The 115,343-nt window shown below is 27.6% G+C and carries 116 protein-coding genes, 2 tRNA genes and 1 other annotated feature (2 of these 119 running past the window's edge); of the genes, 38 read left to right on the top strand and 80 right to left on the bottom strand.

Going from position 1 to position 115,343, the window contains the following annotated elements:
* From dnaE to NQ543_RS02435, 16 genes are all read right to left on the bottom strand, one after another.
* A protein-coding gene (dnaE, locus tag NQ543_RS02510) for a DNA polymerase III subunit alpha (protein ID WP_004609157.1) crosses the window boundary here: on the bottom strand, positions 1-2,671 show its 5' portion. Its footprint begins 383 nt before the window's first position; 2,671 of the gene's 3,054 nt are visible here — the first part of the coding sequence; its start codon is at positions 2,669-2,671; its stop codon lies off the left edge, out of view.
* Between the two features lie 59 nt (positions 2,672-2,730).
* Positions 2,731-3,036 carry a hypothetical protein gene (locus NQ543_RS02505; protein ID WP_004609156.1) on the bottom strand — a complete coding sequence of 102 codons (306 nt, stop codon included), beginning with the start codon at positions 3,034-3,036 and terminating at the stop codon, positions 2,731-2,733.
* A 74-nt stretch (positions 3,037-3,110) separates the two neighbouring features.
* The gene (locus NQ543_RS02500) at positions 3,111-3,356 is read right to left on the bottom strand and encodes a TIGR03905 family TSCPD domain-containing protein (protein WP_039903687.1); all 246 of its coding nucleotides are present in this window, start codon (positions 3,354-3,356) and stop codon (positions 3,111-3,113) included.
* Between the two features lie 32 nt (positions 3,357-3,388).
* Positions 3,389-4,690 carry a 23S rRNA (uracil(1939)-C(5))-methyltransferase RlmD gene (gene rlmD / locus NQ543_RS02495; RefSeq protein WP_004609154.1) on the bottom strand — a complete coding sequence of 434 codons (1,302 nt, stop codon included), beginning with the start codon at positions 4,688-4,690 and terminating at the stop codon, positions 3,389-3,391.
* Positions 4,691-4,808: 118 nt separating this feature from the next.
* Positions 4,809-6,710: a penicillin-binding transpeptidase domain-containing protein gene (locus NQ543_RS02490; protein ID WP_004609153.1), complete on the bottom strand. Its 1,902-nt coding sequence runs from the start codon at positions 6,708-6,710 to the stop codon at positions 4,809-4,811.
* Positions 6,711-6,755: 45 nt separating this feature from the next.
* The gene (locus NQ543_RS02485; protein ID WP_004609152.1) at positions 6,756-8,891 is read right to left on the bottom strand and encodes a penicillin-binding protein; all 2,136 of its coding nucleotides are present in this window, start codon (positions 8,889-8,891) and stop codon (positions 6,756-6,758) included.
* Positions 8,891-9,190, bottom strand: coding sequence for a hypothetical protein (locus tag NQ543_RS02480; RefSeq protein WP_004609151.1), 300 nt, complete (start codon positions 9,188-9,190; stop codon positions 8,891-8,893). The genes NQ543_RS02485 and NQ543_RS02480 overlap by 1 nt, the downstream gene beginning before the upstream one ends.
* A gap of 6 nt (positions 9,191-9,196) precedes the next feature.
* On the bottom strand, positions 9,197-10,126 hold the full coding sequence (gene rsmH / locus NQ543_RS02475; RefSeq protein ID WP_004609150.1) for a 16S rRNA (cytosine(1402)-N(4))-methyltransferase RsmH: 930 nt from the start codon (positions 10,124-10,126) through the stop codon (positions 9,197-9,199).
* Positions 10,127-10,135: 9 nt separating this feature from the next.
* A complete protein-coding gene (gene mraZ, locus NQ543_RS02470; RefSeq protein WP_039903724.1) occupies positions 10,136-10,567 on the bottom strand; it encodes a division/cell wall cluster transcriptional repressor MraZ in 432 nt (143 codons plus the stop codon).
* Positions 10,568-10,740: 173 nt separating this feature from the next.
* Positions 10,741-10,908 carry a 50S ribosomal protein L32 gene (gene rpmF, locus NQ543_RS02465; RefSeq protein ID WP_004609148.1) on the bottom strand — a complete coding sequence of 56 codons (168 nt, stop codon included), beginning with the start codon at positions 10,906-10,908 and terminating at the stop codon, positions 10,741-10,743.
* Positions 10,909-10,924: 16 nt separating this feature from the next.
* Complete coding sequence (locus NQ543_RS02460) at positions 10,925-11,437, bottom strand: YceD family protein (protein ID WP_004609147.1); 513 nt, start codon at positions 11,435-11,437, stop codon at positions 10,925-10,927.
* A 92-nt stretch (positions 11,438-11,529) separates the two neighbouring features.
* Positions 11,530-11,772, bottom strand: coding sequence for a stage VI sporulation protein F (locus NQ543_RS02455; protein ID WP_004609146.1), 243 nt, complete (start codon positions 11,770-11,772; stop codon positions 11,530-11,532).
* 39 nt (positions 11,773-11,811) lie between these two features.
* On the bottom strand, positions 11,812-12,816 hold the full coding sequence (locus NQ543_RS02450) for an NAD(P)H-dependent glycerol-3-phosphate dehydrogenase (protein WP_004609145.1): 1,005 nt from the start codon (positions 12,814-12,816) through the stop codon (positions 11,812-11,814).
* Positions 12,817-12,867: 51 nt separating this feature from the next.
* On the bottom strand, positions 12,868-14,172 hold the full coding sequence (gene der, locus NQ543_RS02445; RefSeq protein WP_004609144.1) for a ribosome biogenesis GTPase Der: 1,305 nt from the start codon (positions 14,170-14,172) through the stop codon (positions 12,868-12,870).
* 1 nt (position 14,173) lies between these two features.
* A complete protein-coding gene (gene cmk, locus NQ543_RS02440; RefSeq protein ID WP_004609143.1) occupies positions 14,174-14,842 on the bottom strand; it encodes a (d)CMP kinase in 669 nt (222 codons plus the stop codon).
* 45 nt (positions 14,843-14,887) lie between these two features.
* A complete protein-coding gene (locus NQ543_RS02435; RefSeq protein WP_004609142.1) occupies positions 14,888-15,775 on the bottom strand; it encodes a hypothetical protein in 888 nt (295 codons plus the stop codon).
* Between the two features lie 117 nt (positions 15,776-15,892).
* Here NQ543_RS02435 and NQ543_RS02430 point away from each other — a divergent pair, with 117 nt between their 5' ends.
* Entirely contained in the window at positions 15,893-16,069 is a 177-nt protein-coding gene (locus NQ543_RS02430) for a ferredoxin (RefSeq protein WP_004609141.1), read from the top strand.
* 259 nt (positions 16,070-16,328) lie between these two features.
* On the opposite strand, the gene NQ543_RS02425 is transcribed toward NQ543_RS02430, so the two are convergent.
* The 12 genes from NQ543_RS02425 to NQ543_RS02370 all read right to left on the bottom strand — a co-directional run bounded on the left by NQ543_RS02425 (position 16,329) and on the right by NQ543_RS02370 (position 25,631).
* Complete coding sequence (locus NQ543_RS02425; protein WP_039903680.1) at positions 16,329-16,691, bottom strand: methylglyoxal synthase; 363 nt, start codon at positions 16,689-16,691, stop codon at positions 16,329-16,331.
* A 105-nt stretch (positions 16,692-16,796) separates the two neighbouring features.
* On the bottom strand, positions 16,797-17,123 hold the full coding sequence (locus NQ543_RS02420) for a DUF2085 domain-containing protein (RefSeq protein WP_230197280.1): 327 nt from the start codon (positions 17,121-17,123) through the stop codon (positions 16,797-16,799).
* Positions 17,124-17,151: 28 nt separating this feature from the next.
* Positions 17,152-17,520, bottom strand: a complete 369-nt coding sequence (locus tag NQ543_RS02415; RefSeq protein ID WP_004609137.1) for a zinc ribbon domain-containing protein — start codon at positions 17,518-17,520, stop codon at positions 17,152-17,154.
* A gap of 111 nt (positions 17,521-17,631) precedes the next feature.
* Positions 17,632-19,230: a S1C family serine protease gene (locus tag NQ543_RS02410; RefSeq protein WP_004609136.1), complete on the bottom strand. Its 1,599-nt coding sequence runs from the start codon at positions 19,228-19,230 to the stop codon at positions 17,632-17,634.
* 103 nt (positions 19,231-19,333) lie between these two features.
* The gene (locus tag NQ543_RS02405) at positions 19,334-20,557 is read right to left on the bottom strand and encodes a sensor histidine kinase (RefSeq protein WP_004609135.1); all 1,224 of its coding nucleotides are present in this window, start codon (positions 20,555-20,557) and stop codon (positions 19,334-19,336) included.
* Positions 20,550-21,224, bottom strand: coding sequence for a response regulator transcription factor (locus tag NQ543_RS02400; RefSeq protein WP_004609134.1), 675 nt, complete (start codon positions 21,222-21,224; stop codon positions 20,550-20,552). Before NQ543_RS02400 ends, NQ543_RS02405 begins: the two co-directional genes overlap by 8 nt.
* Complete coding sequence (locus NQ543_RS02395) at positions 21,217-22,173, bottom strand: PhoH family protein (protein ID WP_004609133.1); 957 nt, start codon at positions 22,171-22,173, stop codon at positions 21,217-21,219. Before NQ543_RS02395 ends, NQ543_RS02400 begins: the two co-directional genes overlap by 8 nt.
* Complete coding sequence (locus NQ543_RS02390; protein ID WP_004609132.1) at positions 22,174-23,094, bottom strand: sporulation protein YqfD; 921 nt, start codon at positions 23,092-23,094, stop codon at positions 22,174-22,176.
* Positions 23,091-23,273: a YabP/YqfC family sporulation protein gene (locus NQ543_RS02385; RefSeq protein WP_224758266.1), complete on the bottom strand. Its 183-nt coding sequence runs from the start codon at positions 23,271-23,273 to the stop codon at positions 23,091-23,093. Before NQ543_RS02385 ends, NQ543_RS02390 begins: the two co-directional genes overlap by 4 nt.
* A gap of 104 nt (positions 23,274-23,377) precedes the next feature.
* The gene (gene rpsU / locus NQ543_RS02380; RefSeq protein ID WP_003534573.1) at positions 23,378-23,560 is read right to left on the bottom strand and encodes a 30S ribosomal protein S21; all 183 of its coding nucleotides are present in this window, start codon (positions 23,558-23,560) and stop codon (positions 23,378-23,380) included.
* 122 nt (positions 23,561-23,682) lie between these two features.
* Positions 23,683-24,699: a 3-deoxy-7-phosphoheptulonate synthase gene (aroF, locus tag NQ543_RS02375; RefSeq protein ID WP_004609130.1), complete on the bottom strand. Its 1,017-nt coding sequence runs from the start codon at positions 24,697-24,699 to the stop codon at positions 23,683-23,685.
* A gap of 35 nt (positions 24,700-24,734) precedes the next feature.
* Positions 24,735-24,980: a binding site (T-box leader), on the bottom strand.
* A 99-nt stretch (positions 24,981-25,079) separates the two neighbouring features.
* Complete coding sequence (locus NQ543_RS02370) at positions 25,080-25,631, bottom strand: Sir2 family NAD-dependent protein deacetylase (protein WP_039903675.1); 552 nt, start codon at positions 25,629-25,631, stop codon at positions 25,080-25,082.
* A gap of 149 nt (positions 25,632-25,780) precedes the next feature.
* Here NQ543_RS02370 and NQ543_RS02365 point away from each other — a divergent pair, with 149 nt between their 5' ends.
* The 5 genes from NQ543_RS02365 (at position 25,781) to NQ543_RS12140 (ending at position 28,037) form a co-directional block, all read left to right on the top strand.
* The gene (locus NQ543_RS02365) at positions 25,781-26,038 is read left to right on the top strand and encodes an ArsR/SmtB family transcription factor (protein WP_004609128.1); all 258 of its coding nucleotides are present in this window, start codon (positions 25,781-25,783) and stop codon (positions 26,036-26,038) included.
* 101 nt (positions 26,039-26,139) lie between these two features.
* Entirely contained in the window at positions 26,140-27,144 is a 1,005-nt protein-coding gene (locus NQ543_RS02360) for a permease (RefSeq protein WP_004609127.1), read from the top strand.
* A gap of 158 nt (positions 27,145-27,302) precedes the next feature.
* Positions 27,303-27,593, top strand: a complete 291-nt coding sequence (locus NQ543_RS02355) for a thioredoxin family protein (RefSeq protein ID WP_050752799.1) — start codon at positions 27,303-27,305, stop codon at positions 27,591-27,593.
* A 55-nt stretch (positions 27,594-27,648) separates the two neighbouring features.
* Positions 27,649-27,858 carry an arsenate reductase/protein-tyrosine-phosphatase family protein gene (locus NQ543_RS12145; protein ID WP_004609125.1) on the top strand — a complete coding sequence of 70 codons (210 nt, stop codon included), beginning with the start codon at positions 27,649-27,651 and terminating at the stop codon, positions 27,856-27,858.
* A 35-nt stretch (positions 27,859-27,893) separates the two neighbouring features.
* Positions 27,894-28,037, top strand: coding sequence for a hypothetical protein (locus tag NQ543_RS12140; protein WP_004609124.1), 144 nt, complete (start codon positions 27,894-27,896; stop codon positions 28,035-28,037).
* A 17-nt stretch (positions 28,038-28,054) separates the two neighbouring features.
* On the opposite strand, the gene NQ543_RS02345 is transcribed toward NQ543_RS12140, so the two are convergent.
* Both NQ543_RS02345 and NQ543_RS02340 read right to left on the bottom strand, forming a co-directional pair.
* A complete protein-coding gene (locus NQ543_RS02345; RefSeq protein WP_004609123.1) occupies positions 28,055-28,393 on the bottom strand; it encodes an inorganic diphosphatase in 339 nt (112 codons plus the stop codon).
* Positions 28,394-28,522: 129 nt separating this feature from the next.
* Positions 28,523-28,702 (bottom strand): hypothetical protein, encoded by a 180-nt coding sequence (locus NQ543_RS02340; protein ID WP_004609122.1) that lies wholly within the window; start codon positions 28,700-28,702, stop codon positions 28,523-28,525.
* 622 nt (positions 28,703-29,324) lie between these two features.
* On the opposite strand from NQ543_RS02340, the gene NQ543_RS12095 reads away from it, so the two are divergent.
* From NQ543_RS12095 to NQ543_RS02320, 5 genes are all read left to right on the top strand, one after another.
* Positions 29,325-29,774: a DUF6431 domain-containing protein gene (locus NQ543_RS12095; protein ID WP_004608838.1), complete on the top strand. Its 450-nt coding sequence runs from the start codon at positions 29,325-29,327 to the stop codon at positions 29,772-29,774.
* A 114-nt stretch (positions 29,775-29,888) separates the two neighbouring features.
* Positions 29,889-30,668, top strand: coding sequence for a transposase family protein (locus NQ543_RS02335; RefSeq protein ID WP_259935511.1), 780 nt, complete (start codon positions 29,889-29,891; stop codon positions 30,666-30,668).
* Entirely contained in the window at positions 30,560-31,291 is a 732-nt protein-coding gene (locus tag NQ543_RS02330; protein WP_259935510.1) for a transposase, read from the top strand. Before NQ543_RS02335 ends, NQ543_RS02330 begins: the two co-directional genes overlap by 109 nt.
* A 265-nt stretch (positions 31,292-31,556) precedes the next feature.
* On the top strand, positions 31,557-32,615 hold the full coding sequence (locus NQ543_RS02325; RefSeq protein ID WP_259935508.1) for an IS91 family transposase: 1,059 nt from the start codon (positions 31,557-31,559) through the stop codon (positions 32,613-32,615).
* A gap of 126 nt (positions 32,616-32,741) precedes the next feature.
* The gene (locus NQ543_RS02320) at positions 32,742-33,017 is read left to right on the top strand and encodes a hypothetical protein (protein ID WP_117604461.1); all 276 of its coding nucleotides are present in this window, start codon (positions 32,742-32,744) and stop codon (positions 33,015-33,017) included.
* A gap of 180 nt (positions 33,018-33,197) precedes the next feature.
* Here the strand turns inward: NQ543_RS02320 and NQ543_RS02315 are convergent, their stop codons facing one another.
* The 10 genes from NQ543_RS02315 to NQ543_RS02270 form a co-directional block, all read right to left on the bottom strand.
* Positions 33,198-38,207, bottom strand: a complete 5,010-nt coding sequence (locus NQ543_RS02315) for a discoidin domain-containing protein (protein ID WP_004609119.1) — start codon at positions 38,205-38,207, stop codon at positions 33,198-33,200.
* Between the two features lie 596 nt (positions 38,208-38,803).
* Positions 38,804-39,571, bottom strand: coding sequence for a YdcF family protein (locus NQ543_RS02310; protein WP_039903672.1), 768 nt, complete (start codon positions 39,569-39,571; stop codon positions 38,804-38,806).
* 1,037 nt (positions 39,572-40,608) lie between these two features.
* A complete protein-coding gene (locus tag NQ543_RS02305; RefSeq protein WP_259935719.1) occupies positions 40,609-42,213 on the bottom strand; it encodes an ABC transporter ATP-binding protein in 1,605 nt (534 codons plus the stop codon).
* A 55-nt stretch (positions 42,214-42,268) separates the two neighbouring features.
* Positions 42,269-42,700, bottom strand: a complete 432-nt coding sequence (locus tag NQ543_RS02300; protein WP_004609116.1) for a S24/S26 family peptidase — start codon at positions 42,698-42,700, stop codon at positions 42,269-42,271.
* Between the two features lies 1 nt (position 42,701).
* A complete protein-coding gene (locus tag NQ543_RS02295) occupies positions 42,702-42,965 on the bottom strand; it encodes a PqqD family protein (RefSeq protein ID WP_004609115.1) in 264 nt (87 codons plus the stop codon).
* Positions 42,955-43,677: a hypothetical protein gene (locus tag NQ543_RS02290; RefSeq protein ID WP_004609114.1), complete on the bottom strand. Its 723-nt coding sequence runs from the start codon at positions 43,675-43,677 to the stop codon at positions 42,955-42,957. Before NQ543_RS02290 ends, NQ543_RS02295 begins: the two co-directional genes overlap by 11 nt.
* On the bottom strand, positions 43,670-44,854 hold the full coding sequence (locus NQ543_RS02285) for a nucleotidyltransferase domain-containing protein (protein ID WP_039903669.1): 1,185 nt from the start codon (positions 44,852-44,854) through the stop codon (positions 43,670-43,672). The genes NQ543_RS02290 and NQ543_RS02285 overlap by 8 nt, the downstream gene beginning before the upstream one ends.
* 55 nt (positions 44,855-44,909) lie before the next feature.
* Positions 44,910-47,600 (bottom strand): hypothetical protein, encoded by a 2,691-nt coding sequence (locus tag NQ543_RS02280; RefSeq protein ID WP_004609112.1) that lies wholly within the window; start codon positions 47,598-47,600, stop codon positions 44,910-44,912.
* 10 nt (positions 47,601-47,610) lie between these two features.
* The gene (locus NQ543_RS02275) at positions 47,611-47,862 is read right to left on the bottom strand and encodes a hypothetical protein (RefSeq protein ID WP_004609111.1); all 252 of its coding nucleotides are present in this window, start codon (positions 47,860-47,862) and stop codon (positions 47,611-47,613) included.
* 5 nt (positions 47,863-47,867) lie between these two features.
* Positions 47,868-48,002 carry a hypothetical protein gene (locus NQ543_RS02270; RefSeq protein ID WP_004609110.1) on the bottom strand — a complete coding sequence of 45 codons (135 nt, stop codon included), beginning with the start codon at positions 48,000-48,002 and terminating at the stop codon, positions 47,868-47,870.
* Between the two features lie 518 nt (positions 48,003-48,520).
* Here NQ543_RS02270 and NQ543_RS02265 point away from each other — a divergent pair.
* The 5 genes from NQ543_RS02265 to NQ543_RS02245 all read left to right on the top strand — a co-directional run bounded on the left by NQ543_RS02265 (position 48,521) and on the right by NQ543_RS02245 (position 52,907).
* Positions 48,521-49,768 carry a HipA family kinase gene (locus tag NQ543_RS02265; RefSeq protein WP_039903667.1) on the top strand — a complete coding sequence of 416 codons (1,248 nt, stop codon included), beginning with the start codon at positions 48,521-48,523 and terminating at the stop codon, positions 49,766-49,768.
* Positions 49,769-50,072: 304 nt separating this feature from the next.
* Entirely contained in the window at positions 50,073-50,207 is a 135-nt protein-coding gene (locus NQ543_RS02260; protein ID WP_259935505.1) for a hypothetical protein, read from the top strand.
* Between the two features lie 803 nt (positions 50,208-51,010).
* Entirely contained in the window at positions 51,011-51,616 is a 606-nt protein-coding gene (locus NQ543_RS02255) for a hypothetical protein (RefSeq protein WP_004609106.1), read from the top strand.
* Between the two features lie 50 nt (positions 51,617-51,666).
* Positions 51,667-51,876 carry a hypothetical protein gene (locus NQ543_RS02250; protein ID WP_039903666.1) on the top strand — a complete coding sequence of 70 codons (210 nt, stop codon included), beginning with the start codon at positions 51,667-51,669 and terminating at the stop codon, positions 51,874-51,876.
* A gap of 797 nt (positions 51,877-52,673) precedes the next feature.
* Positions 52,674-52,907 (top strand): hypothetical protein, encoded by a 234-nt coding sequence (locus NQ543_RS02245; protein WP_004609103.1) that lies wholly within the window; start codon positions 52,674-52,676, stop codon positions 52,905-52,907.
* A 353-nt stretch (positions 52,908-53,260) separates the two neighbouring features.
* On the opposite strand, the gene NQ543_RS02240 is transcribed toward NQ543_RS02245, so the two are convergent.
* The 4 genes from NQ543_RS02240 to NQ543_RS02225 form a co-directional block, all read right to left on the bottom strand.
* The gene (locus tag NQ543_RS02240; RefSeq protein WP_039903665.1) at positions 53,261-53,674 is read right to left on the bottom strand and encodes a hypothetical protein; all 414 of its coding nucleotides are present in this window, start codon (positions 53,672-53,674) and stop codon (positions 53,261-53,263) included.
* A gap of 39 nt (positions 53,675-53,713) precedes the next feature.
* Positions 53,714-54,109 carry a hypothetical protein gene (locus NQ543_RS02235; RefSeq protein WP_004609101.1) on the bottom strand — a complete coding sequence of 132 codons (396 nt, stop codon included), beginning with the start codon at positions 54,107-54,109 and terminating at the stop codon, positions 53,714-53,716.
* A 516-nt stretch (positions 54,110-54,625) separates the two neighbouring features.
* A complete protein-coding gene (locus NQ543_RS02230) occupies positions 54,626-55,210 on the bottom strand; it encodes a helix-turn-helix domain-containing protein (RefSeq protein WP_004609098.1) in 585 nt (194 codons plus the stop codon).
* A 460-nt stretch (positions 55,211-55,670) separates the two neighbouring features.
* Positions 55,671-59,300: a YobI family P-loop NTPase gene (locus tag NQ543_RS02225; RefSeq protein ID WP_004609097.1), complete on the bottom strand. Its 3,630-nt coding sequence runs from the start codon at positions 59,298-59,300 to the stop codon at positions 55,671-55,673.
* Between the two features lie 259 nt (positions 59,301-59,559).
* Between NQ543_RS02225 and NQ543_RS02220 the strand changes: the two genes are divergently transcribed.
* The 3 genes from NQ543_RS02220 (at position 59,560) to NQ543_RS02210 (ending at position 61,060) form a co-directional block, all read left to right on the top strand.
* Positions 59,560-59,961 carry a recombinase family protein gene (locus NQ543_RS02220; RefSeq protein ID WP_004609096.1) on the top strand — a complete coding sequence of 134 codons (402 nt, stop codon included), beginning with the start codon at positions 59,560-59,562 and terminating at the stop codon, positions 59,959-59,961.
* 140 nt (positions 59,962-60,101) lie between these two features.
* Entirely contained in the window at positions 60,102-60,671 is a 570-nt protein-coding gene (locus NQ543_RS02215) for a recombinase family protein (protein ID WP_083784269.1), read from the top strand.
* Positions 60,672-60,727: 56 nt separating this feature from the next.
* Positions 60,728-61,060: a hypothetical protein gene (locus tag NQ543_RS02210; RefSeq protein WP_148344877.1), complete on the top strand. Its 333-nt coding sequence runs from the start codon at positions 60,728-60,730 to the stop codon at positions 61,058-61,060.
* Positions 61,061-61,570: 510 nt separating this feature from the next.
* Here the strand turns inward: NQ543_RS02210 and NQ543_RS02205 are convergent.
* Together NQ543_RS02205 and NQ543_RS02200 are read right to left on the bottom strand one after the other, a co-directional pair.
* A tRNA-His gene (locus NQ543_RS02205) sits at positions 61,571-61,646 on the bottom strand.
* A 160-nt stretch (positions 61,647-61,806) separates the two neighbouring features.
* On the bottom strand, positions 61,807-62,148 hold the full coding sequence (locus NQ543_RS02200) for a phenylpyruvate tautomerase MIF-related protein (RefSeq protein WP_004609093.1): 342 nt from the start codon (positions 62,146-62,148) through the stop codon (positions 61,807-61,809).
* 286 nt (positions 62,149-62,434) lie between these two features.
* Here NQ543_RS02200 and NQ543_RS02195 point away from each other — a divergent pair, with 286 nt between their 5' ends.
* The 3 genes from NQ543_RS02195 (at position 62,435) to NQ543_RS02185 (ending at position 69,327) form a co-directional block, all read left to right on the top strand.
* Positions 62,435-62,638, top strand: a complete 204-nt coding sequence (locus NQ543_RS02195; RefSeq protein WP_004609092.1) for a cold-shock protein — start codon at positions 62,435-62,437, stop codon at positions 62,636-62,638.
* A 103-nt stretch (positions 62,639-62,741) separates the two neighbouring features.
* Complete coding sequence (locus tag NQ543_RS02190) at positions 62,742-65,633, top strand: PD-(D/E)XK nuclease family protein (RefSeq protein WP_004609091.1); 2,892 nt, start codon at positions 62,742-62,744, stop codon at positions 65,631-65,633.
* Positions 65,623-69,327, top strand: coding sequence for a UvrD-helicase domain-containing protein (locus NQ543_RS02185; RefSeq protein WP_039903718.1), 3,705 nt, complete (start codon positions 65,623-65,625; stop codon positions 69,325-69,327). Before NQ543_RS02190 ends, NQ543_RS02185 begins: the two co-directional genes overlap by 11 nt.
* A 19-nt stretch (positions 69,328-69,346) precedes the next feature.
* Here the strand turns inward: NQ543_RS02185 and NQ543_RS02180 are convergent, their stop codons facing one another.
* Positions 69,347-70,354 carry a nucleoid-associated protein gene (locus NQ543_RS02180; RefSeq protein ID WP_004609089.1) on the bottom strand — a complete coding sequence of 336 codons (1,008 nt, stop codon included), beginning with the start codon at positions 70,352-70,354 and terminating at the stop codon, positions 69,347-69,349.
* A gap of 85 nt (positions 70,355-70,439) precedes the next feature.
* Here NQ543_RS02180 and NQ543_RS02175 point away from each other — a divergent pair, with 85 nt between their 5' ends.
* A complete protein-coding gene (locus NQ543_RS02175; protein WP_004609088.1) occupies positions 70,440-71,165 on the top strand; it encodes a YaaA family protein in 726 nt (241 codons plus the stop codon).
* A 7-nt stretch (positions 71,166-71,172) separates the two neighbouring features.
* Here NQ543_RS02175 and hisC read toward each other — a convergent pair whose 3' ends face one another.
* Positions 71,173-72,234 carry a histidinol-phosphate transaminase gene (hisC, locus tag NQ543_RS02170; RefSeq protein WP_004609087.1) on the bottom strand — a complete coding sequence of 354 codons (1,062 nt, stop codon included), beginning with the start codon at positions 72,232-72,234 and terminating at the stop codon, positions 71,173-71,175.
* Between the two features lie 338 nt (positions 72,235-72,572).
* On the opposite strand from hisC, the gene NQ543_RS02165 reads away from it, so the two are divergent.
* From NQ543_RS02165 to NQ543_RS02155, 3 genes are all read left to right on the top strand, one after another.
* Positions 72,573-72,917 carry a helix-turn-helix domain-containing protein gene (locus NQ543_RS02165; RefSeq protein WP_004609086.1) on the top strand — a complete coding sequence of 115 codons (345 nt, stop codon included), beginning with the start codon at positions 72,573-72,575 and terminating at the stop codon, positions 72,915-72,917.
* Between the two features lie 630 nt (positions 72,918-73,547).
* Complete coding sequence (locus NQ543_RS02160) at positions 73,548-73,829, top strand: IS3 family transposase (RefSeq protein ID WP_004608840.1); 282 nt, start codon at positions 73,548-73,550, stop codon at positions 73,827-73,829.
* 41 nt (positions 73,830-73,870) lie between these two features.
* Positions 73,871-74,575, top strand: coding sequence for an IS3 family transposase (locus NQ543_RS02155; RefSeq protein ID WP_004609085.1), 705 nt, complete (start codon positions 73,871-73,873; stop codon positions 74,573-74,575).
* Here NQ543_RS02155 and NQ543_RS02150 read toward each other — a convergent pair.
* From NQ543_RS02150 to NQ543_RS02140, 3 genes are all read right to left on the bottom strand, one after another.
* Positions 74,572-75,180: an IS3 family transposase gene (locus NQ543_RS02150; RefSeq protein WP_259935295.1), complete on the bottom strand. Its 609-nt coding sequence runs from the start codon at positions 75,178-75,180 to the stop codon at positions 74,572-74,574. The genes NQ543_RS02155 and NQ543_RS02150 overlap by 4 nt on opposite strands.
* A 19-nt stretch (positions 75,181-75,199) precedes the next feature.
* Positions 75,200-75,385, bottom strand: a complete 186-nt coding sequence (locus NQ543_RS02145) for an IS3 family transposase (RefSeq protein ID WP_259935489.1) — start codon at positions 75,383-75,385, stop codon at positions 75,200-75,202.
* A gap of 68 nt (positions 75,386-75,453) precedes the next feature.
* The gene (locus NQ543_RS02140; RefSeq protein WP_004609083.1) at positions 75,454-75,795 is read right to left on the bottom strand and encodes a transposase; all 342 of its coding nucleotides are present in this window, start codon (positions 75,793-75,795) and stop codon (positions 75,454-75,456) included.
* A gap of 63 nt (positions 75,796-75,858) precedes the next feature.
* On the opposite strand from NQ543_RS02140, the gene NQ543_RS02135 reads away from it, so the two are divergent.
* The gene (locus tag NQ543_RS02135) at positions 75,859-76,470 is read left to right on the top strand and encodes a transposase (protein ID WP_004609082.1); all 612 of its coding nucleotides are present in this window, start codon (positions 75,859-75,861) and stop codon (positions 76,468-76,470) included.
* Positions 76,471-76,678: 208 nt separating this feature from the next.
* Here the strand turns inward: NQ543_RS02135 and NQ543_RS02130 are convergent, their stop codons facing one another.
* From NQ543_RS02130 to NQ543_RS02070, 13 genes are all read right to left on the bottom strand, one after another.
* Positions 76,679-78,553, bottom strand: a complete 1,875-nt coding sequence (locus NQ543_RS02130; protein WP_004609081.1) for a BglG family transcription antiterminator — start codon at positions 78,551-78,553, stop codon at positions 76,679-76,681.
* Positions 78,554-78,675: 122 nt separating this feature from the next.
* Entirely contained in the window at positions 78,676-83,331 is a 4,656-nt protein-coding gene (locus tag NQ543_RS02125) for a discoidin domain-containing protein (RefSeq protein ID WP_050752796.1), read from the bottom strand.
* Positions 83,332-83,544: 213 nt separating this feature from the next.
* On the bottom strand, positions 83,545-84,411 hold the full coding sequence (locus tag NQ543_RS02120) for a zinc ribbon domain-containing protein (protein ID WP_004609079.1): 867 nt from the start codon (positions 84,409-84,411) through the stop codon (positions 83,545-83,547).
* An 8-nt stretch (positions 84,412-84,419) separates the two neighbouring features.
* The gene (locus tag NQ543_RS02115) at positions 84,420-84,935 is read right to left on the bottom strand and encodes a DUF6568 family protein (protein WP_004609078.1); all 516 of its coding nucleotides are present in this window, start codon (positions 84,933-84,935) and stop codon (positions 84,420-84,422) included.
* Positions 84,935-86,452 (bottom strand): 2,3-bisphosphoglycerate-independent phosphoglycerate mutase, encoded by a 1,518-nt coding sequence (gene gpmI, locus NQ543_RS02110; RefSeq protein ID WP_004609077.1) that lies wholly within the window; start codon positions 86,450-86,452, stop codon positions 84,935-84,937. The genes NQ543_RS02115 and gpmI overlap by 1 nt, the downstream gene beginning before the upstream one ends.
* 97 nt (positions 86,453-86,549) lie before the next feature.
* On the bottom strand, positions 86,550-86,735 hold the full coding sequence (locus NQ543_RS02105) for a LiaF transmembrane domain-containing protein (RefSeq protein WP_039903660.1): 186 nt from the start codon (positions 86,733-86,735) through the stop codon (positions 86,550-86,552).
* 49 nt (positions 86,736-86,784) lie between these two features.
* Positions 86,785-87,162, bottom strand: coding sequence for a hypothetical protein (locus tag NQ543_RS02100; RefSeq protein ID WP_039903658.1), 378 nt, complete (start codon positions 87,160-87,162; stop codon positions 86,785-86,787).
* Complete coding sequence (locus NQ543_RS02095; RefSeq protein ID WP_004609074.1) at positions 87,143-87,727, bottom strand: CDP-alcohol phosphatidyltransferase family protein; 585 nt, start codon at positions 87,725-87,727, stop codon at positions 87,143-87,145. The genes NQ543_RS02100 and NQ543_RS02095 overlap by 20 nt, the downstream gene beginning before the upstream one ends.
* Positions 87,728-87,759: 32 nt before the next feature.
* Positions 87,760-88,191: a GNAT family N-acetyltransferase gene (locus NQ543_RS02090; RefSeq protein ID WP_004609073.1), complete on the bottom strand. Its 432-nt coding sequence runs from the start codon at positions 88,189-88,191 to the stop codon at positions 87,760-87,762.
* Positions 88,181-89,092 (bottom strand): alpha/beta fold hydrolase, encoded by a 912-nt coding sequence (locus tag NQ543_RS02085; RefSeq protein WP_004609072.1) that lies wholly within the window; start codon positions 89,090-89,092, stop codon positions 88,181-88,183. Before NQ543_RS02085 ends, NQ543_RS02090 begins: the two co-directional genes overlap by 11 nt.
* Positions 89,089-89,991, bottom strand: a complete 903-nt coding sequence (locus NQ543_RS02080) for an AI-2E family transporter (protein ID WP_004609071.1) — start codon at positions 89,989-89,991, stop codon at positions 89,089-89,091. Before NQ543_RS02080 ends, NQ543_RS02085 begins: the two co-directional genes overlap by 4 nt.
* Before the next feature lie 11 nt (positions 89,992-90,002).
* The gene (locus tag NQ543_RS02075; protein WP_230197279.1) at positions 90,003-90,278 is read right to left on the bottom strand and encodes a hypothetical protein; all 276 of its coding nucleotides are present in this window, start codon (positions 90,276-90,278) and stop codon (positions 90,003-90,005) included.
* Positions 90,279-90,294: 16 nt separating this feature from the next.
* Positions 90,295-91,032 (bottom strand): copper homeostasis protein CutC, encoded by a 738-nt coding sequence (locus NQ543_RS02070; RefSeq protein ID WP_004609069.1) that lies wholly within the window; start codon positions 91,030-91,032, stop codon positions 90,295-90,297.
* 421 nt (positions 91,033-91,453) lie between these two features.
* On the opposite strand from NQ543_RS02070, the gene NQ543_RS02065 reads away from it, so the two are divergent.
* Positions 91,454-91,528 (top strand) — tRNA-Arg (locus NQ543_RS02065).
* A gap of 719 nt (positions 91,529-92,247) precedes the next feature.
* Here the strand turns inward: NQ543_RS02065 and NQ543_RS02060 are convergent.
* From NQ543_RS02060 to NQ543_RS01995, 14 genes are all read right to left on the bottom strand, one after another.
* Positions 92,248-92,394, bottom strand: coding sequence for a hypothetical protein (locus NQ543_RS02060; protein WP_004609068.1), 147 nt, complete (start codon positions 92,392-92,394; stop codon positions 92,248-92,250).
* A 57-nt stretch (positions 92,395-92,451) separates the two neighbouring features.
* The gene (locus NQ543_RS02055) at positions 92,452-92,868 is read right to left on the bottom strand and encodes a DUF3788 domain-containing protein (RefSeq protein WP_004609067.1); all 417 of its coding nucleotides are present in this window, start codon (positions 92,866-92,868) and stop codon (positions 92,452-92,454) included.
* Positions 92,849-93,316 (bottom strand): hypothetical protein, encoded by a 468-nt coding sequence (locus NQ543_RS02050; protein ID WP_004609066.1) that lies wholly within the window; start codon positions 93,314-93,316, stop codon positions 92,849-92,851. The genes NQ543_RS02055 and NQ543_RS02050 overlap by 20 nt, the downstream gene beginning before the upstream one ends.
* 203 nt (positions 93,317-93,519) lie before the next feature.
* Positions 93,520-93,678, bottom strand: coding sequence for a hypothetical protein (locus NQ543_RS02045; RefSeq protein ID WP_004609065.1), 159 nt, complete (start codon positions 93,676-93,678; stop codon positions 93,520-93,522).
* 348 nt (positions 93,679-94,026) lie between these two features.
* Positions 94,027-94,206, bottom strand: coding sequence for a hypothetical protein (locus tag NQ543_RS02040; protein WP_004609064.1), 180 nt, complete (start codon positions 94,204-94,206; stop codon positions 94,027-94,029).
* Between the two features lie 656 nt (positions 94,207-94,862).
* Positions 94,863-95,636: an HAD-IIB family hydrolase gene (locus NQ543_RS02035; protein ID WP_039903655.1), complete on the bottom strand. Its 774-nt coding sequence runs from the start codon at positions 95,634-95,636 to the stop codon at positions 94,863-94,865.
* 1 nt (position 95,637) lies between these two features.
* Positions 95,638-96,609 carry a Gfo/Idh/MocA family protein gene (locus NQ543_RS02030; RefSeq protein WP_004609062.1) on the bottom strand — a complete coding sequence of 324 codons (972 nt, stop codon included), beginning with the start codon at positions 96,607-96,609 and terminating at the stop codon, positions 95,638-95,640.
* Between the two features lie 14 nt (positions 96,610-96,623).
* Positions 96,624-97,289: a ribose 5-phosphate isomerase A gene (gene rpiA / locus NQ543_RS02025; RefSeq protein ID WP_004609061.1), complete on the bottom strand. Its 666-nt coding sequence runs from the start codon at positions 97,287-97,289 to the stop codon at positions 96,624-96,626.
* Positions 97,290-97,307: 18 nt separating this feature from the next.
* The gene (locus NQ543_RS02020; protein WP_004609060.1) at positions 97,308-99,197 is read right to left on the bottom strand and encodes a PTS fructose transporter subunit IIABC; all 1,890 of its coding nucleotides are present in this window, start codon (positions 99,195-99,197) and stop codon (positions 97,308-97,310) included.
* A 13-nt stretch (positions 99,198-99,210) separates the two neighbouring features.
* Complete coding sequence (gene pfkB / locus NQ543_RS02015) at positions 99,211-100,116, bottom strand: 1-phosphofructokinase (protein ID WP_039903652.1); 906 nt, start codon at positions 100,114-100,116, stop codon at positions 99,211-99,213.
* A gap of 124 nt (positions 100,117-100,240) precedes the next feature.
* On the bottom strand, positions 100,241-101,089 hold the full coding sequence (locus NQ543_RS02010) for a MurR/RpiR family transcriptional regulator (protein ID WP_004609058.1): 849 nt from the start codon (positions 101,087-101,089) through the stop codon (positions 100,241-100,243).
* 167 nt (positions 101,090-101,256) lie between these two features.
* Positions 101,257-103,602 (bottom strand): HAD-IC family P-type ATPase, encoded by a 2,346-nt coding sequence (locus NQ543_RS02005; RefSeq protein ID WP_004609057.1) that lies wholly within the window; start codon positions 103,600-103,602, stop codon positions 101,257-101,259.
* A gap of 158 nt (positions 103,603-103,760) precedes the next feature.
* The gene (locus NQ543_RS02000) at positions 103,761-104,048 is read right to left on the bottom strand and encodes a DUF1905 domain-containing protein (protein ID WP_039903646.1); all 288 of its coding nucleotides are present in this window, start codon (positions 104,046-104,048) and stop codon (positions 103,761-103,763) included.
* Between the two features lie 190 nt (positions 104,049-104,238).
* Positions 104,239-104,592 carry an ArsR/SmtB family transcription factor gene (locus tag NQ543_RS01995; protein ID WP_004609055.1) on the bottom strand — a complete coding sequence of 118 codons (354 nt, stop codon included), beginning with the start codon at positions 104,590-104,592 and terminating at the stop codon, positions 104,239-104,241.
* A gap of 173 nt (positions 104,593-104,765) precedes the next feature.
* On the opposite strand from NQ543_RS01995, the gene NQ543_RS01990 reads away from it, so the two are divergent.
* Both NQ543_RS01990 and NQ543_RS01985 read left to right on the top strand, forming a co-directional pair.
* On the top strand, positions 104,766-104,984 hold the full coding sequence (locus NQ543_RS01990) for a cation transporter (RefSeq protein ID WP_039903642.1): 219 nt from the start codon (positions 104,766-104,768) through the stop codon (positions 104,982-104,984).
* Positions 104,985-104,998: 14 nt separating this feature from the next.
* The gene (locus NQ543_RS01985) at positions 104,999-106,867 is read left to right on the top strand and encodes a heavy metal translocating P-type ATPase (protein ID WP_004609053.1); all 1,869 of its coding nucleotides are present in this window, start codon (positions 104,999-105,001) and stop codon (positions 106,865-106,867) included.
* Positions 106,868-106,943: 76 nt separating this feature from the next.
* On the opposite strand, the gene NQ543_RS01980 is transcribed toward NQ543_RS01985, so the two are convergent.
* A complete protein-coding gene (locus tag NQ543_RS01980) occupies positions 106,944-107,576 on the bottom strand; it encodes a DUF2238 domain-containing protein (RefSeq protein WP_004609052.1) in 633 nt (210 codons plus the stop codon).
* Positions 107,577-107,843: 267 nt separating this feature from the next.
* On the opposite strand from NQ543_RS01980, the gene NQ543_RS01975 reads away from it, so the two are divergent.
* From NQ543_RS01975 to NQ543_RS01945, 8 genes are all read left to right on the top strand, one after another.
* Entirely contained in the window at positions 107,844-108,134 is a 291-nt protein-coding gene (locus NQ543_RS01975) for a phasin family protein (protein WP_004609051.1), read from the top strand.
* Entirely contained in the window at positions 108,121-109,722 is a 1,602-nt protein-coding gene (locus NQ543_RS01970) for an ABC1 kinase family protein (protein ID WP_004609050.1), read from the top strand. The genes NQ543_RS01975 and NQ543_RS01970 overlap by 14 nt, the downstream gene beginning before the upstream one ends.
* Before the next feature lie 20 nt (positions 109,723-109,742).
* Entirely contained in the window at positions 109,743-110,909 is a 1,167-nt protein-coding gene (locus NQ543_RS01965) for a MalY/PatB family protein (RefSeq protein ID WP_039903636.1), read from the top strand.
* A gap of 29 nt (positions 110,910-110,938) precedes the next feature.
* On the top strand, positions 110,939-111,127 hold the full coding sequence (locus NQ543_RS01960) for a hypothetical protein (RefSeq protein ID WP_004609048.1): 189 nt from the start codon (positions 110,939-110,941) through the stop codon (positions 111,125-111,127).
* A gap of 27 nt (positions 111,128-111,154) precedes the next feature.
* Positions 111,155-111,493 (top strand): hypothetical protein, encoded by a 339-nt coding sequence (locus NQ543_RS01955; protein WP_039903634.1) that lies wholly within the window; start codon positions 111,155-111,157, stop codon positions 111,491-111,493.
* 489 nt (positions 111,494-111,982) lie between these two features.
* Entirely contained in the window at positions 111,983-112,111 is a 129-nt protein-coding gene (locus tag NQ543_RS01950; protein WP_004609046.1) for a hypothetical protein, read from the top strand.
* Between the two features lie 133 nt (positions 112,112-112,244).
* The gene (locus NQ543_RS12090) at positions 112,245-112,694 is read left to right on the top strand and encodes a DUF6431 domain-containing protein (RefSeq protein WP_004608838.1); all 450 of its coding nucleotides are present in this window, start codon (positions 112,245-112,247) and stop codon (positions 112,692-112,694) included.
* Positions 112,695-112,808: 114 nt separating this feature from the next.
* On the top strand, positions 112,809-114,212 hold the full coding sequence (locus tag NQ543_RS01945) for an ISL3 family transposase (RefSeq protein WP_004609045.1): 1,404 nt from the start codon (positions 112,809-112,811) through the stop codon (positions 114,210-114,212).
* Between the two features lie 178 nt (positions 114,213-114,390).
* On the opposite strand, the gene glmS is transcribed toward NQ543_RS01945, so the two are convergent.
* Positions 114,391-115,343 carry the 3' portion of a glutamine--fructose-6-phosphate transaminase (isomerizing) gene (gene glmS / locus NQ543_RS01940; RefSeq protein WP_004609044.1) on the bottom strand. The gene runs 865 nt beyond the window's last position, so 953 of the gene's 1,818 nt are visible here — the last part of the coding sequence; its start codon lies off the right edge, out of view — the gene reads right to left on this strand; the stop codon is at positions 114,391-114,393.

Here is a 115,343-nt window from a genome sequence, read left to right as displayed (position 1 = left end):
CTATTGTTAAAATTGGTGGTTCATCAATTCCGATCATATTCTTTAACTGAGCATATTCCATAATATGGCTTAAATTATATTTAATAGTGCTTCGATTAAGTTCAAATTCATCAAAAGCTCCTGCCATTATTAAACTATCAATCATTTTACTATTAAGTTTACTAGACTCCATTCTAGAAATAAAGTCAAATACATCTTTAAACAACCCTTTTTCTCTTTCTTGAATAATTGCTTGATAACCAGCATATCCAACATTTTTGATTGCTAAAAGTGAATAGCGAATATTACCATCTTCTACTTTAAAACGATCGGTTGAATAATTTATTGATGGTGGTAATATTTTAACACCATACTTTTTACCTTCTTGAATACAATTAATCTTATTTGAATCACTACTCTGTTCATTTGACAACAAAGCACTAAAAAATTCTAATGGATAATTGGCTTTTAAATAGGCTAACCAATAAGCAACATAACCATAAGCAACTGAATGAGCTTTATTAAAGCCATAATTTGCAAATTTTTCAATTAATTCAAATATTCCTACTGCTTCACTCTCACTAAAACCATTAGCTATTCCACCACTAATAAATTCGGTTTTCATTGATGCCATTAAACTAACTATCTTATCTGACATAGCTTTTCTTAAAATATCGGCTTTTGCAAGTGAAAAACCAGCAACTCTTTGAGCAACTTGCATTATTTGCTCTTGATAGATAATTATTCCATATGTTGATGATAAAATAGGTTTTAAACAATCTAATGGATAAGTTACTGGTTCTTCCCCTTTTTTTCTTGCAATATAGGCAGGAATATTAGCCATTGGACCTGGTCTAAATAAAGCAATAGCTGCAATAAGATCATCTAAACAATTACATTGCATTTTAATTAATAAATTTTTCATTCCTGGTGATTCTAATTGAAAAATACCAAAAGTATCTCCTCTACTTATTAATTGAAATGTTTTTTTATCATTTAGCTCAATTTCATTAATATTTATTTTTCTTCCATCATTTTTTTCAATATCTTTTAAAATATAATCAATGATTGTTAAATTTTTTAATCCTAAAAAATCCATCTTTAACAATCCCACATCTTCAATATAATCTTTTGAATATTGGGTAACAATTCCATTATTAGGACCTCTAGTCAATGGAACAACTTGATTAAGTCGATCATTAGACAAAACAACTCCAGCTGCATGTGTTGAAATATTTCGTGGTAATTTTTCAACAATAAAAACAGATGGCATAATTCGTCTTAATGCTAAATCGCGATTAACCATTGATTGAAAATTATATGATGTTTCATATACTTCTTTTGCACTTTTACGATTTTTAGGTCCTGTCGGGATATTTTTAGCCAATAGTTCTAAACGTGGTAAAGTGATTCCTAAAACTTTACCAAGATCTTTAATTGCTACTTTAGGACCATAAGTTGAAAAAGTAACAATTTGACCTACATGTTCTTGACCATATTTATTAGTAACATATTCAACAATTTCATCACGTCGATCATCTTGGAAATCAATATCAATATCTGGCATACTAACACGTTCTTCATTTAAAAAGCGTTCAAAAACTAAATTATATTTTAAAGGATCGATATTTGTAATTCCAAGTACATAAGCAACTAAACTACCAGCAGCCGAACCTCTACCTGGTCCAACCAATATTTTATTAATTTTAGCATATCGTACATAATCAAAAACTATTAAAAAATAATCATCAAATCCCATTTTTTTAATAACATCTAATTCTTTCTTTAATCTTTGTAAATATACAGTATTTATTTTTTGATTTTTAAAACGTTTTTTTAATCCTACACTACACAGTTGCTTTAAATAATCGCTAGCATTTCCATTTTTAGGCACTGGATACTTAGGTAAATGCATATGATGAAGAGGAATCGATGCATTGCATAAGTTTATAATATAATCAGTATTTTCAATATATTTTTTATCAAAAATACTTTCCATTTCATAACTAGATTTCAAATATAGCTGATCAGTTACTGGTTCATGATTAATATCTAATGTTTGCCCTTTACTAAAAGCTTGCAACAATTCTAATGTATATGCTTCTTTACTTTCTAAATACCTAACTTCATTTGATACACAAATTGGGATATTTTCTAATAGAGTTAAAGCAACTAAACGTTCATTAACTTTATGTTGCATTGCTAGATTATGATTTTGTAAACAAACATAAAAATTATCAAAACTATTTTTAAATAATTTTAAATATTTAAGTGCTTCACTATCAAGCTCTTTTAAAATCAATCGTTCAATAATTCCTTCTTTACATCCTGATAAAACAAATAAATGTTCTTGATGTTTAACTAAATCATCAAATTTAATCGCTTTATTATCACTTAAAGAAATATCACTAGTAATTTTAACTAAACTAAAATAACCAGATGTATTTTTAGCAAGTAAAATCAATGGATATATTTCATGATCAATTTCAACACTTGCTTCTAAACCATATATTGGCTTAATTCTATATTTAGCACAACATTTTGTAAATTCCATTGCCCCAAACATATTATCCTTATCAGTTAAAGCTAGTGCCTCATAGTGGAGATCACTAGCTTTTTTACACAGGTCTTCGATTAAAATAGTACTATTTTGAAAACTATACGCACTATACACTTGTAAATGTCCTAGCATCATCTCCACATCCTTTCAACATACATTATACCATTAAATATCTCATTTAAAAATGATATTTATAGAATTGCTCGAAATGAAAATAAAATAATCATAATCGAGAAATATAGACAAAGACACATATAAATTGTTTCTAAAAAAACAAATGACTCAACCCCTAAAAGCCACATTCTAAAACAATACAAAGCTAATACATAGTAATGATATTGTACTTGTAACACACAAAACTTTTTTTGCCATCCAATTATAACAATTGATAACAATGCTGCTATCAAATGAAAAGGTATACACCACATCGAACAAAATACCTGTAACATCAAAAGTATACCACAAACAAATTGTAATTTCTTTATCCGAATTAACATTTAATCACCTAAATAATTATATGAAAAATAAATTAATAAAATGAAAAGAAGTGGATAATCAAATGATTATTCCACTACATAGTATGCTTCATTAACGCCTTAGCAAATTGATCAGGACAACTTGTAGATTTAGCTGCACAGCGTATTCCTTTTAAGCGTTCAATCACTTCACTAACTTTCATTCCTTTAGCTAATGCCCCAACACCTTGCGTATTTCCTGAACAACCACCAATAAATTTAACATCATTAACAATATCATTTTCAATATCTATAATAATTTGTCTAGCACATACCCCTTGAGGCTGAAATTCAATTTTCATCTTGTTCTCCTTTACATCATTTTTCAATATTTCTACTTTCTAACTAATTTAACAATAGTTGTCAAATACGAATTATGGCACGAAGAATCTATAGCAACAATCCTTTCTAAACGATAACTATTTTCTAAATCAGCTAAATCTTTAGCCAAAGTAGAATATGATTGACAACTATAAACAATTGTTTTGATTTTAGCAATTTTAATACTATTTTTAACAGTATCACTTAATCCAAAACGTTCATTTTGAATAACTAATGTATCATATATTTTTTTCTTTGCATATACTACTATTTTATTGTCGATACTTCCAGCTACAAAAATAACATTTTCTTTTCTTTTATTATTGATTTTAGCATCTTCAATATGATACTTCTTTTCATCAATAGCAATAACTTCCTGATCTAATTCCATTTCCAAAAGACCTATTCCACAATTTAAAGAAATAATCTTATTACTATCTTCTAACATAGTTTTCATACAACTAATTTGTTTATTATAAGCAAGAATATTTTCAGGTAGTTTTGATTTTATCGATACTAAATACTTTTTATCATTACCAACCATCTCTAAACGACTCAATCCATATAGCTTTGTATATCCAGCATCATCGAATTCTTGATGTTTAGAAGTATTGACAGACATATAAATACTAGCTACGCTTGTCAATTTACTAATTTCTTTTACTACCTCATCATTTAGTCCATCACGTCCAGTAATAAAAACTAACTGTAGTTTTTTATCTACTAATTTTATTTTAATAAATCGTAAACCAGTTTTAAATTTATCATTATAGATTTTACAATGATTACGCGTTAAGATACCTTCTAAAGCAACTAATGTTTCATTTATTAATGGATTTTGTTTAAAGCATTTTGTCATTAACGTTAAATATTTACTATTACGTTGATATATACCAAAAGTGATCTTTCCTTTAAATTCAACAATTGGAAGATTAACGCTTGTAATAAACCCTTCTTGCTTTGGTGAAGCAATTACATCTTTAAATACTGTTTCCTCCAAATTATAATTAGTATATTTTCTAATAGCTTCACGTATCGCTTCTTTCTTTTCGGTAAGTTGTTTATAATAATTTAAATGCAACAAAGTACACCCTTGACAATCATTATATGCCTTACAACGAGGAACAACTCGATTTTTAGAAGGTTTAATGACCTTAACTAACTTACCTTCATAATAAGAACGTGTTTGTCTTATCAAATCAACTACAACTTCTTCTTGAGGTAAAGCTCCTGGCACAAAAACAATCTTACGATCGATATATCCAATTCCCTCACCATTAATTCCTAATTTTTTAATTTCTAAATTTTTTTTCATCCTACAATCTCCTTGGCCAAATTACGTATTAAAAACAATAAATCATCGACTATAATTCTTCATTTTTAATTCGCAATTATCATATTATAAACCATTAAAAATGTCAAACAACAAGCAACTATCCTAACATTATTACAATTGTAGAACCTGCTTCAACATACTCACCAACTCTTGGAAGTTGATCAATCACTTCATCACCATCACCAACATATTTAAATTTCAACTCTGGATTACTAATTTCTTTTTTACTTTTACCTATATAATTCTCTACTTTAACTGATTTAACATCTGTAGGTCCATATGTTTTTCTACGCATTGATGTTACTTTTTCAATTCCCATACTTGGTAAAATATCCATAAGCATTTTCCTTGCAATTGGCGCTACAGTTGTACCACCATATTGAACACAATTTTTAGGATTATCCATTGCCACATATAATACAATTTTAGGATCATTTATCGGTGCCACACCTACAAACGATAAAATATAACCTCCATCTACATAGCTTCCATTTACTGCCTTTTGAGCAGTTCCTGTTTTTCCACCAATTCGATAACCATCAATATATGCATTTTTACCCCCACCATCAGTTACAACTGTTTCTAATGCATCACGAACTTTTTTAGATGTTTCTTCACTTATAACTCTTCTTAAAAGCTCTGGTTTTTTTTCATAAATTACATCTTTTGTTGTACTATTAATAATTTTATCACCAATATAAGGTTGATATAATTTTCCCCCATTAACGCAGGCACAAATCGCTCTAACTAATTGAATTGGTGTAACTGAAATTCCTTGTCCAAAAGAAACTGTCGCTTGTTCTAATTCATTAAACGAATCATAATCAAACATAATTCCTTTTGATTCACCTGGCAAATCAATTTCAGTTTTTTCAGTTAAACCAAATTTCTTAACATATTCATATAACTTATCTTTACCAAGACGACGACCAATTTCCACAAAACCTGGATTTGAAGAATTTTGTAATACTTCTCTAAATGTTTGAAGTCCATGCCCACCTTTTTTCCATGATTTAATTCTTGAACCATTAACAATTTCATATCCTTTATCAAAATAAGTATCTTTATCCATATCAAATAAATTTTCATTTAAAGCTGATGAAAAAGTAATTATTTTAAATGTAGATCCAGGTTCATAAGTTTTCCAAATTGGGATGTTATGATTATACACATCTTTATCAGCGCTTTTATAATCATTAGGATTAAAATCCGGCTTACTACTCATAGCAAGAATTTTACCCGTATTAGGATCCATAGCTAATGCCCATATTCCATCTGGATTATACGTATCATAAGCATTATTTAATTCACGTTCTACAATATCTTGAATTTCACCATCAATTGTTAGCTGTAAATCTAATCCAGAAGTTGGCGCACTGTATACACTAGGATATAAAGTTAATGGATTACTCTTAGCATCCATAAAATAATCAATACTACCATTACTACCACTTAAATAATTATCATATTTTAACTCTAAACCCAATAATCCTTGATTATCAATTCCTACAAACCCTAATGTTTGTCCTAAATAACTACCTTTAGGATAATATCTTTTAGTGTCCTTTATTAAATATACCCCAGGTAATTTTAAGCTAGAAATCTTACTTGCAACTTCATCTTCTAACTGCCTTCCTTCTGGTTGAATTCGTTGAATAGATACTTTTTTGCTTAATTTTTCTTTCATTACATTTACATCAACATCTAAAATTTCAGCTAATTTATTTGATGTTGTCTCAAGGTCTTTAATTTGGCTAGGAACAACTACTAATGATGAAGTAGTTAAATTAGTAGCTAAAACATCACCTTGATTATCTATAATAACTCCGCGATTAGCTTCTACTGGAAAACTACGTTGCCATAAATCCGTTGCTTTATTATATATATTAACACGATCAATTATTTGGATATAACATATTTTCGTAATTATAGCAACTACAAGTAATACAATAACAATTTTAATCCACTTTACTTTTCTTTTTGTTATTTCATATATCATCTTACCACCAATAAAAGCATATGAAAAAAGTGGGGTCAATAGACCTCACCCTAATGTAATAGTTAATGAATCCCCACTATGTACTAGTGTTCCTGGTAATATATTTTGTCCAATGACAAAACCACCACTTCCTTCAGTATTTATCGTTATTCCCGCCAAGGAGCCAAAAATTGAAACATCTTTACTTGACCACCCACTAAAATCAGGTAAAGTAATATCATTAGATTCGGTTTTTATAAAAACACGATCACTTTTTGTTACTTTAGACTTTGCTTTCGGGAATTGTTCAACAACAGTTAAGCCATTACCAATAACTTGTACATCAATATTTTTAGCTTGTAATTTTGATTTAACGAAATTAACACTTTGATTGGCAAAAGAATCTAACTTATAATTTTTTATTTCAGTTACATCATCATTACTATTATATGAAGAAACAACTGATAATGCTGAGGGCACAATATTCTTGATAATATTAGCTTGATGATCAGTTGTACTATTATCTTCACCTTGGAAAACAACTAAAGTAATAATTTGTGGGTCATCATAAGGAGCCATACCTGCAAATGATTTAGTATAATTATTACTTGAATAAGTACCATTTTCATCTACCATTTGTCCAGTTCCTGTTTTACCAATAATCTGTACACCATTTTCAAGAGCAAATTTTTTTGCAGTACCAGTTTCATCACTAACAACGCCTTTTAATAAATCTCTAATTTTCGATACTGTTGAAGAAGAAAATATTTGTTTTGAATATTCAGTTTTAGCACTATAGGCAACTTCATTATTTTCATTATCAACAATACGATCAACAATATATGGTTCTACCATCTTACCATCATTTGCAAAAGCACTATATGCTCTAATTAATTGATACATTGTTACAGTTGACCCTTGACCAAATCCAGTAGTCAAATATGCCGCTCTACTTTTATCATTTTCATAAACCGCTGTACCTTTAGCTGTTGTAAAACCATCTACTTCATCTGATTTAAAAAAACCAAGATCTTCATATGTTTGCAATACATCTTCTTTATTTGTATATCCACTTTCTAATAAGTTACAAATCGCCACATTACTTGAACGATAAAATCCTTCATCATAGCTAATAGCACCCCAACCAACACCATTATTATGATCTCTAATTGGTCTACTAGCACCATAATCATATTTACCAGATTGATAAAGTGCACTTCCATTATACAATCCACTTTCAATTGAACTTGCATAAACAAATGATTTAAATACTGAGCCACATTCATATGCTGAATCAAAAAAGAAATTATTATATCCTTTAATATCTCTTTTATTAGGATCAAATGATGGATAAGTAGATAAAGCTAAAATTTTTCCCGTTTTTGCTTCCATTACAACACACGAAGCATTACTTACTCCAGCTTCACCCGCTTCTTTAGCTAATAAATAATCTAAATCTCGTTGCAAAGAACTATTTAATGTAAAATATATATCTTTTCCATTAACAGCATCTTTTTTCTTTAAAATACCATTAGTTCTAACATAACCATCTGCTGTTTTTTCATAAACTCGATAACCATTCTTACCTGCAAGAACTTCATCATAATTACGCTCAATTCCCATTTCACCAACTAATTTTTTTACACCATCTTCATCAATTGTATTTTTAGCATATCCAACAATATAACTACTAAAATCACCTAAAGGATAATTGCGAGTATTAACTTCTTCAAAAACTAAACCAGGTAAATCTTTTTTTTCAATTTCTGTTTTTTGACCCATTGTTAAATTATTACCATATGTTCCAAATTCAATTTGATATTTACCTGCATCAACTGCTTCTTGCATTTTCTGTTCCATTTCATTTGGATCCATACCAATAATTGGAGCAACTTCTTGAGCAGTTTTTTTAATATCTTTTACATATGCATTTTTACCTTCTCTTTTTTTAGAAACGACTGCACTTAATTTAAAGTTTCTAACACTTTTTGCAATAACCTCGTTATCACTAGTATAGATTGATCCTCTAGTTGCATATTCAATACTTTCACTTTTTCCTCTATTTTTTGCATAAGTTTTTATATCTGAGCCACTAATCAAATGTTTTCCTGTGATCCCTAGATATACAATATTTACAACTAAAGAAAAAATAACTAATGCAAAGACAACATAAGCTATCTTTGCACCCTTAAACTGATTCATTATTGTTGAGGATTTTCTGCAGTAGAGGAAGCTACAGATTCATTATTATATATATACCCTTTTTCGCTAGCTACATTACTAAGACGTGAAAATGATGCCATTCCTTGTTTTTTTAATTCTAAATAATCAATTTCATCTTGAATTTCTTTAATTTCACTTTCTGTTTTTTGAAGAACTTTATTGTAAGATGATTCTAACGATCTTACATATGTAATCCCAAATGCGAAAATAACCATTGAAATAATTAAAAATCTTTGTGAAAAAGATTCAAATTTTGTCTTCTTAGCTCTATGTTTCATACTATTTTACACCCTCTCAATAATTCTTAATTTTGCCGAATGGGCTCGATGATTCATTTCTAACTCTTCATCTGAAGCAACAATCGCCTTTTTATTTATTAATTTATATTTTGGTAATAAATGTTCTGGAATTACAGGCAATCCAGGAGGAACATCTTTTAACTTAGTAACATCATTAAAAGTATATTTACAAATTTTATCCTCCAAACTATGAAATGTAATTACAGAAATTCTCCCCTTACTATTCAATAAATCTAATGCATCTTTTAAGGCACGATCAAATACATTCAATTCATCATTAACAGCTATTCTAAGTGCTTGAAAAGTTCTTTTTGCTGGATGTCCACCTTTTCTACGAGCCGCAGCTGGTATAGCTTCTTTAATAATCTCCACAAGCTCAAAAGTTGTTTCAATTGGTTTATTACTTCTAGCTTGTTCAATTTTCCGAGCTATTCTTTTAGCAAATTTTTCATCAGCATATTTAAATAAAATTTCAACTAACTGTTCATATGACCAATTATTAACAATATAATAGGCATCTAATGGATTATTAATATCCATTCGCATATCTAATCTTGCATCATAGTTATAGCTAAAACCGCGACTTCCTGTATCAAATTGTGGTGAAGATACCCCTAAATCGAACAATATACCATCGACTTTATGTACATTTAGCTCCTCTAATTTTTCTTTAATATTTACAAAATTAGAGTAAATAATAGTATAATTATCGCTAATTTCACTAAGTCTTTTTTTGGCCGCTTCAATTGCAGTATAGTCCTGATCAAAACAATATAAATGTCCAGTTGTAAGGCGTTTTAAAATCTCACAACTGTGACCTCCACCACCTAAAGTACAATCAACATAAATACCATCTTCATTTATATTTAACCCTTCTATTGCTTCATTTAATAATACTGTTACATGATCAAACATTATCTTCTCCTATAAATCAAAACCATCTAACGATTCAGAAATCTCATCAAAATTATCTTTATTCATATCATAGTAGTCTTGCCATAAAGATTCATTCCAAATCTCTACATGATCACCAACACCTACGATAATACATTCCTTTTCTAATTTTCCCTCTACTCTTAAAACACTAGGAATATTAATTCTACCTAATTTATCAAATTCACATTCACTAGCTCTTGAAGTGATAATTCTTACAAAATTACGAGCATCTTTTTTAGTTTTAGGTAACATTTGTAACTTTTGATAATAGTCATCCCATCCTTCTTGGGTATACAAAGCTAAACACCCATCAAATCCACGTGTGACAATCACACTCGAACCACATTGTTCTCTCAATTTTGATGGAATAATAAGACGCCCTTTAGCATCAATATTATGTTTAAATTCACCCATAAACATTTTTGTCACCCACTTTTTAACACTCATTAACATTAATTAACACTTCGTACCACCATTATATACTTAATAATCTATTTTGTATAGCATTTCTTTAAATAAAAAAAGAGCTAATCAACAAATAAATGTTAATTAACTCCATTTTTATATAAAAAAAGCGCATTAAGCGCAATTTCTTATAAAACTTTTTGTCCTTTGTAAGTACCGCAATGTTTACATACTTTATGAGACATTTTGTATTCTCCACATTCTGGACATACAACTACAGCTGGTACTTTAAGTTTATCATGAGTTCTTCTCTTATCTCTTCTTGTTTTTGAAACTCTTCTAAATGGTACTGCCATCAGTATAACCTCCTATTTAATCTTTAAAATAATCTTTTAGCTTAGCTAATCTAGGATCAATGTATTCCTCGTTTTTATCACTAGCACTGCTATCTAATATTTTCCAACCTTTACCCTCTGATTTAATCCTAGCATCGTCTTTAACTACTCTCATAGGTACTTCAAGCATAATATTTTCAAATACCACCGGAGTAAGGTCAACAATATCTTTTTTTACTTCATGAACATCTTCAAGAGCAGAAGGCTTATCAAAAGCAAACACTTCAGTTGAATTAATCTCAAACGGATAATCAACATTCTCTAATGTCATTGCACATGGAAGAATCATTGTTCCCTTGATATTAAGATCAACATACAAACGTTTATCTTTTAAATCAAGATTCCCGGTTCCTGAGACAATAATGTCCTTTAAGTCATTAATTTGCGCATATTGGTCAAATAATTCCGAAGGAAATGTTAATCCTTCTTCAAATTCAAATTTTCCATGATGCTTAACAATCCATTGTAAATTGTATTTCAAAATAATCACCCTTCTATAACCGCAATGACAATTATATATAAAATAATACCATAAGTCAACCTAAAAAATACTTGTTTTTATCGTTTATTTTACGTCATCACTTACATCATTTTATTAATATCATTTGGAATTTTATTAGATTTAATCATCATAACTAACTTATCTACCTTACTAGGACTAATTGTTTTATTAGTAACTTTAGCCACTGACATAATAAAATCCCTAATATCATTTTCATCATTCAAATTTTTAGATTGTAAATCATTAGCTAATTTCAAAATCTCATTTTTATTAACATTTGTTTTTTTTACAACCTTATCCAAAAAAATATTTTCATCTTTCATATTATCACCAATATATAATATGAAAAAAGTCAAATAACGTTACCATTCAATCTTTAATTCTCGTTTCATTAACTGCTGAATTTCTCGTTTCGGTTCATGATTATTATACAAAACATTATAAATTGCATTAATAATTGGTAACTCAATATCATCATATTTTTTTGCATCTTCATATATTACTTTACAAGTTCTAATACCTTCACATGTCTTTTTGTTATTTTTCATAAATTCTCTAGCATCATTTGTCTTTCCAATTTCGACTCCAGCTTGAAAATTTCTTGAATGAACCGAAGAACATGTAACAATCAAATCACCTACACCAGTCAATCCCATATAGGTTTCTAATTTACCACCTTTTTTCATTCCGTAACGGACCATTTCTGCTAAACCCCGAGTTATTAATGCCGCCTTTGTATTATCTCCATACCCAATTCCACTTAACACACCAGCCGCTACTGCAATTACATTCTTTATTGCAACTCCATACTCAGCCCCTACTTCATCAGTTAAACGATATACTCTAAAATAGTCATTAGAAAATAACATTTGAACATCTTCTGCCATTTTTTCGTCTAAAGACACTGCACATACAGTTGTAAGCATTCTAATCACTACTTCTTCTGCATGGCTAGGTCCTATCAAAGACACAACCGAATTAATTAAACGCTCATCTAAAACACTACGAATAGTATCAGACATACGCATATTAGTTCCTAAATCAAAACCTTTTGCAGCATTTATAACTGTTATTTTCTTTTTAATAAATGGTTTTACCTTTATTAACGTCTCCTTTACAAATTGTGTTGGAATCGTAATTAACAAATAATCAATATCTTTTAACGCTTCTTCTAGATTATTTGTAGCTTTAATTTCTTTTTCCAATAATACATCTTTAAAAAATGTTTTATTTTGATGATTATTATTAATATCATCAATTTGATTTTGATCAATTCCATACATTATTACTTCATTTTGATTATCAATCAAAACCCTAGATAAAGCAGTTGCCCAACTTCCTGTTCCCAAGACACCAATTTTACTCATTTTCACACATCCTTTTATGTATTATATCAAATATCTACAAAAAACGCACTACTAATCTCTTTTTCGGCAAATAATATGAATAGGAGTTCCTTCAAATCCGAATGAATCTCGCAAACGATTTTCTAAATAACGCTTATAACTAAAATGCAAATATTGTGGATCATTTACAAATAATATAAAAGTCGGTGGACAAACACTTACTTGATTAGCATAAAAAATCTTCAATCTACCACCATTAAAAGTTGTAGTCGGATTAACTGCTTGAGCATCAACTAAAACATCATTTAATACACTAGTTTGTACGCGTTTATGTGAATTTTCAAATGACTCTTGAATCAATGGGAATAATTGATGAACTCGTTGATGCGTTTTAGCTGATAAGAAAATAATTCGTGCATAATCCAAATATTTAAATTGACTTCTCAATTCTTTTTCTTTCTTTTGCATTGTTTTTTCATCTTTTTCAACAAGATCCCATTTATTAACAACTAAAATTACACCTTTACCAGCTTCATGAGCATAACCAGCAACATGTTTATCTTGTTCAATTACACCACGTTCACCATCAATTACAACAACAATTACATCACTTTTTTCAATTGAAGATAACGCTCTTAAAACTGAATATTTTTCAACATTTTCATAAATCTTCCCTTTTTTCCGCATTCCTGCTGTATCTATTACACGATATTTTTGTCCATCCTTTTCAAAAACAGTATCAATTGCATCACGTGTTGTTCCCTCTATATTAGATACAATTACTCGTTCTTCTCCTAAAATTGAATTAGTAAGTGATGACTTTCCAACATTAGGTCTACCAATAATAGAAAAACGAATTTCATCTTCAGCAAATTCCTCTTCCGTAAAATCTAATTTTTTAATAACTTCATCTAATAAATCACCAATACCGATACCATGACTTCCAGAAACTGGAATTGGATCACCAATTCCTAAACTATAAAAATCATATATATCATTGATAAAAGCACCATCATCAATTTTATTAACAGCTAATAAAATAGGTTTTTTATTTTTTTGTAATAACCTAGCTACATATTCATCTTCTTGTGTAACACCTTCTCGGCCATTAACTACAAAAATAATTAAATCAGCTTCTTCAATAGCAATTTCTGCCTGCATTTTAATTTGAGTTGTAAAAGAAGCATCCTTAAGCTCAATACCACCCGTATCGATTAATCTAAATTCCTTTGTTAACCACGAAGCTGTTGCATAAATACGATCACGAGTTACTCCTGCTATATCTTCAACAATTGAAATTCTTTCACCAACAATTCGATTAAAAATCGTTGACTTACCAACATTCGCTCTACCTACTATCGCAACTACACCTGCCATATTATCCCTCCTTTATTTTTTGTTCAACTAATTTTAATATCTCATCAACTACCTCTTCAACCTTTAAATCAGATGTATCTAATAAAATAGCATCATCTGCTTTTTTTAATGGAGAGATTTTTCGATTCATATCTTGATAATCACGCTCTTCAATTTCTTTTTTTAAAATTTCATAATCACACTTTAACCCACGTTGTTGATTTTCCAAATAACGTCGTTTAGCTCTAGTTTCAACACTAGCACATTGATAAATTTTAAGCTCTGCATCAGGAAGTACAACTGTTCCAATATCTCTTCCATCCAGAATAACTCCACCAATTTTTGCCATATCACGTTGTTGTTTAACCAAAAAATTTCTAACTTCTTGATACTTTGATACTTCACTAGCCGACATTGATACTTTATCTTGTCTAATTTGATTACTAACATTAATATCATTTAAATAAACATTATTACTGCTATCCATGGTAATTTTAATATCACCTAAAATATTAATAACAGCTTGTTCATCTTTAAGATCAATATTATTTTTCAGACAATAATATCCAACACATCGATACATCGCCCCTGTATCAATATACACATAATTTAACTTTTTAGCAATAATCTTTGCAACACTACTTTTTCCTGAGGCACTAGGGCCATCAATTGCAATTGAAATCTTCTTCATATAATAACTGCTCCTTTCTTGAAAAAAACTAAGGCAAACCTTAGTTTAAAAGAATAACTGATATCCTATCATACCACACAAAACAATAAATATCACAACTAAAAAAACAATTATACAATTTAAAATATTAACAATTCGATTACTCTTCTTTTCCTCAACAATTTCAACACGACTTTCAATTTCTTTTTCACTATCATTTTTAACAATAGTTTCGTCTTTAATCACTTTTTCCTCTGCTTCTTTTTTCTTTAAAGCCTTTTCAACTTCACGTTGATCTTTTTCTTTAACATAACGCAACATATCTTCCAAAGAATTTGTTTGCTCAATAGGATTAAAAGAACTTTCCTCTAAATCTTCCTCATCTTCAGTTTCTTCATTACTATCATCTAAAATAATCTTTGCTTTTTTAGCATCCTCAGCTGGAGACATGCTAGCCAATCGTTCCATTAAAGTCATTTTTTCTTTGACTTTATTATCCTTAGGCTGTTCTAATTCTTCTGATTGTACCTTAACATCTGGATTAATAAAATATCCTTTCGAAAACTGAGAAGTTTCAACATTATCAAAATTATTAACTCGTATAGTTTGTTTTTCTGGTTCCCTAATTTTATTTAAAATATCCATTCTTGTGTTATATTGTGCTTCTTTTCCCACACTAACTTTAGCATTACGTAAAGCACGATTTAACTCTTCATTATTTTCATTACGCATTTGTTCAAATGTTTTAGCTTCGGTTAATGTATCTTCAATTTGATTTTTATCATTATCATCATTCGATTTATTAAAAAATCGATTCACTGATGCTAAAAAATCATCAGTATCATCACTATCATAATCATCAACTATATTACTTATATTATCACGACTAATACCTACTTCATCTTTCAAGCCACTTCTTAAATCTCGATATTTATCAATTCGTGAACTAACCACTCAAACCACCCTTTCAAAAGCTATTATAGCATACTTTTTTACTATTTCCTTTATAAAATATTGAAAATATACTTATTTAAGATATAATATTAAAGAGTACAAAAGGAGGAATTTATAATGGCTAAAATTACAGTAAACGATTCATGCATTGGATGCGGTGCTTGTACAGCTGTTGCACCTGATGTTTTCGAATTAGGTGATGACGGATTAGCAACAGTAGTAAGCGAAGACAATGTTGATGCTGCTAAAGAAGCTGCTGAAAGTTGTCCAGTTGAAGCTATCGAAGTAGAATAGTATAGTTTAACTTAAGACAAATAGATAAAATTTATCAATGTCATTAAGTTAAAAATTTGATAGTTCTTGAAGAGCACATGAAAATGTGCTTTTCTTTTTTCTTATTTTTTTACAAATATTAATAATTTCATGAGCTATTATTTATAGAAAAAGGAACAATTACTTATGAGTAATACACAATCAAAAACTAGAAGTATTTGATGTGTTACATCTTACTTCTAGTTAATTTTTATTATACTAACTTAACAACATTGCAGAATTATTTTATAGATTTTAATAACATTATTGCTGTAGCTTTGTTTGAAGCTAATGGTACATAATGAACATCACACAATCTCATTAATGCATTTATGTCTGGTTCATGCGGTTGTGCTGTAAGAGGATCTCTAAAAAATATAACTATATCCATTTGTCCTAATGCCACTAAATTTCCAATTTGTTGATCTCCACCATATGGTCCTGATAAAAAACGAGTCACTTTTAAATTTGTGTTTTCCATTATTAATTTACCAGTAGTTCCTGTTCCATATAATTCTTGTTTAGAAAATAAAGCTTCATTATCTTTTACAAAATCAATCATTTCTGCTTTCTTTTTATCATGAGCTATTAATGCTATTTTCATATTTTCCTCCATTTTTCTATATCAAAATTAAATACTTCATCAAAGAAAATTGTTATTTTAACAAATTTTATTATACAATAAATAATATCATTTACAAAAAAACTTTTACCCTTTTTCATCTAAATACATATACAATTTAGATAAAAAAGCTCCTATTCCAAATCCAAACAATCCCCCAGTTATACTTCTTCTTACATTTGTACTAATAATACCAAAGAAAGTTTGAATTCCACCATCAAATATCATAGGGATAACACACAATAAAATTATCCATAATGATATTTTTATCTTTTTTCTATAACAAATTATCAACGTTATAAAACATCCTAGTACAATAAACAAACAGCGATAGCATAGAGGAAAACATATCCCAAAAAAATGCGGTGCTCTACTTGCTAAACCATTACACAAGGGGATTTTTCCTATATTCATTATTCTTTGCCATAATAACTGAAAAAAACTATTCATCATTAAGTGTATCTATAATAATTGGTGCCAAATCCATCGAATCATCCATCTCTACAAAATCAGCTCCACCAAGATTTGCAAATATACAACAAAGAAAAACAAAATAAATGACAATACTTGTAATTAAACCTTTTAAACAAGACTTTGCTTTTAATGGATAATCTTTGTACCAAATAATATATAATATTAAACCTACAATTGGAATCAAGCAAGATAAAATAAAAAATCCACTACTAGGTTCATCTTCCTCTCTTTTTCCATAAGATGATTGCCAATTATTACCATTTAGCTTTAATTTTGCCCCACAATTAGGACAATAATTAACATCCCCCACCTCTTTACCACATTGATGACAATACATAAATAATCCCTTCCTTTCATCTTCATTGTACTAAATATACTCAAAAATGAAAAGTTAAATAATATAAAGAAAAGTTGATTTAATCAACTTAAATCAACTTTTACTCATTTATTATTGTTCACCTAAAACAACAGATACTTTTCTTTCTTGACCATTTCGATTAATCACAAGTTCAACTTTATCACCTGGTTCTTTTGAATAAAGTTCTGTCAAGAAACTCTTATATGTTGTAACTTTTTTACCATCAAATTCAACAATAACATCACCTACTTGGATACCAGCTTGACTAGCAGGACCACCAGCACTTACATTTGCAACATAGATACCGTCTGTTAAATCTGTATTAATACGATAATAACGTAATTGGAAACTTGAGTATCCTGATAATGAAATTCCAGAAATTCCCAATTGTGGTCTTGTAACTTTACCATCTTTAATAATTTGTTCAACATTTTTAACTACATCATTAATTGGTAAAGCAAATCCCATACCTTCAACTGAAGTATCAGATAATTTCATAGATGTAATTCCAACTAATTCACCTGCCATATTAACTAGTGCTCCACCACTATTTCCTGGATTAATAGCAGCATCAGTTTGAATAACACTCATATCCCAATCATCTTGACCATCATCATTTAAATCTACTGATACAGTACGATCTGTACCACTTACAATACCTTGGGTAACAGTTCCTGCATATTCAATTCCAAGTGGACTACCGATTGCTAAAACTGTTTCCCCGCGATCTAATAAACTTGAATCACCTGTATCTATTGCTTTTAATTCAAAATCTGCAGTTAATTTTAAAACAGCAATATCACTATAACTATCACTACCTAAAACTTCCGCTGTTACAGATTCTTGATTAGAGAAAACAACTTGTACATTATTTGCACCTTCAACTACATGGGCATTAGTAATGATGTAAGCTTCATTTCCATTTACACGATATACAACACCACTTCCGCTACCACTAGCTGTACCATTAGAATAAACTAATACCCCTACAACACTATCAATAACATCATTGATTACATCAGATGTAGAACTATTTACATCATAGTTTAATTTTTCAACTTGACCACTATTACTTGCTAGAACATTACCACTATTGTTCATTTTCACAAACATAAAAATATTTGCACCTAATGATACAATTACTAATACTATAATTATCATTTGAAATAACTTAGCTTTATTCATTTGCTTAAAATTATACTTATTCTTTTCTACTCTAGTACCATTAAACCCATCACCACTTTGTTTATCCATTGGTTCTTGGTCACCTACTCCTTCATTTTGATTTGTTGGAATTTTCTGATTATCTATAGATCTATAGGCATTTGTTGTTTCTTGTTTATCCATGGATATTTGATTATTAATCGATTGTGCTCTTTCCATAGTTTCTTGATCATTTAAAACTTCATGCTCACGTGCTATCTCTTGATTATCTACCGAACTAGTTGTCGGTTCTGTTTTATCTATCTTTTCTTGATTATTTACTACTTCAGGTTCACTTACAATTTCTTGACTTTCTTCTGTTGTTGAACTAGATGTCAGTTCAGTTTCTTCTATAGCTTCTTGAGTATCAACCGATTCTGTTTCATTAATAATTTCTTGAACATCTGTCGGTTGCTTATTAACTGATTTTTCATTTGTAATATCATTTATTGATTCATTTTCATTTAATGATTTTTTTTCATCCATATTTAACACCCCTTTTTACTTTACACAATTATCATAAATAAATAATTTGTTCAAATTATTTTTATATTGTGTGAAAAAGTGGTTTATCTGTCAAATAATATTATTACTCACATAAAATAGGTAAAACTACAGTAAAAACAGAACCTATCCCTTGATCACTTTCAACACTAATATTGCCATTATTCAACTCAACCATTCTTTTTACAATACTGAGTCCTAAACCAGTTCCTAATTTTTTACTTCTTGAACGATCAACTTGAAAAAAACGATCATAAATCAATGGTATATCATCTTTAGAAATCCCAATTCCTTCATCTTGAACAACTAGAGTTAGCTTATCTTTATCATTAAATGCCTTAATTGAAATAACTCCAGAGTTTGAATATTTAATTGCATTAGAAACTAAATTATTTAAAATTGTTTTAACAGTTGCATAATCAAGCATTAATTCTTTTGACACTTTTGTTTGATAAAACATCGATAAATGCTTATCTTTTGCAAGTGGCTCAAATAATTCTACAGTATCTTTTACAATAGAATCAACATCAATTAATTTCGGTGATAAAGTAACTCTTGGTTGTTCTAATCTTGAAAGTTCTAAAATATCTTCAATGATATTTTGCATACGATAACTTTCCTTTAAAAGTATACCCATAAATTCATCAAAAGTTTCTTTATTTTGAATTCCTTCTTTTTGAAGAATTTCTACACTTCCAATAATTGCACTCATTGGTGTTTTTAATTCATGAGAAATATCAGAAAAAAATTGTTTTTGCATTTTTTCAATTTCTTTTACTTGAGAAACATCTGTAAATAAAATAATACTCCCATCAAAAAAAGATTCATTTCTAAATACTGGAGTAGATTCAATTTGATAATAACGTTCATTTATTTCTGTAACTGTTGAAAACTTTCTTTCAAATACATAACTTTGATCAACAACATTTAATAATTGTCCAACAAAAATATCTTTATAATATTTACCACGTAAATGTTTTATATTAAAAGCATCACGAAAACTTTGATTAGTAAAAATTATAGTTCCTTTACAATTTATAAATATCATTGGTAAATTCATTGTTTTAATTAAAGAATTAAGAATTTTATGATTAAAATCCTTTTCTCCTTCCACTTCACGAATTTCATTTTCTTTTTTTTGTCGATAAAAATCAATTTGTTGCAAATTCTGTTTATTTATGTCATAAACAAGATATATCATTATTAAAGTAAATCCACATAAATAAACAAAAGCATAACTACTATTCCAAATAAATAAAATAGATACAACAATAAAACAAAAAATTATTTTTTGATAATTCTTATTCATATCTTTTCACCAGTTTATATCCAACTCCTCTAACAGATTTAAAACAAGCTTGACTCTCTTTCAATTTAGATTTTAATTTAAAAACATGTATATCTACTAATCTTGTATCACCATCATAATTAAAATTCCAAATATTCATTAGTAATTCTTGTCTAGATAAAACCTCTTCTTTATTATTCAAAAACATTTGTAATAAATCATATTCAACTTTTGTAAGATTAATTTTATTTTCTCCAACATAAACTTCATGCTTAGTCAAATCCATCTTAATATCCAAATATTTTAAAATCCCTTTAAAATGCTTATGATAACGTCGCAAATGAGCCTCAATTCGCGCAATTAAAATATTTGCCTGAAATGGTTTAGTTAAATAATCATCAGCACCAGATTCAAGACCTTCAATTATGTCATCTTGATCACTTCTAGCAGTAAGTAAAATTATCGGCTTAATATATCCATTATCTCGACATTCTCTTATTATTCCAATTCCATCTTTATATGGCAACATCCAATCAACAAGTACTAAATCATACTCATTTGAAAGAATTTTTTGACAAGCTTCTTTACCATCATAAAGACTATCAACTTGATAGTCTTTATTTTTCAATTCATGACTTAATATCTTATTAATTGATATATCATCTTCAATAATCAATATTCTATTCATGTTTCCCCTCATACCTTTCAATAATTCTTTGGACAACTGGGTGCCGTACCACATCCATTGCAGTTAAATAAATAAATGATATTCCTTTAACATTATTTAATATATCCATAGCCCTAACTAATCCAGATTCAACACCTCGAGGCAAATCAATTTGCGTAACATCACCAGTAATAATCATTTTTGAATTAAATCCTAATCTTGTCAAAAACATTTTCATTTGATTATCAGTAGTATTTTGAGCTTCATCTAAAATAACATATGCATCTTCCAAAGTACGCCCTCGCATATAGGCAAGCGGAGCAATTTCAATCACTCCCTTTTCAATCAACCTTTCTGTTTGTTCTACTCCAAGCATATCATGTAATGCATCATATAACGGTCTTAAATACGGATCTACTTTTTCCTTTAAGTCGCCAGGTAAAAAACCTAAATTTTCTCCTGCTTCTACAGCTGGTCTTGTTAAAACAATCTTTTTAACAAGATTATTTTTCAAAGCATCAACTGCAAATACAACCGCTAAATATGTCTTACCTGTTCCTGCAGGTCCAATTCCAAAAACCACATCATTATTTTTCAAAGCATAATAATATTCTTTTTGTCCTAAGGTTTTAGGATAAATCATTTTACCACTTGCTGTTTTCGTAATTTTTACATTATATAATTCATCAATTCTATTTAATTTATCTTCTTTTACAAGTTTCAAAGCATATATAACATCTCGACGTGAAATGTTTATCCCCTTAGAAACCAATTTCAACAAAGCAAAAATTACTTTCTTTGCTTCTTCAAAATTTTCACTATCTTTACCAGTTAAACTTAGTTCATCACCTCTAAGTGATATTTCTACTTTCAAGGCATCTTCAATCGTTTTAAAATTCTCATCATGATTTCCACATATATTATTTAGCTGTGCTACGCTATATTCTTCTAATTTAACTTGTTCTGTCATCTAATTCTCCTTTTTAGAAGCAATATCTTCAATTAAAACATATTGCATTTTCAATACTCTCTTATTTCCAATTATACCATAATCCAAAACATTTTCTCTATCTATTTTATCGATTATCCCAAGTTTACATCTTATCGAATATAATAAATAACTAAATGCCTCACCATCATCAAATTTATTTTTATCAATACTAGCTTCATAATCAATATACGTATATGCCTTAATAATCCCCTGAGTTTCAATGATTTTATCCACACCACTAGTAGAAGTAACCGTATTAGAAACTAACAAATCACCTTTTTTTACATAATCATTTACCTTTACCATAACATTACCACTACTTACATCAATACTTTCAATTATCCCATCTTTACTAGCATAAATATTTTCAAAATTTTTCTTTACTCGTGATGCTCCAACACTATTAGTATATTTAACAAATAACGTACTACCTTCTTGATAAATATTTAAATAATCTATTTTCCCTCTAAAATGTTTTTTTATATCATCGTAAATCTCATTTAATTGTGTATATGAATTTTTCCTACTTCCAACTCCAACACCATTTTCATTTAAAACTTCGTTTACTAACCTAGTTGTACTTGGATTATTACCAATTATCTCTACCTTAAAAATATATTGATTACACAACAAAACTGTTAAAACAAAACTAATTACCCCAATAATACTTAACTTACGATAAAATAATAATAATAAATAATATAAAATACCAACACTCTTAATAATCTTTAAATGATATTTTTTTACAAGTAATCTTTGATAAATAGGAAGATAAAATCGATATGTATAATCATCGACTTTATTTAATTGAAAAACAGTTATATGCTCATCTTTAAATATTTTTAATAAACTCAGAATATCATTACTGACTACTTCATACAAATCATATCCAAATTTCATAGAAACCTTATACAATCAATTTTTCCATAAATAATTACTTCAAGATCACTATAATATTTTATTTCTAAATTATTGCCAGTTATTCTAAGAATATTATCTTTCATCTTAATTTCAATAATGTTATTTTCCAACAACATCAAACATTCATAAAACTTAACCGATAAACACTTATTTTCCATATATATCATTAAATCACCTAACTAATTATATGAAATATTTTCAACAAAATGTCTTTCAATTAAATATTTATATAAACAAAAAAGGGCTTTAAAAGCCCTAATTCTTATCTCTTACCTTTATTATTTTTTCTTGCTGCTTCAGATTTTAATTTTCTCTTTAAACCTGGTTTAACATAAAACTCTCTTTTACGAGCTTCTGCAAGGGTTCCTGTTCTAGATACTTGTCTTTTAAAACGACGTAAAGCATCATCTAAAGATTCATTTTCTCTTACTACAGTTTTTGCCATCGAACTATTCCCCCCTTTAACTCTAAAGTACGTTCATATTATATATATTTTTTTTTATAATTGCAAGAAAAATATAATCTAATATTCAAAATAATCCTTATTTTTACTAAAATTTACATCTTCTATACTTTCTTTCCAACAACATCTGCAATTTTATTAATTTGTTTTAACAATTCTTCATATTTTTCTGGTCTTAATGACTGTGGTCCATCACACAATGCTTTTTCTGGATTATTATGCACTTCTATCATTAATCCATCACATCCCGCTGCTATTGATGCTTTTGCCATTGGTTCTACTAACCACCATTTCCCTCCTGCATGACTTGGATCGATTATTATTGGTAAATGTGTCAATTTCTTGATTACTGGGATCGCTTGTAAATCTAATGTGTTTCTTGTATATGTTTCAAATGTTCTGATTCCTCTTTCACATAAGATTACATTTGGATTTCCATTTGCCATGATGTATTCTGCTGACATGATCCATTCTTCAAATGTTGCACTTAATCCTCTTTTTAATAAGATTGGTTTTTTTGTCCCTGCTCCTACTTTTTTTAATAAGTCAAAGTTTTGCATGTTTCTTGCACCAATTTGTATTAAATCTACTTTTTCATTAAATTCATCAAGATATTGGGCATCCATCAACTCTGAACAGATTGGTAGTCCTGTTGCTTTTTTAGCTGCAACTAAAATATCTAATCCTGAAGAACCCATTCCCTGGAATGCATATGGCGAAGTTCTTGGTTTGAAAGCTCCACCTCTTAAAATATTTGCTCCAGCTTTTTTAGCAGCCTTAGCAATTTCAATTACCTGTTCTTCACTTTCAACTGAACAAGGTCCAGCAATCAAGGCAAGATTATCACCACCGACTTTAACACCGGCTACATCAACGATTGTATCATCGGGATGAAATGCACGGTTGGCTAGTTTATATGGCTCAGATACCTTCATTACTTTTTCTACTTCTGGCTCTACTTCAATTATCTTAGGGTCAATTCTAGTTGTATCTCCAACCATTCCGATAATCGTTTGAATTTCTCCTTTAGAAACATGAGGTTGTACCCCTTTTGAAATTATAATATCTTCAATCTTTTTAATACTTTCATCACTTACATTTGGTTTTAAAACAATGATCATTTCATTTTCCTCCTATAAACAAAAAACTCGTCCTATCAAAGGACGAGATAACTTCGTGGTACCACCTTTATTCACTAATAGATCACCCTATTAGCCTCATCAAGTACGCCATATTATCATGGTTCATACTCTAACACTATAACGGGTGTACCCGGAGATGCCTACTACTTTCAGCATTCTACTCCTTGATGTATTCAGCTAATTATTTGGATATCGTCACACCAAACCGATACTCTCTTTGCCTAAATGCATAGCTTACTATTTCAATTCACTGTATTTATTTTATCTATGTATTAATAATATCAACTATTAAAACAACTGTCAAACATTATCATTTAAATAATTTAAATTACTATAAATATATCTCTATCAAAACAACCCTATTTTATAAGTTTTTCTAATACCTTTCTTACATTATGAGCAGCATCTTCTTGAATCTCAATAATTCTAGCTCCCCTGCTTCTTGCAATTTCTCTTAAATCAACCGCAATAGCTGTATGAAACGAACAACCAATAACTAAAAAAACATCATCTGGCTCTAAATCATAAACCATCTCATAAGCTTTCTGATAATTTGGCGCTGGATCACCATATAGTACTGGTTTATTATATAATGAATAAGCTTTATCCATCTCATCATCTTCTGGCAAACCGCCATGCATTTCTAAAGCATCACTACCAGCTAATTTATGTAATCCATCAATATTCATCGTAACAACAGGTATCTTATATTCAGCCAAAGCAATATGAGCATCATTTGGTTTAGCCCCATTCATATTGGCTTTTAGTTGTCTAATTACTTCATTATATTCTTCATGATGACTATTTGCATAACTCCTAAACAATTTTTCTCTTACATCTGGTCTTTCCATAAATGTAGGAATATTAGATTGTTTGGAAATTCCTGCTCCTGTAAAAGCTAAAATTTTCATTTTTATCCTTCTTTCTTTTATCTCATATATAAATTTATTATACATTAAAAGTTATATTTTGTCGTTAATTAATGATTATCCAAACACATTGGCATATATCGATATATATGCTAATGTTATATCGAAGAATATAGATGTGAAGTGATTATATGACTAAAGATTTTGAACAGGAAGCAAAAGTTTTTAAAGTATTTTGTGATCCTAATCGTTTAAAAATTCTAGATATTTTAAAAACAGGAGAACATTGTGCATGTAAACTTTTAGAAATTCTTGATGTAAGTCAATCTACTTTATCGCATCATATGAAGATATTAACAGATGCAAAAGTTGTTAACGTTCGAAAGGATGGAAAGTGGTCACATTATTCTTTATCAAGTAATGGGATTAAAAAGTTATTGAGTATTTAAAAAATTATCAAATGTAAATTATTCTTCGTTTTATAAAGCCGCCATTATGGTGGTAAAAATTTAAATTTATAAATCGATATATATCGATATAAGGAGAGAATATGAAAGAAATTTGGTTGTTTTTTCAAAATCGAATTTTAGGGATGAACTGGCTAAATGAAGTTATTGCTATATTATTATCTTCTATAGGCATAGATATTAATTCAAATATAGGAGCTGGTATACAGTTTTTTATCTATGATGTTATTAAAATCACCGTATTATTATGCATACTAATCTTTATTATTTCTTATATTCAAAGTTATTTTCCACCAGAAAGAAGTAAGAAAATTTTAGGGCAATTCCACGGTATAAAAGCAAATATTATATCTGCTTTATTAGGTACTGTAACACCATTTTGTTCATGTTCATCTATACCGTTATTTATTGGATTTACTAATGCTAGATTACCTCTAGGAGTTACTTTTTCATTTTTGATTTCATCTCCGATGGTTGATTTAGGAAGCCTGGTTTTATTGATGAGTATTTTTGGAATAAAAATAGCTGTTGTCTACGTGATAGTTGGTCTTATTATTGCAGTTATTGGTGGCACAATTATTGAAAAAATGCATATGGAAAAATATGTTGAAGAGTTTATTATGAAGTCTAGTAGTGTAGATATCAGCTCGCCAGATTTAAGTAAAAAAGAACGTCTACAGTATGCCAAGGAACAGGTTATAGAAACTTTTAAAAAAGTTTTTCCTTATATTTTAATAGGTGTAGGTATTGGTGCTATTATCCATAACTGGATTCCAGAAATATGGATAGAAGGCATATTAGATGGAAATAATCCTTTTGGGGTTATTTTAGCAACGATCGTAGGAATTCTAATGTATGCTGATATTTTTGGAACAATCCCAGTTGCTGAAGCTTTACTAGCTAAGGGAGCGCTACTAGGAACAGTTTTATCATTCATGATGGTAGTAACAACATTAAGTTTGCCTTCATTGATTATGTTAAAAAAAGCTGTAAAGCCTAAATTACTTATACTATTTATTACAATATGCACTTTAGGAATTATTATTGTTGGTTATTTGTTTAATATATTTTCATTTTTACTATATTAGAAAAAAGCATATGTCAAATGTTGTTTTTAACATGATAATAGATATCAATCTATACAATTTAAGCGTATATTTGTTGTAGCTTTATACTTAGAGAATATTCCATTGATAAGTATATTTTTAATGTTGCATCAATGTTTGATTATGAAAGGAGAATAAATATAAATTTGTTTAAAAGGAAAGAAAAAAAGGAATGTTGTTGTAGTCAGATTGACCAGGAAAATATTATTAAAGCTGAAGAATCAAAAAAAGAAGATGGAATCAAAATTTTAGGATCGGGATGTAAAAAATGTGAAAAATTAGAAAAATCAGTAAAAAAGGCAGTAATTGAATTGAACTTAAATTTACCAATTAGTCATATCACCGATTTTACTCAAATTGCATCTTATGGTGTTATGTCAACACCCGCATTAGTATTAAATGGTGAAGTTGTTTCTTTTGGGAAAGTTTAGTCAGTAGACGAAGTGAAACATATTTTGTCAAATAAAATGAAAGATTAGTGAATATATGAAAAGAACGCTAAAAATTGCATTTGTGTGTGTTCATAATTCTTGTCGCAGTCAAATAGCAAAAGCATTAGGCAAAAAATTCATGAGCAATAAATATGATTTTTATTCTTGTGGAACAGAATTAAAACCACAAATTAATCAAGATGCTGTTAGGCTTATAAAAGAACTTTATCAAATCGATATGAAAAAGAACAATACAGTAAATTAATACAAGATATTCCTAAAGTAGATATTATTATTTCTATGGGATGTAATGTAAATTGTCCATATATTGGTAAAGATTTTGATGATAATTGGAATTTAGATGATCCTACAGGTAAAAATGATGATGAATTTATTAAAGTAATTAAAAAAAATAAAATTAAAAACAAAAATGAGCTTAGTTGATTAAGCTCATTTATTTATTACATGATTATTTCAGATTCAAAATATTGTTCTTGAAAATCCACTAATTTCTTTATCTGTTCTTTAGTAAATGACATTTCTTCTGGTACTATTACCCATTTATTTTCTATATCATTAAACCTATGAATAATCGCAATAACTTTACCTGTATACCTTTCTATTGGCTCATTTATTCCTAAGATATAGACATCTTGCCATTCATTATCGCCAGCTATGATATTTTCAACATATCCATAATTTACAGGATAATATAAATTTTTATATTTAGGGTGGTATGATCCTAATGGTCTATCTACAATAACATCTACTTTTTTTCCTAAAATGTTAATATCTTTCATAATTTTTTATATAATAACGTAATACATAAATTATCCCTTTCTTATTTATCAACAAAAACAATAATAAAATTCCCTACATTTAATTTAAAAAATATGTATATTATTTCTATAACTACTTTTTACAAACTATCACTTTTTTAATAAAATGTAATTTTTATAATAATATATTAATTTAAATATCCAAATTAAACAAATAATTCCTAAAATAACAATAGCCCATAAGTCATATTCACTTATTATACTCAAAATAAAAATTATTAAACTACCTACCAACCCAATAATATCTGTTATTAAAATATATTTTTTCATAAATATCCCTTCTATTTTATATAAATTTTATTTTAATATCATAGCCATCTTTTACATTTTTATTATAGCCCCTTACCAATATTCTTTAAAGAAATATGATAATTTTGTTATACTATAAATACTTTATAACCTATCTTTAAATTGTTTCAATTTTGTAACAATTCATAAAAGCATTACTAATAAAATTTATATATCAAAAAATAACCAAAATAAAAATAATCTTAACACATATATTATTTTATTAAAATGAAACAAATCGTAAAATTCTCCATATAAGCAATTCAATAACAAAATATTTTTTCAAAAATAAAGCATAAGTTAGTCATAATCACAAATAAATTCTAACTAGCTCTAACCTGTATTTTCTATTTAACAAATTTCTTAAAAAAACGGTTATGAAAATTCATAACCGTTTAAAAAATTGACTATCTAATCTTTTACGGGGTTTTAATGAGCACTCAAATATATAGGGGTGCTCTTTTATTATAATTATTTATATTCTTTCCATATTCACGGGGTTTTTGATAAAATTATTTTATCAGTTTATCTGAAATTTTGAGAAAGAAAAAAGGATGCATACTTTCCTACCACAGTCTGTATACATCCTTTCCATAAGAACAATATGATAATAACCCATTTTAATAAAAAAATCAATACTATTCTTCCTGACCTGAATAAATTAGAAGCTTTAATATCCAAGTCATATAACGATTCCGTTAATTCTTTAAATTTTGATAATATTCTATGTCCTAACTGTCATGGTTCTTTATGGATCAGACATGCCTACTACTTTCGTACTATCTTTATTTTCAATCAAAAAATTAGAATCAGAATCACTCGCATCATGTGCAAATCCTGCGGTAAAACACATGCTATCCTGGCTGAAGATATGATCCCTTTTATTTCCTTGACTTTTCATGATCTTTATAAGATCGTCATTACTGCCCTCCCTATCCTCAACTCATCTCACTTTTATTACCTTAAGCATAAATTTTCCTGTTTTATCGATGATTATTTTGTTTTATGTAAATTTAATTCCAGAAATCTCCCCGTTATTTTTATAACCACATAACTTTTATATCTTCTTTCCTTTTTTGGTTCTATTATTTACCTGTAAACAAAGAAAGGAGTGTATATTTATTTATGAAATTATGTTTATTTTTTTATGATATGGCGGTGATGCTTCATGTGTGATACTTCTACTGTGCCTAAAAACGTTATTAGCCAGAATGATTTCCTTCAGTTCTTCAATCTTGAAAATAAGGATATTGAATCATTCGCCATCTCTCATCAAAAGGACGACCTTCATATAGCTGTAACTCTTGCCAGAAAACCGCATCGGTGTCCTGTATGCCTCAATATGACTGACCAAGTTAAAGATTACTCCACAAAAACCATCACTCATTCTGTTTTGACCAGTCATAGATGTGTGATTGATTATCGAGCCAGAAGATACAGATGCAAAAAATGCAATAAAACATTCTATGAACTTAATCCTTTTTCTGTTGCCGGTTCACGAATCTCCTTAGCGACTGTATATAATATCCTTAGAGATTTGAAGCATCCTGCTGCAACATTTAAAGATGTAGCTCAGCGTTATCATATTTCACAGACAACTGCCGCTCATATTTTTGATTCATTTGTCTGCATGTCAAGAAGGCAGCTTCCTCAATATCTGTGCATTGATGAAGTTTATGCTTTTAAATCCGAAAAAAGCAGATACATCTGTGTTCTTCTTGATTTTCAGTCACAAAATATCGTTGATGTACTTCCATCAAGAAGAAAACAGGTACTGATGGATTATTTCTTTAATATTCCTTTATCAGAAAGAAAAAAGTTAAAGTTGTATCATTCGACATGTGGGAATCATATCGTGTTGTTTCTAAAATTATGTTTCCTGATGCCTTATGTGCTGTTGATCACTATCATGTCAAGCAGGAATTTCACAGAAAACTGGATAAAGTAAGAATCAATTCCATGAATCGCTATTACTCCAGAAAAAATTACCTTAACAAAAAAGAAAACCTTACCGAAGCTGAAAAAAATGAATTATCAGAAGTATCCAGACATTATTATGTTTTGAAAAAATTCCACTGGATGCTCTTCTCCAATAACAACAAGTGTATATACGATCCCAATGTAGAAAAGAAATATAATAAAGTACTTCAGGGATATTTCAACTACTATGATATTTTTGACTATATGATCAGGGATGATCGGGAATTAGATTTAGCTTATGACCTTAAATATCAGCTGGATGTTTTTTACAGGGATTCTTCTTATGACAGTGCCAAAAAAAATATCGACGAACTGATTACCCTATTTAAAAGCAGTCCTATTAAAGAAATGAAAGATTTTGCAAATACACTTACTAAATGGAAACGGGAAATCGTCAATTCATTTATAAGAGCAGATGGGAAACGCATTTCTAATGGAATCATTGAAAATAGAAATAAATCAATAAAATTACTCAAACATAGTTCAAATGGATATCTTAACTGGCATAGATTTAAAAACAGGGTCATGTACTGCCTCAATGATGATGCCACATATCACATGTATCCAATCAAAAATACAGATATCAAATAAAAGTACATTTTCTCATAGAAAGATATAAAAAAAGGACAAAAATAAATTTTGTCCATTGGGTGATAAATCACAACTTTTATGATTATCTCCCTTTTTTTGTTTTATAATAGAACTGGTGATTTTAGATGATTGATTTAGCTGTACCTACTGATACATTAGCTCTTTTTAATTTAAGACAATATTTTAAAAAAATTCTAAAGAATCTTTTAAATACATTTTCTTTGATAATTTTGAATATATTCACAATCTTTATCTTTCTGGTAAATTGCGTGATATTACTTTTGATAATATTCAAAAAACTATTCTTTGCTCCTCTGTTTATTTAGGTTTCGATCTTTTCGAATGCCCTAACTGCGGTCATGAAACTATTGTCCCTCATACCTGTTCTTCCAGATTCTGCAGCAAATGCGGTTCAAAAGCTGCCCAGCAACGTGCTGCTCATGTTTCTGCTATGGCTTTTGAATCAAAACATCGACACATTGTTTTTACTATCCCTAAAGAACTTAGACCTTTCTTTTTAAAAGACAGATCTCTTCTTGAGGGTTTCTTCACTGTATCTCGCAATGTACTGGCTTCTCTTTTCAATGACTGTAAATACCGTAAAATGAAAAACAGATTTAAAAAGAATCATATCTGCAAAAAAACAAAGCACAAATCCAAATATCTCTACAAAGATACCAGAAATAATATTATATTTGGTGCTATCGCTTCATTGCATACTTTTGGGCGTAATCTCCAATGGAATCCTCATATTCATATTTTAGTATGTGAAGATGCATACGATACAAAAAATGATAAAATTAAAAACTTTTCCTTTATGTCCTATAAAAAACTAAGACAGACATGGCGATATCAGCTACTTGATTATCTTGATAAAAGAATCGGTAACAATGAGACCTTCAGAAGACTAAAACTCTGGTATTATACTAAATACACTGAAGGTTTCTATGTCCATGCTCCTAAATTCAAAAAAGATCAGGATGAAGACGATATCAATGATTGCGTTAAATATATCACCAGGTATACCAGCAGACCGGTCATGGCCGAAAGCAGGATAGTAAAATATGATGATATCAATAAAACAGTTCACTGGTTTTATCACCGACACGAAGATGATAAGCGTATTGATGTAATCGAACCAGTTACCAGTTTTATCAATAATGTTGTTCTACACTGTCCTGAAAGAAATTTTAAGATGGTAAGATATTTTGGATTCTATGCAAACAAAAGTTTAAAGACATATGACAGAATGGCAGAACTGGTTGGAAAAAACTTAAACGTAAAGTTCAGTACAAAAAAGAAAGAGCAGCAGCAGCTAAAATAAATAAGGAAAAGACACATTTCAGATATTATATGATACAATCATTTCAGAGGGATCCTCTACTATGTACATGTGGAGAAATAATGAATTATGCAGAGACATATGATCCTTTTGAAGGAGGGATAAAAAATGACAGACGATATCGAAACGGATGCATCTACAACTCAAAGTATCTCAAAAGTCGAACCAGACCAGCAGCAACAGGGATGGACTGATGAAGAACTTATGCAGTTTATTGAAAATGATGTAATGGTCAGGATGAAATGTGAATCATGCGGGTATGAAGAAGACGTACCTGATTGGATACTGGAAGAATTTTTGGAAATAGAATTACATAACGGATCAAAAGAAAGAAGATACAGCTGCCAATGTCCAGAGTGTAATAAAAACATGTTCAGGAAATAATATTTTCTGACACTTTTTTGGGTACCTTATTTTAAAGGTACCCTTATAGTTTTATTTTTACAATATACCCGTTGACGAATCCAAATTCTTATTAAACAAAAAAACGGGGAACAACTTTTCCCCGTTATGATTTAGTATCTAAAACCCCAGAACCCCAGGTTATTTTAGATTGCCAAAAAATTAATCTTCTTTTCTTCTAAATGCTATATATCCAGCTACACTTAATAATGTCATTGTTGTAAACATTCCAACTAAACCATTATCTCCTGTTTTTACACTTGTAGTATCACCTTTATTTACTGGGGTACTTACTGTATTATCAGCTGTTACAATTTGTAATCCAGCAATAGCTTTTGCAAGAACATCTTTTGCACTATCTACTTCTTCTTGAGTGGCATTTGGATTTTCAAATACTACTTTTGCTTCATTCAATGCATCACTTAAAACTTTATATGATGCCTTTGTATAATTAGCAACGTTTAATCCATTTGCTTTGTTGATTAAATCTTCTAATAAAGTTTTATCAGGAATTAATCTTAAGTTCAAGAATGCTGTTACTAATTCATTGTATACTTTAGTTATTTCTTCTTGCATTGCATTTTCATCGTTATATACACCTACCGCTACTACTAAAGCCTCATTAAATGGTGCCCATGTAGCTTCTGTGTATTTACTTGCTTCTAGACCACTTACTTTATCGATAAAAGTTTTTAAAGCTGTTTTGTCACCTTTAACAAAGTCTAACATATGCATAGCTGTTGCAAGTCTATCAAATGCAGCATTTACTTTATCCTGAGTTGCACTAGTATCATTATAAATTCCATTAGCTTCATCTCTTGCTGCTTTGAATTCTTCTACTACTGCTGGTACGACATTGGCTAAATCTTCATCAGTAATTGCATTTGCTAAATCTAGTGCAATCTTTAATAATGTTTTATCTGCTTCTTTAACTGGTTCATTAGGTTTTAAAATACTTTCTGCATTCTTTAATGCTTCAATCATTTGAGCTATTTCTTCTTGATCAGTTGCATTTTCTAATACATCTCTAGCTTCATCTAATAAAGCATTAAATTCTTCAATACTTTCTTCAGTACAATTTGTTGTATCAACTTTTTCTAATTCTTCAATACGTTGACTTAAAGCAGCAGTATCTAATTCAATCTTACCATATGCTTTAAATTCTGCAGCTGTAACAACTTTATTATTACTTCCTTGTTGCCAATGGTATGTATCAGTTGCTCCTAAACGAATATATTTAGCTTCTACTGGCGTTTCAAGAACGATATCAGTTACCCCATTACCTTCTCTTACTGTAGTACCAGCCGCTACTTGTTTCCATTCTTGACCATCCATACTTGTTTCTACAACATATTGTAAAATATTACCTGTACAATTTAACTTTTGAGTAGCATCATATCTTGGAATATATTGTACTTTGTTTACTGTATAAGTATTTGATAATTCATAAGTTAAATATTGTTTTGTAGTTCTATTGTCAGCACTTTGCGCACTTGCCCAATAAGTAGTTGTATTACCGTCATTTGCATTATTAGCTACAGCTCCCTCTCCACTGTCGTGTGTAGTAGCTGTAGGCGTAATATTTTCTCTTGGAATTAATCCTTCTTCATCAGTATCTGTTGTGAATTCATTATAACCTAAAGCTTTGTCTAATACTTTTACACCCAATTTACCTTCGAATCCATCACTACCTAGAGTAGTTTTGGCTGCTTCGATAACAAATGTTTCATTATCTTTATCATATGCTGAACTTTGTAATGTACCATCAACATATAATTTCAAGATACCATTATTTTCTTTAACAGCTTGGATTTGATGATCTGCACCATCATTTACAGCAACTTTAGATGTAGCAGTTGCTTCACCTAGTGCAAAATATGCTTTACCTTCCGCATTAACTCCTATTATATATCCTTGACTAGCAAGTTTTTTATTACTTACTGTAGTATTAATATCTACAATTACACTAAATCCATTATCATTACTTAATGATTTTGCTACAGTTCCTACTGTTTTAGAACCTTCTAATTCATCAGCTTTAACAGATAAAGCAGTATTATTTTTATGGTATACTACTGATTTATCAGCTTTAGCAACTTTGTTTCCATTTAAATCTGTAATATCTTTAGCAGTTACAATAACTGATGCGTTATTAGTTGGTTTATTAGCTAATTCAATTTCATAAGACACTTGATCAATGCTCTTATTAACATTAGCTACTTCTACAGCCTTACCATTTACTGTAACATCAAAATCTGTTCCAATTACTTTTTCATCAAATTTAACTTTTAATGTTTTATCTCCATCAGTTGATAATGTTGTATATGTAGGAGCTTCTACATCCTTAGTAGTTGATAAAGACCAAAGTCTTGTTTCACCTGGTTGTAAAGTAACAGTTACTTCTTGACCATATCTAAATTCTTTATAGTTATCATTTCCGCCTTCAGGCATATTGTAACTATGAATTCCTGTACTATATAAAGTTTTATCTTTAGTAGATTCTGCAAGACCAATATTACGATCTAAAGTAAATGTAATCGTTTGTGCTTTGCTATCAGGATTACGCATTGAAATAATTCCATCCTCACCATCCCAAGCAGAGAATCCATAAGTATTAAATTCTGTTGATTGTCCAATTCCACCTAACTTAACACCATTAGCTGGATTTCCACCAAACATCTTAGCATTTTTTAAAATATGGAAATTTTCTTCAGCCCATGATAAGAATTCTGCATTAACTTCATATTTTCCTTTTGTCATGATTGAATCTGAATAATACAATTCCCAGAAACTAGTCCCACGAGTTGACATCATATATAAGTAATTTTTAAATTGTTCATCAGTCATTGAATTGATATTAATTTGTGTACCTTCAACTCCATAAACTGGATCATGGTTATAAAGGTTCGCAAGCGGGAATTGGAATTCGTGTTCTTTAACGAAGTCATAATAAACAGCTTCACGATAAGTTAACATGGTATCCATTTTGTTATTAATTGGACCTGCATCACCACGGTCATGTGTACATTGGATCCATACACTGTTTGCCCATTGTAAATACCAAGGGCTTGGATTTACATAACAAGTCAATGAAATCCATAAATCGTTGATATTGTCATCAATTTCACTTTGACGAACTACTTCAAACAAATCAATCCACGCTTCCCACATATCAGTTACATGATACATATTTTTATATCCACCTGTCATGTGGTTATTTGCATATCCAGGTACACCATCTTTAGCAGGGAAAGCATTAAATTGTGCTCTATCAGCAAATCCATCCCATTTCCAATAGTTAACTTTGTATTCTTTTTGCCAATTTACAGCCATTTCTTGGAAGTTTTTAATATAGTTACGATCTGCTACATCAATCGAATTTCCAGCTTTACTTCCTGTACCATTTTTAACCAAAATGTCCGCTAAAGAACTATAGAAATTATAACCACCACGTGGTCCAACCCACACCCCAAAATTACTTCCAAAATTATTTACTAATTCACTTGAAGGTGTTAATCCGTTAGGAAATTTACTATTGAATTCCCAGAATCCTGTTTGATTTAATGTTGTTCCAGAACGAACTGCATCTACAACATGTGTATCATTATAATTATTCCATCCATCATCTACAACATATGAATCTAATGGTCTAACACCTGTATTACTTAATTCTCGATCAACTTCAATGAATGAATTAAGAATATTTTCATCATCAATTCGCATCATATTATCAAACCATGAATTGTATTGAATTCTAAATTCAGAAGGTGTCGCAATAGATTTAATATAATCATAAAAATCTGCTTGGATTACAGAATTATCAGTGCTTCTAGCAGCCCCAGCTACAGTTTGCCATGTCATATAATTTGTCATGCCATCTTTACTAACAGCTTGCTTATCTTCAACTAATTTATCAAATGTTTTACCTGTATAGTATCTCATATAACCATTATTATTAACGATTTGTGTATCTGCTACAGGAAATTCACATCCCATAAACATACCTTGAATATAAATCGGTTGTCCTAAATTAGCTTTAAATTCATCCATTTCAACAACGCCACCTTTTCCAGTTGGAATAGTCCAAGTAGCATCACTTTCATTGATATTCAATGACTCTAAATCAATATAATCGATTTCAGCTTCATCCGCTTGTCCATCAGGTACACTGATTTCCATATATTTACGCATGAAGTGATCTCCTTCATACATAACAACAACTTCATTAATTGTATAATCTACGCCTTTAAAATTATATGGTTCAAAAGAAAAAGTTACTTTTTTACCAATTTTTTCTGTGTTATTAATTGTAGCAGCTGTATCTTCTACTGTTACCCCATTTGACTTTAAAGTCAAATCACTTGTTTCAAAAGAACGTGTATTATCTTCTTCAACAGGTGCTTTTTCTGCATGTAAATTAAATTCTGCTCCACCAGCAAATTTTTGACCATTATTAGATGAAGTTGCAACAAATTTAATTTGTGTTGCTGTTGTAGCTTCCTTTAAATTTACATAAATTGGATTTACTCCTTCATAAACAAAATTTCCTTTAGCAACTTGTTTCCATTCAGATGAATCAACTGCTAAATCATCACCAACCGGTCCATTATAAACCCATAATTCATATCCTTTAATATTACCATTTGTCTCTTCACCTTGTTGTCTAGGTGTATAAGAAAATGCTTGAAATGTTGTCTCACCTTTTAAATTAATTACAACGTTATGAGGATATTCTTGATCACCAGTTCCTCCACCATAATTAGTATGCCAGATTGAATTAACATCTCCGTCTAATAAATTTTGTGCTGGTCCATCATTTGGTCCTGATGCATTATGAAAACTATCAGCTGTCGCTGCCCAACCATCACGATTAAGTGCCGGTACAACTGGAGCATCTTTTTGCTCTTTAGTTGTTTTAATAATAAATTCTTCACTACCGCTTGCAGGTTCAAATGTTGTTTTAGCACGTTTATTTTCAATACTAGTAGTTTTTAGTTTATTATCTACCGTTGAAAATTCTCTTTCAATATACTCATTTCCAATTGTTACAATGTTATTTGAATTAGTTACCTCAATATCAGAAGCAGCCAATGCATCTAATTGATTTGTATTCATTGGAACACAAGATAATGTAAGAGCTAAAACTAATGAGCTTCTTAAAATTTTTTTCATTTTTTTACCTCCCGTATTATTTATATTTGTATTTTTAAGTGAACTACTGGTGACTTATTCAGATTAAAAATACATTAAAATTCTAATATATTATTTAGAGAATGTATTTTAATTAATTAATTAAAAATTTATTCTTTTTAACATAGTAAATTTACACCCTTTTAGGTTTATAACATATTTATAATGCATTTTTTATTTTAAACATAATAAAAACAGATTAAACGATTACTAATTATTATAATTATTTAAATAAAAAAGACAAATATAATATTTTAAATATATTTATATGTAATTTTTGTCACTATTTTTAATTAATTTAACACTTAATACATATCTTCACTAGCATGATACATATTACATCATCCCTTACACATTTATTATAGACTTATCACTTAATTGATACTAAAGTTTAAATTATCAATTTAAAAGTTGCAAAGCAATAAAAAATAAATATTATAAAAAATACTTATCTAATTAATCAATCTATATAAAAAGTCCTAATAGCATTAGCCATAGGACATGAAAAATTATTGAGTGACATACTTACTTGAATTCATCCTTATCATAATTTTTAAAAATAATTAAAAATTTAGCATTTACGAGAATATTATATCTTTTAAACATCCAAAAAATTCTCTTATATAATAATGAGGAATTAATACTTTTTGTTGTTTGGCACTATATGTATAAGCAGTTAAATTGCTTTTATTTGCTAGTAATTTACTTCGATAACAATGGAAGTTGTTTGTGATAATGGTAACAGTGTATTTTTCTTTTTTTAATGAATCCATAATTTTTTTACTATAAATAATATTTTCTTTTGCATATGTACTTTTATTTTCTTCAATAATTGAGTTGTTATTTATGCCTTTATCAATTAAATATTGTTTCATTGCTTTAGCTTCGCTAATGTTTTCGCCATTACCTTGACCACCACTTACTATAATTGTTGTTTCAGGAAATTGTTGATAATATTCTAATGTTGCATCAAGTCGGTATTTTAATGATGTAGAGGGAACTGCACCATTTAATTTTGCTCCTAAAACAATTACAAAATCTGTTTGTTTACAATAAGAATTATTTGCCTCATTAATAATTAGTCTTTCAATTATGATGAATAATATTATAGATATACATATTATACCTTTAATTATATAATTTATTATTTTAGGTAACTTTGATAAGATACTTGTTTTGTTTTTTAATTCATAGTAACTATATAAAATACAAATACATGCAAATATTAAATATAAAATATAACTAGTGATAAATCGTGAGTTTAATATTAGTAAGATAAAATAGCTTATTGAAGATATAGCTAATGTTATTAAAATATAATCAAAAATTTTATTATTAGGTTTCATTTTGTACTCCTTATCCATAAATAATATATCCTATATCACATCAAAAAATAAAAGCAAATATAAAATTACTAATAAACCCTAATTATTATAAAGTTATTGATCGTAATAAAACTAATAATTCATTTTCTATGATTCCAAATGTATCAATATCAAAATAAATATTTTGATACTTAAAAGTTACCAACCATATAACTTTGAGTATCCATACAAATCATTAATTTAAAATTATTTATTTTTACCAATTTTTGTAAATAACTTTCTTAGCATTAAGCTACATCAAAAAGGCTATTTTTAAATCTTGTAATTGTTGTTTTGATATACATAATCATCATAATTCTTACTTCTTTTAATGTATGTATTGGAACTTCTTTTTAATTTATATTCTTTTAGTATCGAAATATTTCCGATAAATTTCTCAGATTAATTATCTATTGCAACTAATTTTACATCAATATCTATTTTTTGAAATAGATTAGATAAATTATTATTTAATAAAAATCCTTTCTAATGCAAAAATCAAACAAAAAGATAATATAGTAAAGTTTTATTTTTTGATATTAAAAAATCTCTAAATTAAGTAATAAATAAATTTGAAAACAAATTTAACTTAAAAAGAGATTCTATATATGAATTGTAACCATTTCAAAAACAAAGAATATAACAAATCAGACATAAATTCCAGGAACTGATATTTTAAAAAATTTTAATGTTTCTAAAACACAGTACTTTAAAAATATTGAATTTGATAAATTCATCAAATTTAATAATAATATCATAACAATTTGAACAATTAAATAATGTATAATTAATACGAAAAAATCAAACTCATATAATAATTGTAATATTAAGATATTGAAAATTTATTTAAAGAAATGAAAAATACAATTAACGTAAAATATTGTATTTCAAATATAAAAATGTTGATGGACAATTATATGCTTTACCATCACTTATTTAAACATAATACACAAGATAATTTTTAATTTATCTACATAAAAAAGAGCAGAAAATATGCATATTATTGAATTTTTCACACTTTATTCATTATAGTCCAAAGTTATCTTTCTTGGTTCAATTTTAAGCACCCCATCACACGCCATTATAGCTGCTTGACGGTGTGAAATGCAAAGTACCGTTTTTTTATGATATTCTCTTAAATTTTTTAATAAACGATATTCTGTTTCAGCATCTAAGGATGATGTACACTCATCTAACAATAAAATTGGTGCTTCACTTAATAAGGCTCTAGCGATTGCTATTCGTTGATTTTGTCCTTGGGATAATCCACTACCATGTTCCTTTAATTCAGTTTCAATGCCACATTTTAATTTCTCTAAAACACTATCTAAACAGCTAATTCTAATAACTTCTTTTAACTGAGCTTCAGTAGCTCTTGGATTTCCAAACATAATATTATCTTTAATAGTTCCTGATAAAATTAAATTTCCTTGGGGTACATATGCAAAAAGAGAACGCGTACTAGCATCTAATTTAATTTTTTTATCTTTTAATCGCCAATAAATATCCCCACTATTAACTTGATATAAACCCAATAACAAATGAAACAATGTAGTTTTTCCTTGTCCAGATTCACCTACGATTGCCATCACTGCTCCTTGTTTAATTCTTATATTTATTTTTTCAAAAACAACTTTATCTTTATAAGCAAATGAACAATTAATAAAATCAATACTTTCAAATTTTTCATAAAACTCATCAATTATAACATTTGAATGCTGTCTATCTTCATTTTTAAGATTTTCAATTTCTCTCAATCTTTGTGCTGATGCAATCATACTTTCATATTGGGGTAATAAACCTGAAACATTTCGAAACGGACCTTTTATTTGGTTCAAAATTTGAAGAAATGCCATCAACGTCCCAAATGTTAATACCCCCTTAGAGATTTGTAATGCTCCATAACTTAATGTCACATAATAACCAGTTGACATTATAATATAAATACCCGTTGAAGCTAAGTTACTGATTGTATTTTGTTTAACTTTTGCACGAAAATATTGTTCCTGTTTTAATACCAACTGCTCTTTTATCAAATCTTCATTATTATATGATTTTACAACAATAACATTATCTAAACATTCCTGCATAAAAGAACGGACAATTCCTCCTGTATGTTGAATCTGTTTGTGTAAATATCTAAATTTAAGACTATAAATTCTTCCTAAAACAATTACTAATAGACCCGCTAATAAAATTCCTAAAGTTAAATTTTTATCCATATAAAATAGTACGCCTAAACCTGCAATAATTTTAGTAAATAAAGAAATAACTTGTGGAATAAATGATATTAAGCCTGCTACAACAAACTCAATATCACTAGTAAAACGATTCATTAATTCTCCTGTATGAAATTCCAAAATCTCTTCATACTGCTTAGATAATAATTTTAATAGCATATTCTCTTTTAATCTATTTTCAATTTTCACTTGAGCACAAATCCTACAATTACTCGAAACAATATTACATAATGCTTGAAACAATATTACCATTATCAAATATAAACTCATTAAAACAATCGAACCACTTCTATCGCCAGTAGCCAAATCTAATATTTGTTTAGACAATAAGGCAATTAAAATAAAACAAAGCGAAATAAGCATACTATTAAAAGAAAGTAAAATTACCCATCACAAATATTTACCACTATTACCAGTTATCCACTTTAATACGCTAAAATCACTTTCTCGAAACATAAATAAATTGCCTAATCTTTCTATAAATTTTCAATATAACTATAAATACCCTTCTAAGTTTCAATGAATAACACCATACTTTAACATACCATTGATAATATCTATTTGAGCTCTCATAATATTTTTTATCCCTATAAAACCCTGTCATCACAGCTAAAATTTGTTCTTTTTTTATTCCAAGTTCTTTTATAAATTGATTATCACCACACATCACATAACCATTGCTATCAACGTCTATGATTCTATGCAAAATATACTTACCATTATCCCTTTTATATAATACTACATCATATATTTCAGGCTTCAAGTTATTTTCTAATATAACAACATCTCGATTGGGGCGTAATAATGGTAGCATACTTACTCCAACTGGCGCATTAATCAACTTATTTTTTTCTAATAATATTTCTTCCATCTTAAATTAACAAATCATTATCTTTTAGGATTTCAATAAAATCATCAAAATATAAATTAGCTTGTTCAGCTGATAAATCATACTTATCTTGCATTGCTGCTATTACTTCTTCTTTTGTATGTTCAACTTGTAGCATTTCAAAAATAAATGCTCCGGTTTTATTCAATTGAACCATTCCATAAAAATTATTTTCTATACTATTGACCGGAACTGCCACAAAATCTTCAGCTACTTTTCTTACTAAGAAACCCTCTTTAATCTTCATCTTCTATCTCCTCATTCATTTTTTTATACGCTAGCTCTACTGCATCTAAAGAAATATTACATTGCATGCGATATATCGGTATCCTATCTAATAAATCACTAATTAAATCTAATAAATTATTTACCAACAAATTATTACGTGGCAAAATAGTCTGCTGAATTATCAATGCTATTGCCTCTTTACCACTTATTGACCATATTTTATTTTCCAAACCTCTTTCTATCATACATATACCTTTAAGCAATACTTTTCGATTCAAATTTTTATCACTTTTCCCACTAAATGGAGTTCCATAAACGTACCATTTCCCCGCTTCAAATTTTAAAGCAGGTTTATCATCATTGATAATTAATGCTTTATCATACCCAAAATATTCTTGCCATAACTTCGTATGAGTTGATTTTCCTGTACCGCTTGAAGCAGAAAATAAATATGCTTTTCCATCTACTTCAACCGCTGAGGCATGAAGCATAAAACCGTGATATTTTAATAAATATCGATAAAAATAACTACCTGCAAAAATATACTCACACTGAGCTAATGTCAAATGAGGATTTTCTAATAATTTTGTTTGATAAAATGTTTCGTTAAGTTCTAAACAAAAATCATATTTTTCTTCACCTATATATTTATATGGTTCTAACTGTTTTTTCAACAGGTCATAAAATGGAGAATACTCAACGATACAATTTGCAATTTTATATTTAGCCATGAAAATTCTCCCTTTTTAATCCAGCTCTTTTATATATTTTAGCTGTTTCTTTAATCCCTTTCTTTTTAGGCGTAAAAGGTTTTTTTATAATATTTAAAAATTCTTGTCGATTATTTAAAAATTTACTAAATCCTCTTTGAAAATAAGCAAATGGTAACAAAAATGAATATTTTCTTAAATAAGGATATTTCTCTTTCATAAAATCAATTTTTGGAAATGCCAAATGATAACTCATCGATAACATTAAATATAATCTATTTTTTAAAATTTTAATTTCACTTTCACCATCTTTAACAATAGCCAAATTTAAACTATTAATACTAGTACCAAAGGCACCACTTTTAAAAATACAATTCAACAATTCATCATCACGATACCCATCAATTAATTTTTGCAACAAATTTCTAAAACACAATAAACCCGCATGATTCAATTGTTCATCTACAAATTTCCAATCACACTCGTCTTTAAAATTTGCATTAAAAACAATTAAATCAATTATACTTCTTATACCAATACCTCCATAAACAAAATGTTTAGCCATGTGCCCAATCATAAACAAATAATAATCTTCCAAAGACATTTCAAAACAATATTTCTTGTTAGATTTATTTACTACCCGTGAAAATAAATTATTAAAATGTTGATTTAAATAACTATTACTATAACAACTGTAATGCATTTCAACAACAGTTAGTGGTTGCTTTACATAAACATCATGATGAGATCCTGGATATTTTAAATAATATCCTAATTCTTTTAACCCTTGATGCATTTTTTCTTTTTCTTCGCTTTTGAACAATATATCCAAATCAGTTAATAACCGCATATCTTTGGATGGATAATATTGTTTTAAAAAACTTCCTTTTAAAGCAACATTACTAACTTTTAATTGCTCAAATTTCTCTTCAATTTCCTTTAATTCATGATCCTGAATTGTTTGTCTCATTATTCCCTGTTTTCTAGCACAATCAAAAGCTTCAATAATTTGTTTTGGTATGTCTATTTCTTGTTTTAAATAATCAATACCATAAGCAATTAAATTATCAATTTTATGATATTTACATAAATTATAAATTACTTTCCAATTAACCGACTTATCAATAGGAATTTCATCTTGAAGAACAATTGCCTTAGCTAAAGATAAAATATAATATTGTTCATTAATATATCCCATTATTTTCTCCTTGATATAAACAAGAGCCGGTAACAAAGTTACTAGCTCTAAAAAATTACTCAACTACAAATTCTTTTTCAATAACATAATATTTATTATCTTTACGTACAGTAACACTTACTTTATAAGTTCCCCCTTTAGTAAAGGCTGTCCCGATATCAAGATCCCAAGTCATATTATCCGCTAAAAAATAACTTGAAATAAACAACCTTGAAGGTAAGTTTCCACCATTTTTAATCATAGTAAATTTAGCATCACCATCTCCTGTTGAAGGACGATAATCTAAGATATCAACATTTTCTGAAAATTTAATTTTGATATTAGTTGGATACATTGAATCACCAGTCAAAGTAGCCTTTACAGACTCAATTTCAATTGGCCCACTAGGTTTTTGTGGCTCATATTTTGGTAAATTAGTATATTCTAAATAATCTGCATAATTACCTAAATTATCCATAAACAATACAAATACACTTTTATCGCTACCATTAAAACTAATTTCAATTTCATTATTTCCAGCATACATTGATTTTTTTATCGTAGGAACTTTACCACTGATAATATCTGAAACCTTAGGTGTGTTACTTTCATTATTGTATTCACCATTCCAATTGTACGTATTATAATATATTACCCCTGCTTTATCAGAATTAAAAGTTAATGTAAATGTTTTTTCTCCATTTCGAATAACCTTAAAATTTGTAATTTTAGGTGGATTAAACTCTACCTGAAATGATTTTTTAGCAATTGTACCATCACTAAAAGTAATTTTAGCAATATATTGGTTATCCTTATGTCCGTAATTTTCTGGGATAATAATTTTATATACTTTTCCATCTTCACTTACTTTTAACTCTGCTCCTGTTAAAGTTAATTCAGAATCTGAAGGACAAATAAATGAAAAATTTTCTAGTGTTAATTTTTCAGTTGGAGCCTGATTTAAAGTAATTGTGATTGTATTTTTTGGCATCTCACTAACTGCTTCAATCTTATATTTCTTTGATAGATTGATTTCTTCTTGAATAGTTCCATTTATTCTTAATTTATGAACATCTGATGTTCTGCCATCAGTAGCTTCTAAAACATAATATAAGTCATAAGTAATTTGACTTTCTAAACCTTTTAACATCACTTTATTAAAACCTGTTTTTAATTGTTGTGACATTCCTTTTTTTACAATATCCGGAGTAACTTCATCACTACGAGTTATAATTTGCGTAACCCCTGGAATATAAATATAAATCTTTCCTGTCTCATCAACATCATATAAATCTAATTCTGCACGATTTTCTTCAGTACGAGTTACAACTGCATTTGTAACAGTTGGACAATTTACACGATATGAAAATAACTTACTAATAATCTTTCCATCGTCTAATTCAATCGAAAAAGTATAGTAATCATCTTTAGCAAAAACCGATGTAGATAACTCGTATATTTGATTGTCCATTGTTTTTACTGCTAAAATTGTCATGTCTTTTCCACCACGACATAAAATTGACATATCTTCTTTAGTCAAAGCTTTAGCTGTAGGCTTTTCTAAAACAACCTCCATCTTATACATTCCTCGAACATTTACACTCTTAATACTATTTGCAACATATTCATCAATATTAACTTGATTTTTATCACCATTTTCTACTTTTACAAACGAACCCTCACCTGTAATTACATTATTAGTTGCAGTATTTGCAAAAACTAAATTATCAATTACGCTATCAACCTTAATTTGAGCATTCATTCCATTAACAATTACTTTATTTACCGGTGATGCTAAAGTAACACGTACATCGTTATTAATATTTAATTCACCAATCTTACTATCACCGATAATGTTTATATTATCTAATGCATTTATAATTTCTACTCCAGTTTTATTAACTAAATTTAAAGTAATATTATTGTCTGTACGCATTTTATTATTGATAATATTAATTTTACCTAAAAGCGTCGCATCAACATTAATTGTATAAGAACCATTACTATCTATTACCAATTCATCAATTTTTATATCTCGTAAATTAACATCTTGACTAACACTACTACCAATAATTACTTTTTTATAATTACGTATCTTTCCATTTGATCCATTTGTAATTGTTGAATTAGTATCAGTTATTGAATAATCAGCCGCATTATAAGAACCTCTAGCTTTATCACAAGCATCCATAACGTTAGTTTTAACAAATTGACGTTGCGCTGGTGCTATATCAAGTGAAGAAGCCATATCTTTAGCTACCTGATAACCAGATTGTGATAAAATATCTCCATAAATATAATGGCCGTCAACTTTTAAATACGCTCTTACCGCATATCTAGTATTAAAACCGGCTCCTGAAATTCCTGTCAATACACCTGTAAAAGTAATTCGATTACTTTCGATACTCCAATCACGTAAAGCCGGAATCGCAAGAACATTATAATTTTTACCACTATATTTAAATGTTTTTCCAAATTCTAAATCATTATTTAATTGATTCGCCTCATATACAGTAGCCGGAACTGCAATAATTCCATACTCATAATCTTTATTTTGATTGTCTAATTGTTCAATATACTTTTCATTAATTGAAGCAATTATACGTAAACCAAGCTTCCCATCTGTTCTAATTTCCATCGATTCAGTATAAATCTCCGGACGCAACACAGCACTTTCATCTTGCGCCATTAAAATACTAAAATTACTTAAAATAAGCCCTGCTATAATTAAAATACTTATATAAATTTTTTTAATTTTCCAATTCATCTTCTTTCCTCTATTCTACAAAATCCCAAGGGATATCAGCTTCATTATCTTTTTCACTGTTATCTTCCTCATTTACTTCTTTTGACGTATTTCCCTGATTCGTTGACTGATTAAAATCAGTCTCTTGACTAGCAGGGATAGCTTCACTATGGTTTATTTTTGTACTCGAATCATTTTTTCCTTTATAAAACCATACTATCCCAGCTATTAAAATCACTACTAATAATAAAACTAAAATAAATAATTTATATTTCTTTTTCATTTTTACTATATTTCCTGGTCTCCCCAATCTCCAACATCACCATCATTGTCTAATCCACTCATTAATAGAAGATCTTCCGTATTAAATGTAATTACTTCAATTTTTGGCGTTTCATAAATTTCTTTCATTATACTTTTCATATTCCTTTCATAATTATTTATTTCAACTAAGAAATTTTTAAATTTTGATAAAGGTTATCTATGGCTACACTATTATCACATTAAAAACTTCTACTTTTAGAAATATCGTAATTATTTTAAAATTGCAATTAAAATACAAAAAAATCACCAAAAATATATTCCAGTGAAAATCAAATTAAACTAACATATATTATTTCAATAAATTTTAAGAAAACAAATAAATATTATATAACTTTATTTAACAAAACACGCTGAGGCACAAAATTCATTATATGAGCATTTTGATAACAAATTAAATGCAATACTTAGCAAAATTGCCAAGTGAAAAACCAATATATCTATTTATAGCCCTATTTAACAATTTTGCCAAGTAGGCGCCTTATTCAGCTTCGCTGAAGCATTAAAAGTAAAAAGATTGTTATGGTTAATAACTGCTGACAAAATAATGCAGAAAATAAATTACCTAACAACTCATATCATGATATAATAAGAAAAAATCAAGAAAGGTGTTTATATCGATGAAATGTTATTTAATGAATCAAAATAAAAAAATAACTTACATGGAATATGATGAAGACAGTAATACTATCTCCCATATCTATGAAATTATTAATATTGATTATTCCCCTTTATCTTTATATAACGCTTATAAAGATAAATCTAAAAATTTGAAAAAAGAACTAAACAATTGGTTTAGGGGAAGGGGCATTCCTTCTTGGAGAAAAGATATAGAAAGACTATTGGAACGTCTAAATATTTCTTCAACTAATGAAATATTAAATAAAGCTTATGCTCTATCATTAAGCGACCAATACTGGATAAAACCTGAAAATGAAAATATTAATTGGGAAGATATAAACTTCTTCAATAATGATTTTAAATACAAAGGATATTTAATGGTATCTTTAAGTTCATCTCAAAATATTAAACCAGAGATATATTCTCCAAATAATACAACAGATGGTATGCTCCAAAAGGCATGGGTAATAGAAGGTAAAAATAGAATACTAGTTAAAAGTACTTACACTGCAAGTAGACAAGAGCCAATTAATGAATGGCTTGCATCTGCCATATGTGAAAGATTAGGATTTGAACATTGTCATTACGATATCGATATTATCGATAATAAAATAGTGTCCAAGTGCATTAACTTTATAAAAGATGATGAAGAGATAATAACTGCCATTGATGTTTACAAGTCAAAAAAGAAAGAAAACCATATTAGTGACTTTGAGCATTACATTCAAATATTAGAAGAACATAATGTTCCTAATGCAAGGCAAGAAATTGAAAATATGTTTTTTCTTGATAGCTTAATTTTAAATAAAGATAGACATATGAAAAATTATGGAATAATCAGAAACGTAAAGACGTTAGAATGGTCTAAAGTAGTACCGATTTTTGATAATGGACAATCGATGCAATGCGAAAAATTAACATATGAAATTGACTTTACTAATGACTATGGTAAATTTTTTTCAAATGTAAATAAAAGCTTTAATGATTATCTCAATTATATACAAGATCCTTCTAGATTTAATTTAAATAAACTAGATGGTATTGTTATTGAGTTCAAAGAAAAATTAAAAAAATATCAAATGTATACAGATATGAATTCCGAACGAATAGATAAATTGTCAATTGAATTTGAAAAAAGAATAGAACAAATGAGTATAATGATTGATAACATAATCAAGAAAAGAAACTTACATAAGTCTAGTGAATTTGTAGAAATAAATACAGATATTGATGAAATGGAAATTTAAAAAAGAAGCTTAGCTCAATGTCATTAAGTTAAAAGAATGGTATTTTAACCAGAAGTTATATAAAGCAGATATAATCTTCTGGTTTTTAATTTGTAGAAGCTGTCATAATTGTATTTATCAAGTTCTTTGGAACCAGGATCTATTTTTAATGTTTTTACTTTTTGAGGAACTTCATCTAAAATTTTTCCATCTTTTATGAAAACTGTTTCAGGAAGTTCTTCTTTAAAAATATCTTTTATTCTAACAATAATATTCTGAAGCAGATGAAATCTGCCAACTATCTGTGTACCAAGAGGTATATGAAATGAGCATTAAAGAACTTATGAAAACAAAAGATCGTCCTAGATTTTTTGCAATTGCTAAAATTAATATAAAAGACATGGATAAACGAATTGATCATGTAAAAAAAAATGAAATACACTCTTTTTTCAATATATGACGGTACTCATAAAAAGAATGGCCAAAAAACAAAATTTCCAAAAGCAGTTAAAGACAATAAAAGAAAATTAGATGTTGAAAAGACACATAAAAAGAAAGAACGTACTATACAGTGAATAAAAATCAAGGCATGAATTCTATTACTAAAATTAGAATTCATGTTTTTTTTATTAATATTAATTTTTTTATTAACAACTTTAATGAGTAGTTAATTTTTACATTTATGATGGATCACGATTATGATCTTTTAATGTTTATCCTACACACACATCTTCTAGAAGGAACTCCATAAAACTTTATTTCGAATAACGACTCTATTTTAACACCCATAGACATTTCACTATCATTAATTTTATTTTTTCCTTATTAGTTATTTCATAATTACATTCAGTAATTCTACAACCATTAAAAATTATTTACTTTTCAATACTTTCTCCTTGTTTTTATATATATTTGATCACAATTATATTCATTAATTTGTATATATGTAACTTGCTTTTAGTCATTTGATGCAATTTTTATTATTTTAACAATTATCAATAATAACAATAAAAAAGCATCTCATTATATTATAGCATATTAATTTACTGTATAAAATATTATTCATTGATATGGGATAATTTACTTATTTTCAAGGATAACTTGTTTATAAAAAAAGTTTTATAACTTTATACTTAATAGTATAATATAATTAAGAAAGGTAAGGAAATAATATATGATAATACAATTGAGATAGACATATTCCTATTTCATACACTGTCCTTGATAAATTGTAAATAAACAAATAAAGAGAGGACAATATTTATGAAAAAATTTTTAACTACATTAGTTGTATTTGCATTAACTTTAATTTCTTTTTATCCACAAGTAGTACTTGCTGCTAGTGATGATGAATTATTATTCAATATATTTATTCAAACAATAAATGAGGTTGAAAATAAAGAAATCACCCTTGATACAGTGGAAAGTTATTTTATAGAAGATGATATAGCAACGATAATAATATCAAATGGAAATGATGGAGTAATAGTATATCAAACACCAATAAATAATGAAAATGTAATATATGAGGAATTAAAATCTTTACCTGCAGGTATGACAGAATTAAATGAATTAAGTCTTGAATCACAAAATAGTATTTGGCCTGTGATAAAAGCGATTTGGGGAATAATAAAAGTGGTAAAAACGGTAGTTGAAACTACTAAAATGGTATGTAAAATGGTGGAATATGGTAGTGGTGAGGATGTTTGTTCTACGCGATCAAAAGAAATATTAAATTCTCTTCAACCAAATATAAAGTATAAAGCAGAGTCGTTTTTACATAAAAATCCTAATTGTCTTCCTGCACATTCACAACAATGTAACACATATCCTAATGTATATTGGAAAACAGTAACAACTAGGGTTTAAATTATAATGCACACTAATATTTAGACTATATTTAAAAGGTGGAGTATTTAGTGAAAAAAAATTTTATAAACAAAAAAATTATTATTGAATTGATAATAGATATTGTATTTTTGTTATTAATCTTTTATATAGACAATGAGATGGATATATTTTTTATTGTTTTTATAATAGTAGATTTAATTAAAATAATTCATTCTATTTCCTCTACAATTAAATTAACTAAATTAACAGAAAATATGGACAGTTTAGATGAAGATTAAATATTTATGAATAAAAAATAACAAATATCTAAAATTGAATTATCAAGTATTTGCATAATTAATATATGCTTACTAATGGTCTATCACAATTATTATTATAAAAATTAGCATTATATATAATTATCATGGTTTTATCTAATAATCATTAATTATAGAAAAATGCAATAAGAAAGTCGAAGATAAATAATATTTCTTCGACTTTACAAATTTAAATAACGAAAATAATTGAAGAAAACTAAGTCAGTAGAGTAAAATGTTTCATTTGTTTTAAATATGTATTATATGGTTAAGAGTGTTTTTATAATTATATATTTTACTGGCTATTAATAATATTTAATTAGTTTTGTTAAATAATTTTTTAAATAGAATACATAGCAATTTCGATTGTGCCAATATAATTTTTTAACATTTAAATTCTTTAAACTATTTTAATCTGAAGAAACTTGTAATTCATCTTATATCTCCAAATCTTGTGATGTGTAATTATCTTCAGTTAAAGGATAAAATAAAATGCCTGCAGGAATAATCGTTTTTAATGATTATTTGTACCTTAGAATTGCAAAAGGAAAGGAAGATTGAGTTAATATGAAGAAAAAAAAGATAATACTTATATCCATAAGTATAGCGATTATATTCTTTTTATTTGGAATACACTATACTAAAATAAATAAAGCAGATCAAACAGAAATAATTAATATTGATAACATAAAGACGGTAAAGCAAATTTTTAATACTAATAAAAAATATATAATACAGTTTTCAAAAAAAAATTTCTATTTTGTGAAAAACTGGAGAAAGTGGAAGAAAAATTAAAATTTACTGGAAAAATTTCATTTTATAAATATACACTAACAGATAAAGGAGGATTAGAAGAATTTTCTGAACTAAAAAAACTCTTTCCAAAATTAGAATATGCTCCTTCAATATATTATGTAGAGAATGGTAAAGTAGTTGATGAACTAATTATTGCAGACTGGGAAAATTGTGAAATGGAAATACAAACATGGTTAGAAAAATTGAACGCCATATAAAATTAAATAAATAAAAAAGAAATAATTTTATATTTTTAAATTTAAACCTAGGATTCTAGGTTTTTTATTTAATTTATAGAAAGTAAAATATTATGGAAATATTTCCATAATATAATAAAAGACTGAATTCATCAGTGAGTATATTGTAAAAATAAAACCATAAGGACACCTTTAAATTAAAGGTGCCTAAAAAGTACAGAATATGAATTCTATTTAATAGAATTCATGCCTTTTTTATCTACTACACAAAATAAATTTATATAAAATTATAACCTTAAGCTTTTTAAATTTAACCACATCATACACTATTATACCTTTCATGAAAAGTTATAAAATCATCATTTCATTTATTTTTATATTATAGCTAAGGATGTTGCCAATTCATGAATTGTTTTGTAATCTATTTTTTTGTCGCAATAACATGCAATACATTTTCCCACTCCCGGAGGAAACACCAATTCAACTTTACTGTAAAATCCTTTTTTTAAATATAAATTTCCATAAATAATATCATTAGTTTCATTTTGTCTATATGTAGAAATAACTACTGTACCTTGAACTTCACTAGAATTTTTATAAAATTCTTTGAATGTAATACAGTTAAGTCCAAAATATTGTAATATATTTAATACGCTTTTACAACTATATGGTATATCGCTATATTTTTTTAATTGAACATTTCTAGGCATGAACGATGCATGATGATCACCTCTATTTAGCTTTGGATTATCACACTTTTCAAATTCTATTTTTTTCAATTCAACCAATTGCTTATCCTTTATTGATAACAAATCACTGGGAGATACCTAAAAATATTCTTTATGAAATTCTGTTAAACTACATGAACAGCTTAATTCCAATTTAAAACCACACTTTTGAGTTTTATTTACATCACCTACTAATACTTTAGTCGCATCTTTTAATCCACATTTATAACATGATGATATCATTATGCTCAGCAATTCATAATAAGAATCTTCAAGGTCTGGATAACATTGAAAATCTTGATCGCCTGAACACTCCTCTATGTCCTCTGGAATCCAAGCATTAGTTAAACTATTTGAAAAATTCTGATTTAGTTGAACTACAGTTTGTTTTAATATTGAATTAGAAAGTGTAGATACATCTATTGGAAAGGGAAAAATTGCTCGATTTTTTATTTTTTCTAATAATTTAATAAAAATTTTATATCTAATTTTCAATTATTCGCATAAATACTATACTTTCAAGCATTTTGAAGTACATCTAAACACTCATTTTACCACGAATTTACCACGATTGAACAGGCCTTGATATGATAATAAAACAACACTAAAAAACAGTCAATCCTAGGACTAACTGCTTTATGTATATAGATATTAAATTTTGTTAGAATCTATCAGCGCCCTAAATTTTAAATACTAATATAGCTTTATCTGCTCCGATCATAGACATAGTTACTAATTTATATCCTTTTTCAGCATTTCCTCTGATTTTTTCTCAATAACTTTTGCTAAATCTTCTACACCAGTAGAACATTCTACAACAATTGATTTATAAACTAAATTGAACATTTTATCCACCACCTTATTTGATTTTAGAGCAAATAGAATTTACTATTGTCTCTTTTCTTCTTTTTTATTCTTTCTATCCCACCAAGTACCTGCTAATGAACAACTTCCTCCCATAACTATAAAGGCAATCATAATAAGCCAAAATTCCACGATTTTTCCTCCCATTTAATTTATTAAATGCTGACAAATAAAAATTACAACAAAACATATAATAAGTGCTACACCTGCAATGAATGCAAATATGATTTTTTGATAATTTCTTTTTCCTATTTCTTGTTGTGTTTCATCATGTGTTAATTGTTTTCCGTCAATAAATGCCAGAATTTCTTTATAAGTTTGAATGTCATAGCTCTTTTTGAATTTTTCAATCTTACTTGCCGTATATAGCGTTATTGCAAACAAGCATAACCAGATAACAATTCCTATATTTCCCTTAATACTAAATAAAGGATAGGCACTCACGGCTATAACTATCAATTCAATTAAGAAAACTACACTTATCACATTAAACTTTTTAATTGTTGATTTTTCTATAATCTCCCTCATCTCCTTTATATCTCCTCTTATAAAATCATCTAAAGACACATTGAAGATATTAGATAAAGTAATTAAACTTTTAACATCTGGACAACTTTTATTTGTTTCCCAGTTAGAAATTGTTTGTCTTGAAACAAATATTTTAAGAGCCAGCTCTTCTTGAGAAATATTTTGTTGTTCCCTAAATTTCTTGATTTGTGATCCAATATCCATCTTTAATCTTCCCCCTTATTGTATCTGAATATAACTAGTTTGTCTGTCAAAAGCCTTTGACATTACCCTTTTCCCCTTGTCAAAATAGTTTTACATGGTTTAAAATAGGGCTTTTCAACTAATTATACTCAGTTTCATACATAAGTTACAAGAAAAAATAAATGATAAATAAAACAAAGTAAACGATACAGTTATAAATTTATTTAGGAAAACATTTTTACGACATAAAATATTTACATAGATTAATGTGATATTCGTAACATCATATATATTGCTACAAATTTATTGATATATAAAGTTAAATATAAAGGCAATCTAAAATAATGTGGGGTCTCCATGATTTTGATTACCAATTATACCGGGGTGATAATCGCCTCGGTATTTTTAAATATGTACACAATGTCGATTATCTTAACATCTTTACGAAACTCTATTTTGTATTTTACTTGCGCTATAATTATTAATTTTTTTTCTTTGGAGCATGTCTGCGTATTTTGTAATATCCCTCTTTCTGTAAATCCTCTTGATAATCATATAACCACCCCTTTGATACAAACAAATCTAACAATTCTTGATTTTGCAAATCAATTTTAAATCTAGGCCTTTCGTTAGTATTTAAAATTTTTATATAATCTTTTAAATCAAGAATACAAAGAAGTTTTATTGCATTTTCCTTATCTGATGTTAATAACATAGTTTTCAATATATTAAACTTTTCTTCATAACCTAATGCCGAAGATTTAAGTAATTCAATTTTTAACTGATAAGAAACATTTTGGAAGTTTTCTATAATAGTATCAGTTTGATATAATGCATATTTTAAAACAAATGATTTAATACTAGATTCTAAATTATCATACTCTTCAAACAAAGTATACATATCCTGATCATCAAGATTATTCTTTAGTATATATTGTTTTATATCAGTTGAATAATTCTTTTTTAAAATTGAAATAGATTCATTAGAAAATTTTAGTAAAAATAATTTTATACTATCGTCAATATCCCATGTTAAAATTTCAATAAGCTCGTCATATAAAAATAAATCATCATTCATGATTTCTTCATAAATATCAATATTCTTCCTAATAAAATATAATACCGTGTCTGGATAATTATTTCTTAGAAATATTAATGTTTCAGGATTCATTCTAATTATTTTTTCATTTATAAGAATTAAAATTTTATTACGCTCTATTTCTAATATGTTAAATTTTTCATAATAAAAATTCAACGATTTAATGATTTGTTCATACTTTGAATCGTTAAGTTCATTAGCAATAATAATATTTTCAAAAAATTTCTCAAAATTTTCATTTTCGTATTCCTTGCTGATGCTACTAAAATCTATATTTTTATCATTAGAATTAATATAATTTATAAGAGATGAATTTAAACCTTTTTCTAGAAAATAATCCATTAAATTATATTCAGAATAATCGATTACCCTATTTTTTAACAAATCATCCCATATCTCTTTTTCTTCAATTTTTTTAATTTTGGAAATAATATTTTTATACTGGCTAATATAATCTTTTTTACTATCTATATCAATATCCTCAGTATTCAATATTTCAATAGCAGAATTTTCATCATCAGTAAGTTCTCCATTACAATATTCTAAAATAATTTTCGTATATTCATTTATATTCTTTCTGATCATGCAATATAAAGGTGAATTCAAATATTGCCTAATTAAAGAAAAATTTTTATGAATAATATTTTCTTCAGATGAAACTCCATAAATTTTTTTCAACATTAATTCTATATTTTCAAAATTTAAGGTATAAAGAGAATTAGAATATACTTCATTAAATAAATCATTATTAGCAGTTTCAAAATCAATTGTAGTAAAACTTACCCCTAATAATTTGAATTTTAAAATTAATTTGGTATTATCTGGGTTATCAATATTTAAATAATATCTATTATTAGAAATATAATTACATAAGCAGTTATCTATGTTCATATTTTTAATATCCTGGTCTTCAGAATAATATAATGAAAGAAGTGAATATTTTTTTAATTTATCACTACTGATGTAGTTTTCATTTATTGAAATTTCTTTAAAAAAACTTGGCCACATTCTATTCAATGTCTCAATTAATAATGGTAAATTAGATGTTACATCAATATATTTAAAAACAAAATCAAATTTTTTTGTGTTTTGTATATATGATATAAAATGAGATAATTGATTCGAATCAATTTGATTATTTAATACATAATCAATTAATGAAAAATTCAAAATTTCTTTCTCCTCAAAATCTCGAATACGTAAACGCGCAAATACTTTTTGAGGTGCACACAATTTATAAGCAGGATCTTTTGCAATTTTATCAGTTACACTTTGTAAAAATAATTTATCTGTTCTACTCAACCCTTCTTCATAAAAATATGTCATATAATCCGGATACGTTTCATCAATATATCCTTCTCTAATTACATATTTTAATAAGTTAAAATATGTATTAGCCTTTACCTCATTAAAATTTTGAACTTCACCAATTTCATTTATATCAGTAATGCTAAAAATCTCATCAATATTATCCCTTGTAATTATTTCTTGTAATGTATATTCATTTATCTTAGAAATTTCTTTTTCTAATGAATTTATTTCCAATTCAATATCCTTAATCTTATTTTGGGATCTATTTTCAATTGCTTCTTTTCTATTAATATATTCTGTTTTTTCCCATTCAGTTAGTTCATTTTCTGCCTTTTGTCTTTCAGGATAATACATTCTACTAAGCTTACTTCTCTTACTGTCTAATATAATTTTCAATTCTTCAACAGATTCTAAGTTTTCTTTTTTTATGTATTCAATTTTTTTATTTTTCTCAATTATTTGCGACTTAATATTTTCTTTTTGTTCATTAATAAAATCATTCTTATGAGCAAATAACGAATATACAAATCCTTGATTTAACTGTAATTCACTAAAATCTTTTGGAAATAAATTTTTATACGTAATCATTGCCATCATTTTATTATATTTAATGTCTGTTGTATTTAATCTGTAATAATAGATTAAAAATTCATTACATATATTTTTTAACAATCTCATATCATCAACATATAGTGACAAATTTTGTAAAAAATGCTCATCAAATTTATCAAATAAATCATTTTTCTTTAATTGAGATATAAAAATATTATATGAATTTGAGCTATCAATTACCGGTATTACAGGTATGATGAAATCAAAAAATTTTGTCCTATCTTTTGAAATAAAAATATCATCCCTTAGTAAATAAAAAAATCTTAGTACTTTTTCTTTATTTTCTTTTACAAATGATTTATTTACTAGTGTATTAACTTCTCTTAATCGTTCAAAAATTCTATCGGCATCAAATCTATCCATATCTTCGAATACAATAATGTCTGTATCTGCATTTTCAAATAAATACAAAACTTCGTTAAGATATTTATCGAAATATGAATCTTCATTTTCTTCTAAAATTTCTATCTCATTTCCTTGAAAACTAAGTTTCCGTATTAAATTTCTATTTTTTTGTAACTTTAATAAAAAATTCACAAAATAAACCAGCAGTATGATCAATAATATTCCAATGAATAATTTAAAATATGAGTTTAATGTAAGCGATAAAAACTTTTTTATTAAACCTGCATTCATACTAATTATTAAATTCTCCCAATATTTAAAAAAAACAATATAAAATAAAATTATAATAAAAATAGTAATCATTGCCACTTCTATTCTGTTTTTTTTCTTATCGATTTCTTTCTTTACACGAAAATTTGTTTGTTTAATCTTATCAGGTGATATTTGATGTATTAATTGATTTAATATTTTCCCTTCTAAAATAGATTCTTTAATTTTGCTTTCCCTATCGGCATTATCGCTATTTAATGTTTCAAAATGTGATAAAGAAATAAATAAAAACTTTAATTCTTCATGCTTAATTTTATATGACTCCAAAAGACTACTTTTTCCTGAACCATACGCCCCTGAAATAGCAATATTTTTTATATCTGTATCGCTCATTACAAAATCTATTGCTTTTTCATATACTTCTATATCAGCATCATTTATTGGGGTTAATTTTTCAAAATAATATTTAGACATGCTTCCCTCTCCTATTCTTATTCATTATTACATATAGATATATCATTAATTCATCATTAAATAAAATATAATAACTGTATAAATACATACAGTAATTTTACAATAAAAACCATAACCTTTCAATCCAGCTAAAAAATGACTATTATCAATAAAAATATGATTATATTTTAAGAAGCAAATATTGAATCAACTAAATTCTATATACTAAAATAGCTCCTGTTGCTAAAACAGCAATAATATATAGAAAGAGGTAGATAAAATGAAAGCAGTTTATATCAATACTAATATTAATAACATTAATCCATTTTTACGTGATCTAGATGAGCAAAAAAAAGAAATGGAAAAATTTTTATTAAAAAACAAAATTAGCTATGATAACATTACCGAGTTTGCTGAAGAAAATAATTCAGAACAGTTTACACGCAGAAAAAAAGTAAACGATATGCTTAATTTTTTCAGTAATGAAGAAATAAAAGAACTGTATATACTGGATTTAAAAGTAATCGATAGCGATCAGATCTATGCACTAATGATTGTAAACCAACTAAAACAACAGGGTATAAATATCTTCATTAAAAATGCATATAAAATAGCCGGATATGTAAGGGTATCAACTGAAAAACAGACAAAAAAAGGTGTAAGTATCGACACCCAAAAATAACATATATTTAATAAATTGAAATCAATAGAAATTATATCAGATATGAGCGATATATTTTTTTATGTAGATGACGGTTATTCTGGGAAATCTTTAGACAGACCACGTGTAAAAGAAATAATCAATGACATAAAAAAAGAAATATAGTTTTATTTTGTTTATATGATCTGTCCAGATTAAGTAGAGATGTTTCAGATACTAACTGGATGCTGGCTTTAGCAAAAAAATATAATGTAACAGCTCTATCTGTTTATGATGAACTTAGATATAATACCGCGGGTGATCGAATGGGTACTAATATCAAAGCTTCATATAATATGTACGAACGCGAAAGAATTGTAGAAAGAACTAATGATGGTCTTCGACATATATGTTTTGATCAAAAACGATATCCTTGTGGTGGCAAGGCTAGATTTGGCTATTATAGAGGAATAGACAAACAAATTTATATACATGAAGAACATTCCAAACTGTTCATAAAAGCTGTTGAAATGGCAAAAAAACGTTACAGAATTGATAAAATAAGAGATTACTTAAATACTCATCAAAATGAACGTATATTTACAGTTGAAACAGTAAAAGAAATGCTACGCGATGAAAAATACGCAGGCATTTTTATTTACAAAGATATGGTACATTACGATATAGTTCCACCTATTGTAAAACTCGAAGATTTAAAAGAAGCATCTAAACTTATTACCAAAAAAAATTAAAAGATAATAAAAGATATCTGTTTGACGGTATTGTCTTCTGTAAATGCAGTAAAAAAATGAGCTGTACTCACTCTCATGGAAAAAGTAAAAAATACTACTACTATAAATGTTCAAACTGCAACCAAACAATATCACAAACAAAACTGGAAAATAGTGTAATGTATCTTGAAACAGTCAGTACCAGTAAAAATGAAGAAAGTAAAATAAAAAGCGAATACTATAGAATAAAAAACAAAATTACTGAATTAAAAAACGATTACATAAATGAAAAAATTACAACCAATGAATTCTGCAGATGTGCTGTCGTCCTAGAAGAAAAAATAAAAAGTATAAATACATTAATATCCTTATCAAAAGAAAAAATATTAATGAAAAATACGTCGATATGATTACATTAGATGATAAAAAGAAATTTCTGCAAAAAACTTCAAAGAAATAGTTGTTGATCCACAATCAAAAAGAATAGAAAAAATAATTTTCTACTGATAAAGAGGAATAAATTCCTCATATTTATATAAAATAAAAACGCCCAGCAATAAATGCTGGACGAAAATATTACAATTTTTAAAATTTATGTAGCCATACAGTGTCGCCTGTGCTATAATAGTATATAAAAATTCATTTAATAAGAAATTTCATACTGACAATATGAAAATTTCTAGGAATCAGTTAAATGTACTAGATATAACTGTTCAGTAATAACATACCAACACTCAATTGTAATATCAATCGTTACTAAAGTAACTATATTAATAGTATAACTTATAAGTATTGGTAAATCAACAGATAAATTATATCCAGCGCATCAAACTGATGAGTTGGATTTTTATTTATTTGTATTGGATCTAACCAATAACTTATGTGAGCTGTATGCTATGAATTTTTCGATTAAAATAAATTGGGGCGGACGATGGGAATCGAACCCACGCATGCCAGAGCCACAATCTGGTGTGTTAACCACTTCACCACGTCCGCCATATCTTATTTAAGCCTACTTGCCTCAACGCAAGAATGATTATATCCAATATTCTACCAAATGTAAAGAGAAAAATTAAAAAAATTTAAAAAATATTTTTACCTACTATAAAACAATAAAAAAACCTCAAATCATTATGACTTAAGGTTATAAACTTCACTACACAAGTGTTCCCTGTTTTCCCCAATTAGGATATTCATCAAAGGAAACGTAAATATCTTTTGCTTCAATAGCAGTTATATTATTAATCATAGTTACTAATTCTTCAGTAAATTTCTTTTTAGCTTCAAATTCTATATTTTTATATAACTTAACTTCAATCATCATACAAGGTACATCTGTACCTCTGAAGTATAAAATTTGATTATCTTCAATATGAAGCATTAAGTTTTCTTCTTTTTTACCAGGTAAAATAGTTATTAATGCTCCTGTTCTTTTTACAATTTCATTTTCTTGTCTAAGTGAAAATTTTTGATTAGTTGTAAATGAAATAAATGGCATTTTTCATTCTCCTTTCTCTTTTATAAAATTTTATCATGTTTTTTTGTTCTTGTTAATAAAAATATAAATTTCTTTATTCAAAATTATAAAAGCGTTTACATAAAAAAATTTGATTTATCGCCAAAAATATGTTATTATAAATATGCAAAAGTAGCAATATAATTTTCAAAGTATCACAAGTATTAGAAGATTGTATTCCTTTATGTATCGCCGCAATCCTATATTTGTGATTTAGAGTTACATAGAGTATTTCCTTTTTGCACATATTTCAAGGAGGTACCAGATAATGAGTACAGGTAAAGTAAAATGGTTTAATCAAGAAAAAGGTTTTGGATTTATTACTAATGATGAAGATGGAAAAGATATCTTTGTTCATTTTTCAGCAATTAACGCTGAGGGGTTTAAAACATTAGAAGAAGGTCAAATCGTTGAATTTGAAATCAATGAAACTGATCGTGGACCACAAGCTCAAAACGTTACTGTTAAATAGTTTCAAATTCATTAAATTATCATTCAATGATAATAAAATTAAAGGGGTGAATATTTCTCCCCCTTTTTTAATGTATATTTTAAATAATAACTGGAGGTATATAATGAAAACATACTGTGGTTTAGAATATAGTTCAAAAATTAAAACAACAATTATCAATACAATCAATGAGGCAAAAGAAAATATTTTCTCTAATTATCTTTTTATTGTTGATGATCCTCTTTTTTTTGAAGAAGCTTTTTTTAAATACACTGATACATTGTTTAACATTCAAATTATTAATTACCAAGATTTAATAAAACAATTAATTAATAATTATCAGCTACATAAATATGAAAAACTAACAAAGCTTGATAAAATTTTAATTACTAAAAAATTAATCGAATCATCTGATAATATCTTCAATAATAGCAATAAAATGGATTTAATTTACGAACTAATAAACATTTTTGATCTATTTTATCTTGAGGATATTACTACCTCTTCTCTTGATAACTTATCTTCATTATCTAAACAAAAATTAGCTACAATTCTTACATTATATAATACATTAATAAAAAATATCCCACAAAACAAATGTTATCAATATGAAGAACTTCTATTAGATAAAATTGATTCATCTTTACAAAACAATCACTATATATTTATAACAGAAAAAATATTTCACAAACGCCCTTACGATTTAATCAAACAAATTTCTAAACATAGCGATGTCATGATTTTAATGAATTGTAATGATGAAGATAGAAACTTTAATATTCCATTTAAACAATATCACAATAATGATTACTATATTAAAAACGATTCTCCATATTTAAATCATTTAAATACATATCTATTTTCATTAAAATCACCAAAATATTCACAACCCACACCATTACATTCATTAATTCAAACAACACCAAAAGCTCAAATCGAAAGTGTAGTATTAAACATCTATCAAAATATTATTGAAAAAAATATGCATTATCGTGATTTTGCAATATATTATCCAAATCAAGAATATCTTGATCTTTTAACAGACACATTAAACAATTTCAATATTCCTCATAACATAAAAAAAACATTGATATTTAAAGAATTAGATGCTTGTATTTTGTTACTTAAATACTATCTAACTCATAACAAAGATGATTTATTAAATTTACTCGATACTAAAATAATCAGTGGTTATACTGATTACAATTATATAGATTTAATTAAAAAAAGTTATTTAGAAACTAATCATCTCGAAGATCCCTTTGAATCAAAATATAATTTTTTAGATTGTCATACATTATCAGATTACTGTAATCTAATGATTTCATTTATAAAAAACGAAATATCATTTAGTGAAAATCAGACAACTTTAATTAATTTCTTTACAAATCTTTTAAATGAACAATCATTTACTTTAAATGAATTTTATAACTTAGTAAACAATTTAAAACCTACTTTAATCGAAGATAAACAAATCTATAATGATCATGTATATCTATTAAATTATAATCAGTGTTATAGTGGTATATTAGATTGTTCATATGTATATCTTGTTGGTGTAAATGAAACAATTGTTCCAAGTCAAATAAGAGATACTGGGATATTATTAGATAATGACTATCAAACTTTAAATTTACCTGATTTAAATCATCAAATAGGATTAGAACAAAACAATATTATAAAAATTCTAAATAGTAACACTAACTTTCTTGCTATTTGCTTTAGTAATGCCACAATTGATGGTCAACCATTATTAAAATCATCACTATATGAACAATTAAAACAAATGTTCAACTTTACTAAAATAGATATCAGTAAAGACTACCTACATCATAGTCTAAAAAACAAACTATATTTACAGCTTGGTAGAGACGATACATCAAAACATTTAAATAATATGATTGATTATTATAAACACTCAAATAACCAACCAACATCTATCACTAATCATATTAATATATCACATTTGTCATCCAGTAAAATAGAAACATACAATAGTTGTCCATATAAATACTTCGCTCAATATGATTTAAAACTATATCCGTTTAAACAACCAACTTTACAAACTAATGAAATCGGAAGTATCGTCCATTATGTTTTAGAAAAAACAAAAATTCTTTTTCAAAATAACCAATCTTCAAATGATATTGATTACAATCAATTACAAAATCTTATTGATAAATATGTTGATGAGTATATCGATGATAATGATTTATTAGACAAACTAAAGCATAATGCTAATAAATTTATTATTAAAATGATTAAATTGGATTTAGTTAATACTATTATTGTTTTAATAAATCAAATGAAAGTAAGTGATTTTAAAATCGTTGGCAGTGAAGTTAAAATCTGTCAACAATATCCTAATTTTAAATTAGATGGAATTATTGATCGAATTGATCAATATGATAAATACTTAAAAATCATTGATTATAAATCAAGTGATAAAAACTTGGATATCTCACTTGCAATCCAAGGTTTTAATATTCAAATGTTATTATATTTAGATAGCTTAACTAAACAAAAAAAGCTTGAAAAAGGAGCTTTACTTTATTTCAATACTAAAAAACGAATTCTTAGTAGTAGTAAATCAATAATAGAAGAAGAAAGTGACGAAAACTTCTTTAAACTTTATAAAATGAATGGTTATGTAAATGAAGAAATTATTGAAGAAATTGATAATAATATTGATAAAGAATCAAATATTATCAAAGCAAAATTTGTAAAAAAATATGATAGTTATAAAGGTAATATTTTAAGTAGTTTTTCATTTGAGCGTTTATTAGCATATGTTAATAAACATATCCAAGATTTATATCAAGAACTAATTTCTGGTAATATAAGCATTAGCCCAAAAGGAAGTGATGAAACTACAATTCATACTAAGGTAAATCCATGTAACTATTGTAATTATAAATCTTTATGTAACTTTGATATCTTTTATAATGAATATACTTTAGTAGATACAAATAATCTTGAATATTTGATTAAGGAGGAAAATGAAAATGCCGATTAGTCCTTTAAATGATGGTCAATATGAAGCCGTTATTACCCGTAATTGTTCAATTTTAGTTTCAGCTCCAGCTGGTTCTGGTAAAACAAAAATATTAGTAAATCGCATTCTTGCCCTAATCGAAGAAGAAAATTATAACGTTGATGAATTATTAGTTTTAACATTCACTAATGCTGCTGCCTTAGAAATGAAGCAAAGACTTCAAGTAGCATTAGATCAACGTCTTCAAGATGATATAACTAATGAATTATCTAATCACCTATTGAAACAAAAACAATTACTTCCTAAAGCCTATATCACAAACTTCCATGGCTTTTGTAGTACTTTATTAAAACAATATGGGTATTTAATTGGGATAAATAGTAAATTTGATATTTGTACTGATCCAACTACAATAAAACATCAGATTCTTGATCAGTGTATTGAAAAATGGATCAATGATGATGAATTTATGGAATTTATTAATTTGTATTTTCCTGAATATTATTTTAAAAGTTTTAAAAATGCTATTTTGAAATTTGAAAATCTAAGTAACACAATCTATAACTTTTATGACTATATTAATGAAATAGAAAAAAATATTTATGATCATATTATTAATGGTAATGAAGATGATTATAATAGTTGGCCAATTAATGAAAAAATTTTTGAATTATTAACTAAACAAGCAAAAATGGGATTAAATAAAGTATATGAACTAGCAAGCTTTGCTAAAAATAACAATTTATCATTTTATTATCAAAATCCTTTTGGTAGTGATAATCCAAAGAAAGCTGACCTTCCTAGTCCATTTGATTGTCATTTAAAATACTATAACGATGTTATTAAAGCAATTGATAGTAAAGATATTAATAAAATAATAACTGCTAGTAATGCTTCATTAATTAAATCATATGATGCTCGAGGACTTTTTAATGAAGACAATGAAAATGCTAAAGCTGAATATAATCGTTTAAAAAATGGAATAGTAAAATTCTACAAAGATACTTTCAATGATTTAGTATATGATAATTTAGATGAATTTAAATTGACTCTATCAACATCAAAAATCCCATTAAAAACACTAATCAATTATTTAAAAAAATTTAAAATTGCTTATCAAGAATACAAAACCCAAAATAATTTATTAGATTTTAATGATCTTGAAGCAAATGCCCTTGAACTTCTTGAACCAAAATACAAAATTGCTAATCTTTTGTATAACCAATTAAAAGAAATCATGATTGATGAATATCAAGATACAAACCAAATTCAAGAAACTTTGATCAATAAAATAGCTGACTTAAAAAAGCCTGTAATCAATCGTTTTATGGTTGGTGATATGAAACAGTCAATTTACCGTTTTAGAGAAGCAGATCCAAAAATATTTAGTGATAAATACAATACATTTAATCGTCTACCAAACACAAAAAGAATTGATTTAAAATTTAATTATCGTTCAAATAAAATAGTTCTAGATAGTGTTAATTATATATTTAATCAAATTATGGACAACGATATTGGTGGTCTTGATTATTACTTAGATGAAAGTGCTAAATTAAATTACGATTATTTAAGAAAAGAAGGTGCAAAAGAACTAGAAGATTTAGATTCAGTTACACTTAATGCCTCAAAACGTCTTGATCAAGAAAATCGTTTTACAACTGAGGTATTATTATCATATCAAACTAATATAAGTTCAAAAGATGCTGAATTAGAAGCAAAAATAGTTGCAAAAAAGATCCAAGATATGGTTGGTAAGCTTGAATTAGATAATTTTAATAAAACAAAAAGATTAACTGAATATAAAGATATTGTAGTATTAATGAGAAATACTCGTAATTTTATTGCTTTTAAAAAAATTTTTTCTAAATACAACATTCCAAGTCACATTGTTTTATCTCAAGGATTTTTACAATCAAATGAAATAATTAGTATCTTTAATGTACTTAGTGCTTTTGATAATCATTTAAATGATATTGCCTTTACTAGTTTACTAAAAGGTAATTATGTAATTAGTAATTTTAGCGAAGATCTTCTTTTAAAAATTAGATGTGATGATAGTATTTCAATGTATGATAATGTTTTGAATTATATCGAATCTAAACAAAAATATTATCAAGAACTTAGTACATTTATTGATTACTATCATGAAATGCGTCAGTATTTTAATTATCACAGTGTTAAAGAGGGTTTAAATAAATTTTATCAAGATAGTGAATATTTGAGTTTTTTAGCTTCATTAGTAAATGGTGCTCAAAGAGTTGCAAATATGGAATTATTATTACAAAAAATGGATGAAATGAAAAATGAATCATTACATAGCATTGTTTGTAAATTTGATGAAATGATGAAAAATGGTGTTAATATGTCGCCAGCTATGGTTTCAAGTAATGATGATAATGTTGTCTCTTTCATGACAATTCATAAATCAAAAGGATTAGAATTTCCAATTGTATTTGTATCAAACCTTCAAAATAAATTTAATCAACAAGATGCTCGAGAACGAATAATTAGTGATAAACAATTAGGAATTGCAATTAAACCGCGTTTATCAAAACAACTAGGTAATTATCAAAATGTTTTCATTGAATATGAAAACAAATATCGTAAAGTTATAGCCAAATGTCAAACAAATGAATCAATTGATGAAGAAATGAGAATATTTTATGTTGCTTTAACTAGAGCATCACAAAAGCTCATTTTAACCGGTTTAATCAAAGAACCTCAAGATATTATTAAATGGCAAAAATACATTATCAATAACAACGAAGATTCAATTATCAATCCTCGCTGTAATGATAAAGTAATTCTTTATCTAAATGCTAGAAAACAAAACTCATATTTAGACTGGTTAGGTATTTCTTTAATGCGCCATGATGATATTATCAATCAAGGAATAAATAAAAATTTACTAGATAAAAATAATTCTGATGAATTAATTAATGAAATCAAGCATAATTTCCAAACAATTATGATTCATAAAAGTAAAAATCTAATTAAGGAAAATACTAAACACAGTAAATTTTCAATTAAATTATTTTCACATGAAGATATTGAACAACAAATTCTAATCAACAATCAAATAGAAACTACACTAGATCTAGCAAATTATCAAAGAAATAATGAATATGTATATCAATACCCACTTATTGAAAACAAAGCTATTGCAGTTACCAAAAAAATTCAAAACATTTATCCTAATTTCAATGACTTAAATCATGATAATACTAGTGATTTTGGTTTTGAAGCAACAACACGTGGAAATATTATTCACAGTGTATTAGAGCATATGGATTTTAATCTAGATTTAGATGATAATTTAAAAATATTAAAAGATATTGAATTGTATAATCAAGATGAATGGAATATCATTAATAAATATTATTCACACTTCAAAGCTTTCTTTGAAAGTGATGTCTGCAAACTAATGAATAGTGCTAAACAATTATATAAAGAAAAAAGTTTTTCAATGATGGATGAAGGACAAATTATCCATGGTATCTTTGATGCAATTTGTATAAATGACAATAATGTTACAATCATTGATTACAAAACAGATACACTCAAAAAATCAACTTCAAACGAAACATTAATTAATTTACATAAAGCTCAAATGGATTATTATAAAAAAATTCTAGCTCGCGTTTTCCCACAAGCAAATATTCAAGCAATCGTTTATTATTTAAATATTGATAAATATATTATAATAAAATAAAAAGGACAAATTGTCCTTTTTATTTTACTACAACATCTTTTATATTTTTCAAAATAATACGAGTAAGTCCTCTTTCATCCATTTCCCGGGAAATATCGACACCTTCTAAATAATCATCAACACTTAATTCAATTACTCGATCATCATCCAACACTAATTTACAACGAGACATCCGATCTATTGAAACTGGAACATTTACAATTTCATCATCTTCTTCAATTCCTAAATCACGCATAATTGTTTCTACTTCTTGAGTAGCATTATAATCACTCTCTACAACTTTCTTTGCTAACTCCATCGGTTTAATTGGTCGATGTTCCATTACTAATTGAGCTAATTCTTTTTTTACAACTGGTAAAGGATCTCCCTCAAAAACCGCATATTCACTATCTACTTTTTTTACTACTTTATTTACGATACTCATTTTTTGTTTATCAGATAACTTAGGCTCACCTTTAATATATTGATCATTTAAATAATAACCTGGTTTTCCATCTATCATAAATCTTTTTTCGATAATTGATAAACTATTATTCTCAATATCAATAATTATTGCCTCTTCAACTGCTGTTGTTTTATTTGGTAAAATTTGTCTGTTAACAAACTTAATACTACGAACACCATCATTTTCTTCAATTAAGCTCATTGGCATATTTTTATAATTTAATTTAATAATTAAAATAAACTTTTTACCATCTACTTTACATTCCACAAACATTAAATTTGCATTAGGCATTTCTTCAATTTTACTACATAAACTAAATAAATCCTGTGTAATTAAAATAGATTCTTCTTTAAAACTCTCATCACTTTCAAGCATTTTTCTTGCTGACTGTAATAAATGATGTTCACTACCTACTATTAGTTGTTTTATATTAGAATTTTCCAAACACTTCTCTATTTTTTTATCATAATACTCAGTTGTCCCTTCAACTAAGTTTATGAATGTATCTGAATAAATTGTTTTTCCATGTTCTAGATCTAACATATGAATTAATATTTTATCAATTAAAATTGTATTACTCATTTTTCATCACCCACACAAGTATATCATATTTTATGAATTTAAGATATAATAACATTAATGAATAAATAGAAAGGATTCAAAGAATATGAAAATAATTATTTCACCTGCAAAAGTAATGAAGTACAAACAATCCAATATAGATAAATCAAAAATTATTTTTCCTAAAAAAACAAGTGAATTATTAGAATATTTAAAACAATTTTCTGTTGAACAATTACATGATTATATGAAAATATCATTTAAAATGGCAAATACTGTATATGATTATTATCATAATGATCATCCATATACACCAGCTATTTTTTGTTATCAAGGTACCGTATTTAAACAATTAAGTTTAAATACATACAGTCAAGAAGATTTTGAATATTTAAATAAATATTTAAATATTATGTCTGCATATTATGGTGTATTGAAATATAATACTAACATTATTCCCTATCGTTTAGATATGACTATGAAATTTGATATTGATTTATATAAATATTGGCAATTAGAAATTAATGAATATTTTAAAGATGAAGACTATATTATCTCTCTTGCATCTAAAGAATTTTCTAAGATGATTAATCACCCTAATTTAATTAATATTGATTTTGTTCAAGATAAAGCCGGTAAACTTACAAGAAATGCAATGTATGTAAAACAAGCAAGAGGTAAGATGTTAGAAACGATGGTTAAGCATAAAATTACTTCATTAGATGATTTAAAAAATATCGTATTTGATGATTATTGTTATAATGAAGAATTATCTACTTCAAATAATTATGTATTTATTAGAAACATAAAATTAACATATAAAAAAATTTAGAGGTCATTTATGACCTCTTTTCAATATATTCACTTAAAAATTCCAACATAATTTTCATTTGTTCCATTGTTCCAATTGAAATACGTAAATATTGACCTATTCTTTCTTTATCCCAATGGCGTACAATAATTCCTTTTTTTCTAAGTGCTAAAAACAATTCTTTACCATCAATTTCAGGATGTCTTGTAAAAACAAAATTTGCATAACTATCAGTAACTTTAAATCCTAATTCCTTTAATTTAGTTTTTGTAAATTCTCTTGTTTCAATAATTTTAGAACATTTATTTTTAGTATCTTGATCATCTAAAATACTAGCTAAAGCAATCTGCTGAGTTATATAATCAATTGGATATGAGTTAAATGAATTTTTAACGTCATATAAATGACTAATTGCCTCTTTACTTCCTAAAGCTAACCCTAAACGAATTCCCGCTAATGATCGAGATTTAGAGAATGTTTGAACTACTATTAAATTATCATATTTATCAATCAAAGGTACACAACTAGTTCCCCCAAAATCAATATATGCTTCATCAACAACTACAATACTATTAGGATTATTTTTTAATACTGTTTCGATAAACTCTAAATCAACCAATACACCAGTTGGAGCATTAGGATTAGGAAAAATAATCCCACTATTTGGCTGCATAAAATCATTAACGTTTATTTTAAAATCATCATCTAACTTTACTAATTGATAATTCATTTGATATAAATCACAATACACAGGATAAAAAGAATATGTAATATCTGGAAACAATACTGGTTCATTACCATTAAAAAAAGTTAAAAAAGTCAAAGCTAATACTTCATCAGAACCATTACCTATAAACACCTGATTTTCATCTAAATCATAATATTTAGCTAATGCTGCTCTTAAATCTGTTGCATCACTATTTGGATACAGTCTTAATTTATTAATATCAATTTCTCTAATCACATCCATAATTTTATTACTTGGACCATATGGATTTTCATTAGTATTTAATTTGATCATATTTACAATCTTTGGTTGCTCCCCAGCTACATATGGCTCAACTTTACGCAATTTATCTTGCCAACTCATTTTATCTTCCCCCTTTTAATCATTAATAATTTATACGTTAAAGTATAGCATAATTTAAAAAAAGCGTTAAGCTTTCTTTTATAAATAAAATAGCTTATAGTAATAAATAATTTCTAAAATGCACACACATCTTAATAAAAATAAAATATACTAAAATATATCGACATATATTACACCTACAAATATTCACTTTCATAAAAGAAGTTAAATTAACTTCTTTTATGAAATATCCTGGGATAACACTTATTGTGTCAATTAAAATATTTTAATCTCTATTTTGTGTATAATTCTAATTTTAAATAAATATTATCCTATAATACATAAAAAGGGGTGATATAGTGTCTAATATAACAGGTGAAAGAATCTCATATTTAAGATGTGAGTGTAATTTAACTAGAGAAGAGTTATGTAAAATAATCGGCGTTAGTAAAAGAACAATTGTTGCATACGAGCAAGGAACAAGAGATCCTAGTGTTAAAACATTACGTGCTTTAGTAGAATATTTTAATGTTTCTTCTGATTATATTCTTGGTTATACAAATAAACCATTAAGGCTAGATGCTATTTGTAAAGAAGAAAAATCATATATTCTTCTACCCAAAACAATTCAAGAATCTAAAGCTAAATATAACTCAATAAATGATTATGTAAATTATATTGCTAGTAAAAATGATGATAAATAATAAAATATAAGTTAATTTATATACTTTTATCTACAGATTTATTTTACAATTAAAAATTTAAATAAACTAAAGATACTTTCAATTTCTATATTAGCCAATAAATTCTTTAATAAAAATAATTCAAATTAATACCAATATTTTAATTTCAGGGAATGTAATAAATAAAGTTTTTAATCTTTAGACGTTACTTCCTTTTTATTTGATATGAAATATCTAGATAAAAAACAAAGTTATCTATATAGACTATCTAATCTTTTACGGGGTTTTAATGAGCACTCAAATATATAGGGGTGCTCTTTTATTATAATTATTTATATTCTTTCCATATTCACGGGGTTTTTGATAAAATTATTTTATCAGTTTATCTGAAATTTTGAGAAAGAAAAAAGGATGCATACTTTCCTACCACAGTCTGTATACATCCTTTCCATAAGAACAATATGATAATAACCCATTTTAATAAAAAAATCAATACTATTCTTCCTGACCTGAATAAATTAGAAGCTTTAATATCCAAGTCATATAACGATTCCGTTAATTCTTTAAATTTTGATTGGATAGGTTACACTAAATTGGACAGTTTTTAAGAGAACTGTTACAATAGAAAATCAAGAAATGAGGTAATCTGAAATGGCAAGAGAAAGAAGAACTTACAGTGATGAATTTAAACAGAAAATGGTCGAATTATACAACAGCGGAAAACCAAGAGCTGAGCTGGTTCGTGAATATGAACTGACTCCATCTGCTTTATCTTCATGGATCAAAAAGTACAATAATACTGGTTCGTTCCATGTCGAGGACAACCGCAGTGATGAAGAAAAAGAACTAATCAGACTCCGCAAGGAAAATCAGCGACTGAAGATGGAAAATGATATTTTAAAGCAAGCAGCGCTGATCATGGGACGAAAATAAATGTTATCATTTCCAATGCAGATAAATATCCGGTCAGCGCAATGTGTAAATTACTAGATATACCTAGATCATCATTATATTATAATCGTAATAATAAATTAAATAAGAAAAAATCCAATGATCATTATCTGACTGCTTTAGTAAAAGAAATATTTAAAAACAGTCGAAACAACTATGGTTCAAGAAAGATTAAAATAGAATTGGCTAAACTGGGCCATATTGTCAGTAAAAGAAGAATTAGACGTATTATGCAGGAAAATGGCTTAGTATCAAGCTATACAGTTAAACAGTATAAAGTACATCACGCAGCATGTAATAATGATAATATAGAAAATAGACTCAATCGTAATTTTAATCAAAAAGAGAGAATGAAGGTAGTAGTTAGTGATCTGACGTATGTTAATGTGGATGGAAAATGGAATTATATATGTCTTATGTTAGATCTATATAACAGAGAGATTGTAGGATATGCAGCCAGTAAGAATAAAAATGCCAAGTTAGTAGAAAAAGCACTCTATTCAATAAAATATGATTTACGAAAAGTAGATTTGTTTCACAGTGATCGAGGAAATGAATTCAAAAATGAAGATATTGAAAATGCATTAAAGGCATTTAATATAAACAGGTCATTAAGTGCTAAAGGATGTCCGTATGATAATGCAGTTGCTGAAGCAACATATAAAATTATAAAAACAGTGGTACTATGTCAAGATTTCGGACCACATAAATGTAAGAAATTTAATTAATTGATACTAATTAAATAATCATGCTCATATTCATTAGGTGATTTATAATCACAATGTGAATGTACTCTTATTGTATTATAAAATCCTTCTATGTATTCAAATACCAGCTTATATGCATGATTATAATTTATAATCTTAAATCTGTTCAGCCATTCCCTTTTTATCAATGCATGATATGATTCTATACACGCATTATCCCACGGTGTTCCTTTTTGTGAATAGCTTCTTTTCATCTGCTTAGTTAATCTTTTGTATTTCTTCGATGTATAGTGCACTCCGCGATCTGCATGGATTACTATTGGTTTTGCGCTTTTTCTTCTTTTTTTAGCTGTTTCCAGACATTTTAATACTTCATCTACTTCTAATGTTTTGCTTAATGTCCATGCTATTATTTTTCTTGAATAGAGATCCATTATACTGGTTAAATATACAAATCCTTCATCTGCTGTCCAGATATATGTTATATCAGTACACCATGCCTGATTTGGTGCTTTTGGATTAAAATCTCGGTTTAGAATATTTTTTAGTTTATTTGAAAAATCACAGTCTTTTGTTGTTATTGTATATGGTTTGATATAATGAGCTTTAATATTGTTTTCCCTCATTATGTTTCCTACATATTTTTCACTTATTTTTTCCCTCTTTTTTTAGTATTTCAGTTATTTTAGGAGCTCCATATATTTCTTTTGAATCCTTATAGATTTTCTTGATTCTTTCTGTGATTCTAGCTTTTCTGATTTTTTGTTTACATGGTTTTCTTTTCAAATATTCATAATATCCTGATTTACTCAGTTGTAATTTTTTTAGCATACCGGTAACTGAAGTCTGTTTATCTTTTTTAGATTTTTCTTTTATCCTTTTATAAAGATCCTGCTTAGTTAATTGCCCAGTATGCCAATAGCCTTTTTTAGGACTTCTAAAGCATCCTGTGTATCTTTCAGTTCTTTTTTTAATCTGGCAATTTCTTTAGCTTCGTCACTTGAATAATTACCGCTTCCTCTTGAATTAATTACGCCGTCATTACTACTGGCATCTTTAAGCCATTTATGAACAGTGCTATCAGCAATACCAAACTGTTTAGCTATAGCTACTTTAGATTCATCAGGATGTTCTAAAACATATTGAACAACTCCCTGTTTAAATTCATCTGTAAATGTTGGTTTAGTCATCATCATATACCCCTTTTCTATTTTTGATTTAAGCTTATGACATTGTATCATATACTAGCTAGTTCTTCCATTTAACTGGTACAGTTTTTATTCTAGCATCAAAGAATCAATTCCATGAATCGCTATTACTCCAGAAAAAATTACCTTAACAAAAAAGAAAACCTTACCGAAGCTGAAAAAAATGAATTATCAGAAGTATCCAGACATTATTATGTTTTGAAAAAATTCCACTGGATGCTCTTCTCCAATAACAACAAGTGCATATACGATCCCAATGTAGAAAAGAAATATAATAAAGTACTTCAGGGATATTTCAACTACTATGATATTTTTGACTATATGATCAGGGATGATCGGGAATTAGATTTAGCTTATGACCTTAAATATCAGCTGGATGTTTTTTACAGGGATTCTTCTTATGACAGTGCCAAAAAAAATATCGACGAACTGATTACCCTATTTAAAAGCAGTCCTATTAAAGAAATGAAAGATTTTGCAAATACACTTACTAAATGGAAACGGGAAATCGTCAATTCATTTATAAGAGCAGATGGGAAACGCATTTCCAATGGAATCATTGAAAATAGAAATAAATCAATAAAATTACTCAAACATAGTTCAAATGGATATCTTAACTGGCATAGATTTAAAAACAGGGTCATGTACTGCCTCAATGATGATGCCACATATCACATGTATCCAATCAAAAATACAGATATCAAATAAAAGTACATTTTCTCATAGAAAGATACAAAAAAACGGGGAACAACTTTTCCCCGTTATGATTTAGTATCTAAAACCCCAGAACCCCAGGTTATTTTAGATTGCCTCTATATATAGATAACTTTTTACTACTATAAAAACAACATATATCTTTTAGTTAATTTTTATAAAATGTAACATTATATTTTTAATAAAATAATTATTTATGATCTTAACTATCTGCTAACGCTGTAATATTGTCATCACTTAAAGTAAATACTCCATCTTCACTAAACTTTTTATAACAATCAAATAATATAAATAGTAATGATACTGGTGAATCAGCCATAATCTTAATAACACCACTATCAACATTACGATCTACCATGATTTCTACACAATTAAAATCTGTTTTTTGAAATAATACAATTATTCGATCGTCCAATTGAATATAACTTTTATCAAGATTGATATTATTAACAATTTTAACTGTATAATCTGCCATTCTTTTTAACTTATTTTTTATAACAACCATATGTTCTTCTAAAAATTTACTTACCACATCAATAACTGCTATTTGATCTTCATGCTTTAAGAAATCTAGCTTCAAATACAATTCATGTAAATCTATACTACGTTCTTTAGGATAAATTTCTAATTTATTCAATATACTAATATCATTATTGTCTAAAATAAGTTTAATTCTTGCCATTGGAATATTTTTATTAAAATATTTAGGAATACTTTCAGTAAATAGAATTATATCAATATCTTGCCAATCTTCATAAAATGGTATCTCATATTTTGAAATAACATCTTTAACAGATACTTCAAAAAGTGATTCTAAAACCATTTTCAATCGCTTTTTAGCAAATTTAGATGCTCCACTAATAAACATTACTCTCTTTGCCATATTGCAATTATGACGATACAAACTAGATGCAAAATGTAATTTCAATAATTCTTTATCTCTATCATTAGATAAATTTATTATCTCAATTTCTTCATTACAATATGTTTCAATAATTTTATTTAAAGATTCATCTAATTCTATTGAATACACATTTATTTCATCTACATCAACTAGTGCATCTATTTTCTTTAAACAACAGTTTAAATGTGCATACAAGCCTGATAATAACATCCCATCACTAATAAAAACATTACGATATTTATTTGGGAATCTTTGAATTAAATTAAATATGTATTGAACTACTTTACGATTAAAATTATCAATTTCTAAAATATCTTGATTACTCACACTAGAAATAATTTTCATTATTTTTATTCGATTATCATTTGATATGGCCACTCCAATAAAATCCTCTAAACCACTAAACAATTCACTATAATCGAATGGTAATACAGTCACATTACGATGTTTATCATTAGGAATCTCAATTTCCATATATATATACCATAACACTAATAATATATTTATAATCAACCAATACAAATCACTATCCTTGATTAAAATATTATTAGCCTTAATAAAATTCGTGATAATAGGAATAATCTCACGCAATCGACGATTTGGAAAAACCTTGGTAATATATTCTGTAATTAAATTTTCTATTTTTTCAAAATGATCTTTATACAAAGAATATTCTATACTTCTAAGTACATTTAAACGAAATTCAAAAATATCCTCAGCATCTCCAATTAAATAAAAACGATTTATATAAACTAGCTTTAAATTATATTTAGACAATATACTTTTTACCTCATTTAAATCGTTTTTAATCGTCACTCTAGTAACATTAACTTTTTTTGAGATTTCATTTAAATTTAAAACTTCAATATCAAAAGCAATCACATTTGTTAACAAAATTATTCTTTGTTCCCTAGAACATTTAAACTCTTTTTCCTGTGCAAGATGAAACTTTTTTAACTTCTCCATGTCATTAATAATAATAAGCCCCTTATTATCAGTTTCAATCATCAAAATATGATCATTAACGAAATTACTGTTAATTCGATCGATATCATATCTAATTTGGCGAAGAGTTATTCCCAATACATCGGCAATTTCTTTCAAATTTCGATATTTTGATGTAATAAGTAATTCAATAATTCGATTCATTCTACTTGTTACTTCTCTTGCCATACTTCATTTCCCCTAAACTTAGTATTTTCTGCAAAAATAATATCATAAATTTCACATTCAGACAATATTATAAATTTAAAAAAGACGCTTAATCTCCTAAGAAAATAAACGTCTTTTCAAAATTAATCTCCTTTTTTTCTAATTACTGCATATCCAGCTACACTTAATAATGCTATTGTTGTAAACATTCCTGCTAAGCTTTCATCTCCTGTTTTTACACTTGCAGTTGTATCACCATTATTTACTGGTGTACTTACTGTGTTATCTACATTTGATGGTGTACTTGCTTGTAATCCGGCAAGAGCTTTTGCTAAAACATCTTTTGCATTATCTACTTCTTCTTGAGTTGCATCTGGATTTTCAAATACTACTTTTGCTTCATCTAATGCTTTTGTTAAGCCATCAAATGATGCTTTTGTATAGTTTGCTTTGTTTAATCGATTTGCTTGATTGATTAAGTCTTCTAATAAGCTCTTATCTGGAATTAATCTTAAATTCAAGAATGCTGTTACTAATTCACTGTATGCATTGTTTACTTCTTCTTGCATTGCATTTTCATCATCATATACTGCTATAGATCCATTTAATTCTGTTTCAAATGCTGTCCATGTAGCTTCTGTATATTTAGCAGCTTCTAATCCGCTTACTTTATCGATGAATGCTTTTAATGCTGTTTTATCTCCTTTTACAAAGTCTAACATATGCATTGCACTTGCAAGTCTGTCAAATGCATTATTTACTTCAATTTGTGAAGCACTAACATCATTGTATACTGCATTAGCTTCATCTCTTGCTGCTTTGAATTCATTTGCAACTACTGGGAGTACTTTTTCTAAATCGTTATCAGTAACTGCATTAGCTAGATCTACTGCAATCTTTAATGCTGTTTTATCTGCTTCAACAACTTCTACTTCTTCCATTGCTTCAATAGCAGCATCAAGTTTAGCAGTCATTTCATCAACTGTTCCTTGATCAGTAGCCAAAATTAATACTTCACGAGCTTCTTCTAATGCTTCTTTTAACGCAGCAACTGATTCAGGAGTATAGCTAGAACTATCTTCTAAGATGATTTCAGCAACTTCCATAGATTCTGATAATGCTCTAGTATTTAAAATAACTTCTTCTGTTGTATAAATTGGAGAAACTTCTGCAGCACTTGCAAATCCTCCAACACCTTCAAGAGCTGTTAAACGAATATATTTAGCATTTACAGAATCAAATTCAACAGTTTTTAATTCAGCATCTCTTGCCCAATCACCTGTAGCAACTTCAGTGAATTCTTCACCGTCTGTACTTACTTCAATTTTGTATTTAGTGATATATCCATTTGTTCCACTTTGTCTTGGTAAATAGTTATAACCTTTAATTTCACGTGCTTTAGCTAATTCTAAAGTAATACTTTGTGGTAATTTATCTGAACCATCCCATTTAGTATGCCACATTGTATCTGGATTACCATCGATTGCATTACTTGCTTTATCTTGTGATTGTTCAGAAGTAGCATAAGCTTTTGTAGTTATTTCTTCTTTTGAAACTTGTACATCATCGATTTCTCCAATAAATGCATTGGTTTTACTTCCGATACGTTCTAGTGGAATAATCAATGTTGCCCATTTTCCACCTGTACCACTAATAGATAATTCATCTACAAATTCATCATTAACATATAATAATGTTCTTGTAAATTTAGTTTCTAATTTTATTTTTACCCATTCATCTTTTGGTAATTCATAATTAAATGAATAATCATGACCTTCTCTTGAGAATCCAAGTTTACCAGTATCTTTTTGAACTGCCTTAATAGCACCATTTTCCGATTCAAATAATATTTGTTCATCATTACCAGAATTACTATCACGTTTTACCCAAAATTCAAGATAAGAATTTAATCCTAAATCTTCTAGAGGTGTTTCAACATAACTAGCTCCACCTTTTAATGACAATGCATTACGGTTTTTACCTTCTTCATAGCTAATATTTTCTTGCGCTACCATATTGAATTCATTACCTGATTTATCTAATCCTCTATCATTATTGAAGTTATAGTCTAATACTTTATTTCCTTCAGTTTCAATTTCATATGTTGGATTAGAATTTGGTGCATATTTAATCTTTTCAGTTAATGTATTTAAATCATTTACTGAGTAATCTTCAATATCTCCCCATAATTTTGCTGAGAATGTTGGTAAAATATGGAAGATACGATCAAATACTTCTACATCACTAGTACCATTATCATTAGATGGACCAGTTTTATCATTCCATACATGGAATGTTGATCCTAACATTTGATCATCACCAACTGGAATAGTGAAGTTTCCAATCTTGTTAGGTTGCCAAGTTGAATGAATATGACTTTGATTTAAATAATCATAATAATATCCAGCACCTGGTACAATGTATAAATCACCATCATTTGAATTAATACATTTATATCCTTTTTCATACATTTCACGAGGATTTGCATATCCTACATACCATAAGTTCATTTGTACACCATCTACAGTAATTGGAGTTGTACCTTCATTTTCAGTTTGGCTTCCCCATACACGTGGTGTGTATCCTTGTTCATCTCTAATGAATTTTAAAAGTTCATCTTGATACTTTCTAAACGCTTCTTTATTTCCACGTTTATATTCATCTGTACCAATTTGAATTACAGTTCCTTTAGGGAATACTGGATTATCTCCACTTGTATATTCCGCAAAAACACTCTTAATAAATTCAAGTGCTTCAGGATTTTCTACGTCTAAATACTCATTACTATCAGCACGTGCTAAATCTGGTCTAGCTCTAACAAATGCTCCAGAATGACCTGGACTATCGAATTCAGGAACAATATCAACACCTACTTCTCTAGAGTTAAGAATAAAGCTTCTAAATTCATCTTTTGTATAATATAAATCTGTATTTGTAAGATTTGGTATATCTGATTCTAGACGGAATGCTGAATAATCAGGTGTTTTTCCATCTTCTAATTTACCAAAGCAATTATCATTTAAATGTACATGGAAGTTATTTAATTTATACCATGACATAGTTTTTACCAATTCTTCTAAGAAATCCATTTGGAATGATTTTCTAGCAACATCTAACATGAAACCTCTAACTTCATATTTTGGATAGTCTTTAGTAATACCTTTTGGAATTTGATTTCCTGTTTGTTTTAATACTTGTAAGATTGTTCTAGTAGCCCAATATGCTCCTGTATTTTCAGTAGATTTAATAGTTACATAGTTATCAATGTCTAAAACATATGTTTCTTTATCTAATGTTTCTTCACTTGTAGTAAAGTAGAAGTCACCAGCTTTTGGATCTGTTCCAATTACTACAGGAATATTTTTATCTAAAATATCTAAGTAATCAGCTGCAAATTTATTTGCTGTACCTTCATATTGACTAACAGCTGGATCAACAACGATTCTACTGTTATCATTAATTTCAAATACTCCAGTTTCCCCATACCATTGTTGTAATTCTGGAATTACTTTAGGTTTAGCATTTTGTGAAGTTTCTTCATCATAAATACCTGGAATAGTTACATTAATTGCAGGTGATATAGCTTTTTCTCCAGTTTTAGTTTCTGTTACCTCAAAATTCAATTCAACATCTTGTGTTGTAAGTGGTTTTGAAACTGTCATATCACGAGCTAAGATTTGTTCATAATCAGCACCTACAAAACTAATTTCATAACCAGTAGGAACTGTTGGCATAATTAATTTACTTCCGTCTTCACTTAATTCAGCTGATGTAATATTAGCAGCGATATCATCTACAGTAACTACATCTTCTGGTTCAATAACTAGTTCTTTATCATACATTTGTACTTCATATAATGAAACAGTAGGATAATTCATAGGTGTTCCATCTTCTAAAGGTGAATCATCAAAGAAGTCATTAATTACTAATCTAACTTTTGTTGTAGTATAACTTTCAGTTAAGTTAATTTTTTGTACAAATGAAGTTGGTTGAGTACCAGTATAAACTGTTTTCCATTCTCCATTATCATCTACTTGAATTTGGAAAGCTTTAGCATTACATCTTTCCCAACGTAAAATCATTGATTTTAATTCTTTTGCTTCTTCAAAAGTATAAGTTAATGTTTTATCACCATGTTCATAGTTACTTGCCCAACGAGTTTCTAAATCATTGTCGTTTGTGTTTGCACCACTAAAAGAAGCTATTTCACTATCGCTAGCTTCAGCAGTTGCTTCATCGGCAAAGTTAAGATATTCTTCTTCACCATAAATACTTATTTCATACATTGAAACACTTGGATATGCTCCAGAAATCAATGAATCAATTGTAACTTTAACATATCTTGCAGTTACTGGTTCTTCTAAAGTTACAGTAGTATCTTGATCATGTCCATCTGTTTTATCTTCTGATGTATAAATAGTTGTATATTCATTGTCATCATTTGATGCTTCAATATGAAAAGATCTTACCTTATCATTTTCAAATGCAAGTAATAATTGTTTAAATGTTTTTTCTTCATTTAAATCAATTTTTGCCCATCCTGGAGCCCCTACTTCACTAGACCAACGCGATTGATCAGGTTTAGATGCATCACGGTTGATAATACCATCGATTAATTTATCAGGACCCCAATACGAAATGGGTGAAGCTGATGCACTTGCTGTTCCATCTAATGCATAGTTCATCATTTCAGTAAAATCAGTTCCACCTTCAGTAGCTTTTACTGGATATAAAGGTGCAGCAAGAGTAGCTACCATAGATAGAGCCAATAATGTTTTCCCAAATTTTCCTTTTCTCATATTTTCCCCTTTCCTTTTGTCGATTGCTATAAAAAACAGCCCTCCTTTCTTTAAACTATAGCTTTTCAACAAAAATATTACATTATATATTTTATCAGTAGTCGAATTTATTTAACAGATAAAAAAAGAGGAAAAAAATTTTCCAAAATTTTTACCCCCTAATAATTACCACAAAAAAAGACAGAATTCATCATTGAATCCTATCTCCAATAATTAAACAAATTTATCTAAATCTAATTCTGTTTTACAAGTAAGTCTAAAACGATAACCTTCATTACCTGCTAATATTCGCATTGATGTTTTAGAATCATCATCACTATCACTAACACCTAAACCATAATTACCCAAACTATCACTACGCTCATTAAAACTTTTTTCAAGATCATTAAATTTTTTACTAGCTTCATCAAAACTTTTATACTCTTGATTACTACTAACTAATAAAACAAGTTCTTTAAATAATGGATAACTATCCTCTTTTATCTTCATCGCTTCAAAATCTGCTAAACCAGTAGTATTTTGATTAACAGTAACGTTATTTGATTTACCAGATAAATCATAATTAAGTTCTAGTATTATTTCATTATTATCTGATGTTAATGTATATATTAATTCATTATAAATATTATTTTGATCAGTAACATAAAAATTATAATCTTTTTTTAATTTAACATCACTATATTTATTAACAATAGCTTCTAAATCTTTTTCAAACTTATTAATTTTTTCTACATACTTATCACTATTAGTAATTAATTTATCAAAATCACTCAACGAACCAAAATAATATTCTATTTTTTCTTGACTAATGTTTGCCTTATTTAATGTTCCAAGCGTAATTGCTTCTTTAGGTGAAGTAATAACTGTTTCACTTACTTGTTCATTTAATAAACTTCCAAATAAAAATGTTGATAACATTGGTGAGAAAATTAAAAATAAAGCTAAAATAATATACATTGTATTAGAATAATAATTTGTTCTTTTCATTGGTTTATAACCTTTTTCTAAAGGTTTACCACAATGTGGACATACTTTAGCACTATCAGGAATATTTTTTTTACAATAAGGACATTGTTTCATTTAATCACCTACTCATAAATATTTGACATCCAATCCTTAAAATCATCAATATATTTTTCTTTTGCCTGTTCTTTTTTCTTACTACCTTTAATTTCATAATATTCTTCACTTAAATAAGTATACTCACTAATTGTTTCACCTTTATTAACTAGTTTTAAAACCGGTGTCCATTTAATATCTAATTCTTTACTAATATTTTCATATAACTTTTTTTCTTCTTTAGTTGCATCTTCTTTTTTAGATGCATCGCGAATTTCTTTAATATTAAAATAATAAAGATATGTACCTTCATTCTCTTCTAAATATGAATTTAAAATTGGTTCAAATTCTCTACAATCCCCACAGTCCGGTCTTCCAATATATAAAACAAATAATTCGTCACTATCTAATTTATCTTGCAACTGTTCATATGTTATTTCATTAATTCCTGAAAGTGACGAATCTTTCTTTATATGATTAGTGGATGCTTTAGAGCACCCACTAATTAAAAATACACATAAAATTAAACTTAATATTTTTTTCATTATTTAATTAATGATTGACCATCCATTTCTGCAGGAATTTCTAATCCTAATAATTGTAGAATAGTAGGAGCTAAATCACCTAACTTACCACCTTCTCTTAATTCTAAATGAGAATTTGTTAAAATTAAAGGTACTTCATTAGTTGTATGAGCAGTAAATGGATTGTTATCTTCATCTAATAACATTTCACTATTACCATGATCAGCTGTGATTAACATTGTTCCTCCTAATTCAAGAACTTTATCATATACAGCACCAACACATTCATCGACAACACTTACTGCTTTAATTGCTGCTGGAATAACTCCTGTATGTCCAACCATATCACAGTTTGCAAAGTTAACAATTACTACATCATGAATATCCTTATCTAATTCTTCGATTAATTTATCTTTTACTTCATAAGCAGACATTTCTGGTTGTAAATCATATGTAGCTACTTTTGGTGAATTTACTAATACACGTGTCGCTCCTTCGATTTCTTTATCAATTCCACCATCAAAGAAGAAAGTAACATGTGCATATTTTTCAGTTTCTGCAATTCTTAGTTGTTTTAATCCTTTAGCTGATAAATAATCTCCTAAAGTATTTGTTAATTCAGGTAAAGCAAAAGCAATTGAACCATTGACACTATCAGCATATTTCATCATACATACAAATGTTAAATTATTTGGTACATTATTAAATGTATGATCATAGAATCCATCATTAGTAATTACAGTTGATAATTGGATAGCTCTATCTGGTCTGAAATTTGCAAAAATAATTGAATCATTGTCACATACTTGACCATCTACATTTTTATTATATCCAGGAATTACAAATTCATCATATGTTTCTTTAGCGTAAGAATCTTTTACATATTGAACAGGACATTCAAAGCTTTCACCTTTATGATTTACGATTGCATCAAAAGCTAACTCAATACGATCAAATCTCTTATCACGATCCATTGCATAATATCTACCTGAAATAGTAGCAATTTCACCTACCCCAATTTCTTCAATTTTATCGGCTAATTCTTTTACAAAATCAACACCACTATCAGGAGCAACATCACGACCATCTAAAAATGCGTGTACATATACTTTTTCTAATCCTTCTTGTTTTGCTAATTTCAATAAAGCATAAATATGTTCATTTGATGAATGGACTCCACCATTTGATAATAATCCCCAAATATGTAATTTAGAGTTATTTTCTTTTACATTATTGATTGCTTTTAAAAATTCTTCATTTTTATAAAAACTTCCATCTTCAACTGCTTTATTAATTAAAGTTAAAGATTGATAAACTGTTCTACCAGCTCCAATATTTAAATGTCCAACTTCACTATTACCCATTTGTCCATCAGGTAATCCTACAGGCATACCTGAAGCTTTAATTCTAGTTGTTGGATAAATCATCATTAAATCATCTATATTTGGTGTATTTGCAAGTTTAACTGCATTACCATCAACTCGTTCACTTAATCCATATCCATCTAAGATACATAATACAATTGGTCTTTTTTTCATTGTTTTAATCCTCCATTTTCATGAACCATTATAACTTGTTTGGATACAATAATCAAACAAGAACAATAAAAAAATTAGTACTTTTCAATACTAATTTCTATTTTTTCTTCTTTTTTGGAGTCGTAATTATATACATTCCAATAAAACATAAAATCAGTGGCCAATATCCTTTAATATAATATGCTATTGTTGCAACAATTCCCTCAAAATCTTTAGTACGATCCATTGTTAAAATCATTCCTAAAAAAACTAAAACAATTCCCGCATTTTTTCTAAAATCCATTTTCATCACCCTTATTATTATAACAAGAATGATAAAACATATTTGTCGATTAAAGAATTGAACGAGCAAAGGATAATAAATTATCAATATTAACTAACTCTTCACCTTTTTGAGAATAAACAATTACTTTACCATCTTCAACTTCAAATTTATTAGAGTGAATAATACTATTAATATCCCTTCTTGTTTCACTATCAATTTCAATAAAATTATTTTCAGCCATTTTTCTTAGCAAAATACTAAGACTAGCCAAAGCTAATTCCAAATCAAACTGTGCCCTAACAGCATCCTTTTGAAGAATATCATCATTAAAAACACCAACTTTATCCTTAATTCTATCAATATAATTCAATACCGATTCTACACTATTTATCGCTTCTTCAAGCATGCCTAAATAACATTCCTGCTTAACCATTCTTCTGTTCATTCAACAACTTATCCTTTTCCTTAACCATATACCGTAGTTCTTTAGCATATAATATAAATGATAACAACATCAAAACACTTCCTGTTATAATCAGCACAAAACTAATAACAGTATTTGGAATATGCAAACCAATTAAAACAATTACAATTATATAAAAGTATGCAGTAGCTATTTTCCCCCACCAAGATGCACCGGTAATTTTTAAGCCATAATCATATAAATAAAGACCCACAATCGCTAACATTAAGTCTTTTAAAATAATAATGATCAACAAAATCCATGCTAGAGGATAACTAAACAATAATGTTATCGCCAGCACAAATTGCGTTAACTTATCAGCAACTGGATCAATAAATTTTCCAAAATCAGTGACCATATTAAATTTACGAGCAATAAAACCATCTAAAAAATCACTAATACCTGATATTACTAATACAAAAGCAGCAACTATATATCGATTTTTAAAATCGGCCACAAAATATACATATAAAAATAAAGGAATTAACAAAATTCTAAAAAAACATAAGCAATTAGGTATATTAAATAAAACTTTTTTATTTTTCATAATACTCAATGTCTCCCTTATTTAATTTTTAATCAAATATTTTTTGACATTGTAATATGCGGACACCACTCATCATAATAAACTTCACCTATAGGCTGATAGCCTAATTTTTCATAAAACATTTGCGCTCTTTGTTGAGCAGATAATTTTACCGTCGTACAATTTAATTCCTTTGCTTTATTTTCTAGACTTTTAACTACTTTATTTCCAAGGCCTGTTCCACGATATTCTTTTATTACTGCAATTCTTCCTAAAATCATTGTCTTTTCATCTTCAAAATACATTCTACCAGTTGCAATTGCACATTTATCTTGATAAACAACTACATGATATGCACGCTCATCGATTTCATCAAATTCATTTTCAAATCCCTGTTCTTCTACAAAAATTAGTTGTCGTAATTTTTTAGCATCACTAAAATCTGTCTTACCATAATTAAATTGATATTCTGATTTATTGCTCATATTTATCTCCTTTTAAAAAATTAATAATTGTATTATATACAATTTGATTATTCTTTTCATTTAATATCTCATGAAACATATTATCAAATAACTTGCTTTCAATATTACGATAGCCTCTATTCTTAAGTCTTTTGATACTATCATCAAATGCTTTTTGGTTAATCATACAACGATCTTTCTTTCCAGATATAAATAAAATTGGTAAATCATGATTACAAGCATAAATATCTTTTTTATACGTTCGTTGCATTAATGTACATAAATGATAAAAACCATTTAATGTAAAAATAAATGAACATAAACTATCTTGATTATATTTATCAACAACACTTTTATCACTGCATATCCAAGCATTCTTTTTAATAAACCCTTTATTAAAGTGTCCAAACATTAATTTATTCATTAACATGCTACGATATCTTTGACCTTTAATTAAGATTAAAAACTTACAAACTAATTTCCCTACCCCTACTAAACGATTATAACTAGGACTACCACAAACTATTAAACCATCAAGATAACTATCATATTTAATAATATAATTTCTAACTATCAAAGACCCCATTGAATGTCCAAATAAATATAAAGATAAATTAGGATATTTATTTTTAATATACTTACTTAACATATAAACATCTTCAACCATGGCTCTAGCACCATCTTGATAAAAATATCCTAAATCATCTTTAGTTAAAATACTTTTTCCATGACCTCGTAAATCATGAATAATAACTATATATCCATTCTTATTTAAAAAATTAATAAAATCTAAATATCGTTCCTTATATTCACACATACCATGAACAATTTGTACAATTGCTTTAGGATTATTACAAGTAGCAATAAGAATATCTAATGGCAATCCATCATGAATTGAATTAATTTTTAACTTTTCTATCATTTTACTTGCTCAATTTCTGTTTCAGTGATTTTTAATTTACGTTTTTTTAATGCCTTGTTTACTAATCCTCTAATTAGAGCATATAGACAAGCTGCACTTGGTACTGCAATTACCATCCCAAAAATTCCAAATAAATCCCCAAAAGCAAAAATAGAAAGCAATACCCAAATACCCGGTAATCCAACTGAATTTCCAACTACTTTAGGATAAATAAAATTATCCTCTATTTGTGACAATATTTGAAAATAAATGATAAACCAAATTGCCATTAATGAATCTTTTGATAAAATTAAAAAGGCACCTACAAACATTGAAGCAATTGGTCCAAAAAAAGGTACAAAACAAAATAATGCAATAATTGTTGCAATTAGTTCTGGATAAGGAAACCCAAACAAGCGCATTGTTGTATAATACAAGATCCATAAAATACATGCTTCTGTAAGTTGACCACCAATAAAATCTGAAAAAATCTGATTAGTCCGATGACCATAATTAAAAATTATTTTTGTTATTTGATAGCCAAAAATTGCTCCAATTATTTTGCGTAACTGTAATATAAATTTTTCTTTATCTCCAAGTAAATATAATGAAAATGTAAAACCAGAAAAAATAGCACCAAATTTGGCTAAAAAATTAGTTGCATTTGCCATTATACCACCAGCGCTTTTTGTAAGTATATTAAGTATGTGTGAAAAAGTTTCTTGCCAAGGCATATTAATTAAATCCTTTATACTACCAATATCTTCCATCCTAAAATCTATATTTAAATATTTAAATATTTCATCAATATTATCAATAATATTAACTAAAAATGACGAAATATTACTAACCAATGAAATTAAACTTTCAACTAAATTAGGAATAATAATACTAACAATCAAACCCAACAATGATATCATTAAAATTATCGTTAAAAAATTGATGCTCCTCGTTTCTTTTTATATAAAAAACTATCTTTTTTACATTTTTTAATAATCAGTTCTTCAATAAATTTCATTGGATGATTTAACACATAGGCAATTGCAATACCATAAAATAAATATTTCAATGCTCCTAAAACTATTGAAACAAAATTAAATATATTATTTAAATTAATCAAAAAATAAATCAATAATACTGTAAAAGATGCAATAATTATCCCCGGTTTTATTCGTTTTTTTAAATCACTATCAATAAAATTAAACATCATATCTCTCCTGAAATTATTCATCTTCAACTATATCAACTAGATTTTCTACAAGTTCATAGCTAACAACATCATATTCATCACCATGATAACTAAAATCAACTTCATCTCTACTAGTAGTACTATCTAGTAACCAATCTTTACAAGAACTATGAACTTGACTAATACCTGTATAGTCCATTAATCTTTTTGCATTTAAAGCATTAATTCCACTACCTGCTAATATTTCAATACTATTACCATAAGCTTCTTGTAAATATTTGATCATCTCTTTTCCATATGATGCTTTAGCTTGTAAACCACTAGTTAAAATACGATCAATCCCAATAGTAATTAAAATATTCATTGATTCATCAATATCATTAACACAATCTATAGCTCGGTGAAAAACAGCTGTTTTATGATATGATTTAATAATATTAACCATTTCTCTAGTTTGAATAATATTAATATCGCCTTCTTCATCCAAACATCCAAAAGCAATACCATCAGCACCATTATCTAACAATATTTCAGCATCTAACTTCATAACCTCAAAATCTTCATCGCTATAACAAAAACCTGCACCACGAGGTCTAACCATACAAATAACTTCTAAATCTGTTTCTTCTTTAACTTTTAATAAAGTAGCTAATGATGGTGTAAGTCCACCCATATGTAAAGCACTATTTAATTCAATTCGTGATGCTCCTCCATGACTAGCTTGTAAAGCATCATAATAACCTCCACAGCACACTTCTACAACTTTTTTCATAATATCAACTCCTTGTTTTTATTATAGCACTTTTAAATTGCTTTTTATCTATACAAATGTTAAAATTTATTTACACTTTAAAGCATTATTCTAGCTTAATAATTAAAATATGTAAATATTTATTTATCTTGTAGCGTAAACTTCTTTTAAGTTAAAACATTTCTATAGATAAAAGTTTTAAAATCAAATAGGTCCTCGCAGCATAATTAAAGATGCAGTCACCTCCTAAGAGATGGAAATTTACGCTACAATCTGTTAAAATGTGTTATAGATAGTGTTATTTAACCACCTATAACAACAAATAAACATTATTCCTCGTTAGTTAAATGGATAACAGAACCCTCCTAAACGACAGGTGCACTCGTCCTTTTTGACGTTTGATGTTAATTTAGCGCTATCTTTGCCCATCTTTCATACTTATCTCTCTATAGTTAAATGGATATAACAAGTCCCTCCTAAGGACTAGTTGTAGGTTCGATTCCTACTAGGGAGGCCATTGGAAATCACCGAAAAGCCTTTATTTATTTGGAGCTTTTCGGTTTTTATATTTTTTGCCAATTTTGACAAATTATCAAAAATATAGGAAACAATGTTATACAATAACACTTCACTTTTTCCCATCTTATATAGAAACATCGCTAATAAAAATTCGCAAGCTTTTTAATGTTTTGCTAATGAGAATAGCCTTTTTTGCTAATTTGAAAAAAATTACGCTTTCAAAACAACTCACTATCTAACGCATAATTTTATTATTTATTGGAATAGTTTAAGATAAAGTTGTATTGGGAGATGATCAATATGTTTGAAAAGAAATATCGATATCAATTAAATGGTGAAGAATATACTTTTATTATTAAAAGTATAATAAATTTAAAAAATACTCTTATACAACAAGGAGCGTTATACTAATGCAGTTGATAACCTTCTCATTAAATTATTAAACTTAAAGAGAAAAAAGTTCATATTTAATAAAAATATCCCTATGTATAATCACATAGATTATACATAGGGTTTGTTCATATCTACAAATTCGAATTTAATTATTTTGATTTATTCTTGAAAAACAATCGAAATCAAGACAATACAAAATTGTTACTAGAATATAAACAATATTGAATATGTGATAAACAAATCTATCAATTCCAGACATAACGATATAAATAATAAGTCACACACTAATTAAAATACTTTTATCTTTCATAATAATCTTATATGTTAAAAATATGTTTCTCCAACTTTTTTGTTGCGTTCTACAAACATACACGCTCCACCGAACAGCCATCCATTCATTTCTTTACAACCTTTACATAATTCTTTTATGTTGGATCCATTACAATTTATTCCACATAATATTTTTATCAATACTAATATTCCATCAAATAAGTTATATCTTTAGAATAAAACACTGATAGATAGCTGTTAATTCTTGCGTATGTTTATTAAACGCAATACATCTTCATATGTTTTGTCTTTATCTTCTAAATCAATCATCAACCATTTTTGTCCATTCCCTTCTTTTGTTTGATGATATACATCCTTTATCCTATCTGAACAATCACTTAAAATATCTTCTACAGCTTCTTTTTGTTTTTTGCCAACAACAATCAATACGGTAAAATATTCTTCTCTAGGATAAATCGTGCAAAGATTTTTTCCGGACTTTTTAAATTTAACATTCCAACCATATTCCCAACTACAAGAACTAAAATCCAATTGTTCTTTTGCATTGAATTTTATTTTAACATCCTCGCAAAACTCCAAGAATACTGGATTACGAATATATTCAACTATTTCATCTAGTGAAGGAGAAGAATTTTTATTTTGAATATCTATCATTTCTATTTGCCTCCTGTTCTATCATATATTTTTGTATTTCTTCTAATGATAATTTTCTAATTTGAGTATTTGGATATTCTTTATATTCATTAATAATATAAACAGGTTTCATATCTTTACAAGTTTTATTTTTGTTCTTTTTAAGATATTCCTGCAAATCATTATGATCAACAAATATTTTATAGGATACTTTACCTTTATTGTTTACAATCTCATAAATACCGCAAGCTTTTTTCATACTATAATCAGCAGTACGTAAATACATTTTAGCTATTTCTAGTGATTTAAAAGGAAAATTCCACCTTTGTAAGCCTCTTTTTGAATCATGTTCAATACAAATGCATCGTCCACAAGTTCCACAAATATATTGAGTATGATTTTGTAAACAATAAATTGGATTCAATAATGGTGTCATCCTTTTTTTATCAATATAACATTCTTTACACATTTTTATACCTCATTCAATTCAAATTTTGCTTATTGTTCATCGATAAAAAATTCAATATAATTTTGAATAACCAACTCTATCAAATATAGTTGGTTTAAAATATGACGCTAGTGCGATGACAATATTTTTTCTGGGTTAATATAAATAACATTACCACAATTTCCAATAGCTGCATAGATATTCTTTTTAGGATCAATACCCCATCATAAATATCCATAGAGTATTCTACTAAAATTTCCACTATTTACTTCTCTGAATGTTGTCATTTCTCTTCTCCATTTTAATGGTACAATTTGATTTCCTTCATAATAACCATTATTCAAACATGACAAACCTATTTTAGCCATGTCTTTTGCTGACATACATAATCCATATCCTGGAGTACTTAGTCCTTCAGTATCACAAAACCATATATTTTCTTTTGGAGTCTTGCCAATCGTAAATACTTTATGTTCTTGTGCAGTTTCTGCAAAATAATTAATATGTTATTTTATTCCTAATAGTCAAAATAAATATTGATTTGTATAATCCACTGTTTTTTGATTAGTTGCTTTATATAATATTCCAGAAGGTATATGAAGGCAGACAGTTCAATCTTGAAATTCATCTGTTAATCCTTTTCTATCTCCTAAAAAATCAAGGAAAGAATATATCCAATTATCACTTGAACATATTTTCGTCCATGGATCTCTTTTGCTTTTATAAGGTGCTCACATTGTTAATAAATGTTTGATAGTAACATCATAGATTGTTTCTTCTCCTCTTTTGACCTTATAATCAGAAAAGTAACTTAATACTTTATCATCAACATTTTTTATTTGCCCTTTATCTATTGCAATACCATAAGTAAAGCCATTGTACTTTTTGTTGCAGACATAATATGAACGCAATCACCTTCTTTATAATCGTTTCAACAATCAGAATATACTTTTTTGTTACTTTTATACGCAACAATCTAACATATATTTGGCTGATTTTTTTCTATAAATTTGTAAAACTTTATATTATTCATAAAATATATTTCCTTTGTAAACTGGAATTTCTTAATCTCTTTCCATATGGATTACTTTGTTCATCTAACTCAGTTCTTTTATAAAACTTAAATCTCATAGTAGTATATATAAATGTTAAATATCAACTTAAAAATGTACAATTTTGAATGATTACTTTTTTACCCTTTTCGTCATTTCATATTGTCTATAACAAAATAATCAATAGTCTTTTAAATTGTTGAACACATATAATTATACAACTTATCAATAAATTTATATCAATACTTATTTTATTGTTTTTACCATTTACTTAGTTATATGATATATCTTGATTAAATATTTAATCAAATAAATTTATGTTATAATCAAACCTTTCTATAAAAACATAATTTACATGTAATAAAAAATTTAAATAAATTAAAACAAGAACTATTCAAATTTATAAATCATCAGGATACATAAACCTGTTAAATATAAAAACAATAGAGCTGTAACAAATAAAGATTTTTAATCTCTAAGTATTACAGCTCCTACTTTATACCCATTACTTTTCTTTATATCCAATTATGTTTCATACAAACATTATATATTCCATCATTAACATTACTATCAGTAACTTCACTAGCAATCTTTTTCAATTCATTACAAGCATTACCCATTGCAATAGAATACCAATCCCCTTGAAACATGTCAATATCATTGTAATCATCACCAAAAACAACTACATCTTTAATTTCACCTTGAAGATAATCAATCATACCTTTAATTCCTTTTCTTTTTTCATCAGGTTGAAACATTAAATATTCTTTTTCAAACCTTAAATGGCCTACTGTATCTTTTAAAGTTAAAAGATATTCTTGATTTTGAGGAATAGAAATATACATTTTATAAATATCATTAAACTTTGAAAAATCATAATTAGAATCAAAATAATATGTTGATGGTTCTTTTCTAAAACCTGCTTGTTTCAAAAAAAGAAAATCTTTTCCATACACTTCATTATTATCATATGGTGCAACAAGTACTCCATAACCAAGTTGATTTGCTTGTTCAATCACAGCTAAACATTTTTGAAAATCCAATGGCGCATTTTTAACAAGCCGTTCATTAACAACAAGGCCATGTCCACCATTGCATACCATATTTTTTAAACCAATTTCACGCATAAAATTAATAGCTTTATAATGAGCTCTACCAGTGGCAATTGCCACAAAATGTCCATTATCTTGAAGTTTTTTTAATGCTTTTAAAGCTGAAGGAACAACTTTGTTTGTTTTTTTATCTGTCAATGTTCCATCAATATCAAAAAAGAAATATTTTTTATTCATATTATTCAAATGGGTAAATCATACCCCATTGTTTTCTAATTTCAGTTAATGTTGCCATAACATCGCGGATATATTGAAGATTTTCTTGTCCACCGTTATTTAAAATATAATCTTGCATATCTAAAACTTCATAATCTAATGCTTTTGCAGTTTCTCCAAGTTCAATTGTTTCTACATGTCCATCACTTGTATACGTAATTGTAGCTACATCACCACGAGGATAATTATTTACCTCAATATACCCTAATTCACCAGCTACAACTCCACGTTTTGGTTGTTTTGCTCTCATTGTTAATGCCATAACTGCCATTTGTCCTTCTGGATTTCGTAAAATGATTCCTGACGTTTCATCAACACCTGTTTCAAAATAATTAGCTGTTGTTAAAACTGTATTAGGTTTACTTTTCATAAAATATCTAGCAAAACTCGTTGCATAAACTCCAATATCTAATAACGCTCCTCCAGCTAATTCTTTAGAAAAGAACCGATTCGTAACATCATATTCTTTACAACTTCCAAAATTAACTTGAACCATTTTTACTTCACCAATTACACCACTATCAACAATCTCTTTCAATTTCTTAAATAATGGCATATGGAATAAAGTAACCCCATCACAAATTACTAAATTCTTTTCTTTTGCAATAGCAACCGCTTCTTCTAACTGCGAATCATTTACAGTAATAGCCTTTTCACAAAAAACATGTTTCCCTGCCTTTAATGACTGTACCAAGAAACGATAATGTAAATTATGTGGTGTAGCAATATAAACAATATCCACATTTTCATCATCAATCATTTCATCTGCACTACCATAAGCTTTTTGTACTCCAAAACGTTTTGCATATTTTTTAGCTGCTTCTAAAGTCGTATCACATACAGCATATATTTCACCATTAACACGATTTAAAGCTTCTGCCATTTCTGTTGCAATCCAACCAGTTCCTAAAATACCCCAATTTAATTTTTTCATCATATCATCTCCTTTTAAAACTTACGAATATAACCATCATCATCAATTGATAAAACAAAATTCACTTTACCTACAAATAATGATGTATCAACAATTCCTGTAATCTTTTTTAAATTATTATCTAATTCTTGAATATCTTCAACATTTTTAAATTTAGCTTCCATAATAAACATTCCATGGTCACTTATAGTATAACCATCTTTAGCTTTACTTTGACGCATAGAAACAATAGCTCCTAATTTTTCTAATCTCTTTTGTACATATTTTATACTTTCAGGAATTATTTCAATTGTTATAGCATGATCAAAAGGCAATTTTTCAAATACCTTTGATTCATCTACTAATAACACATAATCATCAGCCATTGAAGCAATAATTTTTTCTTTTGTATGAATTGCCCCACCTGATTTTAATGCATTTAATTTTAAATCAACCTCATCACAACCATCAAAGGCAATATCTACATGGTCAACTGACCATGTAGGTACAACACAAAGTTGGTGTTTTAAACATAACATTGCTGTTTGATAAGATGGTGTTACAATCTTTATATCTAAATTTTTTTTAGCTAAAAATTCTACTAAATAAGCAATTGTGCTACCACCACCTAAACCAACAATACTTTGATCTTTAATATATTTCAATGCTTCTAAAGCACATTTTTCTTTTAAATTATTCATTATTTTTTTAATTTCCTTTCAATGTTTTTTTAAAATAGAAAGAACTAAACATCCAGCGATAGCTCCAATTAAGATAGCAAGAGCATACATTAATGGATTACCGATTGTAGGTAAAACAAAGATACCACCATGAGGTGCTCTTAATGTACATCCCAAAAACATTGATAAAGCGCCTGCTACTGCACTTCCTACAATACATGAAGGAATAACTCTTAAAGGATCTTTAGCAGCAAAAGGAATTGCGCCTTCAGAAATAAATGCTAATCCCATTACATAATTAACTAATCCTGAATTGCGTTCATCTTTTGTCCATCTATTTTTAAAGAATGTTGTACTCAAGGCAATTGCTAGAGGAGGAATCATTCCACCTGCCATAACAGCCGCCATTATTTCAAAATTTCCTTCTGCAAGCTGTGATGTTGCAAACACATAAGATGCTTTATTAATAGGTCCACCCATATCTGTTGATTGCATTCCAGCAACAATCATTCCTAATAATACCTTACTTGTACCACCCATTCCATTTAAAAATCCATTTAATGCATCATTAATTGCTCCAACAAACGGATTAATAAATGTTGTTATAACTGAAACTAATAAAATTCCAATAACCGGATACAATAAAATTGGTTTAATTCCCTCTAAAGCCTGAGGCAATTTAGAAAACACTTTCTTTAAGCCAATAACCAAACAACCACCTACAAAACCTGCAAGTAACGCTCCTAAAAATCCAGCATTAACATCGCCTCCAGCGGGATTAGTAAATGTACATCCCATCTTGGCAACCATTCCCCCGATAAATCCTACAGCGAGACCAGGACGATCAGCAATACTATAAGAAATATAACCGGCTAAAACTGGTAACATTAAACCAAATGCTTGTTCACCAATTGTTTTTAAATAGGCTGCAAGTGGTGTATTTTTTCCAAAATTAGCAGGATCAATAGAATAATCATCAAATAAGAAAGCAAGTGCAATTAAAATCCCACCACCAATAACAAATGGCAACATATGACTAACACCATTCATTAAATGTTTATAAATAGAACGTCCTACACCTTCACTATTTTCTATTGTTTCTACAGTTGAACCATCATGATGATATACTGGTACTTGATGATCGATAACTTTTTGAATCAATTCCTCAGGTTTTTGAATTCCTTGAGTAACACTAACTGATAAGACTGGTTTACCATCAAAACGAGCCATTTCTACATTTTTATCAGCTGCAATAATAATTCCCTCACAATTTTCAATTTCTTTAGCTGTTAATACATTTTTTGCACCATCAGCACCATTAGTTTCTGCCTTTAATGGATAACCCATTTCCTTACCTGCTTTAGTAAGATTTTCTGCTGCCATAAATGTATGGGCAATTCCTGTAGGACAAGCTGTAACTGCTAAAACACGATATTCTTCTTTTTTAGATACATTTTTTTCTTGAGCATCTTTTTTAGCTTCTTCTTGATTAATTATTTCAATAAATTGCTCAGCACTCTTAGCATTCATCAATTCATTTCTAAAATCTTCATTCATAAGTAATGTCGATAATTTAGCTAAAGCTTGTAAATGAATACTTCCACCGTCTTGTGGAGCAGCAATCATAAAACATAAATATACTGGCTTTCCATCAAGCGAATCATAATCAACACCATTTTGAATAGTCATTGCCGCTAAACCTGCTTTTTTTACAGTAGCAACTTGGGCATGAGGAATTGCAATTCCATCACCAATTCCAGTTGTACTTAAAGCTTCACGTGCTAAAATTCCTTTTTTATATTCAGATTTATTACTAATTTTTCCAGATTCATACATTAGATCAATTAACTTATCAATAGTTTCATCCTTAGAAGAAACATTAACATTTAAAGCAATACTTTTTACATCTAACAACTCTGTAATCTTCATTTTTCCCTTCTCCTTATAATTGTTTAATTAATTCATCTATTTTTTCTTTAGTTGCTAAACCATGACTAAATGCAGTTGCTCCCCCTGAAGCAGTTGCTAATTTTAAAATTTGAGAATAATCCATATCTAAAAGACATCCAGCAACAAATCCAGCAACCATTGAATCTCCAGCTCCTACTGAATTTTTAACTATTCCCTGACATACACCTAAACGATGTTTCTTACCTGTTTCATCAATTAACAATGAGCCATCTTTTGCCATCGAAATCAATACATTTTTTGCTCCCATACTTTGAAGTTTTCTAGCATAATATTCAATATCTTCAATTGATTTAAGTTCAACATTAAAAATTTCTGCTAATTCATGATTATTAGGTTTAATTAAAAATGGCTGATATTTTAAAGTCTTCATTAATAATTCACCAGTTGCATCAACAACTGTTTTTACTTGTTTATCCTTTAATTTTTCTAAAATATCACAATATATTGTCTTAGATACTGTTGTAGGAACACTACCTGATAATATTAAAATATCGCCTGATTGTAATTGGTTTAAACTTTCAAATAATCTTACAATATCACTTTGTTCAATTACTGGTCCCATTCCATTCAATTCTGTTTCTTGATCACTATGTATCTTTACATTAATCCTTGTCATCCCTTTTTCAACACAAATAAAATTTGTATTCAATTTTAAATCTTCTTTTACTCCCCGCTGCAATTTGTCGCCTGTAAAGCCTGCTATAAAACCTAAGCATGTACTTTCAAAACCTAATTCCTTTAAAATTACCGAAACATTGATTCCTTTACCGCCATAAAAAATATGTTCATCTTCAGTTCGATTAACTCGCCCTAATTTAAATAACGTTAAATCAACAACATAATCTAATGCTGGATTCATTGTCATCGTGTATATCATCTTCACGCCTTCCTTTTTTATGAAATTTATTTTCACAAGAATAATATATCATGATACATTATTTTCGTCAATATATTTATATGAAATTTTATTTCATTAAATTTAAAAAAATAAACTTTAAAAATTAAAGTTTATCGCCTGCTATCTTATTTTCATGTTTTGCAATATTAACATATGCCTGTTCATTCATTGAAGTTAAAAATAAATAAAGAATTTCAATCACAGCAGTTGCTGTAACTCTAGAAAAACAATATCCATCAAGAAATAATTTTTCACGAGTTGCCGTAGTAATGTGATAATCGCTAACACTAGCAACTGTCGATTCTTCATTATTAGTAATTGAAATCGTCGTTGCTCCTTGTTCTTTAGCAGTTTCTAAAGATATTACAACACTAGATGATTCTCCTGAATTAGAAATTGCAATAACTACATCATCTCTAGTTAAATTACAAACATATCCAATTTGTGTTTCCCAAATTGTTGATGATAATGCTAATTTTCCAATCTGATTAAATTTAAATGCTCCATCAATGGCTACCGGTATCGTATTGCCCACAGCAACAAAAACAACACTTCTTGCTTTAGCAATAATTTCTAAGATTTTTTTAAAATTTTCAATATTAAGCATTGAAATCGTTTGTTTTAACTCTTCAACTTTATTTGCTAAAATATTTTGTAGCGATTGTTCAATATCATCAATTGATATACGATTAGAAACCTCATCATTACTTAAATTCGACTCAACCATCTCTTTAGCAAGAGAAATTTTTAAATGATGAAATCCTTTAACTCCAATCTTTTTACAAAAACGTGAAACTGAAGCTTCACTTGAACCACTTGCACTTGCTAACTGCCCTACTGTCATTTCTACAACTTTATCATAATTATTAATAATATATTTAGCTATCTTTTTTTCTGAATCAAAAAAACTATCAAAAGATGAACAAATTTTATCCATAACTGTTTTTTTCATACACATACACTCCTATAAATAATAATTTTATAAATTCTTATTTCATGAATATAATTTTCATATATTTATCATAAGCTAAAATAAAAAAAATCTCAAGAATTCTTTAATATAGATAATATTTAAATATAAAAAGACAATGAGTTCATTGCCTTTTCAATAATTCCTACTTAATCTATTTCACTACACTTAACGTCATTAATACAATAATTATTTTTTTTATTTAAATAATAATTTACAATTTTAGAAATTATCATTACAACAACAATACCAATAACCACATTTATGCACACATATTTAAACAACTTTAAAGTTAATGGTGCCAACTCTAACCAATTCCAGAATATCATAGTTGCAATAATAAAACCAGTCACATCTAAAACCAAAACAATAGCTCGATATAAATTCAATGGTGAATAAATGCGATAAATCATATGAATAGATAAAAATGATGCTGAAAAATATAAAACAGTAAATACCTCAGATAAATTTAACGACAATTGATCCGCTAATAACTTCAATCCGATGACACTTAAAACAATTGCTAATGCATTAGGTAAAGAATACCTTAAAACATATCTACCAATTGATTCTTTTTGTTTATCAATATTCTTTTCAAATAAAATCATAAAAGATGGAAAACCAGATACAAAATTATCCATCAAAGTCATTTGAAAGGGAATAAAAGGATATGGAATATTTAAAATAATAATCGAAATAGAAATCAAAATAGTATAAATCGTTTTTAAATAATACATAGAAGCTGATCTAGTGACATTATTTATATCTAATCTTCCTTCTCTTACAACATCGATTAATGTTTTTAACCTTCCATCAATCATTACAAATTGAGCAATTTGTTTTGCAGCATCAGATCCTGATCCCATAGCAATCGATACATCAGCATCTTTTAATGCTAATACATCATTTACACCATCACCAGTCATTGCTACTTTTTGACCATGTTGCTTTAAAATCTTAATCATCTTATGTTTTTGATAAGGCGTTGCCCTTCCAATTACGTTATAATTTAATATTGCCTCTTCTAATTGTTTATCTGTTTCTAATTTAGTTGCATCTATATAACAATCACTTGTTTCAATTCCTGCTTGTTTAGAAAGAGCACTAACTGTTACTGGATTATCTCCAGAAATGACTTTTACTTCTACATCATTATTTTTGAAAAATTGAATTGTTTCATAAGCATCATCTCTTAAAGGATCTTCTATTACAATACATCCAAGAGGAGTAGCTAATTGTAAATTATCTTGAAATGTATCAAAATCATGATAATGAGCAACTAATAATACTCTTGCCCCACCCTTTTTAGCTAATTCTGCTTGAGGTGGCAATTTAAGTTCTGGAATAATAAATTCGCCAGCTCCAACAATAATCGTTCCAATATCTTCTAATTCCAATGCACTCCATTTTCTTGCTGAAGAAAACGAAATTCTTCTCAATGTTTTATATTTACTCTTACCTTTAAAATATTGAGATAATGTTTGTGATGTAGCATTATTATCTAAACTACCTTCTACAAAAGAAGCCATAATTTCATCTATTTGATAAGGTAAATTATAATCAAAAGAATAAACATCTTTTACCTTCATTTTTCCTTGTGTCAATGTTCCTGTTTTATCCAAACAAAGAACATAAACATGCGATAATGTTTCAATACTAAACATTTCTTGTACAAGCACTTTTTGCTGTCCTAATCTTACAACACTAGCCATCAATGCTATACTTGTAAGTAAAACTAAGCCTACTGGTAACATCCCAAGTAGAGCAGTTGAATTATTTACTATTACTGTATATAAATCCTCTTGACGAATAACATACGACTGAAAAAGTAAAATAATACTTAAAGGCACAACCAAAAAGCTAGTCATCTTTGTTACTTTCGTAAAAAATTTAATCAAATCCGATTGCACAGGTTCACGTTTTCTTGCTTCATTTGCAATTTTAGCTGCATAATTATCAACACCAATATGCTCAACTTCACCATAACATGCACCAGAAATAATAAAACTTCCTGATAACAAATGATCACCTGCTTTTTTTAATACAGGATCAGCCTCACCAGTTAAAAGCGATTCATCTACTTCTACATCGTTATCTAAAACAACACAATCTGCCGGTATTTGATTCCCTGTTTCTAAATAAATATAATCTCCTAAAACAATCTCTTCATTATCAATCGATAAAACAACACCATCTCGTAATACTTTTGTCTTGGGAGAAATAATTAAATTTAGTTTCGCAACCATATTTCTAGATTTAATCTCTTGAGATATTCTAATAACAACATTAGAAGTTACCAAAACAATAAAAAACATACTTGTCCAAGCTTTTACTAATGCTAATGCACAAGCAATAATAAAATTATAAATATTGAATAAATTAAAAACATGTTCACAAATTATCTGTTTATAACTTTTAACCAAAGGTTTGGGTAATGTATTAACTTGTCCTTCTTGAATTCGTTTTAGAACTTCCTGATTTGTCAATCCTTTCATAATCTTACACCTCATTAATATTAGTTACGTTATATTCCCTTTCAACAAAATAAGTTTATTTTGTGATTTTTCTATTATCATTATAAAAAATAAAATCTAGAAAATTCTATAATATATTCTTAAATATTTCTAAACTATTATCTTAAACATAATACATTTTAACAACGTTCTTGAATTGTTACAAATATTGAATCTCCACATTCCTTATTCAATTTTTTACGTATATCTTTACGCACACCAATAATATAACAAACTGAACCATCATCATTTTTAATTCCCATATTTACAATACTACCATCATAAGCTATGCCATCAAACGTTGCATGTACTTTTACTCGTCCTTTACCAAATTCTTTTTTTATATCATAAGGAAAACGCACATAAGCTCCATTTACATCAGGCACTGCTTCAATTATAGCATTAAATTTATATATCTTATTATTCATAACTTTCTCCATTAGCATCTTTATTTTCATCATTAAACAAAAATCTGATTTAAATTAATTTAACAAGTAATATTCATAATATTGCATATTTTTAATATCTTCTCTTATATAGTTTAACCAAAGTATAAAAAAAGAGTCATGCATAAAATGACAATATCAATATATCATATATTAATAACTCTTTTTATTGTTACTTTTCTTTAATATGTTCAATTGATTTAGCGAGTACTTCATGAACGTGTGCATCATCTAATGAATAAATAACCGTTTTTCCTTCTTTTCTTGATTTTATTAATTTAGATACTCTAAGTGTTTTTAATTGATGCGAAACAGCTGATTTAGTCATATTTAATACATTTGCTAAATCAGAAACACACATCTCACTTTGTTGCAATGACATTAATAGCTGTAATCTAGTACTATCCCCCATTATTTTAAAAAAGTCGGATAAATCCATAATGTCATCAAATGCTGGCATATTATCTTTAACTTGTTGAACAAGTTCAATATTTTTAGGTTTACAATCACAATGATTTTCTAACATAGACTCTCCTTTCAAGTGTATTATAATGCTTATATTATAATTGAAAAATCAAACTATTGTCAAATATACATAATATCTAAAAATAACTTGACAGTTGAACAACTAATAAACTATAATTAAATTGTAAGTTGAACATATATTCAATTATTCAAATTATCATGGAGGTTAAAAAAATGAAAAAAACTTTTAAAATTGATGTAGATTGTGCAAATTGCGCAAATAAAATGGAATATGCTACAAAAGCTACTGAAGGAGTTAAAAATGCAGTCGTTAATTTCATGACATTAAAAATGACAGTAGAATTTGAAGAAGGAGTTAATCCAAAAGAAATTATGCAAGAAGTCCTAAAAAATTGTAAAAAAGTTGAAGATGATTGTGAAATTTTTCTTTAAGGGTGGAATAAAAAATGAATAAAAAACAAAAAAAGATGCTAATACGTATTATAATTTCCTTTATTTTATTTATTGCTTTAAGAATTTTATCTTTAAATAATTTTTATGAAACTATTTTATTTTTAATAACTTATTTTATTATAGGTTATGATATTTTAAAAAAAGCTATTAAAGGCATCTTAAATCGTCAAGTTTTTGATGAAAATTTCTTAATGGCAATAGCTACAGTTGGAGCAATTGCTTTAGGAGAATATAGCGAAGGAACAGCTGTAATGCTTTTTTATCAAATTGGTGAATGGTTTCAAAGCTATGCTGTTGGAAAAAGCCGAAGAAATATTAGTGAATTAATGGATATTCGTCCTGATTATGCTAATATCGAAGATGATTCTGGTAACATAGTTCAAGTTGATCCTGATGAAGTAGAAATTGGTTCTATTATTATTGTAAAACCTGGTGAAAAAATTCCTATTGATGGAAAAATCATCGAAGGAACATCATCATTAAATACAAGTGCATTAACTGGAGAAAGTTTACCACAAGAAGTAACTACAAACAATGAAGTCATTAGTGGTTGTATTAATATAACTGGTTTATTAAAAATTAAAACTACTAAGGAATTCGGTGAATCGACAGTATCAAAAATATTAGATATGGTAGAAAATGCAAGCTCTAAAAAATCAAAATCTGAAAACTTCATTTCAAAGTTCGCCCGTTATTATACTCCGGCTGTATGTTATAGTGCCCTAGCATTAGCTTTAGTACCACCAATCATTAATTTATTAATGGGTAATGAAGCTTCATGGTCAGTTTGGGTTTATCGTGCTTTAACTTTCCTTGTTATTAGTTGTCCTTGTGCTTTAGTTATTAGTATCCCGCTTAGTTTTTTTGCAGGAATCGGTGGTGCTAGTAACAGTGGCGTTTTAGTAAAAGGATCAAATTATCTTGAAGCTTTAGCTACAACTAAATATGTTGTTTTTGATAAAACAGGAACAATGACTCAAGGAGTCTTTGAAGTTAGTGGTATTCATCATTCAACAATTGAAAATGATCAATTATTAGAATATGCAACACTTGCTGAAAGTTATTCTACTCATCCAATTTCTAAAAGTTTACAAAAAGCATATGGTAAACCAGTCGATAAAACACGAATTAAAGATGTCAAAGAAATTAGTGGTCATGGTGTAATTGCAAAAATTGATAATATTACAGTTATGGCAGGAAATGATAAATTAATGAAAAAATTCAATATATCTTATGTTGATTGTCATAGTATCGGTACAATTGTTCATATTGCAATTGATAATAAATATGCTGGACATATATTAATTTCAGATTTAATCAAACCTACTGCTAAACAAGCAATTCAAGAATTAAAAAATATTGGTATTAAAAAAACTATTATGTTAACAGGTGATATAAGTAAAGTTGCTAATAAAGTAGCTACTGATTTAAATATTGATCAGGTATATAGTGGATTATTACCTGAAGATAAAGTTACTAAAGTTGAAGAATTATTAAATCAAAAAAGTAATAAAGAAAAATTAGCCTTTGTCGGTGATGGTATTAATGATGCTCCTGTTCTTTCAAGAGCTGATATTGGTATTGCTATGGGAGCATTAGGAAGCGATGCTGCTATTGAAGCTGCTGATATTGTTTTAATGGATGATGATCCATTAAAAATTGCTAAAGCAATTAAAATTTCTAAAAAATGTTTGAAAATCGTTTATGAAAATATTTATTTTGCAATTGGTATTAAGGTAATTTGTTTAATATTAGGTGCAATCGGTATTGCCAATATGTGGTTAGCAATTTTTGCAGATGTTGGTGTTATGGTTATAGCTGTTTTAAATGCAATTAGAGCTCTAAATGTAAAAAACATATAAAATCCAATAAAAAAGATTAGGCGTAGTTTTAAGTAAAAATACAATTATTTACTTAATAACTTTTACCCTAATCTTTTTATTCACTAAAATTTTTATCATAAAAATTTATACAAACATTAACTAAACAATTATTTTTTTTGTGTTTATAATATCTATTTACTGCATAAAGAACAATCAGTCCTGCTGTTAATGCACAAATCATATCCGTCATAGAATCATGTACACCCGTTGTATAATGATTTATACAATCATTATTAAATAACACTAACATCATATATTCATATAATTCCCATAACATTGCAATTGCAAGATTAGTATTTAAAACAAATAGCATAAAAATTCTATGTTCTTTTTCATCACTTATTCTTCTATCCTTTTTTATAATCCAATAAATAATAATTGCTAACATAGAAATAAATATCCCACTTGTAAAATGTAACACTTTATCAAAAAAGGGAATTTGATACCCATTAAAACCACTACCAATTAATGAAGCAAAATATACAAAAATTAAATTAATAATCATTATCTCTTCAGTTATTTTCAATTTTAACAAATAAAATAAAGCAGGAATAATCAATGGTGTAAATACTGCTACTAATGTCATAAAAAAATCATTGATATTACCATTTACGTAATTAACATATAATCCAATAATCAATGTTGCAATATATATAAATATACATACTTTTAATAAAATTTTTTTCATATTAACCACCTATACTAAATATACCCTATATAATTTTAATTTAGATATATTATAACAAGATAATTTTATCTTGTAAAAACATTATTTTTAATAAAATTTTTTTCATATTAACCACCTATATTAAATATATCCTATATAATTTTAATTTAGATATATTATAACAAGATAATTTTATCTTGTTATAATATTATTTTTAATAAAAATTAATTAAGAATTAATCTAAAAAGTGATAAAATAAAGTTAGATAATGAAGAAAGGAGAATTATTATGAATAATTTTAGTGAAGATCTAAAAAAAGTATTATTAGCTGGAATTGGAGCTGTAGCTACTACAATAGAAAAATCTAAAGATGTTGTTGATGAATTAGTAAAAAAAGGTGAATTAACAGTTGAACAAGGTAAAGCTTTAAATGAAGAGTTAAAACATAATTTTACTAAGAAAACAGAAAAATCAGTAGATCAAATTTCAAAAGACTTAGAAAATATAAGTCCTGAAGACTTAGAAATTTTAAAACAAAAAATTACAGAATTACAAAACAATAAACATGAAACAGAATAACAAAAATACATTAAGCAGTAAAAAGCGACTTCTACAAATCATCAGTATCTTAAAAAAACACCACTTGACTAAAGGAATCGATCCTGTAAAATTTAGAGTAATCTTAGAAGATTTAGGACCTACCTTCGTTAAAATTGGACAAATTATGTCCTCACGTCAAGATATGTTTTCACAACGTTATTGCAAAGAATTAATAAAACTTCGTGATAATGTTGCTCCGCTTGACATTGAAACAGTTTATAATGTAATTGAAAATGAATATGGTTGTAATTTAAATGAGATTTTTTCTTATTTTAATCCTGTTCCTTTAGGAAGTGCTTCAATTGCTCAAGTACACCGAGCTACTTTAAAAAATGGTAAAGATATTGTTGTAAAAGTACAAAGACCTAATATATATGAAACTATGGAACAAGATATTTCATTAATTAGAAGAGCTGTAAAATTACTTAAAATTAATGAAGCATTAGGTAGTGTTGTTGATTTAAATATTGTTTTAGATGAATTTTGGCATACCGCTAAAGAAGAAATGGATTTTTTAAATGAAGCAAAATATGCAAGAGACTTTGCTCATTTAAATAGTAATATAAATTGTATTGCTACACCATTTATTGAAACAGACTTTACAACAAGTAAAATCTTAGTAATGGAATATATCGACGGTCTACAAATCGATCAAATAGACTTACTTATAAAAAATGGTTACGACTGTAAAGAAATAGCTGCTAAACTTGCAGAAAATTATATAAAACAAATAGTGGATGATGGTTTCTTTCATGCTGATCCCCATCCTGGTAATCTTAGAATAAAAGATGGAAAAATTATTTGGATTGATTTTGGAATGATGGGTATTTTAAACAAGGAAGATAAATCATTGATGAAAAATGCTGTTATTGCAATTGGTAATAATGATACTCAAAAACTTGTTGATGTTATTTTGACTCTAGGAAATCATGATAATCGTATTGACTATACTTTGTTTTATAATGATATCGAAACTTTTATGCATCATTACGTCAGTGCTAACTTAAAAGATATTAATTTAAGTGATGTTATTCAAGAAATATTTTCAATTGCACATCGTCATCGTATTTCAATGCCTAAAGGTGTAAGTATGCTTGCTAGAGGATTGGTGACAATTGAAAGTACTGTAATGTTAGTTGATCCAAATATAAGTATCATTGAAATCGCTGCTAATCATGTAACAAAACAATTATTTACTCATTTTGATTTGAAAAAAGAATTATCAACAACCGGCAAAAAAACATATGAGGCTTTTAAAAATGTAATTGAACTTCCTATACAATTATCGGAAATGATTAAAATGGTAATGAAAGGTCGTTTAAAAGTTAATTTAGATATTATGGAATCAAGCGTTCCATTAAAATCGATTAATCATATGGTTAATAAGTTAACTGTAGGAATTGTAAGTGCTGGTTTATTAATGGCAAGTAGCTTACTTTGTACTACTGATATGACACCAAAGGTATTTGGAATACCAGCGTTAGGTTTTATTGGTTATATTACAGCAGTAGGTTTAGGAATATGGTTGCTTTTTACTGTTATTAAAGAAAAAAAACGTAATAAATAAATTTTTTTGTGAGGGAAGATATGAAATATAATTTTGAAACATTAATTAATCGTAGTAAACAAGGTTCAAGTAAATGGAATTTAATGAAACCTGGAACACCAGAAAATATAGCTCCATTTTCAGTAGCTGATGTCGATATGCCATTAGCACCTGAAATAAAAAATGGCTTAATTAAATTTTTAGAAAATGATGCTGTATTAGGATATACTAATCCTAATGATGAATATTATCAGGCGGTTATAAATTGGATGGCACGTCGTCATAACTATAAAATAGATAAAGAAATGGTTGTCTTGTCTAATGGCATAGTGCCTGCTTTATACGATGCCATATTAGCATATACAAATAAAAACGATGGTGTTATAACTTTTACACCGATATATTATCCATTTTATCAAGCTATTGAAATAAATGATCGTAAACTTGTAAAATGTCCATTAATAAATACGGATACAAATTATACTATTGATTTCGATAAATTTGAACAACTTGCAAAAGATTCTAAAAATAAATTACTATTACTATGTAACCCACATAATCCAATTTCAAGAGTTTGGAGTAAACAAGAATTAGAAAAAATTGCACAAATTTGTTTAGATAATAATATAATCATTGTAAGTGATGAAATACATGGTGATTTAATTATGCCAGGACTTAAACACTGCCCTATTGCTACTATTAGTAAAAAAATTGAAAATATTACTATTACTTGTAGCGCTCCTAGTAAAAGTTTTAATTTAGCAGGATTACAAGGATCTAATATTTTCATTAAAAATCCTGATTTAAGAAAAAAATTTATTTTACAACAAGAAAAAAGATGTTTTCATAGTTTAAATACTATTGCATATAAAGCAACTATTTTAGCATATAATGAAGCTGAAGAATGGTTATTAGAATTTATTAATCTAATTTATAAAAACTATAACTTATTAAAAGATTATTTAGCTAAAAATTTACCATTAGTTAAAATTTCACCATTGCAAGGTACTTATTTAGCATGGCTTGATTTTAGAGCGTATGATTATAATTATAAAGAGTTAGAAGCAAAAATGCATAATGCTGATTTGTATTTTGATGAAGGATATATTTTTGGTGATGATGGAAAAGGATTTGAAAGAATAAATATTGCTTGCCCTACAAAAACTTTAATAGAAGCACTTGAACGATTAAAGAATGAATTTATTTAATAAATAAAATTTATCAAAGGAAAAATTTTATGGATAAAAATATTAAAATGCAAATTATTTTTCAAGGAATTCTTATTTTACTATGGGCATTTATTGGCATATTTTATATTTTTGTAGATGCTGAAATCTGGTTAAAATGTCTGTGGATCATATTATCAATTTTTTGGATCATTACCGGTGTAAATAAAATTAATAAACTTCTTAAATCAAAGAAATAATTTAATATGTATAAGGGAGAAAATTTTATGATTAAGATTAAAAAAATAGTCGATGTTTTATCTTGGTTTATTATCTTAATATTAGGTTTATTATTAATAGTAAGATGGCATGAAATTGATTCTAATGTCATAATTCATAGTGGGTTATTTGGGGATTTTTCTTATGGTAATAAGATATTTCTTGTTTATATTTTATCTTTTGGAGTTATTATTAATTTATTACTCACTTTTAATTATGATATTCCTTTTACAAAACAATTAAAAAAATCTTTTCTTTCTATAAAATCAATTAATATTATAAAAATTTTTTTACAAATTTTAATTATTTCAATCATATCTATATATATTATAGCTCCTCTTGTTTAAAGGTAATTTCTCTTTATTTAAAAGAGAAAATTGCCTATTTATCAACAAAATAAAATATCCGTAGATTAATACTACGGATATTTTTAGTGTGCCACGCATGACATAAGACTAGGTGGTGAAAGTCCACTGTGGGGGTTTCGTACTACCAACCACTAGCCGAAGACAAGGTATCCATCGTAAGGTGTGAACGGGAGGAAGTTGGAGGCAAAGTCCTGACCCAAGGAATACGAACTATTTTAGGCAGAAGCTTATCGGATGAGATTGCTAAACAAATCGAAGTCCAATAGTACGACGGAATAAGCAGTGTAAAGATAGTGGGTACATAGGATGAAAGTGTTATGTCTTACCGTGGGAGGTCCTAGGAACATGATGAAAATGTAATCATGGTGGAAACGTTTGTCCTAGGAAGTCAGCCGAGGTCATAGTAGTGATGATGATAACTGTAATGGTTATCTAGCGAAGGACCGAACATAAGGAGGTGAACTGGAAATGAAAGATACTCAAGATAAAATAGGATACTGTCAACTTGGTCCTTTGGCAGTTAATTTAATTGACTATCTAATCTTTTACGGGGTTTTAATGAGCACTCAAATATATAGGGGTGCTCTTTTATTATAATTATTTATATTCTTTCCATATTCACGGGGTTTTTGATAAAATTATTTTATCAGTTTATCTGAAATTTTGAGAAAGAAAAAAGGATGCATACTTTCCTACCACAGTCTGTATACATCCTTTCCATAAGAACAATATGATAATAACCCATTTTAATAAAAAAATCAATACTATTCTTCCTGACCTGAATAAATTAGAAGCTTTAATATCCAAGTCATATAACGATTCCGTTAATTCTTTAAATTTTGATAATATTCTATGTCCTAACTGTCATGGTTCTTTATGGATCAGACATGCCTACTACTTTCGTACTATCTTTATTTTCAATCAAAAAATTAGAATCAGAATCACTCGCATCATGTGCAAATCCTGCGGTAAAACACATGCTATCCTGGCTGAAGATATGATCCCTTTTATTTCCTTGACTTTTCATGATCTTTATAAGATCGTCATTACTGCCCTCCCTATCCTCAACTCATCTCACTTTTATTACCTTAAGCATAAATTTTCCTGTTTTATCGATGATTATTTTGTTTTATGTAAATTTAATTCCAGAAATCTCCCCGTTATTTTTATAACCACATAACTTTTATATCTTCTTTCCTTTTTTGGTTCTATTATTTACCTGTAAACAAAGAAAGGAGTGTATATTTATTTATGAAATTATGTTTATTTTTTTATGATATGGCGGTGATGCTTCATGTGTGATACTTCTACTGTGCCTAAAAACGTTATTAGCCAGAATGATTTCCTTCAGTTCTTCAATCTTGAAAATAAGGATATTGAATCATTCGCCATCTCTCATCAAAAGGACGACCTTCATATAGCTGTAACTCTTGCCAGAAAACCGCATCGGTGTCCTGTATGCCTCAATATGACTGACCAAGTTAAAGATTACTCCACAAAAACCATCACTCATTCTGTTTTGACCAGTCATAGATGTGTGATTGATTATCGAGCCAGAAGATACAGATGCAAAAAATGCAATAAAACATTCTATGAACTTAATCCTTTTTCTGTTGCCGGTTCACGAATCTCCTTAGCGACTGTATATAATATCCTTAGAGATTTGAAGCATCCTGCTGCAACATTTAAAGATGTAGCTCAGCGTTATCATATTTCACAGACAACTGCCGCTCATATTTTTGATTCATTTGTCTGCATGTCAAGAAGGCAGCTTCCTCAATATCTGTGCATTGATGAAGTTTATGCTTTTAAATCCGAAAAAAGCAGATACATCTGTGTTCTTCTTGATTTTCAGTCACAAAATATCGTTGATGTACTTCCATCAAGAAGAAAACAGGTACTGATGGATTATTTCTTTAATATTCCTTTATCAGAAAGAAAAAAAGTTAAAGTTGTATCATTCGACATGTGGGAATCATATCGTGTTGTTTCTAAAATTATGTTTCCTGATGCCTTATGTGCTGTTGATCACTATCATGTCAAGCAGGAATTTCACAGAAAACTGGATAAAGTAAGAATCAATTCCATGAATCGCTATTACTCCAGAAAAAATTACCTTAACAAAAAAGAAAACCTTACCGAAGCTGAAAAAAATGAATTATCAGAAGTATCCAGACATTATTATGTTTTGAAAAAATTCCACTGGATGCTCTTCTCCAATAACAACAAGTGCATATACGATCCCAATGTAGAAAAGAAATATAATAAAGTACTTCAGGGATATTTCAACTACTATGATATTTTTGACTATATGATCAGGGATGATCGGGAATTAGATTTAGCTTATGACCTTAAATATCAGCTGGATGTTTTTTACAGGGATTCTTCTTATGACAGTGCCAAAAAAAATATCGACGAACTGATTACCCTATTTAAAAGCAGTCCTATTAAAGAAATGAAAGATTTTGCAAATACACTTACTAAATGGAAACGGGAAATCGTCAATTCATTTATAAGAGCAGATGGGAAACGCATTTCCAATGGAATCATTGAAAATAGAAATAAATCAATAAAATTACTCAAACATAGTTCAAATGGATATCTTAACTGGCATAGATTTAAAAACAGGGTCATGTACTGCCTCAATGATGATGCCACATATCACATGTATCCAATCAAAAATACAGATATCAAATAAAAGTACATTTTCTCATAGAAAGATACAAAAAAACGGGGAACAACTTTTCCCCGTTATGATTTAGTATCTAAAACCCCAGAACCCCAGGTTATTTTAGATTGCCATTTAATTCTACCATTGGTGGATTAGTTTACACAAAATTATTTACACTCTCTCAATTATTAAATACTATTTAATTTTATTCTACTGTTACTGATTTAGCTAAATTACGTGGTTTATCAACGTCACAACCTTTTATCTTAGCAGCATAATAGCTAATTAATTGCAAAGGAATAGCAACAAGAATTGTTTGCAAAATTGGATTTACATCAGGCATATAATATATTTCATCGACATTATTTACTTTTTGACCATGTAAAGTAAATAAAATTACTTTAGCCCCTCTTGCAATTGTCTCTTGAATATTACTAATCGTTTTACAAGCAATATCTGGCTGAGTAGCCACTGCAATAACAATACTACCTTCTTCAATCAATGCAATTGGTCCATGTTTTAATTCACCAGCAATATAGGCATCTCCATGAATATATGAAACTTCTTTTAGTTTTAATGCTCCCTCTAAAACAATTGCATAATCTAAATTACGTCCAATAAAATATGCATCATGTTGATTTTGTAAATATTTAGCATATTTTTCAAATAATTTTTCATCTTTTAAGATCATTTCAATTTGCTTTGGCAAGTCACTAATTCCTGCAATAAGTTCACGATAATCTTCATCTTCTTTACCCAAAGATTGTGCTATATACATTGCCAATAATAAAAGAACAATGATTTGTGTTGTATAAGCTTTGGTACTAGCAACAGCAATTTCAGGTCCTGCACACGTATAAATTGTAGCCGCTGCTTCACGAGAAATAGTTGACCCTAAAACATTTGCAATTGCTATTGTTGTACACCCTTTAGCTTTTGCTAAACGTAATGCAGCTAAAGTATCAGCAGTTTCCCCTGATTGAGAAACAAAAATACATAAAGTTTTATCATCAATAATTGGATTACTATACCTAAATTCAGATGCTACTTGAATAAATGTTGGAAGCTTTGTTAATCTTTCCATAACATTTGCACCTGATAAACATGCATGATACGCTGTACCACAAGCAACAAAGTATACCCTATTAAAAGTTTTAA

Source organism: Thomasclavelia spiroformis DSM 1552 (assembly GCF_025149465.1).
GTDB lineage: Bacteria > Bacillota_I > Bacilli_A > Erysipelotrichales > Coprobacillaceae > Thomasclavelia > Thomasclavelia spiroformis.
The sequence above is the reverse complement of the archived record's forward strand: the minus strand, read 5'-3'. Positions and strand labels throughout refer to the sequence as shown.

Coding starts and splice junctions, on each gene's coding strand:
- NQ543_RS02360 (WP_004609127.1), top strand. CDS start 26,140: ATGAAAGAAATTTGGTTGTTTTTTCAAAATCGAATTTTAGGGATGAAC.
- NQ543_RS02365 (WP_004609128.1), top strand. CDS start 25,781: ATGACTAAAGATTTTGAACAGGAAGCAAAAGTTTTTAAAGTATTTTGT.
- rlmD (WP_004609154.1), bottom strand. CDS start 4,690: ATGAAAAAAAATTTAGAAATTAAAAAATTAGGAATTAATGGTGAGGGA.
- NQ543_RS12095 (WP_004608838.1), top strand. CDS start 29,325: ATGATAATAACCCATTTTAATAAAAAAATCAATACTATTCTTCCTGAC.
- NQ543_RS01955 (WP_039903634.1), top strand. CDS start 111,155: ATGATTAAGATTAAAAAAATAGTCGATGTTTTATCTTGGTTTATTATC.
- hisC (WP_004609087.1), bottom strand. CDS start 72,234: ATGAGTTGGCAAGATAAATTGCGTAAAGTTGAGCCATATGTAGCTGGG.
- NQ543_RS02260 (WP_259935505.1), top strand. CDS start 50,073: ATGAGCATTAAAGAACTTATGAAAACAAAAGATCGTCCTAGATTTTTT.
- NQ543_RS02330 (WP_259935510.1), top strand. CDS start 30,560: ATGTGGGAATCATATCGTGTTGTTTCTAAAATTATGTTTCCTGATGCC.
- NQ543_RS02185 (WP_039903718.1), top strand. CDS start 65,623: ATGCCGATTAGTCCTTTAAATGATGGTCAATATGAAGCCGTTATTACC.
- mraZ (WP_039903724.1), bottom strand. CDS start 10,567: ATGTTTATGGGTGAATTTAAACATAATATTGATGCTAAAGGGCGTCTT.
- NQ543_RS01945 (WP_004609045.1), top strand. CDS start 112,809: ATGTGTGATACTTCTACTGTGCCTAAAAACGTTATTAGCCAGAATGAT.
- NQ543_RS02190 (WP_004609091.1), top strand. CDS start 62,742: ATGAAAACATACTGTGGTTTAGAATATAGTTCAAAAATTAAAACAACA.
- NQ543_RS02050 (WP_004609066.1), bottom strand. CDS start 93,316: ATGTGTAAAGAATGTTATATTGATAAAAAAAGGATGACACCATTATTG.
- NQ543_RS12090 (WP_004608838.1), top strand. CDS start 112,245: ATGATAATAACCCATTTTAATAAAAAAATCAATACTATTCTTCCTGAC.
- aroF (WP_004609130.1), bottom strand. CDS start 24,699: ATGATCATTGTTTTAAAACCAAATGTAAGTGATGAAAGTATTAAAAAG.
- NQ543_RS02145 (WP_259935489.1), bottom strand. CDS start 75,385: ATGCTAAAAAAATTACAACTGAGTAAATCAGGATATTATGAATATTTG.
- NQ543_RS02120 (WP_004609079.1), bottom strand. CDS start 84,411: ATGAAACAATGTCCTTATTGTAAAAAAAATATTCCTGATAGTGCTAAA.
- NQ543_RS01965 (WP_039903636.1), top strand. CDS start 109,743: ATGAAATATAATTTTGAAACATTAATTAATCGTAGTAAACAAGGTTCA.
- NQ543_RS02070 (WP_004609069.1), bottom strand. CDS start 91,032: ATGAAAAAAGTTGTAGAAGTGTGCTGTGGAGGTTATTATGATGCTTTA.
- NQ543_RS01990 (WP_039903642.1), top strand. CDS start 104,766: ATGAAAAAAACTTTTAAAATTGATGTAGATTGTGCAAATTGCGCAAAT.
- NQ543_RS02255 (WP_004609106.1), top strand. CDS start 51,011: ATGAAAAAATTTTTAACTACATTAGTTGTATTTGCATTAACTTTAATT.
- NQ543_RS02005 (WP_004609057.1), bottom strand. CDS start 103,602: ATGAAAGGATTGACAAATCAGGAAGTTCTAAAACGAATTCAAGAAGGA.
- NQ543_RS02345 (WP_004609123.1), bottom strand. CDS start 28,393: ATGAAAGATATTAACATTTTAGGAAAAAAAGTAGATGTTATTGTAGAT.
- NQ543_RS02450 (WP_004609145.1), bottom strand. CDS start 12,816: ATGAGTAAAATTGGTGTCTTGGGAACAGGAAGTTGGGCAACTGCTTTA.
- NQ543_RS02210 (WP_148344877.1), top strand. CDS start 60,728: ATGAGCTGTACTCACTCTCATGGAAAAAGTAAAAAATACTACTACTAT.
- NQ543_RS02370 (WP_039903675.1), bottom strand. CDS start 25,631: ATGAAAATTTTAGCTTTTACAGGAGCAGGAATTTCCAAACAATCTAAT.
- rsmH (WP_004609150.1), bottom strand. CDS start 10,126: ATGTTTGATCATGTAACAGTATTATTAAATGAAGCAATAGAAGGGTTA.
- NQ543_RS02130 (WP_004609081.1), bottom strand. CDS start 78,553: ATGGCAAGAGAAGTAACAAGTAGAATGAATCGAATTATTGAATTACTT.
- NQ543_RS02020 (WP_004609060.1), bottom strand. CDS start 99,197: ATGAAGATTACAGAGTTGTTAGATGTAAAAAGTATTGCTTTAAATGTT.
- NQ543_RS02295 (WP_004609115.1), bottom strand. CDS start 42,965: ATGAAGATTAAAGAGGGTTTCTTAGTAAGAAAAGTAGCTGAAGATTTT.
- NQ543_RS02270 (WP_004609110.1), bottom strand. CDS start 48,002: ATGAAAAGTATAATGAAAGAAATTTATGAAACGCCAAAAATTGAAGTA.
- NQ543_RS02230 (WP_004609098.1), bottom strand. CDS start 55,210: ATGGATATTGGATCACAAATCAAGAAATTTAGGGAACAACAAAATATT.
- NQ543_RS01975 (WP_004609051.1), top strand. CDS start 107,844: ATGAATAATTTTAGTGAAGATCTAAAAAAAGTATTATTAGCTGGAATT.
- NQ543_RS02500 (WP_039903687.1), bottom strand. CDS start 3,356: ATGAAAATTGAATTTCAGCCTCAAGGGGTATGTGCTAGACAAATTATT.
- NQ543_RS02455 (WP_004609146.1), bottom strand. CDS start 11,772: ATGAAAGATGAAAATATTTTTTTGGATAAGGTTGTAAAAAAAACAAAT.
- NQ543_RS02335 (WP_259935511.1), top strand. CDS start 29,889: ATGTGTGATACTTCTACTGTGCCTAAAAACGTTATTAGCCAGAATGAT.
- NQ543_RS01980 (WP_004609052.1), bottom strand. CDS start 107,576: ATGAAAAAAATTTTATTAAAAGTATGTATATTTATATATATTGCAACA.
- NQ543_RS02150 (WP_259935295.1), bottom strand. CDS start 75,180: ATGAGGGAAAACAATATTAAAGCTCATTATATCAAACCATATACAATA.
- NQ543_RS02280 (WP_004609112.1), bottom strand. CDS start 47,600: ATGAATTGGAAAATTAAAAAAATTTATATAAGTATTTTAATTATAGCA.
- rpmF (WP_004609148.1), bottom strand. CDS start 10,908: ATGGCAGTACCATTTAGAAGAGTTTCAAAAACAAGAAGAGATAAGAGA.
- NQ543_RS02320 (WP_117604461.1), top strand. CDS start 32,742: ATGACAGACGATATCGAAACGGATGCATCTACAACTCAAAGTATCTCA.
- NQ543_RS02125 (WP_050752796.1), bottom strand. CDS start 83,331: ATGAGAAAAGGAAAATTTGGGAAAACATTATTGGCTCTATCTATGGTA.
- cmk (WP_004609143.1), bottom strand. CDS start 14,842: ATGAAGAAGATTTCAATTGCAATTGATGGCCCTAGTGCCTCAGGAAAA.
- NQ543_RS02220 (WP_004609096.1), top strand. CDS start 59,560: ATGAAAGCAGTTTATATCAATACTAATATTAATAACATTAATCCATTT.
- NQ543_RS02085 (WP_004609072.1), bottom strand. CDS start 89,092: ATGATAGAAAAGTTAAAAATTAATTCAATTCATGATGGATTGCCATTA.
- gpmI (WP_004609077.1), bottom strand. CDS start 86,452: ATGAAAAAAAGACCAATTGTATTATGTATCTTAGATGGATATGGATTA.
- NQ543_RS02140 (WP_004609083.1), bottom strand. CDS start 75,795: ATGATACAATGTCATAAGCTTAAATCAAAAATAGAAAAGGGGTATATG.
- NQ543_RS02000 (WP_039903646.1), bottom strand. CDS start 104,048: ATGAATAATAAGATATATAAATTTAATGCTATAATTGAAGCAGTGCCT.
- NQ543_RS02405 (WP_004609135.1), bottom strand. CDS start 20,557: ATGAATAAGAATTATCAAAAAATAATTTTTTGTTTTATTGTTGTATCT.
- NQ543_RS02175 (WP_004609088.1), top strand. CDS start 70,440: ATGAAAATAATTATTTCACCTGCAAAAGTAATGAAGTACAAACAATCC.
- NQ543_RS12140 (WP_004609124.1), top strand. CDS start 27,894: ATGGGATGTAATGTAAATTGTCCATATATTGGTAAAGATTTTGATGAT.
- NQ543_RS02300 (WP_004609116.1), bottom strand. CDS start 42,700: ATGGAAGAAATATTATTAGAAAAAAATAAGTTGATTAATGCGCCAGTT.
- NQ543_RS02090 (WP_004609073.1), bottom strand. CDS start 88,191: ATGAGCAATAAATCAGAATATCAATTTAATTATGGTAAGACAGATTTT.
- NQ543_RS02160 (WP_004608840.1), top strand. CDS start 73,548: ATGGCAAGAGAAAGAAGAACTTACAGTGATGAATTTAAACAGAAAATG.
- NQ543_RS02055 (WP_004609067.1), bottom strand. CDS start 92,868: ATGATAGATATTCAAAATAAAAATTCTTCTCCTTCACTAGATGAAATA.
- NQ543_RS02105 (WP_039903660.1), bottom strand. CDS start 86,735: ATGGATTTTAGAAAAAATGCGGGAATTGTTTTAGTTTTTTTAGGAATG.
- NQ543_RS02425 (WP_039903680.1), bottom strand. CDS start 16,691: ATGAAAATAGCATTAATAGCTCATGATAAAAAGAAAGCAGAAATGATT.
- NQ543_RS02310 (WP_039903672.1), bottom strand. CDS start 39,571: ATGAAACCTAATAATAAAATTTTTGATTATATTTTAATAACATTAGCT.
- NQ543_RS12145 (WP_004609125.1), top strand. CDS start 27,649: ATGAAAAGAACGCTAAAAATTGCATTTGTGTGTGTTCATAATTCTTGT.
- NQ543_RS01970 (WP_004609050.1), top strand. CDS start 108,121: ATGAAACAGAATAACAAAAATACATTAAGCAGTAAAAAGCGACTTCTA.
- NQ543_RS02135 (WP_004609082.1), top strand. CDS start 75,859: ATGAATCGCTATTACTCCAGAAAAAATTACCTTAACAAAAAAGAAAAC.
- NQ543_RS02415 (WP_004609137.1), bottom strand. CDS start 17,520: ATGTATTGTCATCAATGTGGTAAAGAGGTGGGGGATGTTAATTATTGT.
- NQ543_RS02385 (WP_224758266.1), bottom strand. CDS start 23,273: ATGGAAAATAAGTGTTTATCGGTTAAGTTTTATGAATGTTTGATGTTG.
- NQ543_RS01960 (WP_004609048.1), top strand. CDS start 110,939: ATGGATAAAAATATTAAAATGCAAATTATTTTTCAAGGAATTCTTATT.
- der (WP_004609144.1), bottom strand. CDS start 14,172: ATGGCAGGTGTAGTTGCGATAGTAGGTAGAGCGAATGTTGGTAAGTCA.
- NQ543_RS01995 (WP_004609055.1), bottom strand. CDS start 104,592: ATGTTAGAAAATCATTGTGATTGTAAACCTAAAAATATTGAACTTGTT.
- NQ543_RS02505 (WP_004609156.1), bottom strand. CDS start 3,036: ATGTTAATTCGGATAAAGAAATTACAATTTGTTTGTGGTATACTTTTG.
- NQ543_RS02400 (WP_004609134.1), bottom strand. CDS start 21,224: ATGAATAGAATATTGATTATTGAAGATGATATATCAATTAATAAGATA.
- NQ543_RS02480 (WP_004609151.1), bottom strand. CDS start 9,190: ATGAAACATAGAGCTAAGAAGACAAAATTTGAATCTTTTTCACAAAGA.
- NQ543_RS01985 (WP_004609053.1), top strand. CDS start 104,999: ATGAATAAAAAACAAAAAAAGATGCTAATACGTATTATAATTTCCTTT.
- NQ543_RS02080 (WP_004609071.1), bottom strand. CDS start 89,991: ATGATATCATTGTTGGGTTTGATTGTTAGTATTATTATTCCTAATTTA.
- NQ543_RS01950 (WP_004609046.1), top strand. CDS start 111,983: ATGAAAGATACTCAAGATAAAATAGGATACTGTCAACTTGGTCCTTTG.
- NQ543_RS02275 (WP_004609111.1), bottom strand. CDS start 47,862: ATGAAAAAGAAATATAAATTATTTATTTTAGTTTTATTATTAGTAGTG.
- NQ543_RS02290 (WP_004609114.1), bottom strand. CDS start 43,677: ATGGCTAAATATAAAATTGCAAATTGTATCGTTGAGTATTCTCCATTT.
- NQ543_RS02180 (WP_004609089.1), bottom strand. CDS start 70,354: ATGAGTAATACAATTTTAATTGATAAAATATTAATTCATATGTTAGAT.
- NQ543_RS02340 (WP_004609122.1), bottom strand. CDS start 28,702: ATGAAAAAATATATTTTAATAACAGATATTATTGGGTTGGTAGGTAGT.
- NQ543_RS02315 (WP_004609119.1), bottom strand. CDS start 38,207: ATGAAAAAAATTTTAAGAAGCTCATTAGTTTTAGCTCTTACATTATCT.
- NQ543_RS02485 (WP_004609152.1), bottom strand. CDS start 8,891: ATGAATCAGTTTAAGGGTGCAAAGATAGCTTATGTTGTCTTTGCATTA.
- NQ543_RS02430 (WP_004609141.1), top strand. CDS start 15,893: ATGGCTAAAATTACAGTAAACGATTCATGCATTGGATGCGGTGCTTGT.
- NQ543_RS02095 (WP_004609074.1), bottom strand. CDS start 87,727: ATGAAAAATAAAAAAGTTTTATTTAATATACCTAATTGCTTATGTTTT.
- NQ543_RS02030 (WP_004609062.1), bottom strand. CDS start 96,609: ATGAAAAAATTAAATTGGGGTATTTTAGGAACTGGTTGGATTGCAACA.
- NQ543_RS02410 (WP_004609136.1), bottom strand. CDS start 19,230: ATGGATGAAAAAAAATCATTAAATGAAAATGAATCAATAAATGATATT.
- rpiA (WP_004609061.1), bottom strand. CDS start 97,289: ATGAATAATTTAAAAGAAAAATGTGCTTTAGAAGCATTGAAATATATT.
- NQ543_RS02115 (WP_004609078.1), bottom strand. CDS start 84,935: ATGAAAAAAATATTAAGTTTAATTTTATGTGTATTTTTAATTAGTGGG.
- NQ543_RS02395 (WP_004609133.1), bottom strand. CDS start 22,173: ATGACAGAACAAGTTAAATTAGAAGAATATAGCGTAGCACAGCTAAAT.
- NQ543_RS02075 (WP_230197279.1), bottom strand. CDS start 90,278: ATGTTTAATTTTATTGATAGTGATTTAAAAAAACGAATAAAACCGGGG.
- pfkB (WP_039903652.1), bottom strand. CDS start 100,116: ATGATATACACGATGACAATGAATCCAGCATTAGATTATGTTGTTGAT.
- NQ543_RS02195 (WP_004609092.1), top strand. CDS start 62,435: ATGAGTACAGGTAAAGTAAAATGGTTTAATCAAGAAAAAGGTTTTGGA.
- NQ543_RS02225 (WP_004609097.1), bottom strand. CDS start 59,300: ATGTCTAAATATTATTTTGAAAAATTAACCCCAATAAATGATGCTGAT.
- rpsU (WP_003534573.1), bottom strand. CDS start 23,560: ATGGCAAAAACTGTAGTAAGAGAAAATGAATCTTTAGATGATGCTTTA.
- NQ543_RS02010 (WP_004609058.1), bottom strand. CDS start 101,089: ATGAAAAAAACAGTTATGGATAAAATTTGTTCATCTTTTGATAGTTTT.
- NQ543_RS02265 (WP_039903667.1), top strand. CDS start 48,521: ATGAAATGTTATTTAATGAATCAAAATAAAAAAATAACTTACATGGAA.
- NQ543_RS02420 (WP_230197280.1), bottom strand. CDS start 17,123: ATGAATATAGGAAAAATCCCCTTGTGTAATGGTTTAGCAAGTAGAGCA.
- NQ543_RS02285 (WP_039903669.1), bottom strand. CDS start 44,854: ATGGGATATATTAATGAACAATATTATATTTTATCTTTAGCTAAGGCA.
- NQ543_RS02035 (WP_039903655.1), bottom strand. CDS start 95,636: ATGAATAAAAAATATTTCTTTTTTGATATTGATGGAACATTGACAGAT.
- NQ543_RS02155 (WP_004609085.1), top strand. CDS start 73,871: ATGTGTAAATTACTAGATATACCTAGATCATCATTATATTATAATCGT.
- NQ543_RS02490 (WP_004609153.1), bottom strand. CDS start 6,710: ATGATATATGAAATAACAAAAAGAAAAGTAAAGTGGATTAAAATTGTT.
- NQ543_RS02390 (WP_004609132.1), bottom strand. CDS start 23,094: ATGAAATTTGGATATGATTTGTATGAAGTAGTCAGTAATGATATTCTG.
- NQ543_RS02045 (WP_004609065.1), bottom strand. CDS start 93,678: ATGTCAGCAAAAGACATGGCTAAAATAGGTTTGTCATGTTTGAATAAT.
- NQ543_RS02200 (WP_004609093.1), bottom strand. CDS start 62,148: ATGCCATTTATTTCATTTACAACTAATCAAAAATTTTCACTTAGACAA.
- NQ543_RS02100 (WP_039903658.1), bottom strand. CDS start 87,162: ATGAACAGAAGAATGGTTAAGCAGGAATGTTATTTAGGCATGCTTGAA.